The 111,391-nt window shown below is 67.9% G+C and carries 109 protein-coding genes, 1 tRNA gene, 1 pseudogene and 1 riboswitch (1 of these 112 cut by a window edge); of the genes and pseudogenes, 57 read left to right on the top strand and 54 right to left on the bottom strand.

Going from position 1 to position 111,391, the window contains the following annotated elements:
• Positions 1–118 precede the first annotated feature (118 nt).
• Positions 119–385 (bottom strand): annotated as a pseudogene (locus tag S2M10_RS21005) (DNA polymerase IV); the annotation flags it as partial.
• A 92-nt stretch (positions 386–477) separates the two neighbouring features.
• Here S2M10_RS21005 and S2M10_RS21010 point away from each other — a divergent pair.
• Complete coding sequence (locus tag S2M10_RS21010) at positions 478–1,356, top strand: PEP-CTERM sorting domain-containing protein (protein ID WP_168847816.1); 879 nt, start codon at positions 478–480, stop codon at positions 1,354–1,356.
• Here the strand turns inward: S2M10_RS21010 and S2M10_RS22855 are convergent.
• The 7 genes from S2M10_RS22855 to S2M10_RS21035 form a co-directional block, all read right to left on the bottom strand.
• Positions 1,332–2,027 carry a hypothetical protein gene (locus tag S2M10_RS22855; RefSeq protein ID WP_348770651.1) on the bottom strand — a complete coding sequence of 232 codons (696 nt, stop codon included), beginning with the start codon at positions 2,025–2,027 and terminating at the stop codon, positions 1,332–1,334. The two genes, S2M10_RS21010 and S2M10_RS22855, sit on opposite strands and share 25 nt — an antisense overlap.
• Entirely contained in the window at positions 1,921–3,675 is a 1,755-nt protein-coding gene (locus S2M10_RS22860; protein ID WP_348770652.1) for a glycosyl hydrolase 115 family protein, read from the bottom strand. Before S2M10_RS22860 ends, S2M10_RS22855 begins: the two co-directional genes overlap by 107 nt.
• 38 nt (positions 3,676–3,713) lie before the next feature.
• Positions 3,714–4,076: a hypothetical protein gene (locus S2M10_RS22865; protein ID WP_247650947.1), complete on the bottom strand. Its 363-nt coding sequence runs from the start codon at positions 4,074–4,076 to the stop codon at positions 3,714–3,716.
• A gap of 183 nt (positions 4,077–4,259) precedes the next feature.
• Complete coding sequence (gene holA / locus S2M10_RS21020; RefSeq protein WP_168847817.1) at positions 4,260–5,282, bottom strand: DNA polymerase III subunit delta; 1,023 nt, start codon at positions 5,280–5,282, stop codon at positions 4,260–4,262.
• Positions 5,279–5,782: an LPS assembly lipoprotein LptE gene (lptE, locus tag S2M10_RS21025; RefSeq protein WP_168847818.1), complete on the bottom strand. Its 504-nt coding sequence runs from the start codon at positions 5,780–5,782 to the stop codon at positions 5,279–5,281. Before lptE ends, holA begins: the two co-directional genes overlap by 4 nt.
• On the bottom strand, positions 5,779–8,310 hold the full coding sequence (leuS, locus tag S2M10_RS21030; protein WP_168847819.1) for a leucine--tRNA ligase: 2,532 nt from the start codon (positions 8,308–8,310) through the stop codon (positions 5,779–5,781). The genes lptE and leuS overlap by 4 nt, the downstream gene beginning before the upstream one ends.
• Positions 8,311–8,323: 13 nt before the next feature.
• A complete protein-coding gene (locus tag S2M10_RS21035; RefSeq protein WP_168847820.1) occupies positions 8,324–8,758 on the bottom strand; it encodes a DUF3576 domain-containing protein in 435 nt (144 codons plus the stop codon).
• Positions 8,759–8,964: 206 nt separating this feature from the next.
• Between S2M10_RS21035 and S2M10_RS21040 the strand changes: the two genes are divergently transcribed.
• On the top strand, positions 8,965–9,696 hold the full coding sequence (locus S2M10_RS21040; protein WP_247650948.1) for a porin: 732 nt from the start codon (positions 8,965–8,967) through the stop codon (positions 9,694–9,696).
• 14 nt (positions 9,697–9,710) lie between these two features.
• On the opposite strand, the gene S2M10_RS21045 is transcribed toward S2M10_RS21040, so the two are convergent.
• Entirely contained in the window at positions 9,711–10,193 is a 483-nt protein-coding gene (locus S2M10_RS21045) for a thiamine phosphate synthase (RefSeq protein WP_247650949.1), read from the bottom strand.
• Positions 10,194–10,254: 61 nt separating this feature from the next.
• Between S2M10_RS21045 and S2M10_RS21050 the strand changes: the two genes are divergently transcribed.
• A complete protein-coding gene (locus tag S2M10_RS21050; RefSeq protein WP_168847822.1) occupies positions 10,255–10,923 on the top strand; it encodes a YggS family pyridoxal phosphate-dependent enzyme in 669 nt (222 codons plus the stop codon).
• On the top strand, positions 10,920–11,618 hold the full coding sequence (locus S2M10_RS21055; protein WP_211091206.1) for an HAD family phosphatase: 699 nt from the start codon (positions 10,920–10,922) through the stop codon (positions 11,616–11,618). Before S2M10_RS21050 ends, S2M10_RS21055 begins: the two co-directional genes overlap by 4 nt.
• Positions 11,619–11,710: 92 nt before the next feature.
• Here the strand turns inward: S2M10_RS21055 and ribA are convergent, their stop codons facing one another.
• The 4 genes from ribA to S2M10_RS21075 all read right to left on the bottom strand — a co-directional run bounded on the left by ribA (position 11,711) and on the right by S2M10_RS21075 (position 16,872).
• Complete coding sequence (gene ribA, locus S2M10_RS21060) at positions 11,711–12,769, bottom strand: GTP cyclohydrolase II (protein WP_168847823.1); 1,059 nt, start codon at positions 12,767–12,769, stop codon at positions 11,711–11,713.
• Positions 12,766–13,548, bottom strand: a complete 783-nt coding sequence (xth, locus tag S2M10_RS21065; RefSeq protein WP_168847824.1) for an exodeoxyribonuclease III — start codon at positions 13,546–13,548, stop codon at positions 12,766–12,768. The genes ribA and xth overlap by 4 nt, the downstream gene beginning before the upstream one ends.
• A gap of 228 nt (positions 13,549–13,776) precedes the next feature.
• On the bottom strand, positions 13,777–14,385 hold the full coding sequence (locus tag S2M10_RS21070) for an outer membrane lipoprotein carrier protein LolA (RefSeq protein ID WP_168847825.1): 609 nt from the start codon (positions 14,383–14,385) through the stop codon (positions 13,777–13,779).
• Between the two features lie 99 nt (positions 14,386–14,484).
• Complete coding sequence (locus S2M10_RS21075; RefSeq protein WP_168847826.1) at positions 14,485–16,872, bottom strand: DNA translocase FtsK; 2,388 nt, start codon at positions 16,870–16,872, stop codon at positions 14,485–14,487.
• A gap of 302 nt (positions 16,873–17,174) precedes the next feature.
• Between S2M10_RS21075 and S2M10_RS21080 the strand changes: the two genes are divergently transcribed.
• The 3 genes from S2M10_RS21080 (at position 17,175) to S2M10_RS21090 (ending at position 20,886) form a co-directional block, all read left to right on the top strand.
• Positions 17,175–18,245 carry a Gfo/Idh/MocA family oxidoreductase gene (locus S2M10_RS21080; protein ID WP_168847827.1) on the top strand — a complete coding sequence of 357 codons (1,071 nt, stop codon included), beginning with the start codon at positions 17,175–17,177 and terminating at the stop codon, positions 18,243–18,245.
• Positions 18,242–19,588, top strand: a complete 1,347-nt coding sequence (locus S2M10_RS21085; protein WP_211091208.1) for a Gfo/Idh/MocA family oxidoreductase — start codon at positions 18,242–18,244, stop codon at positions 19,586–19,588. Before S2M10_RS21080 ends, S2M10_RS21085 begins: the two co-directional genes overlap by 4 nt.
• Positions 19,589–19,668: 80 nt before the next feature.
• Positions 19,669–20,886 carry a UbiH/UbiF/VisC/COQ6 family ubiquinone biosynthesis hydroxylase gene (locus S2M10_RS21090; RefSeq protein WP_168847828.1) on the top strand — a complete coding sequence of 406 codons (1,218 nt, stop codon included), beginning with the start codon at positions 19,669–19,671 and terminating at the stop codon, positions 20,884–20,886.
• Here S2M10_RS21090 and S2M10_RS21095 read toward each other — a convergent pair.
• A complete protein-coding gene (locus tag S2M10_RS21095) occupies positions 20,876–21,091 on the bottom strand; it encodes a DUF2007 domain-containing protein (protein ID WP_168847829.1) in 216 nt (71 codons plus the stop codon). The two genes, S2M10_RS21090 and S2M10_RS21095, sit on opposite strands and share 11 nt — an antisense overlap.
• Before the next feature lie 52 nt (positions 21,092–21,143).
• Here S2M10_RS21095 and S2M10_RS21100 point away from each other — a divergent pair, with 52 nt between their 5' ends.
• On the top strand, positions 21,144–21,389 hold the full coding sequence (locus S2M10_RS21100; RefSeq protein ID WP_010542665.1) for a type II toxin-antitoxin system CcdA family antitoxin: 246 nt from the start codon (positions 21,144–21,146) through the stop codon (positions 21,387–21,389).
• The gene (locus tag S2M10_RS21105; RefSeq protein ID WP_168847830.1) at positions 21,389–21,685 is read left to right on the top strand and encodes a CcdB family protein; all 297 of its coding nucleotides are present in this window, start codon (positions 21,389–21,391) and stop codon (positions 21,683–21,685) included. Before S2M10_RS21100 ends, S2M10_RS21105 begins: the two co-directional genes overlap by 1 nt.
• On the opposite strand, the gene tldD is transcribed toward S2M10_RS21105, so the two are convergent.
• On the bottom strand, positions 21,686–23,113 hold the full coding sequence (gene tldD, locus S2M10_RS21110) for a metalloprotease TldD (RefSeq protein WP_168847831.1): 1,428 nt from the start codon (positions 23,111–23,113) through the stop codon (positions 21,686–21,688).
• A gap of 49 nt (positions 23,114–23,162) precedes the next feature.
• The gene (locus S2M10_RS21115) at positions 23,163–23,393 is read right to left on the bottom strand and encodes a zinc-finger domain-containing protein (RefSeq protein ID WP_168847832.1); all 231 of its coding nucleotides are present in this window, start codon (positions 23,391–23,393) and stop codon (positions 23,163–23,165) included.
• 67 nt (positions 23,394–23,460) lie between these two features.
• Between S2M10_RS21115 and S2M10_RS21120 the strand changes: the two genes are divergently transcribed.
• Positions 23,461–24,378, top strand: a complete 918-nt coding sequence (locus S2M10_RS21120) for an ABC transporter ATP-binding protein (RefSeq protein WP_168847833.1) — start codon at positions 23,461–23,463, stop codon at positions 24,376–24,378.
• Positions 24,379–24,383: 5 nt separating this feature from the next.
• Here S2M10_RS21120 and S2M10_RS21125 read toward each other — a convergent pair whose 3' ends face one another.
• Both S2M10_RS21125 and S2M10_RS21130 read right to left on the bottom strand, forming a co-directional pair.
• The gene (locus S2M10_RS21125; RefSeq protein ID WP_168847834.1) at positions 24,384–24,800 is read right to left on the bottom strand and encodes a hypothetical protein; all 417 of its coding nucleotides are present in this window, start codon (positions 24,798–24,800) and stop codon (positions 24,384–24,386) included.
• Positions 24,801–25,131: 331 nt separating this feature from the next.
• Positions 25,132–26,025, bottom strand: coding sequence for a PHB depolymerase family esterase (locus S2M10_RS21130; protein ID WP_168847835.1), 894 nt, complete (start codon positions 26,023–26,025; stop codon positions 25,132–25,134).
• Between the two features lie 269 nt (positions 26,026–26,294).
• Between S2M10_RS21130 and nadB the strand changes: the two genes are divergently transcribed.
• The 4 genes from nadB to S2M10_RS21150 all read left to right on the top strand — a co-directional run bounded on the left by nadB (position 26,295) and on the right by S2M10_RS21150 (position 33,608).
• Complete coding sequence (nadB, locus tag S2M10_RS21135; protein WP_168847836.1) at positions 26,295–27,899, top strand: L-aspartate oxidase; 1,605 nt, start codon at positions 26,295–26,297, stop codon at positions 27,897–27,899.
• Between the two features lie 283 nt (positions 27,900–28,182).
• Entirely contained in the window at positions 28,183–29,292 is a 1,110-nt protein-coding gene (locus S2M10_RS21140) for a serine hydrolase (protein WP_348770656.1), read from the top strand.
• Between the two features lie 54 nt (positions 29,293–29,346).
• Positions 29,347–32,103: a DNA polymerase I gene (gene polA / locus S2M10_RS21145; RefSeq protein WP_168847837.1), complete on the top strand. Its 2,757-nt coding sequence runs from the start codon at positions 29,347–29,349 to the stop codon at positions 32,101–32,103.
• Complete coding sequence (locus S2M10_RS21150) at positions 32,100–33,608, top strand: oligosaccharide flippase family protein (protein WP_168847838.1); 1,509 nt, start codon at positions 32,100–32,102, stop codon at positions 33,606–33,608. Before polA ends, S2M10_RS21150 begins: the two co-directional genes overlap by 4 nt.
• Positions 33,609–33,833: 225 nt before the next feature.
• Here the strand turns inward: S2M10_RS21150 and purH are convergent, their stop codons facing one another.
• From purH to S2M10_RS21170, 4 genes are all read right to left on the bottom strand, one after another.
• Positions 33,834–35,402: a bifunctional phosphoribosylaminoimidazolecarboxamide formyltransferase/IMP cyclohydrolase gene (gene purH / locus S2M10_RS21155; protein ID WP_168847839.1), complete on the bottom strand. Its 1,569-nt coding sequence runs from the start codon at positions 35,400–35,402 to the stop codon at positions 33,834–33,836.
• A gap of 40 nt (positions 35,403–35,442) precedes the next feature.
• Positions 35,443–37,173 carry a heparinase II/III family protein gene (locus S2M10_RS21160; protein WP_168847840.1) on the bottom strand — a complete coding sequence of 577 codons (1,731 nt, stop codon included), beginning with the start codon at positions 37,171–37,173 and terminating at the stop codon, positions 35,443–35,445.
• On the bottom strand, positions 37,170–37,826 hold the full coding sequence (gene rpe, locus S2M10_RS21165) for a ribulose-phosphate 3-epimerase (protein WP_168847841.1): 657 nt from the start codon (positions 37,824–37,826) through the stop codon (positions 37,170–37,172). Before rpe ends, S2M10_RS21160 begins: the two co-directional genes overlap by 4 nt.
• Positions 37,827–37,956: 130 nt before the next feature.
• Complete coding sequence (locus tag S2M10_RS21170; protein WP_168847842.1) at positions 37,957–39,237, bottom strand: transcription antitermination factor NusB; 1,281 nt, start codon at positions 39,235–39,237, stop codon at positions 37,957–37,959.
• Positions 39,238–39,350: 113 nt separating this feature from the next.
• On the opposite strand from S2M10_RS21170, the gene S2M10_RS21175 reads away from it, so the two are divergent.
• The gene (locus S2M10_RS21175) at positions 39,351–39,512 is read left to right on the top strand and encodes a DUF1674 domain-containing protein (RefSeq protein ID WP_168847843.1); all 162 of its coding nucleotides are present in this window, start codon (positions 39,351–39,353) and stop codon (positions 39,510–39,512) included.
• 22 nt (positions 39,513–39,534) lie between these two features.
• On the opposite strand, the gene msrA is transcribed toward S2M10_RS21175, so the two are convergent.
• Genes msrA through pabB form a run of 3 tightly spaced genes read right to left on the bottom strand, consistent with a single transcriptional unit; the run spans position 39,535 to position 43,258 of the window.
• A complete protein-coding gene (gene msrA, locus S2M10_RS21180) occupies positions 39,535–40,212 on the bottom strand; it encodes a peptide-methionine (S)-S-oxide reductase MsrA (RefSeq protein WP_168847844.1) in 678 nt (225 codons plus the stop codon).
• A 45-nt stretch (positions 40,213–40,257) separates the two neighbouring features.
• Entirely contained in the window at positions 40,258–41,457 is a 1,200-nt protein-coding gene (locus tag S2M10_RS21185; RefSeq protein ID WP_168847845.1) for a pyridoxal phosphate-dependent aminotransferase, read from the bottom strand.
• A 34-nt stretch (positions 41,458–41,491) separates the two neighbouring features.
• Complete coding sequence (pabB, locus tag S2M10_RS21190; protein WP_211091209.1) at positions 41,492–43,258, bottom strand: aminodeoxychorismate synthase component I; 1,767 nt, start codon at positions 43,256–43,258, stop codon at positions 41,492–41,494.
• Between the two features lie 79 nt (positions 43,259–43,337).
• Between pabB and S2M10_RS21195 the strand changes: the two genes are divergently transcribed.
• A complete protein-coding gene (locus S2M10_RS21195) occupies positions 43,338–44,018 on the top strand; it encodes an MBL fold metallo-hydrolase (protein ID WP_168847846.1) in 681 nt (226 codons plus the stop codon).
• A 4-nt stretch (positions 44,019–44,022) separates the two neighbouring features.
• On the opposite strand, the gene S2M10_RS21200 is transcribed toward S2M10_RS21195, so the two are convergent.
• Positions 44,023–44,424, bottom strand: coding sequence for an MAPEG family protein (locus tag S2M10_RS21200; protein WP_168847847.1), 402 nt, complete (start codon positions 44,422–44,424; stop codon positions 44,023–44,025).
• Positions 44,425–44,627: 203 nt separating this feature from the next.
• On the opposite strand from S2M10_RS21200, the gene rpmF reads away from it, so the two are divergent.
• The 5 genes from rpmF (at position 44,628) to S2M10_RS21225 (ending at position 47,639) form a co-directional block, all read left to right on the top strand.
• On the top strand, positions 44,628–44,807 hold the full coding sequence (rpmF, locus tag S2M10_RS21205; RefSeq protein WP_010545868.1) for a 50S ribosomal protein L32: 180 nt from the start codon (positions 44,628–44,630) through the stop codon (positions 44,805–44,807).
• Between the two features lie 29 nt (positions 44,808–44,836).
• A complete protein-coding gene (gene plsX / locus S2M10_RS21210) occupies positions 44,837–45,868 on the top strand; it encodes a phosphate acyltransferase PlsX (protein WP_168847848.1) in 1,032 nt (343 codons plus the stop codon).
• Positions 45,869–45,889: 21 nt separating this feature from the next.
• Positions 45,890–46,861 carry a beta-ketoacyl-ACP synthase III gene (locus S2M10_RS21215; protein WP_168847849.1) on the top strand — a complete coding sequence of 324 codons (972 nt, stop codon included), beginning with the start codon at positions 45,890–45,892 and terminating at the stop codon, positions 46,859–46,861.
• A 141-nt stretch (positions 46,862–47,002) separates the two neighbouring features.
• Positions 47,003–47,302, top strand: a complete 300-nt coding sequence (locus tag S2M10_RS21220) for an integration host factor subunit alpha (protein ID WP_168847850.1) — start codon at positions 47,003–47,005, stop codon at positions 47,300–47,302.
• 7 nt (positions 47,303–47,309) lie between these two features.
• Positions 47,310–47,639, top strand: coding sequence for a MerR family transcriptional regulator (locus S2M10_RS21225; RefSeq protein WP_168847851.1), 330 nt, complete (start codon positions 47,310–47,312; stop codon positions 47,637–47,639).
• Between the two features lie 80 nt (positions 47,640–47,719).
• Here the strand turns inward: S2M10_RS21225 and S2M10_RS21230 are convergent, their stop codons facing one another.
• The 3 genes from S2M10_RS21230 to S2M10_RS21240 form a co-directional block, all read right to left on the bottom strand.
• On the bottom strand, positions 47,720–48,253 hold the full coding sequence (locus S2M10_RS21230; protein WP_168847852.1) for a histidine phosphatase family protein: 534 nt from the start codon (positions 48,251–48,253) through the stop codon (positions 47,720–47,722).
• A complete protein-coding gene (locus S2M10_RS21235; protein WP_168847853.1) occupies positions 48,250–50,976 on the bottom strand; it encodes an ATP-dependent DNA helicase in 2,727 nt (908 codons plus the stop codon). Before S2M10_RS21235 ends, S2M10_RS21230 begins: the two co-directional genes overlap by 4 nt.
• Before the next feature lie 88 nt (positions 50,977–51,064).
• Positions 51,065–51,250, bottom strand: a complete 186-nt coding sequence (locus tag S2M10_RS21240) for a DUF4169 family protein (protein WP_168847854.1) — start codon at positions 51,248–51,250, stop codon at positions 51,065–51,067.
• Positions 51,251–51,311: 61 nt separating this feature from the next.
• Here S2M10_RS21240 and ssb point away from each other — a divergent pair, with 61 nt between their 5' ends.
• Positions 51,312–51,878: a single-stranded DNA-binding protein gene (gene ssb / locus S2M10_RS21245; RefSeq protein WP_168847855.1), complete on the top strand. Its 567-nt coding sequence runs from the start codon at positions 51,312–51,314 to the stop codon at positions 51,876–51,878.
• Positions 51,879–52,029: 151 nt separating this feature from the next.
• Positions 52,030–52,497 carry a hypothetical protein gene (locus S2M10_RS21250; protein ID WP_168847856.1) on the top strand — a complete coding sequence of 156 codons (468 nt, stop codon included), beginning with the start codon at positions 52,030–52,032 and terminating at the stop codon, positions 52,495–52,497.
• Positions 52,498–52,502: 5 nt separating this feature from the next.
• Here S2M10_RS21250 and S2M10_RS21255 read toward each other — a convergent pair whose 3' ends face one another.
• Both S2M10_RS21255 and panC read right to left on the bottom strand, forming a co-directional pair.
• Positions 52,503–52,799, bottom strand: coding sequence for a sel1 repeat family protein (locus S2M10_RS21255; protein ID WP_168847857.1), 297 nt, complete (start codon positions 52,797–52,799; stop codon positions 52,503–52,505).
• A gap of 88 nt (positions 52,800–52,887) precedes the next feature.
• Positions 52,888–53,721, bottom strand: coding sequence for a pantoate--beta-alanine ligase (gene panC / locus S2M10_RS21260; protein WP_168847858.1), 834 nt, complete (start codon positions 53,719–53,721; stop codon positions 52,888–52,890).
• Between the two features lie 80 nt (positions 53,722–53,801).
• On the opposite strand from panC, the gene S2M10_RS21265 reads away from it, so the two are divergent.
• The 3 genes from S2M10_RS21265 to S2M10_RS21275 all read left to right on the top strand — a co-directional run bounded on the left by S2M10_RS21265 (position 53,802) and on the right by S2M10_RS21275 (position 56,383).
• The gene (locus S2M10_RS21265) at positions 53,802–54,596 is read left to right on the top strand and encodes a division plane positioning ATPase MipZ (RefSeq protein ID WP_168847859.1); all 795 of its coding nucleotides are present in this window, start codon (positions 53,802–53,804) and stop codon (positions 54,594–54,596) included.
• A complete protein-coding gene (locus S2M10_RS21270; protein ID WP_168847860.1) occupies positions 54,596–54,856 on the top strand; it encodes a J domain-containing protein in 261 nt (86 codons plus the stop codon). The genes S2M10_RS21265 and S2M10_RS21270 overlap by 1 nt, the downstream gene beginning before the upstream one ends.
• Before the next feature lie 138 nt (positions 54,857–54,994).
• On the top strand, positions 54,995–56,383 hold the full coding sequence (locus tag S2M10_RS21275) for a phosphomannomutase/phosphoglucomutase (RefSeq protein WP_168847861.1): 1,389 nt from the start codon (positions 54,995–54,997) through the stop codon (positions 56,381–56,383).
• A 189-nt stretch (positions 56,384–56,572) separates the two neighbouring features.
• Here S2M10_RS21275 and S2M10_RS21280 read toward each other — a convergent pair whose 3' ends face one another.
• Genes S2M10_RS21280 through S2M10_RS21290 form a run of 3 tightly spaced genes read right to left on the bottom strand, consistent with a single transcriptional unit; the run spans position 56,573 to position 59,186 of the window.
• Complete coding sequence (locus S2M10_RS21280; RefSeq protein ID WP_168847862.1) at positions 56,573–57,436, bottom strand: pirin family protein; 864 nt, start codon at positions 57,434–57,436, stop codon at positions 56,573–56,575.
• Positions 57,433–58,068 carry a methionine biosynthesis protein MetW gene (metW, locus tag S2M10_RS21285; RefSeq protein WP_168847863.1) on the bottom strand — a complete coding sequence of 212 codons (636 nt, stop codon included), beginning with the start codon at positions 58,066–58,068 and terminating at the stop codon, positions 57,433–57,435. The genes S2M10_RS21280 and metW overlap by 4 nt, the downstream gene beginning before the upstream one ends.
• Positions 58,065–59,186 carry a homoserine O-acetyltransferase gene (locus tag S2M10_RS21290; RefSeq protein ID WP_168847864.1) on the bottom strand — a complete coding sequence of 374 codons (1,122 nt, stop codon included), beginning with the start codon at positions 59,184–59,186 and terminating at the stop codon, positions 58,065–58,067. The genes metW and S2M10_RS21290 overlap by 4 nt, the downstream gene beginning before the upstream one ends.
• 90 nt (positions 59,187–59,276) lie before the next feature.
• Between S2M10_RS21290 and hisC the strand changes: the two genes are divergently transcribed.
• Both hisC and S2M10_RS21300 read left to right on the top strand, forming a co-directional pair.
• On the top strand, positions 59,277–60,371 hold the full coding sequence (gene hisC / locus S2M10_RS21295) for a histidinol-phosphate transaminase (RefSeq protein WP_168847865.1): 1,095 nt from the start codon (positions 59,277–59,279) through the stop codon (positions 60,369–60,371).
• Positions 60,371–61,279, top strand: coding sequence for a prephenate/arogenate dehydrogenase family protein (locus S2M10_RS21300; protein ID WP_168847866.1), 909 nt, complete (start codon positions 60,371–60,373; stop codon positions 61,277–61,279). Before hisC ends, S2M10_RS21300 begins: the two co-directional genes overlap by 1 nt.
• 133 nt (positions 61,280–61,412) lie before the next feature.
• Here S2M10_RS21300 and S2M10_RS21305 read toward each other — a convergent pair whose 3' ends face one another.
• On the bottom strand, positions 61,413–61,649 hold the full coding sequence (locus S2M10_RS21305) for a hypothetical protein (RefSeq protein WP_168847867.1): 237 nt from the start codon (positions 61,647–61,649) through the stop codon (positions 61,413–61,415).
• Between the two features lie 90 nt (positions 61,650–61,739).
• On the opposite strand from S2M10_RS21305, the gene S2M10_RS21310 reads away from it, so the two are divergent.
• From S2M10_RS21310 to S2M10_RS21320, 3 genes are all read left to right on the top strand, one after another.
• Entirely contained in the window at positions 61,740–63,560 is a 1,821-nt protein-coding gene (locus S2M10_RS21310; RefSeq protein ID WP_211091210.1) for an ABC transporter ATP-binding protein/permease, read from the top strand.
• 109 nt (positions 63,561–63,669) lie between these two features.
• Complete coding sequence (locus S2M10_RS21315) at positions 63,670–64,566, top strand: hypothetical protein (protein ID WP_168847868.1); 897 nt, start codon at positions 63,670–63,672, stop codon at positions 64,564–64,566.
• A 17-nt stretch (positions 64,567–64,583) separates the two neighbouring features.
• Positions 64,584–65,522, top strand: a complete 939-nt coding sequence (locus S2M10_RS21320; protein ID WP_168847869.1) for an alpha/beta hydrolase — start codon at positions 64,584–64,586, stop codon at positions 65,520–65,522.
• Between the two features lie 138 nt (positions 65,523–65,660).
• On the opposite strand, the gene S2M10_RS21325 is transcribed toward S2M10_RS21320, so the two are convergent.
• Positions 65,661–66,215, bottom strand: coding sequence for a TlpA disulfide reductase family protein (locus S2M10_RS21325; RefSeq protein ID WP_348770653.1), 555 nt, complete (start codon positions 66,213–66,215; stop codon positions 65,661–65,663).
• Between the two features lie 25 nt (positions 66,216–66,240).
• Between S2M10_RS21325 and argH the strand changes: the two genes are divergently transcribed.
• The 5 genes from argH to S2M10_RS21350 are packed head-to-tail and all read left to right on the top strand — an operon-like array spanning position 66,241 to position 70,852.
• Positions 66,241–67,617 carry an argininosuccinate lyase gene (argH, locus tag S2M10_RS21330; RefSeq protein WP_168847871.1) on the top strand — a complete coding sequence of 459 codons (1,377 nt, stop codon included), beginning with the start codon at positions 66,241–66,243 and terminating at the stop codon, positions 67,615–67,617.
• Positions 67,614–67,859 (top strand): hypothetical protein, encoded by a 246-nt coding sequence (locus tag S2M10_RS21335; RefSeq protein ID WP_168847872.1) that lies wholly within the window; start codon positions 67,614–67,616, stop codon positions 67,857–67,859. The genes argH and S2M10_RS21335 overlap by 4 nt, the downstream gene beginning before the upstream one ends.
• A gap of 34 nt (positions 67,860–67,893) precedes the next feature.
• Entirely contained in the window at positions 67,894–69,153 is a 1,260-nt protein-coding gene (gene lysA / locus S2M10_RS21340) for a diaminopimelate decarboxylase (protein WP_168847873.1), read from the top strand.
• The gene (locus S2M10_RS21345; protein WP_168847874.1) at positions 69,150–69,905 is read left to right on the top strand and encodes a siroheme synthase; all 756 of its coding nucleotides are present in this window, start codon (positions 69,150–69,152) and stop codon (positions 69,903–69,905) included. The genes lysA and S2M10_RS21345 overlap by 4 nt, the downstream gene beginning before the upstream one ends.
• Positions 69,902–70,852 carry a zinc transporter ZntB gene (locus S2M10_RS21350; RefSeq protein ID WP_168847875.1) on the top strand — a complete coding sequence of 317 codons (951 nt, stop codon included), beginning with the start codon at positions 69,902–69,904 and terminating at the stop codon, positions 70,850–70,852. Before S2M10_RS21345 ends, S2M10_RS21350 begins: the two co-directional genes overlap by 4 nt.
• A gap of 131 nt (positions 70,853–70,983) precedes the next feature.
• Here the strand turns inward: S2M10_RS21350 and S2M10_RS21355 are convergent, their stop codons facing one another.
• From S2M10_RS21355 to S2M10_RS21370, 4 genes are all read right to left on the bottom strand, one after another.
• On the bottom strand, positions 70,984–71,520 hold the full coding sequence (locus S2M10_RS21355) for an NADPH-dependent FMN reductase (RefSeq protein ID WP_168847876.1): 537 nt from the start codon (positions 71,518–71,520) through the stop codon (positions 70,984–70,986).
• A gap of 46 nt (positions 71,521–71,566) precedes the next feature.
• Entirely contained in the window at positions 71,567–72,904 is a 1,338-nt protein-coding gene (locus tag S2M10_RS21360; protein WP_168847877.1) for a M20/M25/M40 family metallo-hydrolase, read from the bottom strand.
• 78 nt (positions 72,905–72,982) lie between these two features.
• Positions 72,983–75,547, bottom strand: coding sequence for a TonB-dependent receptor (locus tag S2M10_RS21365; protein WP_168847878.1), 2,565 nt, complete (start codon positions 75,545–75,547; stop codon positions 72,983–72,985).
• 166 nt (positions 75,548–75,713) lie between these two features.
• A tRNA-Leu gene (locus tag S2M10_RS21370) sits at positions 75,714–75,800 on the bottom strand.
• Positions 75,801–75,929: 129 nt separating this feature from the next.
• Here S2M10_RS21370 and S2M10_RS21375 point away from each other — a divergent pair.
• Entirely contained in the window at positions 75,930–77,288 is a 1,359-nt protein-coding gene (locus S2M10_RS21375) for an MATE family efflux transporter (protein ID WP_168847879.1), read from the top strand.
• Here S2M10_RS21375 and S2M10_RS21380 read toward each other — a convergent pair.
• Positions 77,260–77,964 carry a zinc-ribbon domain-containing protein gene (locus tag S2M10_RS21380; RefSeq protein WP_168847880.1) on the bottom strand — a complete coding sequence of 235 codons (705 nt, stop codon included), beginning with the start codon at positions 77,962–77,964 and terminating at the stop codon, positions 77,260–77,262. The genes S2M10_RS21375 and S2M10_RS21380 overlap by 29 nt on opposite strands.
• 165 nt (positions 77,965–78,129) lie before the next feature.
• Between S2M10_RS21380 and ftsE the strand changes: the two genes are divergently transcribed.
• From ftsE to S2M10_RS21400, 4 genes are read left to right on the top strand one after another with little or no spacing between them, the layout of a single operon-like run.
• A complete protein-coding gene (gene ftsE / locus S2M10_RS21385) occupies positions 78,130–78,831 on the top strand; it encodes a cell division ATP-binding protein FtsE (protein WP_168847881.1) in 702 nt (233 codons plus the stop codon).
• A complete protein-coding gene (locus S2M10_RS21390; RefSeq protein ID WP_168847882.1) occupies positions 78,828–79,712 on the top strand; it encodes an FtsX-like permease family protein in 885 nt (294 codons plus the stop codon). Before ftsE ends, S2M10_RS21390 begins: the two co-directional genes overlap by 4 nt.
• Positions 79,709–80,248 carry an ElyC/SanA/YdcF family protein gene (locus tag S2M10_RS21395; protein WP_168847883.1) on the top strand — a complete coding sequence of 180 codons (540 nt, stop codon included), beginning with the start codon at positions 79,709–79,711 and terminating at the stop codon, positions 80,246–80,248. The genes S2M10_RS21390 and S2M10_RS21395 overlap by 4 nt, the downstream gene beginning before the upstream one ends.
• On the top strand, positions 80,248–80,934 hold the full coding sequence (locus S2M10_RS21400) for a lysophospholipid acyltransferase family protein (RefSeq protein ID WP_168847884.1): 687 nt from the start codon (positions 80,248–80,250) through the stop codon (positions 80,932–80,934). The genes S2M10_RS21395 and S2M10_RS21400 overlap by 1 nt, the downstream gene beginning before the upstream one ends.
• A gap of 9 nt (positions 80,935–80,943) precedes the next feature.
• Here S2M10_RS21400 and S2M10_RS21405 read toward each other — a convergent pair whose 3' ends face one another.
• The 4 genes from S2M10_RS21405 to crtY form a co-directional block, all read right to left on the bottom strand.
• Positions 80,944–81,867 (bottom strand): phytoene/squalene synthase family protein, encoded by a 924-nt coding sequence (locus tag S2M10_RS21405; RefSeq protein WP_168847885.1) that lies wholly within the window; start codon positions 81,865–81,867, stop codon positions 80,944–80,946.
• Positions 81,867–82,448 (bottom strand): TIGR00730 family Rossman fold protein, encoded by a 582-nt coding sequence (locus S2M10_RS21410; RefSeq protein WP_168847886.1) that lies wholly within the window; start codon positions 82,446–82,448, stop codon positions 81,867–81,869. The genes S2M10_RS21405 and S2M10_RS21410 overlap by 1 nt, the downstream gene beginning before the upstream one ends.
• Before the next feature lie 179 nt (positions 82,449–82,627).
• Positions 82,628–84,106, bottom strand: coding sequence for a phytoene desaturase (locus tag S2M10_RS21415; protein ID WP_168847887.1), 1,479 nt, complete (start codon positions 84,104–84,106; stop codon positions 82,628–82,630).
• A complete protein-coding gene (gene crtY, locus S2M10_RS21420) occupies positions 84,106–85,263 on the bottom strand; it encodes a lycopene beta-cyclase CrtY (RefSeq protein ID WP_168847888.1) in 1,158 nt (385 codons plus the stop codon). Before crtY ends, S2M10_RS21415 begins: the two co-directional genes overlap by 1 nt.
• Before the next feature lie 198 nt (positions 85,264–85,461).
• Between crtY and S2M10_RS22870 the strand changes: the two genes are divergently transcribed.
• Positions 85,462–86,256 (top strand): PEPxxWA-CTERM sorting domain-containing protein, encoded by a 795-nt coding sequence (locus tag S2M10_RS22870; protein ID WP_168847889.1) that lies wholly within the window; start codon positions 85,462–85,464, stop codon positions 86,254–86,256.
• Between the two features lie 49 nt (positions 86,257–86,305).
• Here S2M10_RS22870 and S2M10_RS21430 read toward each other — a convergent pair whose 3' ends face one another.
• On the bottom strand, positions 86,306–88,774 hold the full coding sequence (locus tag S2M10_RS21430) for a TonB-dependent receptor (RefSeq protein ID WP_168847890.1): 2,469 nt from the start codon (positions 88,772–88,774) through the stop codon (positions 86,306–86,308).
• Between the two features lie 197 nt (positions 88,775–88,971).
• Here S2M10_RS21430 and S2M10_RS21435 point away from each other — a divergent pair, with 197 nt between their 5' ends.
• From S2M10_RS21435 to S2M10_RS21445, 3 genes are all read left to right on the top strand, one after another.
• The gene (locus S2M10_RS21435; protein WP_168847891.1) at positions 88,972–89,769 is read left to right on the top strand and encodes a sterol desaturase family protein; all 798 of its coding nucleotides are present in this window, start codon (positions 88,972–88,974) and stop codon (positions 89,767–89,769) included.
• Positions 89,723–90,118 carry a DUF2141 domain-containing protein gene (locus tag S2M10_RS21440; protein ID WP_247650951.1) on the top strand — a complete coding sequence of 132 codons (396 nt, stop codon included), beginning with the start codon at positions 89,723–89,725 and terminating at the stop codon, positions 90,116–90,118. Before S2M10_RS21435 ends, S2M10_RS21440 begins: the two co-directional genes overlap by 47 nt.
• 63 nt (positions 90,119–90,181) lie before the next feature.
• Entirely contained in the window at positions 90,182–91,039 is an 858-nt protein-coding gene (locus S2M10_RS21445) for a MipA/OmpV family protein (protein WP_168847892.1), read from the top strand.
• Positions 91,040–91,089: 50 nt separating this feature from the next.
• Here S2M10_RS21445 and S2M10_RS21450 read toward each other — a convergent pair whose 3' ends face one another.
• Both S2M10_RS21450 and S2M10_RS21455 read right to left on the bottom strand, forming a co-directional pair.
• Positions 91,090–92,133, bottom strand: a complete 1,044-nt coding sequence (locus S2M10_RS21450; protein ID WP_168847893.1) for a Gfo/Idh/MocA family oxidoreductase — start codon at positions 92,131–92,133, stop codon at positions 91,090–91,092.
• Positions 92,133–93,323, bottom strand: a complete 1,191-nt coding sequence (locus tag S2M10_RS21455; protein WP_168847894.1) for a Gfo/Idh/MocA family oxidoreductase — start codon at positions 93,321–93,323, stop codon at positions 92,133–92,135. The genes S2M10_RS21450 and S2M10_RS21455 overlap by 1 nt, the downstream gene beginning before the upstream one ends.
• 182 nt (positions 93,324–93,505) lie before the next feature.
• Positions 93,506–93,616: riboswitch (TPP riboswitch) on the top strand.
• A 46-nt stretch (positions 93,617–93,662) separates the two neighbouring features.
• On the opposite strand from S2M10_RS21455, the gene thiC reads away from it, so the two are divergent.
• Together thiC and S2M10_RS21465 are read left to right on the top strand one after the other, a co-directional pair.
• Positions 93,663–95,531, top strand: a complete 1,869-nt coding sequence (gene thiC, locus S2M10_RS21460) for a phosphomethylpyrimidine synthase ThiC (protein ID WP_168847895.1) — start codon at positions 93,663–93,665, stop codon at positions 95,529–95,531.
• A gap of 35 nt (positions 95,532–95,566) precedes the next feature.
• Positions 95,567–96,307, top strand: coding sequence for a hypothetical protein (locus tag S2M10_RS21465; protein ID WP_168847896.1), 741 nt, complete (start codon positions 95,567–95,569; stop codon positions 96,305–96,307).
• 77 nt (positions 96,308–96,384) lie between these two features.
• Here the strand turns inward: S2M10_RS21465 and S2M10_RS21470 are convergent, their stop codons facing one another.
• The 3 genes from S2M10_RS21470 to ung are packed head-to-tail and all read right to left on the bottom strand — an operon-like array spanning position 96,385 to position 97,507.
• Complete coding sequence (locus tag S2M10_RS21470) at positions 96,385–96,576, bottom strand: TraY domain-containing protein (protein WP_168847897.1); 192 nt, start codon at positions 96,574–96,576, stop codon at positions 96,385–96,387.
• Positions 96,573–96,770, bottom strand: a complete 198-nt coding sequence (locus tag S2M10_RS21475; protein ID WP_168847898.1) for a hypothetical protein — start codon at positions 96,768–96,770, stop codon at positions 96,573–96,575. The genes S2M10_RS21470 and S2M10_RS21475 overlap by 4 nt, the downstream gene beginning before the upstream one ends.
• A 38-nt stretch (positions 96,771–96,808) precedes the next feature.
• Positions 96,809–97,507 carry a uracil-DNA glycosylase gene (ung, locus tag S2M10_RS21480; protein WP_168847899.1) on the bottom strand — a complete coding sequence of 233 codons (699 nt, stop codon included), beginning with the start codon at positions 97,505–97,507 and terminating at the stop codon, positions 96,809–96,811.
• Positions 97,508–97,612: 105 nt separating this feature from the next.
• Between ung and S2M10_RS21485 the strand changes: the two genes are divergently transcribed.
• Complete coding sequence (locus S2M10_RS21485; RefSeq protein WP_348770654.1) at positions 97,613–98,170, top strand: hypothetical protein; 558 nt, start codon at positions 97,613–97,615, stop codon at positions 98,168–98,170.
• Positions 98,171–98,190: 20 nt separating this feature from the next.
• Here S2M10_RS21485 and ubiG read toward each other — a convergent pair whose 3' ends face one another.
• Positions 98,191–98,922, bottom strand: a complete 732-nt coding sequence (gene ubiG, locus S2M10_RS21490; protein ID WP_168847900.1) for a bifunctional 2-polyprenyl-6-hydroxyphenol methylase/3-demethylubiquinol 3-O-methyltransferase UbiG — start codon at positions 98,920–98,922, stop codon at positions 98,191–98,193.
• 58 nt (positions 98,923–98,980) lie between these two features.
• Between ubiG and S2M10_RS21495 the strand changes: the two genes are divergently transcribed.
• From S2M10_RS21495 to S2M10_RS21530, 8 genes are all read left to right on the top strand, one after another.
• On the top strand, positions 98,981–100,252 hold the full coding sequence (locus S2M10_RS21495; protein WP_168847901.1) for an aspartate kinase: 1,272 nt from the start codon (positions 98,981–98,983) through the stop codon (positions 100,250–100,252).
• A gap of 66 nt (positions 100,253–100,318) precedes the next feature.
• Complete coding sequence (locus S2M10_RS21500; RefSeq protein ID WP_211091211.1) at positions 100,319–101,350, top strand: nitronate monooxygenase; 1,032 nt, start codon at positions 100,319–100,321, stop codon at positions 101,348–101,350.
• A 240-nt stretch (positions 101,351–101,590) separates the two neighbouring features.
• A complete protein-coding gene (ptsP, locus tag S2M10_RS21505) occupies positions 101,591–103,867 on the top strand; it encodes a phosphoenolpyruvate--protein phosphotransferase (RefSeq protein WP_168847902.1) in 2,277 nt (758 codons plus the stop codon).
• A 111-nt stretch (positions 103,868–103,978) separates the two neighbouring features.
• Positions 103,979–104,920 carry a helix-turn-helix domain-containing protein gene (locus S2M10_RS21510; protein ID WP_168847903.1) on the top strand — a complete coding sequence of 314 codons (942 nt, stop codon included), beginning with the start codon at positions 103,979–103,981 and terminating at the stop codon, positions 104,918–104,920.
• 82 nt (positions 104,921–105,002) lie between these two features.
• Complete coding sequence (locus S2M10_RS21515; RefSeq protein ID WP_168847904.1) at positions 105,003–105,905, top strand: hypothetical protein; 903 nt, start codon at positions 105,003–105,005, stop codon at positions 105,903–105,905.
• Positions 105,883–106,899 carry a tRNA lysidine(34) synthetase TilS gene (tilS, locus tag S2M10_RS21520; RefSeq protein WP_168847905.1) on the top strand — a complete coding sequence of 339 codons (1,017 nt, stop codon included), beginning with the start codon at positions 105,883–105,885 and terminating at the stop codon, positions 106,897–106,899. Before S2M10_RS21515 ends, tilS begins: the two co-directional genes overlap by 23 nt.
• Positions 106,900–106,946: 47 nt before the next feature.
• The gene (gene ftsH / locus S2M10_RS21525) at positions 106,947–108,929 is read left to right on the top strand and encodes an ATP-dependent zinc metalloprotease FtsH (protein WP_211091212.1); all 1,983 of its coding nucleotides are present in this window, start codon (positions 106,947–106,949) and stop codon (positions 108,927–108,929) included.
• Between the two features lie 77 nt (positions 108,930–109,006).
• Positions 109,007–109,375 (top strand): hypothetical protein, encoded by a 369-nt coding sequence (locus S2M10_RS21530; protein WP_211091213.1) that lies wholly within the window; start codon positions 109,007–109,009, stop codon positions 109,373–109,375.
• A 185-nt stretch (positions 109,376–109,560) separates the two neighbouring features.
• Here the strand turns inward: S2M10_RS21530 and S2M10_RS21535 are convergent, their stop codons facing one another.
• Positions 109,561–109,803, bottom strand: coding sequence for a hypothetical protein (locus S2M10_RS21535; protein WP_168847907.1), 243 nt, complete (start codon positions 109,801–109,803; stop codon positions 109,561–109,563).
• 255 nt (positions 109,804–110,058) lie between these two features.
• Here S2M10_RS21535 and S2M10_RS21540 point away from each other — a divergent pair, with 255 nt between their 5' ends.
• On the top strand, positions 110,059–110,961 hold the full coding sequence (locus S2M10_RS21540) for a manganese catalase family protein (protein ID WP_168847908.1): 903 nt from the start codon (positions 110,059–110,061) through the stop codon (positions 110,959–110,961).
• Between the two features lie 43 nt (positions 110,962–111,004).
• Here S2M10_RS21540 and S2M10_RS21545 read toward each other — a convergent pair whose 3' ends face one another.
• Positions 111,005–111,391, bottom strand: partial view of a Coenzyme F420 hydrogenase/dehydrogenase, beta subunit C-terminal domain gene (locus S2M10_RS21545; RefSeq protein ID WP_247650952.1) — the final stretch only. It continues 981 nt past the right edge of the window; the window shows 387 of its 1,368 coding nt (coding positions 982–1,368); its start codon lies beyond the right edge, outside the window; the stop codon is at positions 111,005–111,007.

Here is a 111,391-nt window from a genome sequence, read left to right on the forward strand (position 1 = left end):
CTCGGCATCTCCAAGCCAACACTCTACGCCTATGTGCGATCGGCCGAGACCAAGCCGGTAGCCGCGTAGCGACGCTCGCCGACAAATAGCGCGATCAGAATGCCGCCACTTAGCGCGAGCGTTTACAGACGGCCTTGTACACCTCGAAGCGCGGTCGCACGAAGACGAGGTCGGGGCAGCGCCGCAGTGCCGTTACCGAGGGCAGGGCCGAGCGCACCCCGAAGCTTCGGGCCTCGTAGCTCGCCGCCGCCACGACCCCGCGCGCGGCGGCCGACCCCACCGCAACCGGTTTGCCGCGCAAGCGCGGGTCGTCGCGCTGCTCGACCGAGGCGTAGAACGCATCCATGTCGATGTGCAGGATCTTGCGAACGGGCGGCGTAGCCATTGCGGGGATATACCGCCGTATGAACGAATAGGGAACAGCGTTTCCGTCGCAAGTCATTGTGAAACGGGGGAGGGGGAAGCTAAGGAAGCGGCATGCCGACGTTCGCCTGCCGCCTCGCCCTCCTCGTCGCCTGCCTGGTCTGGACGCTGCCCGCTGCGGCCAAGACGATCCTGTTCGTGGGCAACAGCTTCACCTTCGGCGCCAATTCGCCGGTGATGCGCTACCGCCCCGATCGCGTGACCGACCTGAACCGAGAGGGGATCGGCGGCGTGCCGGCGCTGTTCCGAACCTTCGCGATCCAGGCGGGGCTCGACTGGCAGGTCAGCCTGGAAACGTCGCCCGGCAAGGACCTCGCCTGGCACCTCGCCAACCGCCGCGCGCTGATCGATCGGCGCTGGGACGTGGTGGTGCTGCAGGGGTTCAGCACGCTCGATGCCGAGCGTCCGGGGGATCCCACCCGCCACCTGGCCGCAGCGCGCGAGCTGGCGGCGCTGTTCCATGCGCGCAACCCGGCGGTGCAGGTAAACCTCGTTGCGACCTGGTCGCGCGCCGACCAGACCTACCGCCCGTCTGGGCACTGGTTCGGGCTGCCGGTCGCGCGCATGGCCGAGGATCTGCTGGCGGCGAACCGGCTGGGGCTCGCGCCCGGCTACGGCATCCACGGGGTGCTGCCCGTCGGCACCGCGTGGAATCGAGCAATTCGGGAGGGGATTGCCGATCTCAATCCCTATGACGGCGTGGCGTTTGGCCAGGTGAGCCTGTGGACCTGGGATCAGTATCACGCCAGCGCCGAGGGCTATTATCTGGAGGCGCTGGTCGAATTCGGCGCGATCACCGGCCGCGATCCGCGCAGTCTGGGCCCGCGCGAGCGCGCCGCCGAGGATCTGGGGATCAACCCCGAGGTCGCCCGGCGACTGCGCGACGTCGCTGCTGCCGAGCTCGCCTTTCAGCGGATCGGGGGTGCGCCGTAATAGTCGGGCGCGCCGTCCAGCCGCACGTCGATCCGGTCGAGAAGGAAGCCGGGATCCATCGCGAATAGCTCGATCTCGTGCCGGCCGGCGGCGAGCATACCGAGCTTGAGCGTACGGACAGCGGTGTTGGAAATGACGTTCGCCTTCCACTCGTCACTGCGCCCATGCGTCTCATAGTCCAGCACGGTGATGGCGCCGCCATCCACCCGTACGCCGATCCGCAAATGACTGGCCGAGGTAAGCGCATGCACCGGCACGCCCACGATCTTGAGCGCGGCATCGCCCTTGTTGCCGAGCTCGAAAGACAGAACCAGTGGGGCGGCGGCATCGGCTCGGTCGCTGGAGGGCAGGTCCAGCTTGCTGCGCAGCACGGCGCCGCGTGAACCCAGGTCTGCAACGCGCTCCCACGGTGTGCCGGCGAGCGGCCCATCGGCCGGGGCGAGCGAAATGATGTGGTCCACCTCCGGGGTAGCGGCGCCGACAGGCAAGGGCCGGAGCACCGGCTCGACCCGGACCATCGCGCCGTTGCAGCGGATCCTGCCGGCGGCGATGGCGCCGTTACCGTCATAGCGCACGGCGATGCGCATCTCGTAGCCATTGCTCGCATCGATCCGCCCCGCACGGGCGGAAAGTTCGACGCCGTCCAATCCCTCGATCGTCCAGTCGTTCACCGCAGCCCTTCCATAGACGGTAAGGTAACGCGTTTCGGCTCTGCCGGGCGTGAAGGCGAGCGCACGGGTATCGGCACCGCACGGGGCGGCGAGGGGAGGTCGATCTTGGGGTAGGGGGCTCGGCGAAGACGGCAAGACGGCGCGGGGCCATGTCCATGATGCCGCGCCACTTGCCGCCGCTCTGGGCATTGTACGCGGCGGTGTCTGCTACGATTACCCGGTGGGCGGCGCGGGCCTGCGCGGCCAGGGCATTGACGCTCGCGCGGCCCTGGCGGCCGTAGAGCGCGGCAAGATCGAGTTTAAGGTTGCGCTCGTTGAGCTTGGCGGCCCCGCGCACCGGATAGAGGACGATCTGGAAGAAGGCGTCGCGGCGATCTTCGGGCATCCTCGCAGCCAGTGTTTCGGCCTTGTCGAGCAGCGCCTGGTAGCGGGCAATCCGAGCCTGGGCTTCCTCGCCGCCGGTGCGGACATAGTCGCCGATGCGTATCGGTGTCTCGGGCTCGACGGTACTGAAGCCCATGAACTCGGGCTTCCGCTCCCAGGCGAGGTCGTAATAGTCCACAAGGATATCGGCGATGGCCGGGCCCTGTGCGCCGAATTGCGCGGTCGCCCAGGCGGACAGTTGCGCCCGCACCGGCTTCTGCAGCAGCGTCGCATCGAAGGCGAGATCGAGGAAGTAGCTGGCCAGCACCTCGCCCGGCTTGATGTCGCCGACATTGACGACCCAAAGCTTGCGCGTGCCGGTCTGCCAGGCGCGGTCCAGCTGTTCGCGGATCAGCCCCGGATGGGTGGTCGCCAGCCACAGATAGTCGTGCGGGCGGCCCCAATAGCTGATGTGATAGTAGAGACCCGAGCCGCCCTTGCGTCCCTGCTCCTCCGCGGTGGGCAACTGGTGGAGATAGCCGTAATTGTCCTCAGGCCAGACGAGCGTCACATCCTCGGGCACCTTCAACCCGCTGCGATAGATGTCGAGCACTTCCTTGTATAGGGTGAGCACCTGCGGCACCTGGTCGGCCAACTTGCCCTGCGCGGTGGCGAGCAGGCCACGCTGCAGATCGATCGCCCGGGCCGTGGCGGCAAGCGCCTGTTCGGGGCTCGCCGCGCCCTCCAGCGCTGAGTCATGCTTGCCGAGCAAGCCGATGGTGTAGACATTCTCGTAAGCCTTCACCTCGTTCACGCGGCGGCGCCAATAGTCGACCATTCGGTCGCGATTGGTGAAGAAGTTGAAGGGGCCTTGCGTCTTTTCGTCCCACTCGCGGACGTTGTTGCGCAGCATCGGCTCGGCGTGCGAGGTGCCTACGACGATGGCGTATGCTTTCGCCGTCTCGGCATTGCCGGGGATCTGGTAGAAGGGCTTGGTGCTTTCGTGCATTGCCGGCCAGATCAGGTTGGCCTTGAGCCGCCACATCAGCTCGAAGATGCGCGCATAGGTCTTGGGGCCGATATCGCCGATCTCGGGCTCATAGGTCTTGGCCGCCCAGGGCTGGAGGCCCCAATCCTCGTCGTTGAGGAAGATGCCGCGATACTGGACCGAGGGCGCGTCGGAGAGCAGGCGTCTTCCGTCGACCACCAGCCGGGCGGCATGGCGCGGGGTGACGTCCGCCCACCATTCCCAGGCCGAGATGCCAAGCGCGCGGCTGAGGTCCACCGTGCCCCAGATCGCGCCGCGCGCGTCCGAGCCGGCGATCAGCAGATAGGACCTGACGGGGTGCCGCTTCGAGGGGGCGAGGATGCGGATATAGCGTTCCCACTGGCCGTCGAGCGCGGCGAGATCGACCTTCGTATCCGCGGCGACGGCACGGACGAGACCGAATCCTTCTGGCCGATGACGACGCAGAGCTTGCCGCAGGCGGCGAGGTTGCCTGCTACGAGGGGAGTCTTGCCGGCGCGCTTGCCGATGTCGCGGGCGAGCAACTCGCCGGCCAGCTTCGCCGAGGTTGCGTCGTCATGGACGATGGTCGCGGTGGTGCGGCCCTCGAACAGCACCGCCTGCTGGGCGTGCGCGGCGAAGGGCAGTGCGAGCAGGGCGTGCAGGGCGAAAGAGCGCATGCGGGGGTTGAAGCATGCTGGCCGACGGAAAGGAATCCCCAGATCCTCTCCGGCACGGCGAGGGGGACCGCCGCCGAAGGCGGTGGTGGAGGGGAACATCCACACCGGACTCGCCCGCTGCGATCCCCCTCCACCAAGCCGCTGCGCGTCTTGGTCCCCCTCCCCGCGCCGGGGAGGATCGAGTCAGCCCTTCGCTCTTGCCGCGGCTCTCGCAATCGCCACGCATTCCACTTCGGCCAGCAATTCCCCGGCGCTGCCCGAGGACATCATCGCCCGCTCCGCCAGCCGGACTCGCTCGATCGCCCGCGCGATCTGCGGCGCGGACCAGCGGCGCAGCGCGCGGCCGGTGGCGGGGCGCTCCTTGAAGAAGACGCGGTGGCGCTCCATCGCATCGTCGACACTGGCGCCCTGGTCCATCTCGGCGCGCAGTTCGGCCAGCGTCATCAGTCGGCGGACCAGCTGGCGCATCAATGGAATCGCCGAGCCGCCGCCTTCGCCGAGCTTCGCCAGCTCCCCGCCGACCTCGGCCACGCGCCCGTCGAGAATCGCCTCGATGGCGCCGAACAATTCGCCTTCGCCCAGGTCCGCGCCGATCGCATCGAGCGCTGCGCCATCGGCGTCGCGGGGATGTTCGGGATCGGCGTCGAGGAACAGCGCCAGCTTCTCGATCTCGCGGGTCAGCACCGCGCGGTCGCCGGCCGAAGCCAGCGCCAGCCGGTGCGGCACGTCGCCGGTAAGGCGCAGGCCATGTTCGCGCGCGATCGTGCCCGCCAGCTGCGCCGCGCCCGCGCCTTCGGGCACATAACAGGCGAACGCCATCGCGGTCGGCGCGGCGATCGCCGCCTTGACCAGCTTGCCGCTCGCCTTGAGGTTGGGGCCGATCGCCACTACCGGATTGCCCGCGCGCTCGGCGCCGAGCAGCAGCGCGATCGCCTCGGCTGCGCCTTCCTCGATGCCCTGCACCCGGATGTAGCGCGCACCCCCGAACAGCGACAGCGATGCCGCCTCGTCGGCCAGCAGCCCGGGCTGGTCGCGCAGCATCTTCATGTCGATGTCGATGCGCTCGACGTCCGGCCCCAGCGCCTTGCCGAGCCGCTGGGCAAGATCGGCGGCGCCCGCCTCGTCGGGGCCGTGAAGCAGATAGAGCCGGGTATCGGGCCTGGGCGAGTCTACCGCCGCGCGAATCTGGCCCGCATTGGCCTTCACTTGGGCCGCGCGCCGCCTTCGCGCACCGTCCGCGCCAGCCGCGCGACGATCTGGTCGGCGACGATGCCCGAGAGCCGCTCCAGCGCCGACTTCTCGGCCGCGATCGTGGCATATTCGGAGCCGACCACGTCGATGCCCGCGTCCGAACCGGCGGTGGCGTCGAGGACCACCTGGCCGCTGCGCAGGTCGATCAGCTGGTAGCGCGCGCGCAGCGTCCGCCGCTCGCGCGACACCGAATCGTCGCGCCGTACGCCCAGGCCGATGATCTGGTCGTCGAGTTTCACTTCGAGCCGATAGGCCGCCGCACCGCCATTGTTCGCCAGCCGGTCCTTGAGCGCGTTGGACACCAGCCAGCCCGACTGGCCCTGGATCGGCGCGACCTCGACCGCCGACAGCGTCGTCGCCACCGCGCCGCCGCTGCCCCCCTGGTACATCGGATGCAGCCCGCACGCGGAGAGCGCGAAGGCGAGGGGGGCGAGCAGGGCGACGGTCTTGTTCATGCGACGATGTTCACCAATCGATCGGGCACCACGATGATCTTGCGCGGTGCGTTGCCTTCGAGCAGCCGAACGATCTTGTCCGACGCAAGTGCCGCGGCCTCGACCACTTGCCTATCGGCGCCCTTCGGCATCACCAGCGTATCGCGCAGCTTGCCGTTGACCTGCACCGCGATCGTCACTTCGTCGTCGACCAGCAGCGCCGGATCGACCGCCGGCCATTCGGCATCGGCGATCAGGCCGGTTTCGCCCATCGCCGCCCAGGCCTCTTCGGCGATGTGCGGCACCATCGGCGCGACCACGCGGACCAGCGCGCGGATCGCGGCGGTGCGCGAGGCGGAGGGCTGGGCCTTCTCGATCGCCGCGGTCAGCTCGTAGAGCTTGGCGACGGCCTTGTTGAAGGTCAGCGCCTCGATATCCTCGGCGACGCCGGCGATGGTGCGGTGGAGCTTGCGGTCGAGGTCCTTGTCCTCGCCTTCCGCCGCTTCGAGCCCGTCGAACAGGCGCCACAGCCGGTTGACGAAGCGCCAGGCGCCCTCGATGCCGCTTTCGCTCCACTCGAGATCGCGCTCGGGCGGGCTGTCGGAGAGCACGAACCAGCGGGTCGCGTCGGCGCCATATTGGTCGACGATCTCGGTCGGGTCGACGGTGTTCTTCTTCGACTTCGACATCTTCTCGACGCGGCCGACGATAACCTCGGCGCCGGTGTCGGTCAGATAGGCGGAGCCGTCGGCACGGAACGAGACCTGGGTCGGTTCGAAATACACCTTCCGCTCCAGCCCCTCATGCTCTTCGAGCTGATAATAGCTGGCGTGGGTGACCATGCCCTGGGTGAACAGACCCGCAAACGGCTCGGCCACATCGATGCGGCCGATATGGCGCAGCGCACGGGTGAAGAAGCGGGCATAGAGCAGGTGCAGGATCGCATGTTCGACGCCGCCGATATACTGGCCAACCGGCAGCCACTGCTCGGCCACCGCCTTGTCGAACGGCTTGTCCGAGGGCTGGCTGGCGAAGCGCAGGAAATACCAGCTCGAATCGACGAAGGTGTCGAGCGTGTCGGTCTCGCGCCGCGCGGGCTTGCCGCATTTGGGGCAATCGACATGCTTCCAGGTCGCGTGGCGATCCAGCGGGTTGCCGGGCACGTCGAACGACACATCCTCGGGCAGCGATACCGGCAGCTGGTCCTTGGGCACGCCGACGGGCCCGCAATCCTCGCAATGGATGATCGGGATCGGGGTGCCCCAATAGCGCTGGCGGCTGACGCCCCAGTCGCGCAGGCGCCACACGGTGCTGCCGGTGCCCCAATTGCCTTCCTCGGCGCGGCGGATGACCTCGCGCTTGGCATCGATCACGTCGAGGCCGTCGAGGAAGTGCGAGTTCACCAGCGTGCCGGGGCCGGTATAGGCCTCGGTGCCGTCGAACTTGGGATCGGTCTTGTCGCCTTGCGCGACGACGCGGCGGATCGGCAGCTGGTACTTGGTCGCGAATTCGAAGTCGCGCTGGTCATGCGCCGGCACGCCGAACACGGCGCCGGTGCCATAATCCATCAGCACGAAGTTCGCGATATAGACCGGCACCTGCCAGCTCGCATCGAACGGATGCTGCGCGGTGAGCCCGGTGTTCCAGCCGAGCTTTTCCTGCGTCTCCAGTTCGGCGGCGGTGGTGCCGCCCTGCTTGCAGCGCTCGATGAACGCCTGGACCTCGGGGTTTCCGGCGGCGAGCGCTTGCGCGATCGGATGGTCCGCCGCGATCGCGACGAAGCTCGCGCCGAAGATCGTGTCCGGCCGCGTGGTATAGACGGTCAGCCCTTCGCCGTTCGACAGCGACCACGTGAACTGCAGGCCTTCGGATTTGCCGATCCAGTTTTCCTGCATCAGCTTCACCTTGTCCGGCCAATGCTCGAGGCCCTTCAGCCCTTCGAGCAGGTCGTCCGCGAAATCGGTGATCTTGAGGAACCACTGGTTGAGCTTGCGCCGCTCGACCAGCGCGCCCGAGCGCCAGCCGCGCCCGTCGATCACCTGCTCGTTGGCGAGCACGGTCATGTCGACCGGGTCCCAGTTGACCGCGCTTTCCTTGCGGTAGACCAGGCCGGCCTCATAAAGGTCGAGGAACAGCGCCTGTTCCTGGCCGTAATAATCGGGCTCGCAGGTGGCGATCTCGCGCGTCCAGTCGAGCGCGAAGCCCAGGCGCTTGAGCTGCGCCTTCATCGTCGCGATGTTCTGGCGGGTCCAGGCGCCCGGATGGACCTTCTTTTCCATCGCGGCATTTTCGGCGGGCATGCCGAAGGCGTCCCAGCCCATCGGATGGAGCACTTCCATGCCCTTCATCCGGCGGAAGCGCGCCAGCACGTCGCCCATCGTGTAGTTGCGCACATGGCCCATATGGATGCGCCCCGAAGGATAGGGGAACATCTCGAGCACATAGGACTTGGGCTTGGGCGAATCGTCGCGGGCGGCGAAGGTGCGGTTTTCCTCCCACGCCTTCTGCCACGCCGCGTCCGCCTTCAAGGGATTGAAGCGAGACGCCATGTAGGGATTCCGATTAGTTGGCGACGGCCGCGCGGCGCAGGTCGCGTGCACGGGTCAGGATGATGTCCTCGAGCTTCTGGACGGTGGCGGCCTGCACGGGTGCGGAGACCCAGGCGCCGTTGCGGTTGACCTCGCGCAGGGCCGCGACCCGCAGCGCATCGGCGCGCAGATCCTGGTCGAGCACGGTCACCGTCACCTTCATCCGCTCGGTCGGGACGTTGGGGTTGACATACCAGTCGGTGACGATCACGCCGCCGTTCGAATCGGTCTGGAGCAGCGGCATGAAGCTCAGCGTGTCCAGCGTGGCGCGCCACAGATAGGCATTGACGCCGATCGTCGTCACCTTCGATGCCGTTAGGTCCGCTTCCGGGCGCCCCTTGTTACGGCTGCAGGCGGAGGCGGTAACAGCGAGCGACCCCAGGATCGCAAAGCGCAACAGGCGGTTCATGGACGTCGTACTTCCTACCGGCAAGGGAATGAGTGCCTGCATCTATAGGGCGGGATGTGGCGGGAGCAAGGCCGACGCGCTGGTGCCTGATTGGTCGCAGCCGGTACGATTCTGTGGGTTGCGTGCAACAGTCGGGGAAAATTGCTGCCACCGGTGGAACGTCGCTTTGATTCCATGGTAGGGCCCACCATTAGAGAGGTATGCAAATGCGCTTGGTACGTTGGATGTCGGGACTTGGGCTGGGGGCGCTCTGCGCTGCCGGGCTCCTCGTCGCGCCCACGCTCCAGGCACAGGAACGAGACCGCGCACTGAAGGCGGCCGTTCGTCCCGCACCCCTGGCGCTGCAGGGCGCCGGCGGGTTCACCCCGGCCGCCGCCGATCCCAAGCTTGCCGCGATGCTGGCGCGCAGCGGGATGAACGGTGCCGGCTTCCGCTTCACCCCGGCCGAATCGCGCACCGAATCGGCGCGTGGCGTCACCGTCGCGGTGCGCGCCGCGTCGAACCGCGCGGTCGATGCGGGCGGTCGTGTCGCGTCCGCCAAGCCGGCTTCGGTCAGCCTGGCGCCGATTGCCTATAATCTGGGCGTTGCCGTGGGCTGGCGGCGCTTCGCCGTATCGGGTGACGTGACCCATATCGACATGGCGGGCGTGCAGCCGGGCAGCCGAGATCGCGCCGAAGTGGCGCTCAGCTATGCCGGCAAGCGCCTGAGCGGCCGCCTTGCGGCGAGCGAGGATCGTCCGCTGGCGGGTACGCCGGTGCTGATCGGGGACAAGCCCAGCTACGCGTTCGACCTTGGCGGCTCCTATGCGGTGTCGCGCCGTCTCGATGTCACCGCCGGCGTGCGGTACAAGAGCGAGCGTGATCGCCTGACGCAGTTCAGCCAGGACACGCGTCGCGAAAGCCAGTCGATCTATATCGGCACTGCCTTCCACTTCTGATCCCGCGGCCCAGCTCAGCGGGCCCAGGCATCGATCGCTGCCCAACCATGAATGCCGAGCGGCGCTAGGCGCCTTTCTCCGCGCGCGTCCATCCCGCCCAAGGCGATGATCGGCACGGAGAGGCCTCGCGTCAGCAGCCCGAACCGCACCGGTCCCAGTGCCGCGGCACCGGGATGCGAGCGGGTGGGGAAGGCGGGGGATACGAGCAGCGCATCGGCGCCCGCCGCGATTGCGGCCATCGCCTCGCGCCGCGTGTGTGCGGGCCAGGTGACCAGCCCCGGACCACGGCGACCATGCACGCCCGCCTCCCCGCGCATCGGCCTCGCACCCGCGCGCAGCAGCACCAGCCCGCGACGCCGCGCCACCTTGGCGATGCGGGCAAACAATGCGCGGCGCTCGGCTGGGGCAAGCTGATAGTGGCGGAAGATCACCCCGCTGCCGCGCGGCAGCCGCTCCAGCGCGTCCCACAGCCGCTCCCCCAGTCGCGGGTCGGTCATCAGCCACAGGCGGGGGATTGGGGGGTGGCGGCGGCGCATGTCCGTGCCTATAGCCCGGCCCATGCTTCAAGACGATGCCAGCCAGCGGCTCGCCGCGGTGCAGACCGCGATTGCCCGCGCCGCCAAGATCGCCGGCCGCAAGCCCGCCGACATCACGCTGATCGCGGTCTCCAAGACTTATGATGCCGACACGATCCAGCCGCTGATCACCGCCGGCCAGCGGGTGTTCGGAGAGAACCGCGTGCAGGAAGCGCAAGGTAAATGGCCGCAGTTGCGCGAGACGACTTCAGGCATCGAGCTGCATCTCGTCGGCCAGCTCCAATCGAACAAGGCGGACGAAGCGGTCGCGCTGTTCGACGCGATCCACGGCGTCGACCGGCCTTCCCTCGTGACCGCGCTGGCCAAGGCGATGGACAAGGCGGATCGCCGCCCGGCCTGCTTCCTCCAGGTCAATATCGGCGACGAGCCGCAAAAGGGCGGCTGCCCGGTAGACGCGCTGCCGGCGCTGCTTGCCGAGGCGCGCACGGCCGACCTGCCCGTCGCCGGCCTCATGTGCGTGCCCCCCGCTGGGCTGGAGGCCGCCCCCTATTTCGCCCTGCTCGCCAAGCTGGCGCGGGAGCAGGGGCTGGACGGCCTCAGCATGGGCATGTCGAGCGACTTTGAAACCGCGGTGACGCTCGGCGCCACCCATATCCGCGTCGGCACGGCGCTGTTCGGAGAACGGGCATGAACGAGATGACGCGCCTGCCTGCCACCATTCCGGTGCGGTTCTCGGGCATTATTTTCGATTTTGACGGCGTGCTGCTGGAAAGCGAATTTGCCGGCAACAAGCACGTCGCCGACTATCTGACCAGCATCGGCCATCCGACAACGCCCGAACATTCGATGGCGCACTTCATGGGCCTGGCGGGGCATGATTTCCTGGCCGCGATCGAGCGGTGGATCGGCCGCCCGGTGCCGGAGGATTTTCATATCGCCCGCGCCGAGGAAGATGCGCGGGTGCTGGAAGAAGGCCTGCCGGCGGTGGCGGGAGCGCTGCGCTTCCTCGAAAGCCTGCCGGCAGACCTGCCCAAGGCGATCGCCTCGTCCAGCCCGACGCGCTGGCTCGATGGGCATCTGCGCCATCTGGGGGTGCGCGAGATGTTCGGCGACAAGCTGTTCAGCGGCCGCGAACATGTCGCCAACGGCAAGCCGGCGCCGGACCTCTACCTGCACGCCGCCGCCGCGCTGGGCGTGCCGATCGAGGCGTGCGTGATCCTGGAAGATTCGCCGGTAGGCGTGACGGGTGCGGTCGCTTCCGGTGCGACGGTGATCGGGCTGTGCGCGGGCACGCACTGCGCGGCGGATCATGGCGAGCGGCTCAAGGCGCTGGGCGTGCGGCATATCGCCCACGATTTCGACGAGGTCGCCCGGCTGATCGCCTGATGGCGTCGCCGTGCTCCTGCAAAGGCAGGAGCCAAAGGTAGCAATGGTTCGAAGGATCCTGGACTTCAGCTTTCGCAGGAGCACCGGAAGGCTTAGAACTCGTGTCCCGTCCGATCGCGCTTGGTTGCCAGATACCGCGCATTGTGTGGGTTGGCAGGCAGCACGTGCGGCACGCGTTCCAGCACGTCGACGCCCGCAGCGCGCAGCGTCTCCACCTTTTGCGGATTGTTGGTGAGCAGCCGGATCCGCGGCTGGCCCAGCAGGCTCAGCATCCGCGCCGCCACCCGGAAGTTGCGCGCATCGATCGCGAAGCCCAGCCGGGTATTGGCATCGACCGTGTCGAAGCCCTGGTCCTGCAGCGCATAGGCGCGCAGCTTGTTGATCAGGCCGATGCCCCGGCCCTCCTGGCGCAGATAGAGCAGGATGCCCCAGCCGCTCTTCGAAATCTCGGCGATCGCCGCCTTGAGCTGCGGTCCGCAATCACATTTGAGGCTGCCGAGCATGTCGCCGGTCAGGCATTCGCTGTGCAGCCGCACCAGCGGGGCTTCGCCATTGGGCTGGCCGATCAGCAGCGCGATATGCTCGCCCGGCATTTCGTCGGTGCGGAAGGCGACGATCTCGGCGTCCTCTGCGGCTTCCACCGGCAACCGCGCGCGGCCGACGATGCGCAAGCGATCGGCATCCTCATGCGCGTCGATATCGGCAAGGGTGATCGCGTCCTCCACATCGCCTTCGAGCACGAAGAAGGCAGGCAGCAGCCCCGCGATCCGCGCGAGTCGCAGTGCTGCCGTGGCGGCATCGGGCTGCACCACCGGGATCGCACGAAACGGCCCCTTTAGCGGCGTGGCGAGATCGAACTGCGGATCTGCCAGCGCCGTTGCCGCATCGAAATCGAGCCATTCCACTCGCTCGATCAGCACGGGCGCATCAGGCGTCGCCGCATCGCGCTGGTTGGCGAGCTTGAGCGTCGCGGCGCGGCCGGCCGAGAGCAGCACTGGCGCCGTGCCGTCGGGATCGAACGCCGACAGCCGCTCGCCGTCTCCGGTCTCCACAGCTAGCAAACGCAAGGTGCCTTCCGCGCCGCGGATGGCGATCGGCCAGCCGCGCCGCAGCGCGTCCACGGCTTCGGCGGCGGCGCGGGCGTTGCTCAAAAGTCGAACTCCGTCACGATCGGCACATGATCCGAGGGCTTTAGCCAGGCGCGGCACGGCTCGCATACCTTGTGCGCCACCGCCTTCTCCGCAACCTCGGGGCTGGCCCACATATGGTCGAGCCGCCGCCCGCGATCGGAGGCAGCCCAATCCTTTGCCCGATAGCTCCACCAGCTGTAGTAGCGGGCGGGCGCCGGGATGAACTTGCGGCCGAGATCGACCCAGCCATGCGCTGCCTGCAAGCGGCCCAGCGCCTCGACCTCGATCGGCGTATGGCTGACGACGTCGAGCAACTGCTTGTGGCTCCACACATCCGATTCGAGCGGGGCGATATTGAAGTCGCCGGTGAGGATGGTCGGCACGTCGAGCGCTTCCGACCATTCCGTCATCCGCTGCACGAAATCGAGCTTCTGGCCGAACTTCGGGTTCACCGCGCGATCGGGCACATCGCCGCCAGCGGGGACATAGACATTCTCGAGTCTGACGCCATTGGGCAGCCGCACGCCGACATGCCGGGCTTCCTGGTTCGCCTGCCAGTCGAGCCGGTCGTCCTCTACCAGCGGCACCTTGCTGACGATCGCGACGCCGTGGTGCATGCGCTGGCCATGCTTGATGACATGGGTGTAGCCCAGCGCGTGGAACGGCGCCTCGGGGAAATCGCCGTCGATCACCTTGGTCTCCTGGAGACACAGGATGTCGGGGGCTTCCTCGCGCAGGAACTGCTCGACGATGGCGATGCGGAAGCGGACGGAGTTGATGTTCCAGGAGGCGATCTTCACGCGCGCCGATGTAGCGATTCCTGGCGCGAGCGCCAGACCACCCGAAAAAGGAAAGGCCCCCGCTCCGGGGGCAATGGAGCGAGGGCCGACCTAGCGTTCGTCACGCAGGCGGGAAGGGGCAACAGGCCCGGGCAACAGGGGGAAAAATCCCGGGCAAAAACCCCATCCGCACTACCCCTTTAGAGCAGCAAACCTGTCGCTTGGATGAACGATTGCACAGATTCGTCGTTAATGTGTGCGGCCCTGCGAGCGCGGGTCGGTCCAGCGGAAGCTCGAATCGGCGACCGGCGCGTTGAAGCGTTGGTTGCTCAACCGGATCGTGGTGCGGTTGTTCTGCGCATCGAGCGCGACCCAGCCCTGCAGCTTGAGGCCCGCCGGCGCGGCGGCGTCCTTCTGGAACACCAGCGTGATCCGGCCATATTCCGGGTGCTTGGTGTCGTGCACTTCCACCGATACGACGCGCGGATCTGCGGTGGGCTTCACCGTCGCATAGCTGCTCATGTCGCGGTTCGGATCGAGCAGCACCCGCAGCGGCGAATTGCCGATCGGCCAGCGCTGCACCTGGCGCACCTGATAATCGATGAAATAGAGGCTGTTGCCGTCCGCCACGATCAGCTGCGGTACGCCCTTTTCGTACTGAAAGCGGATCTTGCCGGGGCGCTTCAGCGTCATCGTGCCGGTGAGGACCTTGCCGTTGCGGTCCTCCTGGCTGAACGCGGCGGTCATGCTGGCGACGGCCTTCAGATGCTGCTGGACCTGGTCGAGCTCGGGTGCCGGGGCAGCCGCCACGAGCAGCGGAGCGGCGAGAAGCGACAAGGCCAAGGAACGGGAAAACACGAGGGAAGTCTCCGAATTGCTGATCGCCCGGGTAGCGGGCGGGGCTTGAACGGGCTGTGAACCCGTACCCCACCCGATTCGATCCCGTTACGGCTTGCCTTAGAGCGGCCGTCCGTCGGTATCCATCAGCACCTCGCGGCGGCCGACATGGTCGGGCTTGGAGACGAGATTCTCGCGCTCCATCCGCTCGATCAGCCGCGCAGCGGAGTTGTAGCCGACGCGGAGCTGGCGTTGCAGCCACGAGGTGGAGGCCTTCTGGCTCTCCGCCACCAGCTGGACCGCGCGGCGATAGGTCTGCTCCTCGGGGCTGTCCTCGCCATCGGGTGCGCCTTCCAGCGTGAAGCCGCCGTCCTCGGGCTCCTCGGTGACCGCCGAGATATAGTCCGGTGCACCCTGCGCCCGCCAGAAATCGGTGACCGCTTGGACCTCGTCGTCGCTCACGAACGGCCCATGGACGCGGGTGATGCCCTTGCCGCCGGACATGTAGAGCATGTCGCCCTTGCCCAGCAGCTGCTCGGCGCCCTGTTCGCCCAGGATGGTGCGCGAATCGATCTTCGAAGTGACGTGGAAGCTGATCCGCGTCGGCAGGTTGGCCTTGATCACGCCGGTGATGACGTCGACCGAGGGGCGCTGCGTCGCCATGATCAGGTGGATGCCAGCGGCGCGCGCCTTCTGCGCCAGCCGCTGGATCAGGAATTCGACTTCCTTGCCCGCGGTCATCATCAGGTCGGCGAGCTCGTCGACGATGACGACGATCAGCGGCAGCACCTGCAGGTCGAGCGTTTCTTCCTCGTAGATCGGCTTGCCGGTCTCGGGGTCGTACCCCACCTGCACCTTGCGGCCGAGCGTCTGGCCCTTGGCCTTGGCGGTGCGCACCTTGTCGTTGTAGCTCGCCAGGCTGCGGACGTTGACCGAGGCCATCATCCGGTAGCGATCCTCCATCTGCTCCACCGCCCATTTGAGCGCGCGCACCGCCTTGGGCGGATCGGTCACGACATCGGCGAGCAAATGGGGGATGTCCTTGTACATGCTGAGTTCCAGCATCTTCGGATCGATCATGATCAGCCGGCACTGCTCGGGCGTCAGCCGGTAGAGCAGCGACAGGATCATGCAGTTCAAGCCCACCGACTTGCCCGAGCCGGTGGTGCCCGCGACGAGCAGATGCGGCATCGGCGCCAGATCGGCGATCACCGGCTCGCCGGCGATGTTCTTGCCGAGCACCACCGGCAGGGTGGCGCCCTGTTCCTCGAACTGCTGGCTGCCGATCAGCTCGTGCAGGCTCACGCCTTCGCGCGTCGCATTGGGCAGCTCGATGCCCATCACGGTGCGGCCGGGGATGGTGGCGACACGGGCGGAGATCGCGCTCATGTTGCGGGCGATGTCGTCGGCCAGCTGGATGACCCGGCTGGCCTTGATGCCGCTCGCCGGCTCCAGCTCGTACATGGTGACCACGGGGCCGGGACGGACCTCGACGATCTCGCCCTTCACATGGAAGTCCTCGAGCACGCTTTCGAGCAGCCGAGCGTTGCGCTCCAGCGCGGCCTTGTCGACCGTCGCGGTGCGGTTCGCCGGCGGCGGAGTCAGCAGGTCGAGCGGGGGCAGCTGGTAGCTGTCCTTGAAGTCGAGCGCGGCCTGGACCGGCGGCTTGGCGCGGGCGGGCGCGGTGGAAACGGTGCGGTCGGCGATCACCGGGCCGGGGCGGTTGTCCGGCACCACCACGCGGCGCGGCTCGGCGACGCGGGGGGGATCGCGATCGAAGGGCAGGTCGTCATCCTCGTCTGGTGCTTCATCGAACGCCGCCACCGTCTGCGTCTTCGCGCGGAAGCTCGGGCCCTCCGCAGCGGTCACGATCCGTTCCTCGCCGGTGCTGCGGGTAAAGCGCGGCAGGCGAAACAGGCGGGTGGGGGAGGTGAACTCCAGCCGCATCCACCACAGCCACAATCCCCCGAGCACCAGCAGCAGCCCGATGCCGCGGCCGACCCAGAAGGACACGGCCGGGTCTCCGGCGAGCCCGATCAGCCAGTCGACGCCGCCGGCAGCCGAGAGCCCGATCAGACCGCCCATGCCGGCGGGCAGCCGCCAGTCGAGCGGCAGCGACCAGTCGAAATGGAGCAGCCCCAGCCCGATCGCGGCGAGCGCCGCAGCGACGCCTGCGCTGCCAATCATCCGGCGCGGTCGCTCGATCGGGCGGTCGACCATCATCCGGTGCGCGGCAAGCAGCCCGACGGGGGCGAGCAGCAGCACGGGCAGGCCAGCCACTGTGTAGAGAATGTCGGCGATCCAGGCACCTACCGGACCCAACCAGTTGCGCGCCGGCCCCGCCGATGCGGTGTTCAGCGCCGGATCGGAGGCGTGATAGCTCACCAGGGCCAGCACGATCGCGACGGTGGCGGCGAACAATGCCGTGCCCGCCAGAACAAATCCGCCGCGGCGGACGCCTGCCTTCATCGTGTCGCGCCAGTGCGGCGCTTCTGCGCGGGACGCCATCGTCCAGCCTCCGGATCTGCAAGGAAAAGGTCGTGGAATCATCGCGCCTGCGGACTCCGGCGTCAAGGCGGAGGGCCCACGGCACGCACGGTTGCAGGAGCGCGCCTGCCACCGAATATTTTGCAGCGCAGCAAGTTCTTCCCTGCTATGGCGATAAAGAACCGCGGGTTGGAATCGACGCGCCTGCGGGACATGTCGAGGGTCGTTGCCGTTGGTGGAGACCGCGACAAAGAGTATCTGCAGCTGGACCGAACTTGGTCGGCCGCAGCCGACACGCGGCTACGACGTTGGGGGATGCAGTAGTGGAAACACGTTGGGCTATATTCGGCACCGGTGGCATTTCGGCGAAGTTCGTCTCCGGACTTGGCCACGCGAAGGGCGCCAAACCGCAGCTGGTCGTCTCGCGCAGTGCCGAATCGGGGGGGCGCTTCGCCAAAGCCTTCGGCATTCCGGAGGTGATCGCGGGCTATGACAGCATCACCGCCGCGTCGCCGTTCGATGTCGCCTATATCGCCACTCCGCCGTCCGAACATGCGCGTCACGCGATCACCTGCATCGAGGCCGGCAAGGCGGTGTTGATCGAGAAGCCGTTCGCATCGTCGGTTGCAGAAGCACGTCGCATCGCCGACGCCGCCCGCGCGCACGGCGTGTTCTGCATGGAAGCGATGTGGACCCGCTTCAATCCCGCCGCCCGCCGCCTGCGCGATCTCGTCCGCGACGGCGCGGTCGGCGAGGTGCGGCAGGCGCACGGCGAATTCTGCTTCACCAACGAACCCGACGTGGCGAACACCAGCTTCGATCCGCAGCGCGGGGGCGGCGCGCTTGCCCAGCTCGGCGTCTATCCGATCTCGCTGCTCCACTGGCTGTTCGGCGCGCCCGAGGGCGTGGAAGCGTTCGGCCGGATCGGCGATACCGGCGTCGAGGAAGATGCGGCGATCAGCCTCCGCTTTGCCGGCGGGGTGGTGGCGACGGTCAATACCAGCCTGCGCGCGCTCGGCGACAATGGCCTGCGCATCGGCGGCACGCATGGCAGCATCGCGTTCGAAGGCCCGATCTTCCGCCCCTATGGCGTGCGGGTCCAGCGGATGACCCCGCGCCGGAAAGGGAGCGACAGCGGGCTCGGCCGCAAGGCGCTGCTCCGCGAACAGGGGCTGCCGCAAAAGCTTTCGCAGATTCACGGTCTGCTGACGCGCGGCGGCAAGGTCGACCGGCAGCTGTTCGCCGGCAACGGCTATCATTATCAGGTCGAGGAAGTCGGCCGCTGCCTCGCCGCGGGGCTTCAGGAGAGCCCGGAGATGACGCTGGCGGACAGCATCGCGGTGATGGAAACCATGGACACAGTGCGCGAACGGATCGGGGGACAGGGCAAATGAAGATGCAGGGCGAAAGCATGGGCAAGACGGGCGTGGCGATCATCGGCTGCGGCTACGTGTTCGACCATTACATGACCACCGCCTGGGCGCATCCGGAGATCGACGTGCGCGGCGTGTACGACATCGATCTGGCGCGCTCGGCCAAGGTCTCCGACTATTACGGCTTCTCGGTCTATCCCGATCTCCAGGCGATCCTCGACGATCCGGCGGTAACGTTGGTGCTCAACCTCACCAGCATCGAGGCGCATTTCGAGCTCACCCGCGCGCTGCTCGAGGGCGGCAAGAACGTCTATTCGGAAAAGCCGCTCACCACCGATCTGGAGGAGGCGCGCACGCTGTTCCGTATCGCCGAGGAACGCGGGCTCGTCCTGTCGAGCGCGCCGTGCAACTTCCTCAGCGACAGCGTCCAGACGATGTGGAAGGCAGTGCGCGACGGCGCGATCGGCAAGCCGCTGCTGATCTATGCCGAGTTCGACGACAACCCCATCTACCTGATGAAGCCGGAGACCTGGCGCAGCCGCACCGGCGCGCCCTGGCCCTATATCCATGAATATGAGATGGGCTGCACCTTCGAGCATGTCGGCTACCATCTGGTGTGGATGCTGGCGATGTTCGGCCCGGTGCGTTCGGTCACCGCCTTCTCCAAGGTGGTGGTCCCGCACAAGACCGACCAGCCGATGCACCCGGCGGACACGCCCGATTTCTCGGTGGCGACGCTCGATTTCGTCAGCGGCGTAACCGCGCGCGTCACCTGCAGCATCGCGGCGCCGGCCGACCACCGCATGCGCGTGATCGGCGACGAGGGCGAGTTGAGCACCGATACCTATCGGCATTACCAGTCGCCAGTGTTCCTCGAGCGCTTCTCGCAGCTCAGCCTCAACGCCCGCAAGGCGCGCAGCCTGCGGCTCCAGCCGCTGTTCGGCCGCGGCTTCGGCGTCGGCGGGCGGGTGCTGCCCTTCGTGCGCCACTGGAAGTCGTTCGCGACGATGCGCGCCAATGCCGCGGGCAAGACCTCGTTCTTCAAGAAGCTGGTCGCCGGCGCCAAGCGCCGCGAGGTCGGCGCGCAGGACAAGATGCTCGGCGTGGCGGAAACGGCGCGCGCGCTGCGGATGGGCGAGCCGTGCCCGATCCCGCCCGATTTCATCCTCCACGTGACGGAACTGACGCTGGCGATCCAGGGCGCGGGCACGATGGGCGGCGCGGTGGCGCTGACCACGAGCTTCGTGCCGTTCGAGCCGATGGCCTCCACCAAGGCCGATCCGCGCAACTATCGCGACAGCTATTCGCCGGGCTTCCTCGCCAAGCGGATGGACGGCATGATCGAGCGGCTGCACCAGCATTGATCGCGCGCAGGTGCAGGGGTTTGCCGCCCCTGCACCTGTTGACGGCTGGCAGGCGCGTGCGAACCTGCTAGGGCAGGGCCATGGACCAGGCGGACATTCTCATCCTCGGCGGCGGGCTGGTCGGCAGCGCGCTCGCAACGGCGCTCGATGCGCATGGCATCAGCTCGATCGTGATCGATCCGGCGGACCCGGAAACCATCCTCGGCGCGAGCTTCGACGGCCGCGCCTCGGCGATCGCGAGCGCGCCGATGCGGATGTTCGACGCGATCGGCGTCGCCGGGCGTCTGGCGGGGAAGGGCTGCCCGATCGAGGGCATCCGCGTCTCCGACGGGCTGGAACCCGGCAAGCTCGATTTCGCGCCCGATGCCGATGACGGCGCGCTCGGCCACATGTTCGAAAACCGCGTGCTGCGCACCGCGCTGTTCGAAGCCGCGCAGGCGGCCCCGTTGGCGGACGTGCGGATGCAGACGCGTGCGGTGTCGGTGGAGCGCGGGCCGCACGGCGTGGTCGCGACGCTCGATTCGGGCGCCACGGTGCGCGCGCAGCTGGTGATCGCGGCGGAGGGGCGCAACTCGCCCACCCGCGATTCGGCCGGCTTCAAGGTCGCGCGCTGGACCTACGACCATGCCGCGATGATCGCGACGCTCAATCACGAGCGGTCCCACGAGAACATCGCCTACGAGATCTTCTATCCGCAGGGCCCGTTCGCGATCCTGCCGCTGCTCGACGACGAAAACGGCCATCGCTCGGCGGTGGTGTGGACCGTCCATGCGCGCGACGCGGCGGCGATGCACAAGATTTCCGACCGCGCCTATCTGGCCGAGGCGGAGAAGAAGATGGGCGGGTTTCTGGGGAAGCTCGGGCCGCTGTCGTCGCGCTCTTCCTACCCGCTCGGCTTCCACCACGCCGCCTGGATCACGGCCGAGCGGCTGGCGCTGGTCGGCGACGCCGCGCACGGCATCCATCCGATTGCGGGGCAGGGCGTCAATGTCGGTTTCCGCGACGTGGCGACGCTGGTCGAGGTGCTGGTCGACGGCAAGCGCCTGGGGCTCGACATGGGCGATCCCGAGCTGCTCGCCCGCTACCAGCGCTGGCGCGGGCTCGACACCTTCATGGTGGCGCTGGCGACCGACGGGCTCACCCGGCTGTTCGGCATCCCCGGCGCATTGCCCAATGCGGTGCGGCGCTTCGGCCTGTCGGCGGTCGACAAGCTGCCGCCGCTCAAGTCCTGGTTCATGGGCGAAGCGCGCGGCGAGAGCGGCGACGTGCCCAAGCTGCTCCAGGGGATTACGGCATAGGGCCACCGGCCGCGTCAACAATGGTGCGCGCGGCGGCGAGGTCTTCGTCGTCGACCATCACCCGTACCGGGATCAGCAGATAGCTGCCATCGGCGATGCTCGCGCCGGCATCGAACACGAAGCTGGGGATGTCCTCATCCTCTAGCCGACCCTGGACGATAAAGGCTTCCTGCCGGTTGAACCGGCCGAGTTCGACAAGGGCCATGGCGGCGTCTCCCGGCGTTGACGCGCATGGGGCATGCGCATAGCTTGGCTTCATGAAGCACGATCCGATCGCGTCCGGCAAGCGCAAGGCGGTCAACCTGTCGCTCGACACGGGCGTGGTGGCTGCTGGGCGCGAAGTGGGCCTGAATCTCTCGCAAGTCTGCGAAGCCGCGATCCGCGCCGCCGCCAAGGCCGAGCGCGATCGGCGCTGGCAGGAAGAGAATCGCGAATGGGCCGAAGCCCATAACCGCTGGGTTGAAGAGAACGGATTGCCGCTCGAGCGCTATCGTCTGTTCTGATGGCCCAGTTCGACGTGCATCGGCTGGCGGGCGGCGGCCTGGTGATCGATTGCCAGGCTGACGACTTGGCCACGATCGGTACGCGCTTCGTCATTCCGCTCGCCAAGCCCGGCGAAAGTGCACCGACCACGCCGCGTTTGCATCCGCACTTCGACGTGAACGGCGAGACCTTGGTCCTGATGACGGAATTCGCCGCCGCGATCCGCACCGCCGAACTGCGCGAGCGGGTCGGATCACTAGCCGAGGAGCGTTTCCGCGTCCTCGGCGCGATCGACGTGCTTACCGGCAGCGGCTGATCACGCCGCCGTTCCGCCCACCGTCAGCCCTTCCACCAGCAGCGTCGGCTGGCCGACGCCGGCGGGGACCGACTGGCCGCCCTTGCCGCACATGCCCACGCCTTCGTCGAGGGCGAAGTCGTTGCCGATGCCAGTGACGCGGTGGAGCACGGTCGGGCCGTCGCCGATCAGCGTCGCGCCCTTGATCGGGGCGCCCAGCGTGCCATTCTCGATGAGGTAGGCCTCGGTGCACGAGAAGACGAACTTGCCCGAGACGATGTCGACCTGCCCGCCGCCGAAGCTCTTGGCATAGATGCCCTTCTTGACGCGGGCGAGCAGCTCGGCGGGATCGTCCTTGCCGCCCTTCATGAAGGTGTTGGTCATCCGCGGCATCGGCGCGTGCTGGAAGCTTTCGCGGCGGCCGTTGCCGGTCGGCTCGACGCCCATCAGCCGGGCGTTCAAGCGGTCCTGCATATAGCCCTTGAGGATGCCGTCCTCGATCAGCACCGTCTCGCGCGTCGGCGTGCCCTCGTCGTCGATCGAGAGCGAGCCGCGGCGATCGTGGATCGAGCCGTCGTCGACCACGGTCACGCCGGGTGCCGCGACGCGCTCGCCGATCCGGCCCGAAAAGGCGCTGGTGCCCTTGCGGTTGAAGTCGCCTTCGAGGCCATGGCCCACCGCCTCGTGGAGCAGCACGCCGGGCCAGCCGGGGCCGCACAGCACGGTCATGTCGCCGGCCGGGGCCGCGACCGCATCGAGATTGACCAGCGCCTGCGCCAGCGCCTCGTCGATCGCGCGGTTCCAGGTCTCGGGCTGGAAGAGGCGGTCATAGACGACGCGCCCGCCGGTGCCGAAGCTGCCCGTTTCGCGGCGCCCGTTCTGCTCGACCACCACCGAGACGTTGAGCCGCACCAGCGGCCGTACATCGGTGGCGACGAAACCGTCCGCGCGCACCACCTCGACCACGCTCCACTGGCCGGTCAGGCTCACCGACACCTGCTTGACCCGCGGATCGCGCGCGCGGGCGGCGGCGTCGATCGTCTGGCAGAGGTTCACCTTGTCGGCGAACGGCACCAGTTCGAGCGGATCGGCATCGGTGTAGAGGTGGCGGTTGTTGCCCTGCGGCGGGGGCGCCTTGCCCTGCTTGGCCGGATCGATCAGCGCCATCGTCTCGGCGGCGCGGCGAATCGCGGCGGCGCTGATCTCGTTGGCATGGGCGAAGGCCGTCGTTTCGCCCGAGACCGCGCGCAGGCCGAAGCCCGACTGCGTGTCATAGGCGGCGGTCTTCAGCCGGCCGTCGTCGAAGCCGAACGCCTCGGACTTGCGATATTGCAGATAGAGCTCGCCATCCTCTGCCTGGCCCAGCGCATCGGCGGTCAGGCGAACGGCAGCGTCGGGATCGAGCCCGTCGCGATAGAGGAAGGCGCGGGGATCGGTGGGAATGCTCATCCCACAGATATAGGAGGCGCGTGCGCAGAGTCACGCGCTCCCGCGACGATCAGATGCTGGCGCCTGCCGGATGATCGGGCAGCTGGCTCTGGTCGGCGCCGTCGGCGGGGCCGCCGATCAGCACGAAGCGGCGGTCGCAATAGCCGCAATCGACATAGCCGCTCTCGTCGATCTGCAGATAGACGCGCGGGTGGCCGAGCGCGGCCGGCAGGCCGGGGCCGGTGCCGTCACAGGCGACGCGGGGCTGGGCGGTGCGGAGGACTTCGGGCGGAGCGATCATGTCCCGCGCCTTAGCAAAGCGCGCGGGGGCTCGCAATCGGATGCGCAGGGTCTTAAAGCTGCCGGCCATGACCCAGGCTGCGATCGCGATCGACACTCTCTGCAAGACCTATTCCGGCGGCAAGCGCGCGCTGGACGGGGTGAGCTTCGAGGTGCCGCGCGGGCAGATCTTCGGGCTGCTCGGCCCCAACGGCGCGGGCAAGTCGACGCTGATCAACATTCTGGCAGGGCTGGTCAACAAGACCGACGGCAAGGTTGCGATCTGGGGCTTCGACATCGACGCGCACCCGCGCAACGCCAAGGCGAGCATCGGCATCGTCAACCAGGAGATCCTGTTCGATCCCTTCTTCACGCCCAAGGAGACGCTGGAGATCCAGGCGGGCCTGTACGGCGTGGCCAAGGACAGGTTCGACGCGATGGCGCTGCTCCGCGCGGTGCATCTGGAAGACAAGGCCAATGCCTATTCGCGCACGCTCTCGGGCGGCATGAAGCGGCGGCTGATGGTCGCCAAGGCGATGGTGCACTCCCCGCCGATCATCGTGCTCGACGAGCCGACCGCGGGCGTCGACGTGGAACTGCGCCAGCAGCTCTGGGCCTATGTGAAGCAGCTCAACCAGCGCGGCGTGACGGTGGTGCTGACGACGCACTATCTCGAAGAGGCCGAGGAGCTGTGCGACCGCATCGCGATCATCAACCACGGCCAGCTGATCGCCAACAAGCCGACGCGGGAATTGGTCGGCATGGCGCAGGAGAAGGTGGTCGAGGTGACGGTGGACCGCGACATCGTGGCGGCGCCGGACAATGCCTGCTTCCAGAAGGTGGAGCTGAAGGGCGAGCGCGTGCTGGTGATCACCTACCGCAAGGACCAGGCCAATGCCGGCGAAGTGCTGGGCGCGGTGCAGGCGGCGGGGCTGGGGATCGTCGACGTGTCGACCCGCGAGGCGGATCTGGAGGATGTGTTCCTGAATTTGACGCGGGCGGCGTAGGAACCTCAATCTACCAGCGGCGATATCGGTGGATCGCTTGCCTTGAAACGGATTTCGGCCCCCTTCGCGGAGGGCAGCTGCTTGAAGACACGTGCTTTGGAAGCATAGGCAACGGACAGTTTGCCGGGCGCTGACCAAACAACGCTCGTCCAAATCGCGCCACCGCCTCCATCTAAGGCGGCTCCGTGATCGCTGTCCGCGACGAAAATCTCCGTCGCTGCTGCCTGAGGCTCCGTAGCGCGGCCAACGCTGATCACGGTCGCGTAATCAGATGTTGCGCCACAGTTGCGAACAGACGTGACCGCAACCCTATCACCTCCAATATCCCGAGCAACGTGCAACGTTTCCGACGAGCACAGCGCATCCGTGCCGCAGCCGCTAAGAAGCGGCATCGAGAAGCAGCAAAGAAGCAGGTGCTTCATCACCGGGCGCTCTCGACGTGAGAGGCGATCGTGCCCTCGCCAATGAAGCGGCCGTCCCAGAGATAGAAGCGTCCCGCTTGTCTGAAGACGGGTAGCGCGCTTTCAGGCGTCAGAAAGACGAATCCCAGGCGCCGCCGCTCTCCCGGATGCATGGGCTGGTCCCGCAGTAGGAGAAGGGCATCCCAGCCAGAATAGGGTCGGTCTCTGCTCGTCATCAGGATGCAGCCGAAGCCAGGAAGGGCAGGCCCAGTTTTCCCGCCATTGGCGGTTTCGTAGAGCCACACGTCCGCTACGAGCTGCGGCTCGGCGTCCCGCTGAACGTCAATCCTGCTCACCGGCGGTGCTTCGCGAAGAAGGCCCACATTGCCTCATTGTCCGCCACCCAGACATGGCCCGCGCCGTGCTTCACCCGACCGGCCACGTCCGCGCCGCCCGAGCAGCGGCTGAATCGCTCCTCCTTCACCTCCGCTGAAACCTCGCGCTCCACCGGCCCCACGCGGCACCCGTTCAGGTCCGCCCAGCGCACCAGCGCGGTGTGCATCGTGTATTGCCAATAGCCGGCGCCGCCGCCCTGAATCGGGTTGGTGGTGTCGGCATCACCGGCGAAGGCGAGCACCGGCATCGGCCGCGACGGCGTGCAGGTCGCCGGATCGGGGACGCGGGGCAGGTCCTTGCGCGGATTGCCGGCGCGCAGGCCCACCACCGGCGCGATCGCCGCGAAGCGGTCCGCTGCGACGCAGCCGAGCCACGAGGTCATCCGCCCGCCGCCCGAATAGCCGGTGGCGTAGATCCGCGCGCGGTCCACGCAGCCCTTGGCCGCAAGCTGGTCGATTGCGGTCTGCACGAAGGCGACGTCGTCGGCGTCGTCCGGGCCGGGGATCTTGCCGGTCACCGTCGGTACGCCGGGGATGTTCCACACGAATCCGCCCTCCGCCGGGATGCCGCCATCGGGTGCGGCGAGGAGGAAGCCGTGCCGGTCCGCGGTCGCCTCCAGTTTCGACTGGGCGAGGATGTCGCGGCCCTTGCCGGTGCTGCCGTGGAACACGAACACCAGCGGCAGCCGCGCCGCGCTGCGACCGGCGGGCACATGCACCAGCATCGATCGCCCGGTGCCCTCGATCGACACCGGCACCGTCGTCCCCGCTGGCCCCAGCCGACACGCCGCCGCCTGCGCCGAGCCGCTGCCGAACAGCATCGCCACGCCGATCCACCAACCTAACCGCATCTGCTTCTCCTTCGCTAACCCTTCTACAGGGATACGAGACGAACGACATCCGCCGCCCCACCCGTCATCCCGGCGAAAGCCGGGATCCATTCGCCTCTCGGCCGTAGCAAGAACCGATAGGGAGACCCCAATGGACCCCGGCTTTCGCCGGGGTGACGATTTGGGGCGTAGCGACGGGTTCTTATCCTTGCGACCTGATAGGTGGCGCAAGGGTAGGGATTGCGGAACCCGCCGCTTGCGCGCTTTAAGCGCCGCAAAGGAGTGCCTCTTTGTCCGATACCAATCACCAAAGCGATGTCCTGGTCCTCGGTTCCGGCGCGGCGGGGCTCACCACCGCGCTCCATCTGGCGGACCGGTTCAAGGTGACGGTGCTGGCCAAGGGCGGCTTTGCCGAGGGCTCGACCGCCTGGGCGCAGGGCGGCATCGCCGCGGTGCTGGAAGAGGGCGACACCTTCGAAAGCCATATCGAGGACACGATGGTCGCCGGCGCCGGCCTCAACGACCGCGCGACCGTCGAGATGGTGGTGGAGAACGCGCCCGCGGCGATCGAGCGGCTGGTCCAGCTTGGCGTTCCCTTCAACACCGAGGGCAATGCGCTGCACCTCACCCGCGAGGGCGGCCATAGCCACCGGCGCATCGCGCATGTCGACGATGCTACGGGCCTCGCCGTGCAGACCGCGCTCCTCCGCGCCGCGCAGGCGCATCCGAACATCACTTTGGTGCCCGACATGGTGGTGATCGACCTCGCCACCAGCCGGCACGAACTCCGCTATTCGGGCGCGGGCAATGTCTGGGGCGTCTATGCCTTCAACCGCGCGACCAACCGCGTCGAGCTGTTCACCGCCCGCGCGACCGTGCTGGCGACCGGCGGGGCGGGGCGCACCTATCTCTTCTCCACCGCCCCGCGCGGCGCGACCGGGGACGGCATCGCGATGGCGTGGCGCGCGGGCTGCCGCATCTCGAACATGGAGATGATGCAGTTCCACCCGACCTGCCTCTACAATCTCGACGTCAAGAATTTCCTGATCACCGAAGCCGTGCGCGGCGAAGGCGGGCATCTGCTGCTGCCCCCCGAAGCGGGCGACGAGGCGGGCCACCGCTTCATGCCCGATTTCGATTCGCGGCTGGAGCTGGCCCCACGCGATATCGTGGCGCGGGCGATCGACCATGAGATCAAGCGTCTCGGCCTCGACTATGTCCATCTCGACATCAGCCATATGGGGCCGGAGTTCGTCCGCCACCATTTCCCGACCATCCATCACCGGCTGCTCGACCTCGACATCGACATGACCAAGGAGCCGATCCCGGTGGTCCCCGCCCAGCATTACACCTGCGGCGGCGTGATGATCGATCGCGACGGGCGTACCGACCTGCCGGGGCTCTATGCGGCGGGCGAGGTGAGCCAGTCGGGGCTGCACGGGGCCAATCGCCTCGCGTCCAACTCGCTGCTCGAATGCTTCGTGTTCGGCGAGGCGGTGGCGAATCACATCGCCGCGCATTGGGGCGACCTGCCGCCGCCGCCGGCGATCCGGCCGTGGGACGAGAGCCGGGTGACCGATTCCGACGAGGAAGTCGTCATCAAGCAGAACTGGACCGAGATCCGCCGCTTCATGTGGAACTATGTCGGCATCGTGCGGACCACCAAGCGGCTGGAGCGCGCCGCGCACCGGATCAAGCTGCTGCGCGAGGAAGTCGCCGACTATTACGGCCATTTCCGCGTCACCCCCGACCTGATCGAGCTGCGCAATCTGCTGGAAAGCGCCGACCTGATCGTCCGCTCCGCGCTCCATCGCAAGGAGAGCCGGGGGCTGCACTACACGCTCGACTATCCGGAGACGGCGACCGAGGCGGTGGATACGGTGCTGGTGCCTTGAATCGGCAGCGGTCCTTGCCCCCACGCTGCCCCACCCTCACCCGTCATCCCCGCGGAGGCGGGGATCCATTCGCCTGTGCGGTTGAAGCAGACGCCGCGCCGGCACGGCCAATGGATTCCCGCCTCCGCGGGACTGACGAAGGGCGTGGGGTGCGCGCGATCCTGCCTTCACATCTCGTCGCTCAGGTGACTCGCTTCGTCGCATTGCGGGAATCCCGCGCTTTGCCACCTTTAGGGGCAGGCACATGATGGAGTTGGGCAAGAGGTTGGTTGCGGTGCGTAAAATCCGGTTCTCCAAGGTCGAGCGTGCGCTGACCGTCGCCGGGCTGGGTCCGGCGGTACTGCTCGGCTGCGCCGTCCACGAACATCCCGAACTCGCCGCCTATCTGCCGGCGCCGAACTATGGCGTGCTGGTGCCGATTCCCCGCGCCCAGGCGGCCCCCCTCCCGGAAGTGCCGCCGCCCCCCGGCCTGGTGAACCGCCTTTCCGACATCGCGCATAATTTCGACGGCGTGGTCGGCATCGCGGTGACCAGCGTCGACCGCAACTGGACCGCCTCGCAGGGCGGCGCGCGCAAGCTGCCGCAGCAGAGTGTGTCCAAGCTGTGGGTCGCGATGACCGTGCTCGATCAGGTCGATCAGGGCCGCATCCGCCTGAACGATCCGCTGGTCATCACCCGCGCCGATTTCACGTTGTTCCACCAGCCGGTCGCCTCGCTGGTCAAGGGCGACCAGGGCTATCAGAGCACGGTCGGCGAGATCCTGCGCCGCGCGCTGACGATGAGCGACAATACCTGCAACGACAAGCTGCTGCGCCTGGTCGGCGGGCCGCCGGCGGTGCGCTCGTTCATCGCGCGCAACGCACTCGGCTCGATCCGCTTCGGACCCGGCGAGAAATTGCTCCAGCTCGGCACCTCGGGGCTGGCGGCGTGGAAGCCCGAATATTCGATGGGCAACACCTTCGCGGTGGCCCGCGCGCAGCTGCCGCGCGAGACCCGCGTCGCCGCCTATCAGCGCTATGTCGCCGATCCGCCCGACGGCGCGGCGCCGCTCGCCATCGCCGGCGCGCTCGCGCGGCTCAAGCGCGGCGAGCTGCTCTCGCCGGTCTCGACCCAGTGGCTCATCGCGACGATGCAGGCCTCGCACACCGGCAAGTACCGCCTGCGCGGCGCGCTGCCGCCGGGCTGGCAGCTCGCCCACAAGACCGGCACCGGCCAGGACCTGTTCGGCCGTACCGCAGGCTATAACGACGTGGCGCTGCTCACCGCGCCGGACGGCCGTTCCTATGCGCTGGCGGTGATGATCGGCGACACGCCGCGGCCGATCAACGAGCGCCAGCTGCTCATGCAGGGTGTGGTGCGCGCAATCGTCGCCGAGCACCAGCTGGGCGCCTGAAAACTAGCGGTTCGGCGGGATGACGGCGGCGCGGCGCGCTGCTATCTCCCGCCCATGCCCCATCTCTATCTCGTCGACGGCTCCAGCTACATCTTCCGCGCCTATCACCGGCTGCCGCCGCTGACCAACAAGCATGGCGAGCCGGTGGGGGCGGTGTACGGCTACACTTCGATGCTGTGGAAGCTGGCAGACGAACTCCACAAGGCCGACGGGCCGACCCACATGGCGGTGATTCTCGACAAGTCCGAGCACACCTTCCGCAACGATCTCTACGACCAGTACAAGGCGCACCGCCCGCCCGCGCCCGAAGATCTGGTGCCCCAGTTCCCGATGATCCGCGACGCTACGCGCGCGTTCAGCCTGCCGTGCATCGAGGAGCTGGGCTGGGAGGCCGACGACCTGATCGCCAGCTATACCAAGGCCGCGCTGGCGCAGGGGTGGCAGGTGACGATCGTCAGTTCCGACAAGGATCTGATGCAGCTGATGACCGATCCGTCGGTCGACATGCTCGACACGATGAACAACAAGCGAATGGGCCCGGACGACACCCGCGAGAAGTTCGGCGTCGGCCCGGAGAAGCTCGGCGAAGTGCTCGCGCTGATGGGCGACAGCGTCGACAACGTCCCCGGCGTGCCGGGCGTGGGCCCCAAGACCGCCGCCAAGCTGATCCTCGAACATGGCGATCTCGAATCGGTGCTCGCCGCCGCGCCGGGCATGAAGAAGGGCAAGCTGCGCGACAATCTGATCGAGCATGCCGATCTCGCGCGGCTGAGCCACAAGCTTGTCACGCTCGCCTGCGACGTGCCGCTGCCCGAGCCGCTCGACGCGCTCGAACTGCAGGGCATCCCCGATGCGCCGCTGCGCGCCTTCCTCGAGCATCACGGCTTCAAGACGCTGCTGTCGCGCCTGTCCTCGGTCGCCGATGCGCCGGTCGAGGTGCACGAGGCGCCGGGTGTCGAGGAAGACCCGCCCTGCAACCACGACGGCTATGAGACCGTCACCGATCTCGACGCGCTCGATCGCTGGATCACCGTCTCGCGGCACCAGGGCTGGGTGGCGATCGATACCGAGACGACCGGGCTCGATGCGACCCAGGCCGATCTCGTCGGCGTCAGCATGGCGCTGGCGCCCAACCTTGCCTGCTATATCCCGCTCGGCCATGGCGGGACGGACATGTTCGCCGAGAAGCCCGAGCAGATCGACCGGGCCGAGGCGCTCGCCCGCCTGAAGCCGCTGCTGGAGGACCCCGCCGTCCTCAAGATCGGCCACAACCTCAAATACGACATGATCGTGCTGGGCCGTGCCGGCATCCGCGTCGCGCCCTATGACGACACGATCGTGATGAGCTTCGATCTCGATGCCGGCCTGCACGGCCACGGCATGGACGAGCTCGCCGCCACGCATCTCGCGCATAGCTGCATCGCCTACAAGGACGTGGTCGGCACCGGGAAGAGCCAGCTCAATTTCGGCCAGGTCGATCTCAAGGCGGCCACCCGCTACGCCGCCGAGGATGCCGACGTGACGCTGCGGCTGTGGCGCCGGCTCAAGCCCCGCCTCGCCTATGAGAGCGTGACCCGCGTGTATGAGAGCGTCGACCGCCCGCTGGTGTCCGTGCTGGCGGAGATGGAAAGCACCGGCATCAAGGTTGATGCCGCGGTGCTGGCCAAGCTCTCCTCCGACTTCGCGCAGCAGATCGGGTCGCTGGAGGAAGAGATCCACGCCATCGCCGGGTTCAAGTTCACCATCGGCAGCCCCAAGCAGTTGGGCGACGTGCTGTTCGACAAGATGGGGATTAAGGGCGGCCGCAAGGGCAAATCGGGCGTCTATTCCACCGACGTCAACGAGCTGGAGCGCATCGCCGCCGACAAGGACTCGCCCGGCCGCGAAATGGTGCTCAAGGTGCTCGACTGGCGCCAGCTCTCCAAATTGAAGTCGACCTACACCGATGCGCTGCAGGCGCAGATCAACCCGCACACCGGCCGCGTTCACACCAGCTACAGCCTTACCGGCGCGCAGACCGGGCGGCTCTCCTCGACCGACCCCAACCTGCAGAACATTCCGGTACGCACCGAGACCGGCCGCCAGATTCGCGACGCCTTCGTGGCGGAGCCTGGCAACGTCATCCTCTCGGCCGACTATTCGCAGATCGAGCTGCGCCTCGCCGCGCACATTGCCGATGTGCCGGCGCTGCGCACCGCGTTCGCGAACGGCGACGACATCCACAGCCTGACCGCGATGGAGCTGTTCGGGGGAGTGAATCGCGACACGCGCGGCCGCGCTAAGACGATCAACTTCGCGATCCTCTACGGCATCTCGCGCTGGGGCCTGGCCGGCCGTCTCGACGTGACGCCGGACGAGGCGCAGGCGATGATCAACCGCTATTTCGAGCGCTTCCCCGGTATCAATCGCTATATCGCCGACACGCTGCGCGAGGCGAAGGAGCGCGGCTACACCACCACGCTGTTCGGCCGGAAGACCCACTTTCCCCGGCTCAAGGCCTCCAACCCCAACGAGCGGGCGGGCAGCGAGCGCGCCGCGATCAACGCGCCGATTCAGGGCACCAGCGCCGACATCATCAAGCGCGCCATGACCCGCATGGTCCCGGCGCTGCGCGAGGCGGGGCTGGATAAGGTCCGCATGCTCCTCCAGGTGCACGACGAACTCGTATTCGAGCTGCCCGAGGGCGATGTCGAAGCCGCGCGGCCGATCATCGAGCGGGTGATGGCCACCGCCGCCGAACCGGCGATCCAGCTCACCGTACCGCTGGGCGTGGAGATCGGCGTCGGGCCCAGCTGGGGCGCCGCGCATTGAGCGAGGCGGGGGCGTCGCAGGACATCAACGCGCTCGCCAAGGGCGGGCGCACCAATATGCTGGGCTTCATCATCCGGTTGGTCGCGCGGTTGCCCTTCCTGTTCATCGCCGGCCGCGCCTATGGCCCGGAGATTGTCGGCCGTTATGCGATCGCGGTGCTGGTCATCGAATTTGTCGCGCTGGTGGCGACGCTGGGGCTCAAGCGCGGGCTCGCCCAGGCGCTGTCGAGCACCAGCCGGCCGCACAGCCATGTCGTGTGGGATGCGATGGTGGTCGCGCTCGTCGCCTCACTGCTCGCCAGCGGCATCCTCGTGCTATTCCCCCAGGCGCTGTTTCCCAACAGCGCGGTGATGGGGCTGGAGCGGCTGCTGCCGCTGGTGGTGATCGCGACCGCGCTGTCCGACGTATCGCTCTCCGCATTGGCCTATCGCCACAATATCGGCGCCTCGGTAACCGCGCGGGCGATCATCGAGCCCTGGACGATCAGCATCGCCGCCTGGGCCTTTTCCTTCGTCTCGGCGCGCGACGGGCTGCTGATGGCCTATGTGCTGTCGATGTGCGCAGCGCTGGTCGCCTCGATCGTGCCGTTCGTGCGCAGCTATGGCCTGCCGGTCGGCTGGCGGCCGCAGACGGCGGAAATCTGGGAGCTGGCGCGCCGCAATGCGCCGCTGGCGGGGGCCGACGCGATCGAATGGGCGACGCGCAACGTCGATCGCTTCATCCTCGGCCTGCTGTTCGCGCCCTCGGTCGTCGGCATCTATTACATGGCGCAGCAGGTCGCCTCGGTGCCGCAGCGGCTGAAATCGAGCTTCGACCCGATCCTGGGGCCGGTGATCACCCAGAGCCTCGCCGCCGGGGACCGCCAGGCGGTGGCGCGGCAGGTGCGGCAGGTCGGCTTCTGGATTCTTTGCGCGCAGGCGGGGCTGGCGGTGATGTTCTCGATTCCCGCCGAGGGGATCATGGGCCTGCTCGGCCGCGAATTCGTGATCGGATCGGCGGTGCTGTGCATCCTGCTCTTCGCCGAGGTGCTCGCCTCGCCCGGCGCGGTGTGCGAGACGGCGCTGATCTATATCGCCCGGCATACCAATCTGGCGATCTCGATCGGCGTGCTGATGCTGCAGATCGGCCTGAGCTTCGCACTGATCTTCATCGCGCGGGGGCAGGGCTGGCCGGTGCCAGTCCAGTCCGCCGCGCCAGCAGTGGCACTGGCGCTGTCGCTGACGATCGGATCTGTGGCGAAGGGGCTGCTGCTCCAGGCCAAGCTTGGCGCGCCGGTGGTGAGCATCCGCCCCAGCTTCTTCGCGGCGATCGCGATCGCGGGGCTGGTGGGCGGCGCCTTCACCTCGCTGCCGCACCGCTTCGAATGGGCGGAGATGAGCCTGGGCATGCCGGCGATGCTGATCACCTTCCTGGTCGTGATCATCCGCTTCGGCTTCGGCCCCGAAGACCGCGCGCTGTTCCGCAAGGTGCCGCGCGCGGAGGCGATGGCGGGCGAGGCCGCCTGAGTGTTTCCTCCCTCCGAGCGAAGCTTCCGGGGGAGGGGGACCGCCGCCGCAGGCGGTGGCGGAGGGTAGCCCCTCCACCGTCATTCCCGCGCAGGCGGGAATCCATTCGCCCGAACGTTCGGGGAAAGAACCGCAGCATCAGCGCCAATGGACCCCCGCCTTCGCGGGGGTCACCCGTAGGTGCTGCAACGCCGCGCCTCAAACCGGGGGCGCGGCGCGCGTGCCTCAATGCCGGAAGTGGCGCATCCCCGTGAACACCATCGCCAGCCCCGCCTCGTCGGCCGCCGCGATGACCTCGTCGTCGCGGATCGAGCCGCCCGGCTGGATCACTGCCGTCGCCCCGGCTTCCACCGCTGCGAGCAGACCGTCCGCGAAGGGGAAGAAGGCGTCCGACGCCACCGCCGAGCCGATCGTGCGCGGGGTCGCCCAGCCGGCCTTTTCGGCGGCGTCCTTGGCCTTCCACGCGGCGATGCGCGCGCTTTCCAGTCGGTTCATCTGGCCGGCGCCGACGCCCGCCGTGCTGCCGTCCTTGGCATAGACGATCGCGTTCGACTTGACGTGCTTGGCCACCGTCCAGGCGAACAGGCAGTCGGCCAGTTCCTGCTCGATCGGCTGGCGCTTGGTGACGACCTTGAGCTGGTCGCGCGTGACGATGCCGTTGTCGCGGCCCTGGACCAGCCAGCCGCCGGCGATCGACTTGGCGAACAGCCCGGCGCGCGCCGGATCGGGCAGTTCGCCGGTGAGCAGCAGGCGGAGATTCTTCTTGGCCGCGAACAGCGCCAGCGCCTCTTCATCCGCATCGGGGGCCACCACCACTTCGGTGAAGATGCCGGTGATCTGCTCGGCCGTCGCGCGGTCGAGCGGACGGTTGACCGCGATGATGCCGCCGAACGCCGAGACGGTGTCGCAGGCGAACGCCTCCGCATAGGCCTCGGCGAGAGTCGCGCCGCTCGCCACGCCGCACGGATTGGCGTGCTTGACGATCACCGCGGTCGGCGGCCCGTCGCGGAATTCGCTGACCAGCTCGAGCGCCGCATCGGCGTCGTTGTAATTGTTGTAGCTGAGTTCCTTGCCCTGCAGCTGGCGGGCCTGGCCGATGCCGCGCGCGGACGGGCCGGTCGCGGCGTAGAAGGCCGCCTGCTGGTGCGGGTTCTCGCCATAGCGCAGCGCCTGGCCACGCTTCAGCGAGATGTTGAGCGTCTCGGGGAAAGCCTCGCCCTGATCGGCAAAGGCGAACCAGCTGGAGATCATCGCGTCATAGGCGGCGGTGGCGGCATAGGCCTTGGCGGCGAACTTGCGGCGCTGGTCCAGCGTGGTCGTGCCGCCCATCACCAGCGCGTAATCGGCCGGATCGGTGACGATCGCCACCGATTCATGGTTCTTCGCGGCCGAGCGCACCATCGAGGGGCCGCCGATATCGATATTCTCGATGATCTCGTCGCGGTCCGCGCCCTTGGCGACGGTCTGGGCGAAGGGGTAGAGGTTGACCACGACGAGGTCGATCGGCGCGATCTGGTGCTCGGCCATCGAGGCCTGATGCCCGGGATTGTCCCGCACCGAGAGCAGGCCGCCATGCACCTTGGGGTGCAGCGTCTTCACCCGGCCGTCCATCATCTCCGGGAAGCCGGTGAGGTCGGAGATGTCGCGGACCTCCAGGCCAGCGTTGCGGAGGGCGGTGGCGGTGCCGCCGGTCGAGACGAGCTCGACGCCCTGGGCGGCCAGCGCCTGGCCGAGTTCGACGATCCCGGTCTTGTCGGAGACCGAGAGGAGCGCGCGGGTGATCTTGATGTCCATGGCCCGCCCCTCTCCCCAATCGGACGCGCCGGGGCAAGCCCTATTTGGACCGGTGGAATACCCAGTTCAGGCTGGCGCCGCCGGCGGGCGTCTCGCCATGGATCACCAGCTGCTGGGTGGCGTGCGGACGGCCGCGCGCGTCGATCCACAGGCTCTCCTCGATCGCCAGCGTGCCGCCCTTGGCGCGGAACTGCCAGAGCGTGCCCGAGGCGGTGCGCAGGATCGCGCCGTGCCCGTCGGCGGTGGGGGAGGCCTCGACCTGCGGGGCGAGGTGGAAGCGCAAGGCGAACGACTTCGAGTCGATCCGCCGCTTGCCCGCGGGGAGCAGCAGATCCTCGCCGCGCAGGTCGCGCCCGTCGTGCGAGAGGGTGAGCTCGCGGCGATGGAGCAAGCCGAAGCGGCGGACATAGCCGTCCTGCGCCGCCTCGATCCGGCTGGCGTGCTCGGTTTCCTGCCGGACCAGCTCGACTTCGCTCACCCCGCGGCCGAGCGTGCCGTCGGCATGGATCGCGGTGGAGTTGCTGTCGCCCAGCGTCAGGGTCGAGTGGGCGGCGGTGGTGCGCAGACCCTGGACCAGCTCGGCGGGGAGGCGGGCATCGGCCGCGCGGCTGCCGCCGCAATTGACGACGATCCGGTCCGCGCCGTCCGAAAGCTCGAAGGCGAGGGTGGAGGCGCAGCCGGTCTGGGCGACGCGGGCGTCGGGCGGGGGCGCTGCGTCGAGGATCAGCACGGTGCCGGCACAGGACAGGCGCTGATAGCCCCAGTCGCGTGCCTGCTTGAGCGGGCGGGTGCGCACCCCGGTGGCCTCGATCGCCTGTTCGATCCACTCGCCGCCGATCGGCGCGCAGCCCTGCCAGCTGGAGAGGCCGCCATCGCCGTGGCACACGCCGAGCAGCGCCGCGACCATCCGGTTGAGCGCACCGAGCACGAAGGCGGGCGGCTCGATGCGGCGGGCGGCGTAGGTCTCGCAGAGCAGGGTGATCAGCTGGATCGCGTCGAGCTGGCCGTCCGGCGAGCGGCCGACGGTGCCGCCATCCTCATAGATGGAGGCCGTGATCGCGCGGTTGAGACCCGCCTCGGCAAAGGCGCGGCGCGGGTCGCCGCCCGGCAGCACCAGCCCGGCGACGGTGAGGCCCGCCCAGGCGGCCAGCCGGGGCACGCCCACCGGCACCTTGTCGGCGCTGCGATCGAGATGCCGGGCACCGCGGGCCAACGCGTGCATCACGCCCGAGCGATAGACCTGGTCGGTCGAGGACAGGATCAGCGGCGCATGCGCCACCCAGGCCAGAATGCGCCGGCCGACCAGATCGGGCCGCCAGGCGGGATCGGCGACCTGCTCGCCATGGACCTTGAGCCAGCGGCGCATCAGGTCCTCGGCAATCGGGGCGCCCTGCTGACGGGTGGCGACGCTGGAGAGGTCGCGCAGCCAAGCAAAGCCCTGAAGATGCTGGGTGAAGCCGGGCGACCAATCGGGCTTGGCAAAATCGAGGCTCTCGACCGCGCGGACCTCGCCGCACAGCCGCAGTTCGCCGTCGAGCAAGGCATTGCCCCGCTGCGGATCGCCGAAGAACGGATCGTCCGCGGCGGTGAGCAGCTTGAGCGGATGCCGGCCCTTCAGTCGCATCGCGTAGAGCGGCGAGCGCCAGGCGAGGCGCTGGAAGCGATCTGCGATGCGGTCGGCCAGCGACAGGCCGCGGTCGCCGCCTACCCGGATCAGCCGCTTGCCTTCCTCGACTCCGTCGGCGGCGGAGTCCGGCACGGACTCGGTCAAGCCCCGCGCAGTGCCGCGATATTGGCGGCGTACTGGCTCGGCCCGCCGGTGAAGGTGGCGGTGCCGGCGACCAGCGCATTGGCGCCGGCGGCGATCGCCTTGGGGGCGGTCTCGCGGTCGATGCCGCCATCGACTTCCAGATCGATCGCGCGGCCGCTCGCCTCGATGCGGCGGCGCAGCTCGGTGATCTTGGGCAGCTGGCTCTCAAGGAACTTCTGCCCGCCGAAACCCGGGTTGACGCTCATCACCAGAATCAGGTCGACCAGGTCCATCACATAATCGACCGCGTCCACCGGCGTGGACGGGTTGAGCACCACGCCGGCGCGCTTGCCCAGCGCCTTGATCGTCTGGAGCGTGCGGTGGAGGTGGGGGCCCGCCTCGGGGTGCACCGAGATCGTGTCCGCCCCGGCCTCGGCAAAGGCGGCGAGCATCGGATCGACCGGCGTGATCATCAGGTGTACGTCGAAATTCTTGGCCGAGTGCGGACGCAGCGCCTTCACCACGGCGGGGCCGATGGTGATGTTGGGCACGAAATGCCCGTCCATCACGTCGACATGTATCCAGTCGGCGCCCGCGGCGTCGATGGCGCGGACTTCCTCGCCGAGCCGTGCGAAATCGGCGGAGAGGATCGAAGGGGCGATGCGGACGGACATGCTCGTCTCCTAGGCAAGGGCTGAGTCGGGCGCAACCGGAGGGCGGGGTGCCCACTGGTTGTGCACGGCTTCTCCACAGGGTTATCCACAGCTTGCTGCGTGACGCAGACGAAGCGCCCCGTGGGTGCGATCAGCGGCGGCGAAACCGGGCGATGAAGAAGCCGTCCAGACCGCCCTGCTCGGCCAGCATGCCGGGCAGCACGCGCACCGAACCGTCCTCCCGGGGCGCGATGCCCGCAGGGAGCTCCTGCGCGGTTGCGGGCACCAGTTCGAACTCGGGATGCGCGGCGAGGAAGGGGGCGAGATGGGCCTCGCCTTCCTTGGGCTCCAGCGAGCAGGTGGCGAAGACCAGCGTCCCGCCCGGCTTCACCCAGGCGGCGGCGCGGTTCAGCAGCTTGGCCTGGAGCTCGGCCATCTCGGTAACCAGCGACGGCCGGACGCGGTGAAGCACGTCCGGGTGGCGGCGGAAGATGCCGGTGGCGCTGCACGGCGCGTCGAGCAGCACCGCATCGGCCGGGGCGGCGGGGCTCCAGCTCAGCAGGTCGGCGGTGACGATCTGCGCATACAGGCCGGTGCGCTCCAGATTTTCGCGGAGGCGGGCAAGGCGATTCTCGGCAACGTCCACCGCGGTCACCTGCCAGCCGGCGGCGGCGAGCTGGAGCGTCTTGCCGCCGGGCGCGGCGCAGAGGTCGAGCGCGGTGCCGGTGCCTGCGCCGATCAGCCGGGCGGGGATCGAGGCGGCGAGATCCTGCACCCACCAGTCCCCCTCGGCAAAGCCGGGAAGGTCGGGGACGCTGGTGCCGGGTTCGAGCCGGGCGTGGCGCGGGGCGAGGCTGGTCGCGCCTTCCACCGTCACGCCGTCGGTCTTCAGGCTGAGGTCGAGCGGCGGCGGCGTCGCGATGGCCTCGCAGGCTGCCTGCACCATTGCCTCGCCCCAATGCGCCTGCCAGCGCAGCGCAACGGGATCGGGCAGAATCGGCAGATCGGGCAGCGTGGCGTTGCCGCGCATCAGCGTGCCGAACACGCCGTGCACCAGCTTGCGCGGGCCGCCATCGACCAGCGGCAGCACCGTCGAGATCGCGGCATGGCCGGGGGTGCCGAGGGCGATGGCCTGGACCAGCGCGATGCGGAGGGCAAAGCGGGCCTTGGCGTCGTCGGGCAGGCGCTGGCGGGTGGCGGAATCGATCAGCGCGTCGAGATCGGGCAGGCGGCGCAGCGCCTCGGCGGCGATGGCGTGGGCCAAGCCGCGGTCGTTCGGCGCGAGCCCTTGCGCAGCGGAGTCGAGCGCCTGTTCCAGCGCCAGGCCGCGGCGCAGCACCGCATCGAGCAGCTTGAGCGCCGCGCGGCGGGCGGGGACGCCGGGGGCATCGGGCTCGGCGCCGGCCGGGCGGCGGGTGGTCGGGCGGGCCATGGTCAGCGCACTCCCATCATATTGTATGCTCGTGCGTGCGCTACCCAACCGTTCACTTGACCATGCTCCTTTGGGCGCCGACATGGGCCGGGCAACCAAGGAAGGCAATCCCGATGGGCAAGCGACCCGACCATGTGCAGCCCCCGGCCTATCTCTCGAAGAGCCCGCCGGTGCCCAAGCCCGAACCGATGCAGCGGCCGGAAAAGGACCCGCTCGACAAGGATCCCGTCCGCTATGGCGACTGGGAGCTGAAGGGCATCGCGATCGATTTCTGACCGCTGAGCCTCCTCGCTGGCGTCAGTGCGCCAGCTGGGGGTAGGTCGATCGGAAGGCGGCGACCTTGGGCTGGTCCCAGCGCATGATATAGGGGTGCGTCGGGTGCCGCCAGAAGAAGTCCTGATGGTACTCCTCGGCCGGGTAGAAGCCGCCGGTCTCCAGCCTGGTGGTGATCGGCTTGCCGAACGCCTTAGCGTGGGTCAGCTGGGCGATGTACGCTCCGGCGACGCGGCGCTGCTCGGCGTTCTGCGGGAAGATCGCGCTGCGATAGCTCGGGCCGCGATCAGGCCCCTGGCCGCCCTTCTGGGTGGGATCGTGGGCCACCGAGAAGAAGACGCGAAGCAGCGTGCCATAGCTGACCCGGGTGGGATCATAGACCACCTTCACCGCCTCGGCATGGCCGGTCCGCTCGCCCTTGACCTGATCATAGGTAGCGGTGGCGGCGGTGCCGCCGGCATAGCCGCTGGTAACCGACTGAACGCCCTTCACCGACTGGAACACCGCTTCCATGCCCCAGAAGCAGCCGCCGGCGAACACGGCCGTCTGCGGCTTCTTCGCCTTGGCGACGTCGATCGCGGGCGGCGGCACCGCCACGGCGGCGACCTTCTCGATGCGCAACCCTCCGGCTGCGATCAGCAGGAAGGCGCCGCCGGCAAGGGCGGCAAGGGACAGCGGGAGCTTCAACGTGCGTCGGGTCATGATACCCCCATATAGGGATGCGGAAGCTCCCGCGTTACAGGTCCCTCAGCGCAGGTCGGCGCAAGCCGTCTGGATTCGGGTGCAGGCTTCGCGGAGCAGCGCCTCGGAGGTCGCATAGCTGATCCGCATCGCCGGTGACAGGCCGAACGCCGCACCGTGCACCGCCGCCACGCGGGCATCGTCGAGGAAATAGCCGATCATGTCCTCGTCGGTGGCGATAACCTTGCCCTTGGGTGTGGTCTTGCCGATCAGCGCGCTGAATTCGGGGTACACGTAGAACGCACCCTCGGGCGTGGGGCAGTGCAAGCCGTCGATTTCGTTGAGCATGCCGACGACCAGGTCGCGGCGCGTCTGGAAGGCGGCGGCGCGATCCTTGAGGAAGCTCTGGTCGCCGGTCAGCGCCGCGACGGCGGCCGCCTGGGCGATCGAGCATGGGTTCGAGGTCGACTGCGACTGGAGCTTGGCGATCGCCTTGATCAGCGGGGCCGGGCCGCCGGCGAAGCCGATGCGCCAGCCGGTCATCGCATAGGCCTTGGAGCAGCCGTTGACGGTGAGCGTACGCTCGTAGAGCGACGGGCAGACCTGCGCGATCGTGGCGAATTCGAAGCCGTCGTACAGGATGTGCTCGTACATATCGTCGGCGAACACCCAGACATGCGGGTGGCGCTCGATCACCTCGCCCAGCGCCTTGAGCTCGGCAGCCGAATAGGCGGCGCCGGTGGGGTTGGACGGCGAGTTGAGGATCACCCACTTGGTCTTGGGCGTGATCGCCGCCTCGAGCTGCTCGGGGGTGATCTTGTAGCCCTGGTCGGCACCGGCGGCGATGAACACCGGCGTGCCGCCCGCAAACTGAATTACGTCAGGATAGCTGACCCAATACGGCGCGGGCACGATCACCTCGTCGCCGGCTTCCACCGTGGCGACGATCGCGTTGAACAGCGTGTGCTTGCCGCCGACGTTGATCGTGACCTGCTGCGCAGTGTAGTCCAAGCCGTTGTCGCGCTTGAACTTCGCGATCACCGCGTCCTTCAGCTCGGGCGTGCCGTCGACATTGGTATACTTGGTCTTGCCGTCGCGGATCGCCTGGATCGCGGCTTCCTTGACGAAGTCGGGCGTGTCGAAATCGGGCTCGCCGGCGCCCAGGCCGATCACGTCGACGCCGGCACGCTTCAGCTCGAACACGCGGCTGGTCATGGCGAGCGTGGCGGAGGGCTGGATGCGCTGGAGCGCGGCGGAGGTCTGCATGAGTCTGAGCGCCTTTTCCGGGAAAGATGCGCGCCTATAGGTCCGCTTCGGTGCCTTCCGCAACTGTAACGGCTGCAACCAGTCCGCGCAGCGCATTGCCGAGCAGGAAACCGTTCGCGAGATCCTCGGGGCGGAGGTCGCCTTCGACTGCGCGACCGCTGCCGAGCAGCTCGGCGCGCAGCGCGCCGGGCAGGAGGCCGCGCGAGAGCGGCGGCGTAACCAGCATGCCGTTGCGCTCGACGAACAGCGAGGTGAAGCTGCCCTCGGTGCAATAGCCCTCCGCGTCGGTGAACACGACCTCCCAGGTACCGGCGGCGCGGCGCGGCGCATCATAGACGGCGCGGCGGGTGGTCTTGTGGGCCAGGCGGAAATCCTGCGCGGGCACGGAATGGGGAACGATCCGGACCTTTATCGGCCCCGCAGGGGTGGTTGGCAGCGGCGAGATCCCGATCGACACTGCGCCAGAGGATCCCAGCAACAGCCGCACCTTGGCTGCGGCGCGCAGCCGGAAGGTCGCCGCCTGCAGCTCGTTGCGAACGACATGGCGGTCGAACGGGAAACCAAAGGTCTCGGCGCTGTCGCGAATGCGTTCGAGATGGCGTTCGAGCAGCAGGATGCCCTCTTCGGGATCGAATCGCATCGTCTCGATCAGGTCGAAGCCCGGCTCATCCATCGTCACGAACGCCCCCTTGGCGCGGCACTCCGCCCATTCGCTGTCGGCATAGGAGTCGGCGATGACCCCTGAGCCGAGGCCGAGGCGGGCGCGGCCGGCCGCATCGATGGCCAAGGTGCGGATCGCGACGTTGAATTCGGCCCCACCATCGGCATCGATCCTCCCTATCGAACCGGTATAGACGCCACGCGCGCTGGGTTCGACTTCGGCGATTACCTGCATTGCACGGATCTTCGGCGCGCCGGTCACCGATCCGCAGGGGAACAACGCGGCGAGCGCGTCAACGGCTCCGAGGCTTTCGTTCAGGCGCGCGGTGACCGTCGAGGTCATCTGGTGGACGGTGGGATAGGTCTCGACCTGGAAGAGCTGCGGCACCGTGACGCTGCCCGGCTGGGCGACGCGGCCGAGATCGTTGCGCATCAGGTCGACGATCATCAGGTTCTCGGCGCGCTGCTTGGGATCGGTCGCGAGCTCCCGGGCAAGCGCGGCGTCGATCGCGGGATCGGCGTCGCGCGGCGCGGTGCCTTTCATCGGGCGGGCGGTGAGGGTGCCGTCCTCCAGCGTGAAGAAGAGCTCGGGCGAGAGGCTGAGCAGCCATTGTTCCCCCGTCGCGACCAGCGCGCCATGGCCCGCGGCGGCGCGGGCGCGGAGCAGCGCGTAGAGCGCGGCGGGATCGCCCGCGACCGGCACCTCGGCGCGGAAGGTGAGGTTGGCCTGATAGATGTCGCCGGCTTCTATATAAGAGAGCACGCGCGCGAGGGCGGTGTCATAGGCGGCGCGGTCAAGCAGCGGGCGGGGGCGTCCGGCCCAGGCGCCGGCGGGGTCGGGGAGCAGCGCTGGGACCGCGTCGGCGGGCAGCCGCTGGTGGCCGCGAAACAGGCCGAACCAGAGCAGCGGGCCTTCCGTCTCGCGCATGGGCGCGGCGGCTTCGAGCGCGGCGCCGGCCTCATAGGCGAGCCAGCCGGCTGCATCCAAACCCTCGGCAGCCGCCACGCGCAGGCGGTCCAGCGCGGGCGCCACGTCGTCCAGCCGGTGCGCGACGACGATTCCGACGGGATCGACATAGAGGCGCGCCTCGCCATCGGCGCGCGCGTCGTCGAGCAGGACGAAGGGGGGACGCAAAACCATCAGTCCGCTGAAATGCAGAGCCGCGCCGCGAAGGGCAAGCCTTGGTTGCCGCGCGCGCGCGCGCGGGGTAGCGAGATGCATGGCTTCCGATCCCAACGTCGCCCAGCCGCTGCTTCGTGCGGCGATCGTGCCCGTCACCCCGCTCCAGCAGAACTGCACCCTGCTCTGGTGTACGAAGACAATGCGCGGCGCCTTCGTCGATCCGGGCGGCGACCTCGACCGGTTGCGCGCGGCGGCGAAACAGCACGGCGTTACCATCGAGAAGCTGCTGATTACCCATGGCCATATCGACCATTGCGGCTCGGCCGGCATTTTCGCCGAGGAGCTGGGCGTGCCGATCGAAGGGCCGCACGAGGCCGATCGCTACTGGATCGCGCGGCTGGAGGATGACGGCCGCGCCTACCGCGTCCCGGGCCGGCCGTTCGAGCCGAATCGCTGGCTGGTGCAGGGCGACCAGGTGACGGTGGGCGAGCTGGTGCTCGACGTCTATCACTGCCCGGGACACACCCCGGGCCATGTCGTTTTCCACCATCCCGAATCGCAGCTGGCGATCGTCGGCGACGTGCTGTTCCAGGGATCGATCGGCCGCACCGATTTCCCGCTAGGTAACCACCAGGACCTGATCGACGCGATCACCACTCGGCTCTGGCCGCTGGGGGACGAAACGGTGTTTGTCCCCGGCCACGGCCAGCCCAGCAATTTCGGCCAGGAGCGGCGCACCAACCCGTTCGTTGCCGATTCGGTGCTGGCGCGCGCCTGACGACTCAGTGCAGCGGGTTAGAACCCGTATAGCCGAGCCACGCAGCATAGAGCCCGAGCCCGGCGACGATCAGGAAGGTGGTGAGCGCGCCGATCTCCCGGCCGCGTCGCCAGCCATCCATGCCGAAACCGTGGAGCACGCGGCCGATCAGATAGACGGCCGCGACGATCCACAGATAGAATTGCGTGCCCTGAGCCAGCTCGATCAGGCCGATCAGGATCAGCACGAAGGGCGTATATTCGACGAAATTCATCTGCGCGCGCATGCGCGCGATGAGGCGCGGGCTGCCGCCGTCGCCGGTCAGCACCTTTTCCGCCATGCGAATCTGGATGACGCGAATCGCCAGCCACAGGTTGATCAGCGCCGCGGCGCCGGCGCTGGTGAGTGTTACCGGCAGAAAAAACATGCGCGTCCCCCTAAAACCAAGGTGCGAACCCCTGCCACGTGCGGCTTCTGCTTGCAACGCGGAGGAGAATCGCTATACGCGCGGGCTCGCTTCGTGACCTGTCCGCTGGTCCGGCGAGCGGCCGGCCTAGCCGTCGCTTGCCCGAACTACCCTGTGGGCGTATCGCGACTTATTGATTCATTTAGCTTGTTGAAGGTGCCGAAATGGCCGTTCCTAAGAGAAAGACCTCGCCGTCGAAGCGTGGCATGCGTCGTTCGCACGATGCGCTGACCGTCGAATCGTTCCAGGAGTGCCCGAACTGCGGCGAACTCAAGCGTCCGCACAACCTGTGCAACGCGTGCGGCCACTATAACGGCCGTGAAATCGTTTCGGTCGAGGGCTGAACCACGTTCCGCAACGGGGGGTTGCCGGTATGACTGTTCCCTCGCGGATCGCCGTCGATGCAATGGGCGGCGATGAGGGGGTCGCCGTCATGCTCGCCGGCGCTGCACGTGCACGTCGCCGCTTCGAGGGGATGGAATTCCTCCTCGTCGGCGACGAGTCGCGTATCCGTGATGGGCTGAAGGCGCATCCCAATCTGGCAGCCGCGTGCGAGATCGTCCACGCGGCCGAAGTCGTTGCGTCCGACGCCAAGCCGAGCCAGGCGATCCGCCGTGCCAAGACGACGTCGATGGGCATTGCGATCGATCTGGTGAAGCAGGGCCGCGCCGGCGCGGCCGTGTCTTCGGGCAATACCGGCGCGTTGATGGCGATGGCCAAGCTGTCGCTCCGCACCATGGCGGGGATCGACCGGCCGGCGCTCGCCGCGCTGATGCCGTCGCTGGGCGACAACGACACGGTGATGCTCGATCTCGGCGCCAATACCGAGGTGGACCAGCGCAACCTGGTGCAGTTCGCGGTGATGGGCGCGGCCTATGCGCGCACCGCGCTCGATCTCGCGCGCCCGCGCGTCGCGCTGCTCAACATCGGCACCGAAGAGATGAAGGGCACCGAGAGCATCCGCGATGCCGCCGCCCAGCTGCGCGCGGCCAAGCATCTGCCGCTCGAATTCACCGGTTTCATCGAAGGCAACCGGCTGTCGCGCGGCGATGTCGACGTGATCGTCTGCGACGGCTTTTCGGGCAATATCGCGCTCAAGACCGCCGAGGGCACCGCGCGGTTCGTGGCGGACCTGCTGCGCCGCGCGTTCAGCTCCTCGCTGCGCTCCAAGGTCGGGTTCCTGATCTCGAAGCCCGCGACCGAGCTGCTGCGCCACCATCTCGACCCGAACAACCATAATGGTGCCGTTTTCCTCGGGCTGAACGGCATCGTCGTGAAGAGCCATGGCGGCGCGAACGAAGTCGGCGTGGATACCGCGATCGGCTTCGCCGCCAAGATGGTGCGCGACGAACTGACCCGGCGCATTGCCGAGGATTTGGGGAACTTCGAGGCCAAGGCCGCGTAAGGACGAGGTAGAAGGGGTCGCATGACCGTACGTTCGGTGATTCTCGGTACGGGTTCCGCCCTGCCGGCACAGCGTGTTTCCAACGCGGAGCTGGCGGAGCGCGTCGATACCAGCGACGAGTGGATCGTCGAGCGGACGGGCATCCGCTTCCGCCACATCGCCGGGCCGGAGGAAACCACCGGCACGCTGGCCGCGGACGCGGCGCGGGCGGCGCTCGAATCGGCCGGGATCGAGGCATCGTCGATCGACCTGATCGTGCTGGCCACCGCCACCCCGGACCAGACCTTCCCCGCCACGGCCACGCGCGTGCAGAACGCGCTCGGCATCCTCGATTGCGTCGCCTTCGACGTTGCCGCGGTGTGCTCGGGCTTCCTCTATGCGGTGCAGGTCGCCGATTCGATGCTGCGCGCGGGCGTCCATCGCCGCGCGCTGGTGATCGGTGCCGAGACGTTCAGCCGCCTGCTCGACTGGGAAGACCGCACCACCTGCGTCCTGTTCGGCGACGGTGCCGGCGCGATCGTGCTGGATGCGCAGGACGTGGAGGGCGCGGCGCCGCAGGGCATTCTGGCCACCAAGCTTCACGCCGACGGCCGCTACAACGACCTTCTGTATGTCGATGGCGGCGTCTCGACTACCGGCACCGTTGGCAAGCTGCGCATGAAGGGGCGGGAGGTGTTCCGCCACGCCGTGACCAACCTCGCCGCGGTGATGCAGGAATCGCTTGCCGCCGCCGGGCTTCAGCCGAGCGATGTCGACTGGGTGGTGCCGCATCAGGCCAATGCGCGTATTCTGGACGCCACGGCGCGCAAACTGGATCTCGCGGCCGAAAAGGTGATCGTCACAGTCGATCGCCACGCCAACACCTCGGCAGCCTCGGTGCCGCTCGCATTGGATGCTGCGGTGCGGGATGGCCGGATCAAGCGAGGCGACCTACTCGTTTTGGAAGCGATGGGCGGCGGATTTACCTGGGGCGCGGCGGTCGTCCGCTTCTAGGCGTTCTGCGATATCCCCATTTTGGACAAATTACGTGTTTTTCCAGAATATGTCTGAGGCGTTACTGCGGCTTCAACATCAATCTTGATAGCGCGTAACAATCTGATACGGGTACCTTAGTACACGAAAGGAATTGCCGGAATGAATGCTGCGGGAACGCTGACCAGGGCAGACTTGGCCGAGTCGCTGCATCGCGAGGTGGGGCTGTCGCGTGCCGACGCGGCGCGCATCGTCGAGCAGATCCTGAAGCACATGTGCGAGGCGCTGGCGAAGGGCGAAAACGTCAAGATTTCCGGGTTCGGCAGCTTCGTGTTGCGAGACAAGGGCGAGCGGGTCGGCCGCAATCCCAAAACCGGGGTGGAAGTGCCGATCGCGCCGCGCCGCGTGCTCACCTTCCGCGCCAGCCAGATGATGCGCGACCGCATCGTCTCAGCCCGCTGAGGTCCCGATGTCGGCGACCGAAAAGGCCGCCGGCGCGTTGCGGACCATAGGTGAGCTCGCCGCTGAAATCGGCAGGCCGCAGCATATCTTGCGCTATTGGGAAACCCGGTTTCCCCAGCTGAAGCCTCTCACCCGTGCGGGCAACCGCCGGTATTATCGACCCGATGACGTGGCGCTGGTGCGCCGCATCCATCACCTCCTCAGCGAGGAGGGCTACACCATCCGCGGCGTCCAGCGCCTGCTGGCCGAGGAAAAGGCGGCACGCGGCAAGAACCGCGCCGTGGAATTACAGGCGATCCGCGACTCGCTGGCGCAGGCGCTGGACGAAGATCGCTGACGAAGGTGAAGGGCGAGGGTGAGGCTTCTCCCCCTCGTCGCTTCGTCGGCAGGCTCTATCGGTGGGCTTGCCACGTGTCCTCAGGCGTCTGGGCCGAGACTGGGATCAAGATCGCGCGGACGGATGAAGCGGACCAGTTCGGCCTCCGCGCCCGATGCCTCGGCCCAATGGGCAATGTCGAAGCGCAGTTCGGCCAACGTCGCGGTGGGAAATTTCTCCGCCGCTGCGTCGCGCAGCGGGCCCGGCGTGCGGACACGATCCAGCACCAGCTCCTCCAGCCCCGGATTATGCCCGGAAAGCAGCACCGTGTCGGCGCCGTCCGGCAGCGCCTCGACCGCGTCGAGCAGCGTGCCGAGCGAAGCCAGATACAGCTTCTGGTCCCAGGCCGGTTCGATCGCCGCGCCATAGCCATGCGCGACCTGTCCCAGCGTTTCCTGTACCCGCACCGCCGGCGAGGCGATGGCATGATCGAAGCGCAGGCCCTGATCGCGCAGATAGCGGCCCATCGCCATCGCGGCGCGCTGGCCCTTGGGGTTGAGAGGGCGGTCGAAATCGCGCGCGACCGGATCGTCCCAACCGGACTTGGCGTGGCGGAGGACGAGAAGGGTCTTCATGCTTCCCCGATGTGAACGCTGGCGGTCTCTCCCGCCTCATGCCGCATGCCGGGCCCCAAGGAAAGCTGAACCCGCTCGACCGCGGCGTCGAGCGTGGTGCGCGTGATGCGCGTCCCCGGGGGAAATGCATCGAGCAGTCGAGAAGGCGTGGCAGCGGAGAGCAGTACGAAGGCGCCGCGATCGTCGGCGCGGCGGATCAGCCGGCCGAACGCCTGCGCGAGCCGGGCGCGGACGATGCGATCGTCATAGGCCGAGCCGCCGCCGGCCAGCCGCCGCGCCGCGTGGAGCACGCTCGGTTTGGGCCAGGGCACGCCTTCCATCACCACCAGCCGCAGCGAATCGCCGGGCACGTCCACCCCGTCGCGCAGCGCATCGGTGCCGATCAGCGAGGCGCGCGGATCGTCGCGGAAGATGTCGACCAGCGTGCCGGTGTCGATCGGGTCGACATGCTGGGCAAGCAGCGGCAGCCCGTCGCGGGCCAGCCGGTCGGCGATGCGCGCATGGACGGCGCGGAGACGGCGAATCGCGGTGAACAGCCCGAGCGTGCCGCCGCCGGCGGCGGCGATCAGCCGGGCATAGGCGTTGGCAAGCGCGGCCATGTCGCCGCGCTTGACGTCGGTGACGATCAGCACCTCGGCCTGGTTCGGATAGTCGAACGGGCTCGCCGCCGCGAAGCGCTGGGCGGGGCGGAGCAGGTGAGTGCTGCCGGAGCGCGCCTCGGCCACGTCCCAATCGCCTCCGGCGCGCAAGGTAGCGGAGGTGACGAGCACGCCGTGCGCGGGTTCAAGCACGGTCTTGGCGAGCGGCTTGGCGGGGTCGAGCCAGTGGCGGTGCAGGCCGATGTCGAACTCGCGGCCTTCGACCCGGTCGACGGCGAGCCAGTCGACGAACTCGGGATCGGCCGGGCCGCCGATCCGCGCGATCAGCGCGAGCCAGGCGCCGACGGTATCCACCCGCCAGCCGAGCGAGGCGATTGCGCCTTCGATGCGGGCGCGAGCCGGGCCGTCCATCCAGTCGGGCGCCTCGGCCAGCACCGCCTCCAGCCGACGACCGAGCACCACCATTGGACGGAGCAAGGCGTCGAGCGCGGCCGTAGCGTTACCGGCAGCTTCGACCAGCGCGGCATCGGGTTCGGTGAGTTCGGTCTCCAGCCCATAGCCCGCATCTGCCGAGCCGTTGGCGTCGCGCGCATAGACCAGGCCGCGCACCGCGGCCAGCAGCGCTTCAATTGGGCCGAAGGGCTCGCCTTCGTTGAGGCGCTGAAGCCAGCCGTCGCTCGGCAGCGCGCGGGCGGCGTCGACAGCCTCGGAAATGGCGCGGCCGCCGGCATCGTCATAGCTGGCGACGTCGGAGAGGCGGGCGGCGAGGCCCCGGCGGCGTCCGCGCGAGCCGGATTCGGGGCCCGTCAGCCAGCGGCGCAGCTCGATCGCTTCCTGCCCGGTGAGCGCGACGGAGAACATTGCGTCGGCGGCGTCGAACAGATGGTGACCCTCGTCGAACACATAGCGGGTCGGGCGAGTCTGGTTCTCGCGACCGCGCGCGGCATTGACCATCACCAGCGCGTGGTTGGCGATGACGATGTCGGCATCGGCGCTGGCGCGGGCGGCGCGCTCGATGAAGCATTTCCGGTAATGCGGGCAGCCGGCATAGATGCACTCGCCGCGCCGGTCGGTGAGCGCGGTGGAGCCGTTGCGGCGGAACAGCGTCGGCAACCAGCCGGGCAGGTCGCCGCCGATCATGTCGCCATCGGCGGTATAGGCGGCCCAGCGCGCGACCAGCTGGGCGAGGATCGCGGCGCGGCCGGCGAACCCGCCCTGCAGCGCATCCTCCAGATTGAGCAGGCAGACATAATTCTCGCGCCCCTTCCGGGTCACGATGCGGGCACGGCGCTGTGCGGCATCGGGAAACAGCCGCTCGCCTTCATTGCCGAGCTGGCGCTGCAGCGCCTTGGTGAAGGTGGAGACCCAGACCGGCCCGCCTGCCTTTTCCGCCCAGAGCGAGGCGGGAGCGAGATAGCCGAGCGTCTTGCCGATGCCGGTGCCGGCCTCGGCCAGCACGAGGTTGGGGGTGTCCGGCACGCTGCGCGGTGCGAAGGCTTGGGCGGCGGCCTCGGCATAGTCGCGCTGACCCTGGCGTCGCTCGGCCGTGGCGCCGGTGAGGCGGGCGAGGCGCTCTGCGACGTCCGCAGGATCGAGGGTGATGGTGCGCGGGGCGGGGCGGGGGGCGCCCTCCTCCCATTCGGGCAGCTTGGAGAAGAGCCAGCGCTCGGCGCGCTCGGGCTTGGCGATGCGCTGGCCAAGTGCTGCGCTCCACGGCCAGCGCAGCCGGCCGAGCGATTGCAGCCCGTGCCACGCGCCCTCGCGCTCGGGCCAGTCACCCTCGGCCAGCGCAAGCAGCGCGGCGGCGGCAGCGCGTAGAAAAGCGGCGACCTGCGCGTCGTCTTCCGGCGGCTCCAGGCCGCAGGCGCGGGCAAGGCCCTTGGGCGTCGGCACCATGAACCGGGCGGGACGCAGGAATGCGAACAGCTCGAGCAGGTCGAGCCCGCTGAGTTCGGGATGGCCGAGCCGCTGGCCGACGAGCGGGGCGTTGAGCAGCAGCACCGGCGTATCGGCTGCGATCCGGATCGCTTCGCCGCGGCTCAGCCCGCGCGTGCCCTCGGCCGTGGCGATCCATACGCCCGAATGGCTGGCGTGGAGGGCGGGATAGGGGAGCGGCGGCAGCATCGGACTGCAACACTTGTACACGATGCGTTCCGCGATGACAGCGGCAATGCGCCGAGTGGTTCCTCTCCTTGCAGGCGATGCTCTTTTGCTATTCCTCCGGAATCTCCCGCCTGGCCTGGTCCAGCGTGCGCAACCTCCGCTCGGCCTCCGCCGCGTCGCGCGCCCTTTCTGCCTTGGTGCGGCCAAAGCGGGCGCGATTGGTCTCGGCTTCGGCTTTGGCAGTCGCTTTCGCTCTCGCTTTTCGCGCTTTGTTCAGGTTAAGGATCTCAGCCATATTTGAGTCTTTCTAGCGCCCCTGCATGCGGGCGCCCATCGTATATCGGAGTTTTTGCGGCATGGCGGGCAGCGTCAACAAGGTGATCCTCGTCGGCAATCTGGGGCGCGACCCCGAGAGCCGGGCGTTCCAGAACGGCGGCAAGGTGGTGGAACTGCGCATCGCCACGTCCGAGAGCTGGAAGGACCGCAACAGCGGCGAGCGCAAGGAAAAGACCGAGTGGCACACGGTGAAGATCTTCTCCGAAGGTCTCGCCAATGTCGCCGAGCGCTATCTGCGCAAGGGCAGCAAGGTCTATCTCGAAGGCCAGCTGCAGACCCGCAAGTGGCAGGACCAGAGCGGCGCGGATCGCTATTCGACCGAAATCGTGCTGCAGGGCTTCAACGCGCAGATGGTACTGCTCGACGGTCCCGGCGGCGGCCAGGGTGCCGGCATGGGCGGTAGCCGCGGCGGCAGCGGCGGTGGCGACGATTGGGGCGCGGACGACTCGTTCGGCGGCGGTGGTGGCGGCGGCGGCGGTTTCGGCGGCGGCGCTCCGGCCGGGCGCGGCGGCGGGAACTTCAATGGCGGCGGCCAGCGCAGCGGCGGTGGCTTCCCCGACGATCTGGATGACGACGTGCCGTTCTGATCAACCGCCCGTTCAGCGGCCCGCGCAGAGTAGGGGCGGCGCGGGGCCCGCGCATGCCCGTTCGTCTCAAGGGCGGAGGGAGCAAAGCACGCCATGCGCCGTTCCAGCTGTGGAGTCGGCGCAGGCGCGCGCAGGCGGAAGAGGGGCCCGGATGCAAAGCCATCACCTTTTGGGACGAACATCGCTGCTGGCAGCGCTTGCCTTACTGGCGGCGTGCGGGCGGGGCGAGCGGACGACCGAGGACCCGGTGGGGCAGAATGTCGCGGCGGCAGCCGCGGCGGGAGTGCCGGCCAATGTCGCGGCGGCGGTCGATTGCAGCAACACGCCCGACTTCGTGCCCGTCTATGCCGATGCCACGATCCTCAGCTGCACCGCCGCGCCGGACGGGCTGGAAGGGCGGCATGTCAGCGGCAACCTGGTCTATCAGACCGATGCTTCGGTCAAGCAGGTGCTGGGGTGGTCGCGTGCCCAGGCCAATGCCTCGGGCCTGAAATTCCGACGCGAGAACGGCTTCAGCTATGAGGCCGGAGAGGAATCCGAACGCAGCCTGCGCGTGGTGGCGGAAAGCCATCTCGGCCGCACCCGCGTGACCATCAGTTGGGGCCAGAAGGCCGCCTGACGGGTTCAGGCTGCGCGGCTCTCCAGGCCCCGGAGCCATGCGCGGGCGGCTTTCTGCGCTTCGATGATCTCGCGCGCGGTCATGTCCTCGGCGATGTCGGCGCGGCAGGCCTGCGCCTCGACGCTGCCGGTCATCGCGGCGATGTTGAACCATTTGTGCGCTTCGACCAGGTCGATCTTCATGCCTTCTGCGCCGCTGGAATAGACAACGCCCAGATCGAAACAGGCATCCGCGCTGCCGCGGGCCGCGTCGCGCAGCCGGCTTTCCACCAGGAACCGCGCGCTCTTCTCACTATTCGCCATGATCACTTCGCCCCAGAATCGACTTGTTCTGAAGGCGAATCTGCGTTCGAACGGACAATAAAAGGTTAAGCGGCTTAACCGTAATAGTTCATAGCACGGGGATGTTGTCGATCAGCCGCGTGCCGCCGATCCGGGCAGCGGCGAGCAGCCGCATCGGCTGCCCCTCCACCGGCGCTGTCAGCGACTCGGCATCGACCAGCGCCACATAATCCACCTCGAACCCCGCGGCCGCCAGCGACTCCTGCGCCTGGGCGAGTGCCGCCTGTCGGTCCCCGCCATCGCCGATCGCCTTGGCGGCGGCGCCAAGCGCGCGCGGCAGTGCCACCGCGCGCGCGCGATCCTCGGGCATCAGATAGGCGTTGCGCGAGGATAGGGCGAGGCCGTCATCCTCGCGCTGGGTCGGCACGCCCTGGATCTCGATTCCCATGTCCAGATCGGCGACCATGCGACGAATCACCTGGAGCTGCTGCCAATCCTTCTCGCCAAACAGCGCGACGTCCGGGCGAACCTGGTGGAAAAGCTTTGACACGACAGTTGCCACACCATCGAAGTGGCCGGGGCGATGCGCGCCGTCGAGCGGCTCGCTCACGCCTGCGACTCGGACGCTGGTTGCAAAGCCGTCCGGGTACATGGTCTCGGGCGTCGGCATCCAAAGCAGATCGACCCCGGCATTGGCGAGCATCCGCGAATCGGCCTGCTCGCGGCGTGGATATTTTGCCAGATCCTCATTGGGGCCGAACTGGATCGGATTGACGAAGATCGACACGATCACGCGGGTGCCTGCGCGCTTGGCGGCTTCAACCAGCGCCATATGCCCGTCATGCAACGCGCCCATGGTGGGCACGAAGGCCAGCCGGGCGCCTTCGCTACGGAAGGCGTCCAGCGCCTGGCGAAGATCGTCGATCTGGCGAACGGTTTGCACGCTTGGGCACTTTCGATATGAACGGAAGCGGGGCCTTCTATGGGGGGGAGGCCGCCCGATCAAGTGAAGGAATAGCTGCGTTGAATCAGCCCGCTAAACGACTGCATGTGCTGGTTTTTGCCAATGAAAAGGGCGGCACGGGCAAGTCGACCACCGCGGTGCATGCAGCGATTGCGCTCGCTTCCAAGGGCGCGCGCGTCGCCTGTTTCGACCTTGATCACCGCCAGCGGACGATGGGCCGCTACCTCGACAACCGTCGGGCCACGATCCGGCGCACGGGGCGCGAGCTGCCGATGCCCGTCTATGAGACGCATGACGGCGAGAGCATGGACTTCTTCACCGACACGCTGGATCGACTCGGCGAAGGTGCCGACTTCCTGGTGATCGACACGCCCGGTCGGGACGACAAGTTCGCGCGCATCTCCGTCACCAACGCCGACACGCTGGTCACGCCGATGAACGACAGCTTCGTCGATTTCGACCTGATCGGCCAGGTCGATCCGGACAGCTTCCGGGTCACGCGGCCGAGCTTCTATTCGGAGATGATCTGGGAATCGCGCAAGCGCCGCGCCAAGGCGGACGGCGAGACGATCGACTGGGTGGTGCTGCGCAACCGCATGCAGCACATCGAGGCACGCAACATGAAGCGCGTGTCCGAAGCGATCGACCAGCTTTCCAAGCGTGTCGGCTTCCGCGTGATCTCGGGCCTGTCCGAGCGGGTAATCTATCGCGAGCTGTTCCCGCAGGGGCTGACGATGCTCGACTCGCGCGAATTCGGCGAGATGGGGCTCAGCCATGTCGCGGCGCGCCAGGAGCTGCGCGAGATGATGGCCGGCTTGGCCCTGCCTGATGTCAGCGCGCCGCTGTTCGCCTGATGACAAAGGTCCTGATCGCGGCAGCACTGCTCTATATCCTGTGGCGCTGGCTGCAGCCGAAGAAGACGCCAGTCGCACCGCCGCCCCGGCTCGGCGAAAGCGAGGCGCGGGCGATCCTCGGCGTCGATGCGGCGGCGGGTCCCGACGAAATCCGCGCGGCGCACCGAAGGCTCGTCTCGGCGCTGCACCCGGACCGCGGCGGCTCGGCCGAGCTTACCCGGCGGATCAATCTGGCCCGCGATACGTTGCTGCGCGGCTGAGGTCCGTCCTCTCCACGTAACAATTGCCTGTAACGATGCTGCAGTGCAAAATATTTAACCATTCCGTGTCGCGGGCGACTTGAAACTTCCTTTCGAGTGGCGGAAGAGGCACGCATCTTTACCTTCGGGAGGGCATGAATGACGCACCGTTTCGATCCGACGTCGCTGCGCGAATACGACATCCGCGGAATCGTGGGGAAGACGCTGGGTCCGGACGACGCTCGCGCGATCGGCCGCGGCTTCGCAACGCTGCTGCGCCGCGCCGGCGGCCGCCGGGTGGCGGTGGGCCGCGACGGCCGCATCTCCTCGCCGATGCTGGAAGCCGCGCTGATCGAGGGCCTGACCGCCTCGGGCTGCGACGTGGTGCGCACCGGCATGGGCCCGACGCCGATGCTATATTATGCCGAGGCAACGCTGGAGGTGGATGGCGGCATCCAGATTACCGGCAGTCACAATCCCGGCAACTACAACGGCTTCAAGATGGTGTTCCAGCACCGCTCGTTCTTCGGGCAGGACATCCAGACGCTGGGCAAGATGGCGGCGGAAGGCGATTGGGACGAGGGCGATGGCACCGAGACGGTGACCGACGCGGACATCGAGGATCTGTATGTCAGCCGCCTCATCGCTGGCTATGCGGGCGGTTCCTACAAGATCGGCTGGGACGCCGGCAACGGCGCCGCTGGCCCGGTGATCGAGAAGCTCGTCAAGCTGCTGCCGGGTGAGCACCATACGCTGTTCACCGATGTGGACGGTAATTTCCCCAACCATCATCCCGATCCTACCGAAGAGAAGAATCTCGCCGATCTGAAGAAGCTGGTCGCCGAGAAGAACCTCGATTTCGGTCTCGCTTTCGACGGCGACGGCGATCGGCTGGGCGCGATCGACGGCCAGGGCCGGGTGGTGTGGGGCGACCAGCTGCTCGCCATCCTCGCCGAGCCGGTGCTGCGGATCGATCCGGGCGCGACGATCATCGCCGACGTCAAGGCCAGCCAGGCGCTCTACGACCGGATCGCCGAGCTCGGCGGCAAGCCGGTGATGTGGAAGACCGGCCACAGCCTGATCAAGACTAAGATGAAGGAAACTGGCGCCCCGCTCGCGGGCGAGATGAGCGGCCACATCTTCTTCGCGCAGGATTATTACGGCTTCGACGACGCCCAATATGCGGCGATCCGCCTGATCCAGGCGGTGCACGTGATCGGCAAGTCGCTCACCCAGATCAAGGACGAGATGCCGGCGATGGTCAACACGCCGGAGATGCGCTTCCAGGTCGACGAGAGCCGCAAGTTCCCGGTGGTCGAGGAAGTGCTCGACCGGCTCGAGGCCGATGGTGCCGAGGTCGACCGCACCGACGGCGCGCGGGTCAACACGCCGGACGGCTGGTGGCTGCTGCGCGCGTCGAACACCCAGGACGTGCTGGTCGCGCGCGCCGAGGCGAAGAGCCAGGAAGGCCTCGACCGGCTGATGGCGCAGATCGACGACCAGCTGGCCAAGAGCGGCATCGTCCGCGGCGAGCAGGCAGCGCATTGATGTGCTTTCTCTCTCCCTATCGGGGAGAGGGAGGGCTGACATGTAAGTTGGGGGAAGGCTTCCGCAGCCTTCCCCGTCATCCCCGCGAAGGCGGGGATCCATTGGCGCTGAAGGTGCGGTTCCTTGCCCCAGCGCCGAGGGCAATGGATTCCCGCCGTCGCGGGAATGACAATAAGGAGGGTGGGCTGGTTAGCCCGCCACGATCTCCGCCACGCCGAACAGGCCGCGCTGATAATCGGCATAGGCCTGGTGGATTTCCTCCACCGTAGTCATCACGAACGGGCCGTGCGCGACCACCGGCTCGGGGATCTTCGCGGCATGGCCGAACAGAATGAGCGCGGGTTCGTCGGCGGTGAGCGTCAGCGTGTCGCCCGCCGAGAGGCTCGCCAGATGCCAGTTGGGCAGCGCACGCTCGCCCAGCTTCACGCTTCCGCGCACCGCGTAGAGGAACAGGTCCCGGCCCGCGATGCCGTCGAAGGTCAGCGTTGCGCCCGCGGAGAGCTGCGCCCAGCACAGGAACACGCCGGTCAGCGATTCGATCGGGCCGATGCGCCCGCCGAATTCGCCCGAGACGAGGTGCACCGTCGCGCCGTCGCCGCCCGCCACGCCCGGAAAGGCATCCGCCTGCAGCCCGACATAGCGCGGCGCGGTCATCTTGAGCCGGCTGGGCAGGTTCACCCAGAGCTGGAGGATCTCCATCGGGCCGCCGTCGCGTTTGAACTCGGCGGGCGAGACTTCGGCATGGACGATGCCGCGCCCGGCGGTCATCCACTGTACGCCGCCGGCGCGGATGATGCTCTCATGCCCGGCCGAATCGGTGTGGGCGAGCGAGCCCTCCAGGATGAAGGTCACCGTCTCGAACCCGCGATGCGGGTGCGGGCCGAAGGGCAGGCCGCGATTGTTCGGCGCGTAGGTCTGCGGGCCGTGATGGTTGAGGAACAGGAAGGCGCCGATCTGCTCCAGCCCCGGGCCTGGCACCGGCCGACGGGTGACGAGATCGCCGATATCGTCGCGATAGGCCGCATGGGTGGCGAGCAGGGTGACGTCGGTCATCGATCGTGCCTCAGCAGGAAGACGGCGTGTTCCGCCAGGAGATTGGCCATAGCCGATCCGGTCTGCTGGTCGCCCGAGAGGAACCACGCGCCCTTGATGGCGATGCCGCGCTCTTTCACCAGCGCACGGAAATCGTCGACGGTGACATGGTGGATGTTGGGCGTCGCGTACCAGGCGATCGGCAGCAGCCGCGTCACCGGCATCCGCCCGCCGAACAGCAGCGAGGCCCGCACCCGCCAATGCGCGAAATTGGGGAAGGAGACGAAGGCGTGGCGGCCGATCCGCAGCAGTTGTTCCAGCACCCAGTCGGGTCGCCTTGTGGTCTGCAGCGTCTGGCTGAGGATGGCATAGTCGAAGCTGTCGTCGGGATAATCGGCGAGGTCGCTATCGGCGTCGCCCTGAATCACCGAGAGGCCGCGCCCCACGGCGGCGGCGACATTGGTCGAGTCGAGTTCAAGTCCCCGTGCATCGCAACCGCGATGATCACGGAGTGCCGCCATCAATGCACCGTCGCCGCAACCGACGTCCAGCACGCGCGCGCCGTGATCGATATGTGAGGCGATGATCGCAAGATCGGGACGCAGGATAGAAAGCCAGGACGGTGTAGCGCTGGAGTAGTCGTTCGGCGTCATACGTCCCCCGCGGCAAGAAATCCGCCGATCACGCGGTCCAGCTCGGGGCTCTCCAGCAGGAAGGCGTCGTGGCCGAAGGGCGAGCTCAGCTCGACGAAGCTGGCCGGCGCGCCCGCCGCGTTGAGCGCATGGGCGATCGTCCGCGATTCGGCCGTTGGATACAGCCAGTCGGTATCGAAGCTAACCACGCAGAACCTTGCCTGGGACGCCCGGAAGGCTTTGGCGAGCAGCCCGCCATGCTCCTCGGCCAGGTCGAAATAGTCGAGCGCCCGGGTGATGTAGAGGTAGGAGTTGGCGTCGAACCGGTCGACAAAGGCCAGCCCCTGGTGGCGCAGATAGCTCTCGACCTGGAAATCGGCATCGAAGCCGAAGGTCTTGGCCTCGCGGCCCTGGAGCTTGCGGCCGAACTTGGCGGTGAGGCCCGCCTCGGACAGATAGGTGATGTGCGCTGCCATCCGCGCCACGGCGAGCCCGGCGGCGGGGGGATCCTGCGCCTCGTAATAGGCGCCGCCGCGCCATTTGGGGTCGGCCATGATCGCCTGGCGGCCGACCTCGTGGAACGCGATGTTCTGCGCCGAGTGCCGCGCGGCCGACGCGATCACCACCGCGGCGCGGACGCGCTCGGGGAAGGTCGCCGCCCAGCTCAGCGCCTGCATGCCGCCCATTGATCCGCCGACCACCGCGAACAGCCGGTCCACGCCGAGATGGTCGAGCAGCATCGCCTGCGCGCGCACCATGTCGCGAATGGTGATGACCGGGAACTGCATGCCCCAGGGCTGGCCGGTCGCCGAATTGATCGTCGCGGGTCCCGAGGAGCCGAGGCAGCTGCCCAGCACGTTCGAGCAGACCACGAACCAGCGGTTCGTATCGATCGGTTTGCCGGGCCCCACCATCCGCGCCCACCAGCCGGGCTTGCCGGTGACGGGGTGCTCGGAGGCGAGGTGCTGGTCGCCGGTCAGCGCGTGGCAGACGAGGATGGCGTTGCTCGCTTGCGGGTTGAGCGTGCCATAGGTCTCGTAGGCAATGTCGACCGGCGAGAACAGCACGCCGCCGTCGAGGCGCAGCGGCCCCGGCAGCGTTACCGAGCGGCGAAGGCCGAAACGCGGATCATCGGACATGGTAGGCGCGTAGGCGCGCGCGCGCGTCCATTCAAGCTTCCCCGCCGCACGGCTTGCCAATCGGCCGCCGTTCCGCCAATCCCCCGGCCCATGAACGCACCCGTCCCCAAGCCCTGGGTGATGGCCATCGCCCCTTACGTCCCGGGCCGCGCCACCACCGATTCGGGCAAGCCCGCCGCCAAGCTCTCGTCGAACGAGAATCCGTTCGGCACGCCCCAGGCCGCACGCGACGCCTATGCCGCCGCCGCGACCGAGCTGGAGCGCTATCCCGATGCCGGCGCGGTCGCGCTGCGCGAGGCGCTGGGCGCGCATTACGGGGTCGAGCCCGAGCGGATCGTCTACGGCACCGGCTCGGACGAAGTGCTGCACCTCGCCGCCGGCGCCTTTGCCGGGGTGGGCGACGAGATCATCTATGTCCGCTATGGCTTCGCGGTGTACGACATCGCCGCCCGCCGGGTCGGCGCGACGCCGGTGGTGGCGCCCGATCGCGACTATGCGACCGATGTCGACGCGATCCTGGCGTGCGTGACCGAGAAGACCAAGGTCGTCTTCCTCGCCAATCCGAACAACCCGACCGGCACCTATACGGCGCGCGAAGAGATCGCCCGCCTGCACGCCGCGCTGCCCCAGAGCGTGCTGCTGGTGCTCGACCAAGCCTATACCGAATATCTCGATCCCCAGGATGATGACGGTGGTCTCGAGCTCGCCCGCACCGAGCCCAACGTGCTGGTGACGCGCACCTTCTCGAAGATCTTCGGCCTCGCCTCGGAGCGGGTCGGCTGGGGCTATGCGCATCCCGACATCATCGCCGCGATGCACCGCATCCGCGCGCCCTTCGCGTTCAGCATCGGCGCCGGGCGCGCCGCGATCGCGGCGCTGGGCGACAAGGCATTCGTGGAGCACAGCCGCGCGCACAACGCCAAGTGGCTCCAGTGGTTCGCCGACGAGATTGCCGGCATGGGCAACAAGGGCGTTCGTGCGGTGCCCTCCAAGGCCAATTTCCAGCTCGTCCTGTTCGAGGGTGCGGTGAATGCCGAGGCGGCGTACAAGCACCTGATGGAGGACGGCTATATCGTCCGCTGGCTGCCCGGCCAGGGTCTGCCCCACGGCCTGCGCATCACCATCGGCACCGAGGAAGAGATCCAGGGCGTGGCGGCATCGCTGCGCCGGCTGCTCGGCGCCTGATGCTGCCCTTCGCGCGCGTCACCATCCTTGGCCTCGGGCTGATCGGCTCGTCGATCGCCCGCGGCATCCGCCAGCACATGCCGAGCGTGCGGGTGACCGGCTATGATGCCGATCCCGCCGTGCGCGAGACGGCGGTGGCGATCGCGTTGTGCGATGACGTGGCCGACAGCGCCGGCACCTCGGTGATCGACGCCGACCTCGTCATCCTCTGCGTACCGGTGGGCGCGATGGGGGCAGTCGCGGCCGAGCTCGCGGCCGACCTGCCCGCCGAGGCGATCGTCAGCGATGTCGGCTCGTCCAAGCTGAGCGTGATCGAGGCGGTACGGGAGGCGTTGCCGGACGCGACGTTCATCCCCGCCCACCCGGTGGCGGGCACCGAGAATAGCGGACCGACCGCTGGCTTCGCCTCGCTGTTCCACCATCGCTGGTGCATCGTCACTCCGCCCGAGGGCAGCGATCCGCTGGCGGTGGAGCGGGTCAGCGAATTTTGGCGGCGGCTCGGCGCGATGGTCGAGACGATGGAGCCGGGGCATCACGATCGGGTGCTGGCGGTAACCAGCCATCTGCCGCATTTGATTGCGTATACGATCGTCGGCACCGCCTCGGACCTGGAGGAAGTCACCCAGTCCGAGGTGATCAAATATTCGGCGGGCGGCTTCCGAGACTTCACCCGCATCGCCGCGTCCGATCCTACGATGTGGCGCGACGTGTTCCTCAGCAACCGCGAGGCGGTGCTCGACATGCTCCAGCGCTTCACCGAGGACTTGACCGCGCTCCAGCGCGCGATCCGCTGGGGCAAGGGCGACGAGCTGTTCGAGCTTTTCAGCCGCACCCGCGCGATCCGCCGCTCGATCATCGACCAGGGGCAGGACGATGCACGGCCGGATTTCGGGCGTTCGCACGAATAGGGTTGCTGCGCCCCTTCCGCTGTCATTCCCGCGAAGGCGGGAATCCATTTGCCAGGACGCTTGGGGAAAGACCCGCGGCTTCAGCGCCAATGGATCCCCGCCTTCGCGGGGATGACGGTGGGGAGAGCCGGGCTTAGCCCCCCGTCACCCGCCGCTGCGGCGCGCGCTCGACCATCCGCTCGCCCTGACGCTGGCACGCCGCCTCCACAACGGGATAGTCGACATCGGTGGCGCGACGAAGCGCGCCTTCCATGGCTTCCTGGCAGGCGACCTGCGACGTATAGCGGGCGGGTTCCAGGCGAACCTGGCGGCAGGCCTGCGCATCGTCGCTGCAGCCCATGATCGCTAGTACGTAGAGCAGTTGGTCCATGACGGATGACCTCCTGCCGCAATCAACGGACAGACCTCCGGGCCGTTCCCATGGTTGCGTCCCGCCTGGCTGCGTCCCAGATTAGGGCGGATGCCTCCCGAAACCTCGTCCTCCACGCTCGACCGGCCCATGCTCGGCACGATGAAGCGCTTCCTGCCGTACCTGTGGCCGCGCCATGCGCCGGGCCTCAGGGTGCGGATCGTGCTCGCGCTGCTGCTCGTGCTCTGCTCGAAGCTGGTGCAGGTCTATGGCGCGCCCTTCGCGCTGCAGGGCGCGATCGACCGGATGGCCTCGGGTCCGCGCGACGCGGTGTGGCTGATCGTCGCGCTCGTCACCGGCTATGCCGCCGCGCGGCTGGGCACGGTGCTGTTCGACAATATGCGCAACGCGGTGTTCGAGCGGGTGGGGCAGGACGCCACCCGCCGGCTCGCCTCGGACGTGTTCCGCCACCTCCACCAGCTTTCGCTGCGCTTCCACCTCAACCGCCGCACCGGCGCGGTGACCAAGGTGGTCGAGCGCGGCACCAAGAGCATCGACACGATGCTCTATTTCCTGCTGTTCAACATCGCGCCGACGATCCTCGAGCTCGGCATGGTGCTCGGCATCTTCGGCACGCGCTTTGGCTGGTGGCTGGTGGCGGGCACGCTGGCGATGGTGGTGGTCTATATCGCCTTTACCCGCTGGGTGACCGACTGGCGTTCCAAGCTGCGCGAGCAGATGAACGACTTGGATACGGGCGCGGTTGCGCATGCGGTCGATTCGCTGCTCAACTTCGAGACGGTCAAATATTTCAATGCCGAAGCCCGCGAGAGCGCCCGCTACGACAAGGCGATGACGGCGTACATGAACGCCGCCGTCACCAGCGAGAATTCGCTCGCCTGGCTCAATATCGGCCAGGCGCTGATCACCAACCTGATGCTCGCCGCCGGCATGGCGCTGGTGGTGTTCGGCTGGGCGAGCGGTCGCTTCACGCCGGGCGACGTGGTGCTGGTGTCGACGCTGCTCAGCCAGCTGTTCCGCCCGCTCGACATGCTCGGCTGGGTGTATCGCACGATCCGCCAGGGCGTGATCGACATGGGCGCGATGTTCGACCTGCTTGATACCGGCGCGGAGGTGAAGGACGCACCCGATGCCCAGCCCTTGGCCATTCAGCAGGGCCATGTCCGGTTCGAGGGCGTGCAGTTCGGCTATGACGCCGATCGCCAGATCCTCAAGGGCATCGACCTCGACATCCCGGCCGGCGCGACGATCGCGGTGGTCGGCCCCTCGGGCGCGGGCAAGTCGACGCTCGCGCGGCTGATGTACCGCTTCTACGACGTCACCGGCGGCCACATCACCATTGACGGACAGGACATCCGCGAGGTGACCCAGGCGAGCCTGCGCGCCGCGATCGGCATCGTGCCGCAGGACACGGTGCTGTTCAACGAAACGATCGGCTACAACATCGCCTATGGCCGCGAGGGCGCGACGCCCGAGCAGATCGCCGAGGCGGTGCGCGGCGCCTCGATTGCCAACTTCATCCAGGCGCTGCCCGACGGGCTCGATACCCGCGTGGGCGAGCGCGGCCTCAAGCTCTCCGGCGGCGAGAAGCAGCGCGTGGCGATCGCCCGCACGCTGGTGAAGAATCCGCCGATCCTGATCCTCGACGAGGCGACCAGCGCGCTAGACAGCCGTACCGAGGCGGATATCCAAGCGACGCTCGAATCGATCGAGCAGGGCCGCACTACCATCGTCATTGCGCACCGGCTGTCGACCGTGGTCCATGCCGATCGCATCATCGTGCTGGAGGCGGGTCGGGTGGTCGAGCAGGGCACCCATGCCGAGCTGCTGCGCGAAGGCGGGATCTATGCCGAGATGTGGGCGCGGCAGGCGCAGGAACGCGAGGAAGGCGAAGCGCCGGTCGCGGAGTAGGTGTACGGCGAAGCGTTCTGAAATATCGATGGATTGATGCGGCAAGTGGCGGTAGCGTCAGGGTTCCTCTCGATCGGGGCATCAGATGCGAGTCTTGCTCTTGCTTTCCATGGTTGCCGCTTCGCTTCTGCTCGCCCCACCGGCTGCTAGCGGGCCCCCGGTCGAGGCCATCGCGGAAGGCACGTTCCGGTTCTGGAAACCCAGCGACGGGGTGGCGACATGGACCTCGGCAGGTGTCCGCATCCGGATCGAGCCGGCGCCCTGCCGCACCCCGCCGCAAACCGAGGGCTGCAGCTTCGACCATGTCAACAACCAGCCGCTGGTGACGATCACGGCGCCGGGCCTGCCCGACTACCGCGCGCTCGGGGATTCGCAGTCGTCCTTCTACCGGATCGCCGTAGCTCGCCTTCAACCTGGCGACAGCCGCCCGGGCATCGTTCTCGAAAACCAGTCGGGCGGTTCCGGCGGAGACGTGCGCGAGCAGATCCTGCTTTCCGATGGCAGCGGCTATCGCGAGCAACTCCTGCCCGGGCATCTTCAGGGAGAACTGCCGGCCCGGCTGTCCGATCTTTCGGGCGACGGCGCCGTCGATTTCGTGCTGGGGGACGGATCGTTCGATGGCGCTTTCGGGTGCAACGCCTGCACGCCGCGGCCGCCCAGGGTGCTCAGCTTCCGAAACGGCGTGGCCGTCGATGTATCGCGCGAGCGTGCCTATGCCGACGTGTTCCGGCGCGCATTGCCGGGGTTACGCGACCGCTGCTTCGACCGGCACCAGCGCTATCGCAACGGCAGCTGCGCCGCCTATGTCGCGACGGCGGCGCGGCTGGGGCTGGTATCCCCCGCGTGGAATGCCATGCTGCGCCACTATAACCGCGAGGGTATCGACATTTGGCGGGGTTGTGTCGCAGCCCCGCCTCGCGGGAACGCCGGTGCCGACCAACGCTGTTATCGCACGTTCCCCCAGTCTCTGGCAGCCTTTCTGCGCAAGACCGAGTATATGCGCTGACGACCTGAGGAGGGCAGATGCGGATAGCGTTCGGAGTGGCAGGCATGGGCGTGCTCGGGTTGGCCGGATGGTCGGCCTGGGCGGGGCGCAAGGCCGAGCAAATGGTGCCGGCGGATGGCCGCTTTCTCGAGGTCGACGGCGCGCGACTGCATATCGTCGAGCTGGGGCCGAAGGACGCCGCCGGGCCGGCGATCGTGATGATCCACGGCATCATGGCGCAGCTGCGCAATTTCAGCCATTCGCTCGCTGGCCGACTGGCGAAGGACCACCGGGTGATCCTGATCGATCGGCCGGGCTGGGGTCATTCGCGGCTCACCGGCTCGCGGCCCGATCTCGCCCGGCAGGGGCGGATGATCGCGCAAGCGATCGAGACGCTGGGGCTGGAGAAGCCGCTGGTGGTCGGCCATTCGATGGGCGGCGCGGTTGCCCTCGCGCTCGCCACCGAGCGGCCGGAGGTGCCCGGCGCGCTGGCGCTGATCGCGCCGCTGACGCAGATCGTCGACCAGCCGCCGGCGGTGTTCCGCGGGTTGATAGCGCCGCCGGGCCTTCGCGATGCGCTCGCCTGGACGGTTGCGGTGCCGATGGCCGTGGCATTCGGCAAGCAGGGCGCCGAGGCGGTGTTCGCGCCCGATCCGGTGCCGGCGGACTTCGCCACGGCGGGCGGCGGGGCGCTGTCGGCGCGCGCATCCGCCTATCAGATGGGCAGCTTCGAGATCCGCATGGCGCAGCGGGCGATGCCGCCGCTGATCGCGCGGTACGGGGAGATTCGGGTGCCGGTGTCGATCCTCTATGGCCGCCAGGATGCGCTGCTCGATCCGGCGCTGCACGGTGAGCGGACAGCCGCCGAGATTGCCGGGGGCAAGGTCACGCTGATCGACGGCGGGCACATGCTGCCGCTGACGCATGCGGCGGAAACCGAGGCTTGGCTGCGCGCGGTGTTGGTGGGAATGGCATAAACCACAACCCTCACCCTCCCCCCCGCCTGCGGCGGCGGGTCCCCTCCCTCTCCCAAGGGGAGAGGGCGCTTGAATCCCTCCCCCTTGGGAGAGGGAGGGAGCCGCGAAGCAGCGGAAGGGCGAGGGTGCCCTGCCCGGTTACTGCGCCTCTGCGATCAGCTTGGCAGCCTGGTCACCCGCCCAGTCGAACTCACCCGAGACGCGCCACACTTCCTTGCCGGCCGAATCATAGAGGATCGTCGTCGGCAGGTTGACGCCGAGCTGCACGCTGAATGCGGTGTCGGTATCCAGCCAGGGCTTCAGATGCTGGTACCCGTTCTTCTGGAAGAACGGGCCGACCACTTCCATCCCCTTGAGGTCCTGGCTCAGCGGCAACACCACCAGCGTGTCGCCTGCCTTGCCGGCCAGCGTATCGAGCGTCGGCATTTCCTTGATGCACGGCACGCACCAGGTCGCCCACAGGTTGAGCAGCACCGGCTTGCCCTGGAAGGCGGCCAGCGTGGTCTTCTTGCCCGCGGCGTCGGTGAACGGAATCGTCGGCGCCGCCTCGCCCTTGTGGCTGCGGTCGACGGCGCCGCCCGGGGCGGGGACGCCCGCAGTGGCGGGTGCCGTTACGTTCGCTTGCTGAGAAGGCTGGGATTGCTTATCGCACCCCGCAACTGCGAGGGCGCCCAAAAGGAGAAGACCGATCACCGAGCGCAAGGACAGCTCCAATTCCATGTGGGGAGGGCGCTTCGCCGAAGGCCCGTCCGCGGTGATGCGCGAGATAAACGCCTCCATCCCCTTCGACAAGCGGATGTGGCAGCAGGATCTGCGCGGCTCCAAGGCGCATGTCGCGATGCTGGGCCAGCAGGGGATCGTGGGTGCGGAGGATGCCGCGACGATCGGCGCGGGCCTCGACCAGGTCGCCGAGGACTTCGCCGCGAACGGCGTGCCCGAGGATCTGGCGCTCGAAGACATCCACATGCTCGCCGAAAGCCGGCTGGCTGCGACCATCGGCCCCGTCGCGGGTCGCCTCCACACCGCGCGCTCGCGCAATGACCAGGTCGCGACCGACTTCCGCCTCTGGGTGCGCGACGCGATCGACCAGGCCGATGCGGCGCTGGGCGCGCTCCAGGACGCGCTGCTCGCCCGCGCCGAACAGCATGCCGACAGCGTGATGCCGGGCTTCACCCACCTTCAGGTCGCGCAGCCGGTGACCTTGGGCCACCATCTGATGGCCTATTTCGAGATGTTCGCGCGCGATCGCTCGCGGCTCAAGGATGCGCGCGCGCGCATGAACCTGTGCCCGCTGGGCTCGGCGGCGCTGGCCGGCACCGGCTTCAACCTCGATCGCGAGCGCACGGCAAAGGAACTCGGCTTCGACGGCCCGACCCGCAACTCGCTCGATTCGGTATCCGACCGCGATTTCGCGCTCGATTACCTCACCGCCGCCGCGCAGTGCAGCCTGCATCTGAGCCGGCTGGCCGAGGAATTCGTCATCTGGGCCAGCCAGCCCTTCGGCTTCGTCGCGCTGTCCGACCAATGGTCGACCGGCAGCTCGATCATGCCGCAGAAGCGCAACCCCGACGCGGCCGAGCTGGTTCGTGGCCATTCCGGGCGGATCAGCGGCGCGCTGTTCAGCCTGATGATGACGATGAAGGGGCTGCCGCTCGCCTATTCGAAGGACATGCAGGACGACAAGCCGCCGGTGTTCGAGGCGCATGACCTGCTCGGCCTGAGCATTGCGGCGATGACCGGCATGGTCGAGAGCGCGACCTTCCGGCTCGAGCGGATGCGCGCGGCGGCGGAAGCCGGCTTCTCGACCGCGACCGATCTGGCCGACTGGCTGGTGCGCGAGGGCGGCATCCCGTTCCGCGAGGCGCACCACATCACCGGTCGCGCGGTCGCCAAGGCCGAGGCGGAGGGCATCCGTCTGGACCAGCTGCCGATCGCAGCGCTCCAGGAAATCGATGCACGGATCGACGAACGCGTGTACGGCGTTCTCAGCGTCGACGCATCGGTGAACAGCCGGACCAGCTTCGGCGGCACGGCACCGTCGCGGGTTCGCGCGGCGATAGCAGCGGCGCGCAAGGGCCGTGAGGAGGAAGCATGAGGAAGCGACTGCTGCTCACCATACCGGCCCTTGGGCTGGCACTGAGCGGTTGCGGCGTGCGCGAGGCCCTGGCCCCGCCGCCGGGGGGCTCGCTGCCGGTGGCGCCCTATGGCGCGTCGGCGACGCCCACGCCTCCCGACCTTCTGAAACCCACGGCGCAGAACCGCCCCGCGCGCAGCGACGACCTGATCCAGGCGTCCGAAGCGCGGCGGAGCGACGAGTTCGACCTGCCACCCAACTGATTTTGGCGGCCAATCGCGCCGCACCCAGAGGCCCATGACCGATTTCTCGATGATCGACGGCGAACTGCACGTCGAATCGCTGCCCCTCGCGCGCATCGCCGCCGAGGTGGGCACGCCCGTCTATGTCTATTCCACCGAACGCTTCCAAGCCAATGCCCGCGCCTTTCGCGACGCGCTGAAGCCGCTGGGGCGAATCCACCTCGCCTTCGCGATCAAGGCCAATCCCAACCTCGCGGTGCTCAAGCTGCTGGCGAATGAGGGCTTCGGCGCCGACGTCGTCTCGGGCGGCGAGATGGCGCGCGCGCTGGCGGCGGGCGTGGCGCCCAAGGACATCGTGTTCTCGGGCGTCGGCAAGACCCGCCGCGAACTGGTGAAGGGGCTGGAGGCCGGGATCGGCCAGTTCAACCTCGAACTGGTCGAGGAAGGCGAAGTGCTGGCGGCACTCGCCGCCGAGCGTGGCCTCACCGCGCGCGCGGCGCTGCGGGTGAACCCGGACGTCGATGCCGGTACGCACGAGAAGATCTCGACCGGCAAGGCGGAGAACAAGTTCGGCCTGCCGATCGGCGAGGCGCCCGCCATCTTCGACCGGCTGGGCAAGCTGCCCGGCCTCGATCTGCACGGCATCGCGGTGCATATCGGCAGCCAGCTGCTCGGCCTCGCGCCGCTGGAAGCCGCCTTCGAGCGCGTCGGCCGGCTGCTCGCCGAGCTGCGCGCCAATGGCCACACCATCACCCATGTCGATCTCGGCGGCGGGCTCGGCGTGGCCTATCGCCCCGGCGAGGTGCCGCCGACCCCGGAAGCCTATGCCGAGATGGTCGCGCGGGTGACCAGGGACTGGGACGTCGAACTGATGTTCGAGCCCGGCCGCACCATCGCCGGCAGCGCGGGCGTGCTGGTCACCGAGGTGCTGTGGGTGAAGCCGGGGCAGGTGCATCCCTGGGTGGTGGTGGATGCGGCGATGAACGACCTTGCCCGGGTCGCTCTCTACGACGCCTATCACGGCTTCGCGGCGGTGAAGCCCAGCGGAGAGCGCTTCGTCGCCAATGTCGCCGGACCGGTGTGCGAAAGCACCGACGTGTTCGTCAAGGCGCGCGAGATCGATGCCGTGAAGGCCGGCGACCTCGCCGTGCTGGAAACCGCCGGCGCGTACGGCGCGACCATGGCCAGCACCTATAACAGCCGCCCGTTGGTGCCCGAGGTGCTGGTTTCGGGCGACCGCTATGCCATCGTCGCCGGCCGCATCTCCGCCGAGGAGATCATGGCCGCCGAGCAGGTGCCGGACTGGCTGAAGTGACGCTCGCCGCGCTGCCTCTCTTCGTGAAACTGCAGGGGCGGCCGGTGATTCTGGTCGGCGAGGGCGAACCGGCGGACGCCAAGCGCCGCCTGCTCGACCGCGCCGGCGCGCTGGTGGTGGGCGAGGGCGAGGCCGCCGCGCTCGCCATCGTCGCGCTGGACGAACCCGAGGACGTGGTCGCCCGGCTCAAGGCACGCGGCGTGCTGGTCAACTGCGTCGACCGGCCCGAATTGTGCGACTTCACCCTGCCGGCGATCGTCGACCGCGATCCGGTGCTGATCGCGATCGGCACGGGCGGCGTCTCGGCGGGCTTGGCGGCGGCGCTGCGCCAGCGGCTGGAGGCGTTGCTGCCGGCCAGCCTCGGCGCGCTCGCCAAGGGGCTGGGCCGCAGCCGTGCGGCGATGAAGGCGCGCTGGCCCGATGCCGGCGCGCGGCGCCGGGCGCTGGCCAATGCGCTGGGCGAGGGCGGCATGCTCGATCTGCTCGCGAGCGATGGCGATGTCGATCGCTGGCTGGCCGAGGGCAGCGCCCCGCAGGCCCAGCTCGTCACGCTGCGGCTTACCTCGCCCGATCCCGAGGACCTCACGCTGCGTCAGGCGCGGCTGCTTGCGCAGGCCGATCGGCTTTTCCATCTAGGCGACGTGCCCGACGTCATCCTCAACCGCGCGCGTGCCGATGCCGCGCGCATCCTCGCCCGTCCCCCCGCCGATCCCGGCGACGGCCTGTCGTTGTGGCTGGAGATGGCGTCTTGAGCGGTTTCGCCTATGTGGTGCACGACGGGAAGGTCGAGCAGCCGACGATGCGCGCGGCGCTGGGGCAGAATGGCGGCCTCACCTGGATTCACCTCACCACCAATGACGAGCGTGCCCAGCTCTGGCTGAACGGCGAAGCGAAGCTGTCGCCCTATATCATCGATTCGCTGACCGCGACCGAGACGCGCCCGCGCTGCGACGCGGTGGGCGACGGCGCGGTGATCAATTTGCGCGGGCTTTCGTCCGAGGTGACCACGGCGTCCGATCCGCTGGCCTCGATCCGCCTCTATGCGATGGGCGGCTGCGTCTTCTCGGTGACGCGCAAGCACCTCAACGCGCTGCAGGCGGTGCGCGAGGAGGTCGAATCGCACAAGATCCTCGATCCGGGCGACCTGATCGCCGCCTTCGCCCAGGCGATCACCGAGGAGCTGGATCCGGTGGTGGCCGAGCTCGGCGATTCGCTCGACGATTGCGAGGAGCAGATTTCCGGCCACCGCGCGTTCGAGCTGCGGCGGATGGTCAACAAGGTGCGGGTGCAGGCGATCGGCTATCGGCGGTTCCTCAACCCCCAGCGCGCGGCGATCGAGAAGCTGGCGGGGCTGCCCGGCGACTGGCTGCGCGAGGACGACCGGCTCCACCTCTCCGCCGCCGCGGATCGCGCCGCGCGCATGGCGGAGGAAGTGGAGAGCATCCGCGAGCGCGCCGCGCTGACTCACGAAACGCTCACCGACCTGCGGGGCGAGCTGCTCGACCAGCGCTCGCTGGTGATCGCGATCGTCGCGATGGTGTTCCTGCCGCTGACCTTCCTCACCGGGCTGCTCGGGATGAACGTGGACGGCATTCCCTTCGCGCACGAGCCCTGGGCCTTCTGGGGCGTGGTGGGGATGTGCGTGACGATGTCGCTGGGGATCGCCGGCTATTTCGCGCACCGGCACTGGTTCGAGTAGCGGACCCCAAGGCCGCCATCTCGGCGAACGCCGGGATCCGTTCGCCACGCCGTTGCAGCTCGAGCCGAGACGGTGACTTCAATGGATTCCGGCGGGCGCCGCAATGACGGCTGGTGGCGCCTTCCCGCGCCTCAGCGCTTCAGAAAAGCGAAGATCTGGCCCACCATCACGTCGAGCCCCGCCTGGCAGTGCGTCTCGACGTCCGGCGTCTCCACCGTGTTGACCGCGATCCCCATCGGCGTCGGCCAGCCGCGCAGCGCGTGGGTGATGGTGCGTAGCGCCTGCAGCGTCGCGACCGAGGCCTGCCAGCCGGCCGCGGTGGCGATCAGGCCCACCGGCAGCCCGTCGAAATAGGGCCGCGCGTCGCGGCTGAGCAGCTCGACATAATCGAGCGCGGTCTTCACCAGCCCGGAGAGCGTGCCGTGATAGCCGGGCGACCCGATGATCACCGCGTCCGCGGTGCGCAGCGCCTCGACGAAGCGGATCACCTTGGCGTCGCTCTCGCCATGTTCGGGTTCGTAATGCGGGAAGACGATGTCCGGTCCGGTGAGCAGCGTGGTGCGCGCGCCGCGCGCCTCGGCGCGGGCGAGGGCGGCGGCGAGCAGGCGGCCGGTGCTGGACTGGGCGCGCAGCGTTCCCCCCAGCGCGACGATATGAGGCGTGTGCATGAACCCTCGCTAGAGCAAGCCGGCGCCGGGCGCCAGCTTGGGGCCGTCATTCGGGCTTGCCGCCGGGCTTCCATTCCGGCCTGGCGTCGCTGTTGGCGAGCGCGTGGAGCGGCTCGACCAGCGACTGGATCGCCTTGGTCATGAAGGCGATGTCGATGTTCGCCACCGTATCGTCCTTGCTGTGATAGGTCGGCACCACCGCCCAGCCCGAGATGGTGTGGGCGACGACGCCCTTCTTCGCGAGCGCATAATTGTCCGAACGCTGGAAGAAGTTTTGCTCGGGATAGGGATCGGCGGCGATCAGCGCGCCATGGCTCTTGAGCGTCTCGCCCAGCGTCGAGCGTTCGAACCCGGTCATCATCATCGTGCCGGCGGGCAGCTTGGGATCCTGCGCGCCGATCATCTCGATCTCGACATTGGCGACGATCTGGTCGAGCGGCACCGGCGGGTGCGCGCCGAAATAGGCCGAGCCATAGCCGCCGATCTCCTCCGCGCCATAGGCGACGAACAGGATGCCGCGCTTGGGTCTACCCTTGGCGGCCAGCGTGCGGGCGAGCTCGAGCACCGCGGTGGTGCCCGAGGCATCGTCATTGGCGCCGTGCATGATCGTGCCGTCGGGCTGGACGCCGAGATGGTCGAGATGGGCGCTGAGCAGCAGGACGCCGGCCTTCGGATCGGTGCCCGGCAGCCAGCCGATCGCATTGGTGGTGGTGGCGACCTTTTCTTCGACCGGTACGGTCAGGCGGATCTTCGCGTCCTTCTGCGCGGCCAGCGCGTCGAAGGTGGCCGCCGGTAGGACGACGATCGAGGGGCTGGGCTCTTGCGGTATCCCGCGCAGCCCGCCGGGCAGGCGGGGTTCGCCGTGCAGCGCCTGGACCATCGCCTGCGTGTCCGCACTCTCGCGGATCAGCAGCAGCCGCGGGCTCTTGAGCGCCCGTGCCATGCGATAGAGCTGCATCGCCGGCATGTCGCCCGTCACCAGCATCACGGGGGCGGGGGCCATTTTCGACATCGCCTTGGCCGGGGTGAGTCGCGCCACGCCTTCGCTGCCCTGACCATCGCCGGCCAGGAGCACGGCGCCGGGCACCGTCGCACCATTGGCGGTGAGGGTGATCGGCGCCTTGAGCCTGAGCCGGACGATCTCGGCTTTCTGGAGATAGCCGTCCATGCCGGGCGCCGGCTGCAGGCCGAAGCCGCGGAACTGTGCCGCGACATAGGCGGCGGCGATCGCCTCGTCCGGCGTCGCGCTGCCGCGGCCGCGCAGCCCGTCGCCGGCAAGGAAGATCTCGTGCGCGCGGACCCAGTCCGCATTCACCTGTGCCTGTGCCGGCACCGCCAGCACGCTCGCCGCGGCCCATGCCGCCAGCAGCAACCCACGCTTCATTCGCCATCCCCCGTTCGGTTTGTACCGGGTGATGGGCCAGGCGGGCGCGGCGCGCAACCGGCGCCGCGCCTCGCGCGCTCAGAAGAACAGCTTGCGGATGCTGAGGGTCACCGCGCGACCCGTGGGATCGAGCAGATCCGGCTGGTAGTTGAGCGGCACCGCGCCGGTCTGGTCGGTCACCCGCTGGCGGGTGTTGAGGATGTTGGAAACCCCCAGGCTAACGCGTGTGCCGCGCAGCCACGGATGGGCGCGCACCAGCTTGATCTGGCGGCCGAGGTCCGCGAAGACGCGCAGGTTGAACGTCCCCAGATCACCGAAGTCGAGGCGGTTGGTGTTGTTCAGCCCGGTGAAGACGCTGGTGCTGCTCTGCCATTTGAACCCGAGCCGCACGCCCACGCCGTCCTTGGTGATGCCCGCCTGCGCATCGATCTGGTGCGCCGGCTGGCCGCCTGCATTGCCCGCCGCGTCGCCGTTCAGCAGGTCGAGGATCGGCACGCCGTCCCGGATCTTGATCTGATTCTTGAAGTACCAGGTATGGTAGAGGCTGAACTGCATCCGGCCGGCCAGCGCGCCGTTGGGTCCGCCACGGCCGCGGAACCCGCCGCCTCCACCCGGGCCGCCGCCGCCCGGCGCCGCGCCCGCCGGCCGTGCGGGCGGCGCGCCGAACAGGCTGCCGCCCCCCGGCGGCCGCTGGCCGTTCTGGCCCTGCCCGAACAGCCGTGCCTGGCCTTCCGCCGGCAGCGGCTTCCCCGCGGCGATCGCATCGGCGCGCTCCTTCTCGCGCTGGGCGCGCATCGCGGCGATCTTCTTCTCGAGCGAGGACTTGATCGGTATCGAAAGGTTGAAGCCCCAGCGCAGCTGCTTGGTGTTGTTCTCGGCGAAGTTCACCGCGCGATTGTCGATGCTGACCAGATCGCCATCGGGATCGCGGACGAAGCGATCGGGGAAAGCCGCCTCGATGGCTGCCGTGGCGGCAGGGAAGGTGGCGATGTCGTTGCGGATGCGGCTCGTCACATAGTCGGCGCGGATCGACAGATCGGTCTTCTCCGACGGGCGAAGTTCCAGCCCCAGCTTCATGACATGGCGCTTCTCGGCCTGAAGCGCGGGGTTGCCGCCGGTGATCGTGGTGATCGTCACCGTCTGGCCGGTGCGATAATCGAACACGCGGGTGTTCGGGCTGGTGATCAGCGGGCCGCCGAGCTGGGTGGTGGTCGGCGCATCCTCGGCATCGGTCCAGGAGGCGAGCAGCCGCACCGGCTTGAACGGCGACCAGTTCACGCCGTAGCCGGTGGTGGTCAGCGTGCCGAAATCCGACAGATGCTGGACGGCGACGTTGCCGTTGATCGTCAGGTCACCGAGCGGCTGGAGCACGTCGCGGCGGCGGCTGGCGATCGGCAGGTCGATGTTCAGCTGGGTGCTGGCAATGTTGCGCGACAGCGAGGCGTCGGTTGTCAGCCCGTTGCGGAACGCGGTGCTGTCAAACCCGCTGACGCTGCCGCCGATCCGCAGCGCGGTGGAGACGTCGCCCGCCGGCAGCTTGAACAGCGGCCCGCGGAGCAGCGCATCGACCGCACCGACATTCGACGTCGAGTTGCCGCGATCGGCCGGGCGCGCGGCACCGAGCGAATCGAAGCCGCGATCGGTGATCGTCTTGCTCTCCACGCGATCATAATTGCCGGTCAGCGACCAGCTCCAGGCGTTGCTGAACGGCAGCTCGTCGCCGTTGAGCGTGGTGCCGAGATGCGCGGTGATCGTGCGGCTGCTCGCGGTCAGCGGGCTGGGATCGCCGGAAAGCGCGAGCGGTGCCGCCGTCTGCGACACGGCCAGCCCGCGCAGCGCCTCGCTCTGCTGCACTTCAAGCGTGCCGTTGACCGTCGCGCCGACCTTCTCGCTCAGGTTGCGCGCATAGCTGCCGTTGATGTTGAGGTCCTGGCTGGGGGCGACCAATGTGCGATAGGGCGCCTGGTTGACACCGCTGCCGTCGTTGAAGGTGGGCAGTACGTTGCGCTCGCTTTCGAGCAGCGCCGAATTGCCCTGATACTTCACGTCCAGATTGACGCGGCGATCGCGATTGATCTTGAGGATATCGGCCTGGACCTGCTGGGTGCTGTTGCCGCCCTCGGTCGGTGCGCCGCCCTGCAATTCGGTGGTCAGCGCGCGGAAGCGCTCGCGCAGCACGAAGTTCACCACGCGCTGGTCGGCCGAATAGCCGAACTTGAGCGCGACCTCCTCGGGAAGGATGTCGACGCGCTCGATCGCCTCGGTCGGCAGGTCGCGGATTTCGGCGAAGCTGGAGATACGGCGGCCGTTGAGCAGCACCACCGGCCGGCCGCTGCCGCGCCCGCTGCCCGTCTGCGGGGCAAGCTCGGTCAGCAGGTCGGCGACCGAGGAAACGGCATAGGCGCGGATATCGGCCTGGTTGAGCTGGATCTCGGGCGGAATATCACCCTTTACCGCGCCGCGCGGCTCGCTGGCGGTGACGACGATCTCGTCGGTATAGGGATCTTCCTGGGCTGGTGCGGCGGGCTGAGTCTGGGCGGGGCGACCGCCCGACTGTGCCGCCGGCGTCGCCGTCTGTGCCTGCGCCGCCAGCGGCGATACGCCTGCCAACAGTCCTGCCAGGGTGGTCCCCAGTCGCTTCATCGTTGCTCCGTCCCTTGTTCGAATCACAAGCGGGCCCGCAGGCCCGCTCGTCCATCAATCGGGTACGACGCACATGTCGCAAAACTGTGCCGGATTATCGGATAAATTGTCGCGTCCGTTGCGCAGATGCGAAAATGGGGGCCGGAGCCCCCATTTGTCTTATTCATGGTGCGGTCGAGAAGACTCGAACTTCCACGGCCTTTCGGCCACAACGACCTCAACGTTGCGCGTCTACCAGTTCCGCCACGACCGCACGTGAATTTCCGCCGGCATTTTCATACCAGCGGCTGGTAAGGCAGCGGCCCCTAGCAAAGCGAATCGGGACTGGCAACCCATGATGTGCAGCTTTCTTGGCGCGACGCTTGCGCCTATGCCCCGCGCCATGTCCGTCGCTACGCCGCTCGCCGCCGAAACGCGCCGCCTCCTCGCGCTGGCCTGGCCGGTGATGCTCACCAGCCTGAACTGGACGATCCTGCACGTGACCGACGTCGTGGTGGTAGGCCTGGCCGGTACGCACCAGGTGGCCGCGCTCGGCGCGAGCCGAACGATTACCTTTCCGGGAATCGTGATGGGGCTGGGGGCGCTCACCGGCATCCTCGTCCATGTCTCGCGGGCCGACGGCGCAGGCGATCTGCGGCAGACCGGGCGGGTGCTGCATGAAGGGCTGTTGCTCGCCCTGCTGCTCGGCGTGGCCAGCATGGCCATCCTGATGGGTTTCGCAGCGCCGCTGCTTGCCGGCGTGGGTGTTGCGCCCGAACTGGTGTCGGCGACGGCGCCGGTGGTGCAGGTGATGGCGCTAGCCTATCCGTTTCAGCTCGTCACCATCGCGACGAGCTTTTTCCTTGAAGGGGTGAGCCGGCCGGCGCGCGTGACCGTGGTCAACCTGGCCGTGCTGCCGATCAACGGTCTGCTCGCCTGGCTGCTGGCGACCGGCGCCTGGGGCTTTCCCGCGCTGGGGGCGATCGGCGCGGCGGCGGCGACCGCGATCGCCTCGGCCTTCGGCGCGATCGGCATGCTCGCCGCCGCCTGGACGCTGCCCCGCGCCGAGGCACGCGGGGTGCGGCTGCTCGGCGACTGGGGGCGGGCGGAGACCTGGCGCGGCGCCTGGGCACTGGCCCGGTTCGGCATGGTTCCGGCGATCGCCTCGGGGCTGGAACTGGTCGGTTTCTCGATCCTGATCGCCTTGTCGACCCAGCTGGGCGAGAATACCGCCCATGCCTTCCAGATCGTCTTCTCGATCCACAACGTCACCTTCGCGGTAGCGCTGGGCCTGGGATCGGCGGCGGGGGTGCGCGTCGGCAACGCGGTGGGCGAGGGCGTGCCGCAGGCAGCGGGGTCACGCGCGGGCATCGCCGCCGGGCTGGCCGCGCTGGCGACCGGCCTGCTGGCGCTGGCGCTCATCTTCATGCCGATGCTGGTGGTGGCGCGCTTCCCCGCGCCCGCCGACGTCCATGCGCTGGCCGCGACGATGCTGCTGCTCTGGGCCCCGTTCATCCTGTTCGACGGGGTGCAGGTGGTGTTCGTCTATGCGCTGCGCTCGCTCGGCGACCAGGTGGCGGCCGGCATCAACGGCATCCTGGCCTTTTTCGTGGTGACCGGCGGACTGGGCCTGTGGCTGGTTCAGGCGGGGTGGGGTGCGCAGGCGCTGGTGCTCGCCTCGGGCCTGGGGATGGTCGCGGCGGCGCTGCTCGACGGCGCGCGTCTGCGCGTCGTCACCCGTCGAGTTCGCTCACGAAGCTGAGCTTCACCGATTTGGCGCCGCTCGGCACGTCGACCTTGGCGCCGTTGAACTCGAATCCGGCCTGCGGGGCGAGCGTGCGGAGCGGTGGGGTAATCCGCCAGCTATAGACTTCGTGGCGCTCGGCATCGAGCAGCTGGATGCGGATGTCAGGCACGTGCTGTGCTGCGCCGGTGTCGTTGAGCACCTTGCCGGAGACGATGAACAGCTTGCTGCCGTCGGTACGCGCCTGCAGCGCGACATTCTTTTCGCTGAACACCAACGCGTTGTTCGTGCCGATCGGCAGGCCGAGCTGCGTCAGCACCTGCGGCGCCTTCCAGTAGAGCAGCGCGGCGGCGCCCAGCACCACCGATACGAGCGCGACCAGCGCGGCGATCGTCCAGCGGATGCCGCTGCGTTTTTTCGGCGCAGGCTCGTCGAAGGGGTCATATTCCGGCTGCGGATCCGGCTCCGGCGCCGGCTCGGCCATGGCGAAGCTGCGTGGCGGGAGCGGCGCGGCTTCGGGTTCCGGCTCAGGTGCGGCTGCTGGAGCGGGCGCGGTCGCGGTGCGTTCGAGCGGTGCGCCCGACTGGAACCAGCTATGCTTGCAGTTCGCGCAGCGGACCGTCCGCCCGTCGGGGCCGATCGCCGAATCCGGTACTTCGTAGCGCGACCCGCACTGGCTGCACTCCAAGATCATGCCCAAACCCCCTGGTACCCGCCCGAGACGCGACGGACGGGCGAGTCTAGCGGGGCCGATTCGGGCCAGCAAGCGGCTTGGGACGGGCGGCGGCTTGAGCCATATCGGGGCCTGTGCGATGGCGGACCGGTATCACCGCGAACAGGAGGCCGGGCCGCACGGCGCATGGGCAACATCGTGCACTTCGAGAATGTCGGCCTGCGCTATGGGACCGGACCGGAGACGCTGTCGGACGTGAGCTTCACGCTGGCGGCCGGCGGCTTCCATTTCCTCACGGGGCCGAGCGGCGCCGGCAAGACCTCGCTGCTCAAGCTGCTCTATCTCGCCCAGCGGCCGACACGCGGCGCGGTGCGGCTGTTCGGCGAGGATGCGGGCGCGCTGCCGCGGCACCGGCTGCCGGGCTTTCGCCGCCGCATCGGCGTGGTGTTCCAGGACTTCCGCCTGCTCCCCCAGCTTTCCGCCTATGACAATGTTGCGTTGCCGCTGCGCGTGGCGGGCGTGCGCGAGAGCGAGATCGAGGCGCCGGTGCTCGAAATGCTGGCATGGGTGGGGCTGAGCGCGCGTGTCACCGCCAAGCCGCCGACGCTTTCGGGCGGCGAGCAGCAGCGCATCGCCATCGCCCGCGCGGTGATCGCCCGGCCCGAGATCCTCGTCGCCGACGAACCGACCGGCAACGTCGATGCCGACATGGCCGAACGGCTGCTGCATCTGTTCGAGGCGCTCAATCGGCTTGGCACCACCATCGTCGTCGCGACGCACGACCTGCACCTGATCGGCCGCATTCCGCGCGCGCAGCTGATGCGGGTCGAAAAGGGGCGGCTGGTCGATCCCAGCGGCCTGCTCCGCCATCCGCCGGGGGGCGCATGAACGGCTTCCGGCAGCGCGCCGCGATCGATCTGCGCCTTCTCGGCGAGGGGCAGCGCAGCTGGGTGATGGCGGGGATCATGGCGATCATGCTGTTCCTGACCGTGCTGTCCGGTGCGCTGGGACTGGGCGTGGCCCGCTCGGCGGGCGGGATCGACCGGCAACTCGCCGGGCAGTTGACCGTGCAGCTGGTCGAGCCCGATGCGGGCGTGCGGGATGCGCGGGCAAAGGCGCTGGTCACGGCGATCGGCAAGGTGCCGGGTGTGACCCGCGTTCGGGAAGCGGACCGTGCCAAGCTGGCTGCGCTGCTCAAGCCCTGGCTGGGCGATGCCGGGCTCGATCCGGAGCTGCCGATGCCGGTGCTGATCGACGTGACTGCCGGGCCCGGCGTGGCGGCGCAGGTGGCGGCCGCCGCGCGCCGGGTGGCACCCGCCGCGCGGGTGGACGGCAGCGCGCGCTGGCTGTCGCCGGTGCGCGGGCTGCTGGCCGCGCTGTTCTGGGTGGCGATCGGGCTGGTGCTGGTGATCGCGGCGGCCACGGCGGGCGTCGCGCTGCTCGTCGCGCGCGCGGGGCTGGACACGCATCGCGATACCATCGACGTGCTGCACATGCTCGGATCGACCGATCGCCAGGTGGCGCGCCTGCTCCAGCGCCGGATCGCGCGCGATACGCTGCTCGGCGGCGTGATCGGCACGCTGGCGGCGCTGGCGCTGGTGGCGTTGTTCCAGACCAAGCTGGCGCTCACCGGGTCCGAGGTGCTGGGCGGAGCGACGCTGGCGGCCGTCGACTGGACGCTGCTGCTGCTGCTGCCGATCGGCTTCGCGCTGCTCGCGACCGTGGCGACGCGGCTGACCGTGCTGCACACGCTGGGGCGCAAGCTGTGATCCGGCGTTTCTTCTTCCTCCTCGTCCTGCTCTCCCTGGCCTGGGCGGTGGGCTTTGCGCTGTTCCTGTTCAACCTGGGGCGACCGCTCGGCGCGCATCGCACCGATGCGGTGGTGGTGCTGACCGGCGGGCCGGGACGAATCCAGCGCGGGCTCGACGCGCTGCGTCGCGAGGATGCGCGGCGGATGCTCGTTAGCGGGGTGAACCCCGATGTGCGGCCGCGCGAACTGGCGGCGCAATTCCCCGCCGATCGCGCGCTGTTCCGCTGCTGCGTCGATCTCGGCCACGAGGCGGTGGATACCCGCTCCAATGCCGACGAGACCGGGCGATGGGTACACGAACATGGCTATCGCAGCGTCCGGCTGGTCACCTCCGACTGGCACATGGCACGGGCGCGGCTGGAGTTGCACCACGTGCTGCAGGGCGTGACGATCCTCGGCGACGGGGTGCCGAGCCGCCCCGGCTGGCGGATGCTGCTGCGCGAATATCACAAATATCTGGTGCGCCGGGGGGCGCTCCTGCTGGGGGTCGATTGATGGACGCACTGCGGACGTGGGTTTTCCGGATTTTCTTCTACGCCATGTCGATCGTGATGGTGTCGCTGGCTCCGGTCGCGGCGTTGTTCGGGACGCGCGTGTTGCGCGCACATGCCAATTGCTGGGCGTGGCAGCTGCAATGGCTGGTGCGGACGATCATCGGCGCACGGCTTCGCATCGAAGGCCATGTGCCGGAGGGGCAGATGCTGTTCGCCGGCAAGCATGAAAGCTATTTCGAGGCGCTGGAGCTGACCCGGATGCTGCGCGCTCCGGCGACGGTGATGAAGCGCGAGCTGACCCGCATTCCGCTCTGGGGCTGGGCGGCGCAGCGCTACGGCACCATCGTGGTCGATCGCGCGGCCAATGCGGCGGCGCTGCGCTCGATGATGCGTGCGGCAAAAAAGGCGCGGGCGACCGGGCGCTCGGTGCTGATCTTCCCGGAGGGCACCCGGGTACCGCCCGGCGAGGCGCCGCCGCTGCGCTCGGGCTTTGCCGGGCTCTACCGGGCGCTCGACTTGCCGGTGGTGCCGGTCGCGGTGCGGAGCGGCCGCGTTTGGCCGCGCAAGGGGCTGATGCACAAGGGCGAGATCGTCTTCCGTTTCGGCGAGCCGATTCCCGCCGGCCTGCCCCGCCGGGAGATCGAGGCACGCGTGCATGCGGCGATCAATGCGCTGAACGGGGGGTAGGGCGGCGCCTCAGCGCGGGCGCGTCCACAGGCCTGCGGGGCGTGGGCTGGGCGCGCGCTTGCGGGCTGCGCCCCAGGCCCGGGTGATCGCCGCCAGCTTCTCGCCGCCCGAGGTGGTGGTGCGGCTGTCCCAGGCCTTGGCGCCGCGCGTCCGGACCTTGCGGGCAATGCCGCCATAGATGTCTGCGGCCGCCAGCACCGCCCAGGCCGAGCGGAACGACAGCGCAGCAGCGCCGCCGCGCGCGCTGATCTCATAGGCTTCCGCGCGATCGGCGAGCCGCGTGCCGAGGATGGCGAGCGCAGCGGGGTCTGCCAGCGGGTTCGCCGGCGTCAGCCCGACTTCGGCCAGCCAATCGGCGGGCAGGTAGCAGCGCCCGGCCGCCGCATCCTCGCCGATGTCGCGGGCGATGTTGGCAAGCTGGAAGGCGAGGCCCAGATCGCAAGCGCGGTCGAGCACCGCCTCGTCCTCGGGCGCGACGCCCATCACCACCGCCATCATGCAGCCGACCACGCCCGCCACATGGTAGCAGTAGCGCAGCAGATCGTCCTCGCTTTGCGGCCGCCAGCCTTCGGCATCGAGCGCGAAGCCGTCGATCAGGTCCCAGGCGAAGCGGTGCGGCATGCGGGTTTCCGCGGCGACGATCCGCAGCGCGTCGAACGCCGCGTCGCCGACCCATTCGCCGGCAAGCGCGGCCGCCGTGCGTTCGCGTATCTCGGCCAGCCGCGCCTGCGGATCCTCGACGATCGTCATGCCATGGCCATGATCCTGCCCGTCTGCGATATCGTCGCAGCGGCGGCACCAGGCGTAGAGCAGCCAGGCGCGCTCGCGGGTCTCGCGATCGAACAGCTTGCTCGCGGCGGCGAAGCTGCGCGAGCCGCGAGCGATCGATTCGCCCGCGGTCGCGACGATCGCGTCGCGGCCGGGATAGCGCATTACAGCTGCTCGCGCCGTAACTGGGCGATCGGTACCACCGGCTGGGCCGCGGCCATCTTGGCGAGCAGCCCGTCGATCGTGGTGTCGACGAGGAGCAGGCTCTGATGCTGCGGGCGGACGAAGCCTACCGTTCCCATATGCTCCCAGAATTCGACCAGCTTGTCGTAATAGCCGGCGATGTTGAGCAGGCCGATCGGATCCTGGTGATAGCCGAGCTGCGCCCAGCTCATCGCTTCCCACAATTCGTCCATCGTGCCGGTGCCGCCGGGCAGGTTGACGAAGCCGTCGGCCAGTTCGGTGAAGCGCGCCTTGCGCTCGTGCATCGTCTCGCAGACTTCGAGGGCGGTAAGCCCGCGATGCGCGACCTCGGCATTGACCAGCAGGGTGGGAATAACGCCGATCACTTCGCCGCCGGCCTCGAGCGCCGCATCGGCCACCGCGCCCATCAGTCCCAGCCGGCCGCCGCCATAGACAACGCCGATGCCGCGCTCGGCGAGCGTGCGGCCGAGGGCGCGGGCGGCTTCGATATAGACGGGATCGGCCGGGCTGGCCGAGCCGCAATAGACAGCGATACGCTTCATTTGATGCTCCTGTGGCGGGGCTGATAGCGTGTTTCGGCGGGGAGGGAGAGCCCTGATCTTAAGCCCCTCCTCCTTGGAGGAGGGGTTTGGGGGTGGAGGGATTCCAGAACGCAGCTTGGTCTCTGCGAGACACGGCCCCACCCCAACCCCTCCCCTGAAGGGGAGGGGCTAAAGCCCATTCAGGCCATCTCGCCCAGCATCAGCTCTGCCGTCGCCTTGGCACTCCCCACCACGCCGGGGATGCCCGCGCCCGGATGCGTGCCCGCGCCGACGAAATACAGGTTCGAAATTGCATCGTCACGATTGTGCACGCGGAACCAGGCGCTCTGCGTGAGGATCGGCTCCAGGCTGAAGCCCGATCCGTGATGCGCCGCCAGATCGTCGCGGAAATCGGTCGGCGCATAGTGGAACTTGGTGACGATGCGCTCGGCCAGATCCGGGATTAGCCGGCGCTGCACCTCGGCGAGAATCCGCGCTTCGAGAATCGGCCCCACCTCGTTCCAGTCTGCCGGGAACTTGCCCAGATGGGGCACCGGCGCCAGCGCGTAGAAGGTCGAATGGCCCTCCGGCGCCATGCTCGGGTCCGAGGCGCTGGGATGGTGGAGATAGAGCGAAAAGTCCTCGCTCACCACGCCGTTGGTGTAGATGTCGTCGAGCAGGCCCTTATAGCGCGGCCCGAACAGGATCATGTGGTGCGGGATGTTCGGGAAGGTGCCACGCAGTCCGAAATGCACCACGAACAGCGAGGGCGAAAACCGCTTGTTGACCAGCCGGCTGGTCGTCCGCCGTGCGCTGCGCGAGTTGCGCAGCAGGTCGCGATAGCTGTGAACGATGTCGGCGTTGCTCGCCACCGCATCCACTTCGACCTCAAAGCCGCTGTGCGTGCGCACGCCGACGACACGGTCGCCCAGCGTCAGGATCTCGTCGACCGGATCGCCGATCCGCACCATGCCCCCCAGCCGCTCGAAGTGCGTGACCATGCCCGCGATCAGCCGGTTGGTGCCGCCCTCGGCCCACCAGACGCCGCCGTCGCGCTCCAGCTTGTGGATCAACGCGTAGATGCTGCTGGTCGCCATCGGGTTGCCGCCGACGAGCAGCGTGTGGAACGACAGCGCCTCGCGCAGCTTCTCGTTCTTCACATAACCGGCGACGACCGAATAGACCGATCGCCAGGCCTGGTTCTGCATCAGCGCAGGCGCCGCCTTCAGCATCGACTTGAAGTCGAGGAACGCCTTGGCGCCCAGCTTCACATAGCCTTCCTGATAGACCCGCTCGGAATAATCGAGGAAGCGACGATAGCCGGCGATGTCGCTGGCATCGAGCTTGGCGATCTCGCCCGCCAGCACACCATCGTCATTGGTATAGTCGAAGGTCGTCCCGTCCGGCCAGGACAGGCGGTAGAAGGGCGTGACGGGCTTGAGCGTCACGTCTTCCGAAATATCGTGGCCCGACAGGCGCCACAGCTCCTTGAGCGCATCCGGATCGGTGATCACGGTCGGGCCGCCGTCGAAGGTGAAGCCGTCGCGCTCCCAATAATAGGCGCGGCCGCCGGGCTTATCGCGCGCCTCGATGACGGTGGTATCCACCCCGGCCGACTGAAGGCGGATGGCAAGGGCGAGCCCGCCGAACCCGGCGCCGATCACGACTGCGCGGCGCATCAGCGGTTCCAGATCGCGGAGAGGGCGCGGCCGATCGGCACCGGCGGCTTGCCCGAGAGCACGCGAAGGCGGTCTCCCCAGGTCGACTGCGCGGCGTAGAAGCGCTGGATCAATCCTGCATCCAGACGGTAAAATCGTTCCAGCACGCGATAGCGCTCCTCGGGTTCGGCCGCCTTGAACAACATCGCGGCGAGCATGCGATAGAAGCCGCGCTTGCGCCATAGCCCGCGCGAATAGCCATATAGCATTTGGTGCAGCGCCTCGCCCGAATAGTCCTTGGCCTCGGCGATGACTGCGGCGGTACGGATTGCGTCGGGGAAGGAATAGCCGGTCATGGGGTGGAACAGCCCGGCCTTCATTCCCGCCTTGGCAATGCCGCGCCCGCCGGCGGCCCAATAGGCGCTATGGTCGCCCCCCATCGCGACGGGCAGACTGCCTACTTCCTCGCGCAGCACGCGATCGACCTGCCAGCCTGCCGCATCGGCATAGGCCTCGATCCGGTCGCCCGTGGCGAGGATGTCGAGCGACGGCGTGTCGCTGTAATAGGTATCCTCGACGAACATCCGCGTCGGGCTGAACGGCAGGCAATAGACGAAGCGATAGCCGTCGATCTGCGGCACGGTCGCGTCCATGATCAGCGGTCGCGGCACCGTGTTGAGCGCGGCGAGCGCGAGTTCGGCGCCGTGGAATTTCTGCCAGCCGAGCTGGAGCGCGCTGGTATCGCCGACGCCGCGGCAATCGATCACGCCTTCGGCCTCGACCAGATCGCCGTCGGCGAGCGCCACGGCGTTGGGAGTGATGTCCGCCGCCTCGCGACCGAGCAGCAGGCCCTTCGGCCCCAGCGCTTCGCGCACCACGCGATCGAAATGCTCCGACTCGACCGAGTAATAGCGGCCGGGCAGCGTACGGCTATGCGCCGGGAAGGCGACGTCATAGCCGTTCCAGCCATGGCAGATCAGCGGCGCGGCCAGCCAGCGATGCTCGGGTGCAATATCGTCGGCGAAGAACGACCAGAGGTGATTGCCGCCGATCCGCGCCGAGCCTTCGATCAGCCGGACGGTGCAATCGGGTTTCTTCTTCCGGATTGCCAGCGCGATAAGCCCGCCGGCAAGGCCGCCGCCGACAATGGCGACGTCACAACTGATGGTTGAAGGCATGGCCGTCGCCTAGCCCAAGCCCGGGGGTGTGGGAACCCCGCCATTGAGGGGCAGGCATCGAAACGGTCGCGGGCGGCGGGCGCTCCGGCGCAGGCCAAGCCGTTCATTTTCTTTTAACTATCGTCACACGGCTTGCACACTTCCGCCTTACGCCAAGGCAACCGCGCTCGCGGTTTGTGAAGTAGGGGAACCAAAGCAATGCAGAATAAGCTTTTTGGCGCGGCTCTTGCCGTCGCCACGCTGATCGGCGCGCCCGTCGCGCAGGCCCAGGTCGCGCTGTCGACCAAGACCTACACGCAGGATTTCAACACGCTGGCGACCAGCGGCACCAGCGACGCGCTGCCGACCGGCTGGAAGCTTGACGAGACTGGCGGCAACACCGCGGGCAGGGACGACGCCTATGCGACGACCAATGCCAATGCCGGTACGGCTTATGCCTTCGGTTCCGGCAGCGAGCGCGCGCTCGGCAGCGTGACTTCAAGCAACGCGACTCCGATCCTGTTCGGCGCCTTCTTCACGAACATGCTGGGCAGCGCGATTCAGTCGATCACGCTCGATTATTTCGGCGAGCAGTGGCGCCTGGGCACTGCGCGCAGCGATACGCTCGACTTCGAATATTCGCTGAACGCTACGTCGCTGACCAACGGCACCTGGACGGCGTTTGACGCGCTCGACTTCGCCAGCATCAAGAACGGCACCGGCTCGGGCAGCGCGAGCAGCGCGCTGGTCGGCAATGACGCAAGCAATCGCAAGGCCATCAGCGCCACGATCGCCAACCTGCAGATCGCCGACGGCAGCGGCTTCGCGATCCGCTGGACCGATCGCGACGTCGGCGGTTCGGACCATGGCCTGGCGATCGACGACCTGACGCTTACCGCCACGCTGGCGCCGAGCGCGGTGCCCGAGCCGGCCGCCTGGGCGATGCTGATCGGCGGCTTCGGCCTCGCCGGCGCGGCGCTGCGTCGCCGCGCGGGAAAGCGCGCGCTCGCCTGACCGCGGGCAGGGAGGCGCCGGCCCGGCCGGCGCCTCCTTCACCGGTGCGTCAGAAGCTGTATTTCGCCGAAACCGACACCGTCCGGCCATTGACCGAGCGGCCCCAGCCGATGCCGTTCGCCGGCACCTCGCTCTGGTTGAATTCAAAGAAGCCGCGCTGGTCGAACAGGTTGCTGGCGTTGACCATCAGCTCCACGTTGCGGATCGGCCGGATCAGCGCGAAGGCGTTGACCACCGTGAACCCTGGCATGCGCAGGAGGTTGCTGTCCTGCGCGTAGCTCCCAGTGATGGTCACGACATTGGCGCCCAGCGTTGCCTGGCGCAGTTCGATCTGCGGCGTCGCCTCCAGCGTCCAGGTCGGCTGGTGGCGCGGTTCCTTGCCGGTCAGCGCGGCATCGAGCTTGTCCCGGGTGATCTTCGCCTTGGTATAGGTGGCGCCGGCGGTGATGCTGAAGATGCCGTGGCGATAGCCGCCCTCCATCTCCACGCCGGTGGCGCGATAGCTGCGAATCGTCTGGTTGGCCGATCCGTTGAGGACGTTATGGTCGTCCGCCGTCGCGCGGAAGGCGGTGACGTTGAGCGTCGCGCCGGCCTTGCGGAACTTGAAGCCGCCCTCGAGCTGGCGAACCTCGTCATATTTGTCGGTCGGATCGGGCACCCCGCCGGTGGTGGCGCTCACCGCGGGCGTGAACAAGATCTTGTCGGCATTGGCGCGGGCACCGCGGCTGTAGCGCGCGAACACCGAGAACGGCTCGGCGACGCGGTAGTTGATGCCGCTCGAATAGCTCCAATAGCCGTAATCATAGTTCACCGGCGCCGGCGCATCGAGCGGCAGGAAGGCGACGCGGGTCTCCGCGGGCGAGATCACGCCGTCACCATTGACGTCGTAGCGGACCACGCCGTTGCGGTTGCCGCCCAGATCGGCGCCGAACAGCTGCCCGCGCACCCGCCCGCGATCATAGCGGACGCTGCCGCCGATCGAGATCTTGCCGACATGGTAATTGACGGACCCGTACGGCGCGAGAATGTCGTAGGAGACGTCGAAGATGCGGCGGAACTTGCTGCCGTTGCGGCTGAACGCGTAATAGCCGCCCAGCGTCTGCGCCACCCCGGCCGCGTTGAAGATGTCGACCATCGCCGTTCGCCCGCCGCCCGCGACATCGGTGTTGATCGCGGTGTGGAGCCACTGGGTGTGCAGCTGCTGGTTCGCCTTGTAGAGGCCCCCGGTGACGGTCAGGTCGCCGCGGCCCAGCTTCCACACGCGCGTCGCGCGGAAATCATTGGTGAAATTGTCGAGGGACCGGGCGCGGGTCTGCGAGATGTAGGAGAACATCAGCAGACCGTTGCCGTTGATCGGCGTGGTGGTGGAAATGAGCTGGCCGGCATTGGGGCCGGTCGCGTAGCGCGCGGTAGCGCCGGCGCCCCCCTGGGAGGCGGCGAGTGCCGCGACCGTGGTGATGCTGGAGGGGAAGGCGCGATTGAAGTCACCGCTGTTCTTCGCATAGCGCGTGCGGTTCGACAGCGTGAAGCCGCCGATATCGAACTGCGCCTCCAGCCCGATCGACTTGGAGGTGGGGTGCATGCCGTTGGCGACGGGGAAGCGCTGCAGCTTGTTCTCGCCGTCCAGCGTGATCACCGGGCCGATATAGGGAGACAGCGTCGAATCGCGACGGATGTCGAACCCGGGCACGTCGCCGATGACGGGATTGTCGTTGGTGCCGGTGATGCGGATCGCATAGGGCGCGAAGGTGGGCGAGCGATCGTCCAGCCACTTGCCGTGCAGGCGCACATAGCCGTTGGCGAACTGCTTGGTCACGTTCAGGCGGACCTGCCCGCCCTTGAAGCCGGTGAAGCCGATGTCCCGCGGCCCTTCCCCCGAGCGATAATAGCCGCCGACATGGAAGCGCCAGCCGCCGCCCAGCGGGCTGCCATAGTCGAAGTCGAGGCGCTTCTCGCCATAGTCCACGCCGGTCGTCAGACGGACCGCGCCGCCGGCGACTTCGCCCGTCTTCGAAATAAGGTTGATCACGCCGCCGGGCGCATTGGACGAGAAGGTCGAGCCCGAGCCGCCGCGGATCGATTCGATCGCGGCGACATTGAAGTCCGCCCGCATGAAGACGTCGGCGGCGATGTTGAAGAAGTCGCCGAACTCGAGCACCGGCAGTCCGTCTTCCTGGAACTGCATGTATTTCGATCCGCCCGCCGCCAGCGGCAGACCGCGGACCGTGTAGTTGGCGTTGCCCTCGCCGATGCCGCTCTCCACGCGCAGGCCGGGCATGGTGCGCAGAATGTCGCCGAGCGGGCGCGGCCCAAGCTTCTCGAATTCGCTGGCACGATAGGCGCTGGTCGACGTCGCGCTGTCGAGCCGGTCGCGACCCTTGGCAACGCCCGTGGAGAAGACCTCCTTCTCCGGCACTTGCGCAGTAGAAGGCTTGGGCGCGTCCGGAGTGGACTGTGCGAAGGCGGTCTGCACCATCCCGCTGGAGCAGAAAGCGAGCAACCAGTAACGCAACTTCATGGTAAACTCTCCCGACCCGTCCTTGTATTCTCTGGGTCGGGCACCCTAAGCGCGACGCTATTACGCTCTATTACCAGGCATCTTCGTAGAACTACGAGTGCCGAGGCGCCGCTATCCCCGGATCTGTGGCGGCGGCCGCGGCCGGTCGGTTCGCTCTGGATTGCCGCGCTGCCCGCGAAGGCGTAGCAGCAGGAGACATGGACATCGCCCTCGCCATCTTCGCTTCCGCGATCGCCATGACCGTGATCGTGGGGGTGCGCTATGTCGCAGCCTCGGCGGGTTTCGCGCTGGCGACCCGGCTACGGCACCCCGGCCTCTATGCGGGTCTCGATTCGCAGATCCGCAGGGAGATCGGTTGGAGCCTCGCCTCTGCGGCGGTCTATGGCATCCCCGCCGGCATCGTCGCCTGGGGCTGGAAGACGCAAGGCTGGACGCGGATCTATGCCGATGTCCACGCCTATCCACTCTGGTACCTGCCGGTCTCGGTATTCCTGTACCTGTTCCTCCACGACACCTGGTTCTATTGGACGCACCGGGCGATGCACGTGCCGGCGCTTTTCCGCCGCTACCACGCCGTCCACCATGCCAGCCGCCCGCCCACCGCCTGGGCGGCGATGAGCTTCCACTGGGGCGAGGCGCTGTCGGGGGCGATCGTGATACCGCTGCTGGTCTTCGTGATTCCCATTCATGTCGGCGCGCTCGGCTTGGTCCTGACGATCATGACGGTTATGGGTGTGACCAATCACATGGGGTGGGAAATCTTCCCAGCCTGGATGTGGCGGGGGCCTTTGGGCGCGTGGCTGATCACAGCGAGTCATCACCAGCGCCATCACGAGCGGTATGGGTGCAACTATGGACTATATTTCCGGTTCTGGGACCGGCTGTGCGGGACGGACCAGGGGTTGGGGCGGTTCGATCCTGCAGCGGGCCGGGCTCGCGCTGGTCGCGTTGCCGCTGCTGACCAGCGCCGCGCCGCTCGCGACCCTGGAGCTTGATTTCACCAAGCTGCGCTCGACCCGGGGGCTGCTGCAGATCTGCCTCGCGCCGGCCGCCAGTCAGTTTCCGGATTGCCGCGACGGGCACGGCGCGATCAAGCGGACCATTCCCGCCGCCGACGGCACCCTGCGGCTCAGCGGCCTCGCCCCTGGCGACTATGCCGTGGCGGTGATTCACGACGCGAACGGCAACGGCAAGCTCGACACCTTCATGGGCATCCCGCGCGAAGGCTTCGGCTTCTCGCGCAACCCGGTAATCGGCTTCGGGCCGCCGCGCTTCTCCGCCGCGCAATTTCCGCTGCAGGGGGGCAGCGACCGGCAGGAGGTGAAGCTGCGCTATCTGCTTTAGGAACTGCGCGGGCGTGCAGGCGTTCCGGGGTGCTGATCCTTCGATCCTGTTCCGGAGTGCCTGATGTTATTCCTGCGTACCGCGGCGAGCGCCGCCCTTTTCTCGCTCCCGCTGTTCGCCGCTGCGCCGGCCTTCGCCCAGCAGGAAGCGCCGGATTCCCCGCCCGACCTGACCCGCGACACCGTGATGGTCGGCGTCGGTGCTGCCGTGGTGCCGAGCTATGACGGGTCGGACAAGAGCGTGATCACTGCTGCGCCGGCAGTTCGCGGCCGCGTCTCGGGCATCAACTTCGCGCTGCTCGGCGGCCGCGCTTGGGCCGATCTCATCGCAGACAATAGTGGGCCTGGTTGGGACTTCCAGGCCGGCCCGGTGGTAAACCTCAATCTCAACCGCACCTCGCGCATCGATGACGTGCAGGTCGCCGCGCTCGGCAAGGTGAAAACTGCGATCGAGGCCGGCGGCTTCGTCGGCGTCGGTAAGCAGGGGCTGATCACCAGCGACTATGACAAGTTGACGGTGGGTGTTTCCTACACCCACGATGTCGGCACGGTGCACAAAAGCTATCTGGTGTCGCCGTCGATCAACTATGGCACCCCGCTCAGCCGCAAGGCCTATGTGCTGCTGAATCTGTCGGCCAACTACATGGGTAACGGCTATGCCCAGACCTATTTCGGGGTGACGCCCGGCGGCAGCGCCCGCAGCGGCCTGCCGGTCTACAATGCGCGCAAGGGCTGGAAGGACTGGACGCTGGGCGCGATGGGCAATGTCTCGCTCACCGGCGATCTGACGCACGGCCTGTCGGCGGTGGGCGGCGTGGCCTATCGGCGCATGCTGGACGAGGCAGCCGATTCGCCGGTGGTGCGGATCGCGGGGTCGCGCAACCAATGGTACGGCGCGGTCGGGCTCGCCTACACCTTCTGAGCCGCGGCGTGCGGGCCGGTGGCGAAGGTGCTGCCGAGCCCGCCGTCCGGTCAGAGAAGCGCCCGTGCCTGATCGATCAGTTCCAGCGTGCGCACCGACCGTTCCAGCGGCACCAGCGGGCTTTCCCGCAGGCCGGCGGCCACGCAGCGTTCCACTTCCACGATCTCGTCTTCCAGTCCATTGGTGAACCAGCGTGTCCCGCCGCCGAAGGCGGCGTGCAGCTGGCGTATGCGACGATTGGATTTCACGCCGCCAAGCAGGCGCGCCTTCAGACCGGGCATCCCCGTCGGGCGATGGAAGGCAGCGGCCGGGTCGCGGCGGCTGGTGGTGATGCTGCGCGGCGCATTGACCGGCTCCGACGCGACGATCCGCCCATGGCTGCCAGAAAGCACCGCCATGTTGGCGCCGAGCCGATCGATCGCGGCGTCGAGCATTGCATGGGCGCCGTCGGCATTGCGCAGCAGCAGGGCGGCATCCAGGTCGGTTCCGTCCGCAGCCTTGCGCCCCTGCGCCTGCACCAGGGTCAGATCGCCCAGCGCGGCCTGGGCCAGCGCCAGCAGATAGACACCGCGATCGAGCAGCGCGCCGCCACCGGCCGCTGCCTCGAACAGCCGCGGCATCGTCGCCGGGGCCTGCGCGACGGCGAAGCTCGCCTGGAACATCTCCAGACGCCCGATGCGACCGTCGGCGACATCAGCCAGCGCCGCCTGCCAGGCCGGCGTGCACAGCGACCACAGACCTTCCATCGCGAACACCCCGGCCGCGCGGGCCGCGTCCACGATCCGGCGCGCATCGGCTGCGGTGGTGGCGAGCGGCTTCTCGCACAGCACCGACTTGCCCGCCGCGATCACGGCAAGGCAATCCGCGACATGGGCTTGGTTCGGCGTCGCGACATAGACGATGTCGACATCGTCCCGTGCCGCCAGCGCCGCGGCACTGTCGGCAACCGCGCCGAACCCGAAGGCGCGGGCGAAGGCCGCCCCGGTCTCCTCGCGACGCGAGGCGACCGCGCTCCGGATCGCGCCCGGCACGCGCGTCAGGGCCAGCGCGAAATGCGCCGCGATGGCCCCGGTGCCGACAATGCCCCAGCGCATCAGATGCGCGCGAGCAGCGGCACCACGCGGCGCTCGAAAAAGCCCAGGCGGTTCTGGTCGACGGTCGGGCTCGCCTGGAGCGGCGGGATGCTCGTGCACCGGCTCTTCACATGGTACACATCGGTGCGCGACTTGCTGGCGTCGATCGCCAGCGAGACTTCGTTGAAGTGGACGCAGAAGTCGAGCGGGACGCGCGACGGGCGCCCTTCGCGCTTCGCCTCGACCATTTCGATCGCGCCGCGGACATAGTCCATCTGCGCCACGCTGCCCTCCGGGATCGGGAAGGCGGGCTTGCGCGACTTCACCTTGACCGGGAAGGGCGAGAGCATGAAGCGGCGGCGCACCTTCAGCCAGCGGCGGAAGGAGATCGGCGTGCCGTAATACCAGACGTCGTCGGCGGTGAGTTCGCCTTCCTGCCCGAAGATGCGGAAGACATGGTCGCGCGGCGCGACGATGCCGCAGGTGAGGCGCGCGACCATGCCGTTCTCGAAGCGCAGGCTGGTCACCGAATAATCGGGCGCCTCGGGCTTGTGCAGGGTCGGCTTGCCGGGGGCGATCAGCGAGGAGAAGGCGTGCACCTCGGTCACCGAGCCGAACAGCGCGATCAGCCAGCTGAGGCAATAGCCGGCATGTTCCAGCGTGCAGCCGACCTCGAATTCGTCCTCGGCCGGCCAGGGGGCGCCGGAAACGCTCTTCCAGGTGCGGTAGGGCGACTTGCCGACGAAATTGTCGTCCATCTCGGCATAGGTGAGGATCGGCTGGCCGATGCTGCCCGCCTCGATCGTCTCGCGCACGGCGTCCAGCGCCTCGCTCAGATGGTTGCACGGCGCCGAGCCCAGCGAGACGCCCTTCTCGGTTGCGAGATCGCGGAGCGATTCAATGTCCTCGATCTTCATCGCCAGCGGCTTTTCGGACCAGACGTCGAAGCCGCGCTCGATGCAGTCGCGCGACACCTTGTAATGTTCGTCCGGCGGAGTGAGGTTCAGGATCACGTCCGCCTGGAGACCGTCGAAAAACGCTTCGCGATCGGTGACCGTGGGGATCTTCCAATAGTCGCTGAACCGGGCAGCGTGGGCGGGTTCGATGTCGAACGCGCGCACGACCTGCACGCCGGTGCGCGCGCGAATGGTGTCCATGTAGAAATCGGCGACAAAGCCGCAGCCGATGATCGCAATATTGACGACGCTCACCCCGGACTCCCCCATAGTCGTTGTTCGGATTGCAATGGCTCGGCTCGCATAGCATCCTTTTGCAGCGCAGCGAAACGACAGAATGCGCCGCCATGCTATTGGGCGTGCATGCGAAGAACGTGTTGATGTCGGTGTACTAACCCAGGGGCATTGCCCGCGTCCGCACAAGTCTTTACAGCAACCACCATTCCCCGGGGGACCGCTGGCGCAGCGGTTGAGAGGAGGGCCGCAGCCCTCGACCCGCTGAACCTGATCCGGTTGACACCGGCGTAGGGAGGGAGGGTCTTGTTCCCCGAGGTCCGTCTGCTCTCCTTACGTCCGCCCAAGGAGTAGACGAGCATGGCCGACATTCCCGCCAAGACCGAAATCGGCGTTACTACCGGCCCCATTCGCGGCAGCCGCAAGATCCATGTCGGCAAGCACCGCGTCGCGATGCGCGAGATCCATCTGGAGCCGGGCAGCGGCGAGGCGCCGGTCCGCGTCTACGACACCTCGGGCCCCTATACCGACCCTAATGCCCGCATCGACATCATGGCCGGTCTGCCGGCGCTCCGCCGCGACTGGATCCTCGCTCGCGGCGATGTCGAGGCCTATGACGCGCGCCAGGTAAAGCCCGAGGACAATGGCCTGAAGGGCCCGGATCGCTCGGCCGGCGTGCCGCAGTTCCCGAACGTGGTGCAGCGCCCCTTGCGCGCCAAGCCGGGCATGAACGTGTCCCAGATGCACTATGCCAAGCGCGGCATCATCACGCCCGAGATGGAATATGTCGCGGAACGCGAGAATCTCGGCCGCGAGCGGCTCGCCGAATATGTTCGCGACGGGCAGGACTGGGGCGCCTCGATCCCCGACTATGTGACCCCTGAGTTCGTTCGCGACGAAGTGGCGCGTGGCCGGGCGATCATCCCGAACAACATCAACCACCCGGAAAGCGAGCCGATGGCGATCGGTCGCAACTTCCTGGTCAAGATCAACGCCAACATCGGCAATTCGGCGGTCGCCAGTGACGTGGCGAGCGAAGTCGACAAGATGGTCTGGTCGATCCGCTGGGGCGCGGACACGGTGATGGACCTTTCCACCGGCCGCAACATCCACGACACCCGCGAATGGATCCTGCGCAACTCGCCGGTGCCGATCGGCACGGTGCCGATCTACCAGGCGCTGGAGAAGGTGGGCGGCATCGCCGAGGACCTTACCTGGGAGATCTTCCGCGACACGCTGATCGAGCAGGCCGAGCAGGGCGTCGACTATTTCACCATCCATGCCGGCGTCCGCCTGCCGTACATTCCGATGACCGCAAAGCGCGTCACCGGCATCGTCAGCCGCGGCGGCTCGATCATGGCCAAGTGGTGCCTCGCGCATCACCGCGAATCCTTCCTCTACGAGCGGTTCGACGAGATCACCGAGATCATGAAGGCCTACGACATCGCCTATTCGCTGGGCGACGGCCTGCGCCCCGGCTCGATCGCCGACGCCAATGACGAGGCGCAGTTCGCCGAGCTCTACACGCTGGGCGAGCTAACCAAGCGCGCCTGGGAGCAGGACGTGCAGGTAATGATCGAGGGCCCCGGCCATGTGCCGATGCACAAGATCAAGCAGAACATGGAAAAGCAGCTCGAGGCGTGCGGTGAAGCGCCCTTCTACACGCTCGGGCCGCTGACCACCGACATCGCGCCGGGCTATGACCATATCACCAGCGGCATCGGCGCGGCGATGATCGGCTGGTACGGCACGGCGATGCTCTGCTACGTCACGCCGAAGGAGCATCTGGGCCTGCCCGACCGCGACGATGTGAAGGTGGGCGTGGTCACCTACAAGCTGGCGGCGCACGCGGCGGACCTCGCCAAGGGCCATCCGGCGGCGAAGGTGCGCGACGATGCGCTGAGCCGCGCGCGCTTCGAGTTCCGCTGGCGCGACCAGTTCAACCTGTCGCTCGATCCGGACACGGCGGAACAGTATCACGACCAGACGCTGCCGGCCGAAGGCGCCAAGACCGCGCATTTCTGCTCGATGTGCGGGCCGAAATTCTGCTCGATGAAGATCACCCAGGAGGTCCGGGACTTCGCGGCGAAGCAGAACGCCTCGGCCGATACCTTCCTGGCGGCGACGCCGGCGACGGTGGATGCCGAAGCGGGCATGGCCGAGATGAGCAAGGTGTTCCGCGAGACCGGCAGCGAGATTTACATTGGAAATGAGCGCGGCTCTAAATAAAGTCTATGAGTAGGTGAAATGTTGAGGGCTGCGATTTGGCTGGCTTTGCTGCATTGATACAGGCACTTGCTGCGCTAGTTGCGGCCCTCGCATGGCCCGTAGCCTTCGTGGTTACGGCCTTCGCGTTTCGTCTGGAAGTTCGTCAAGTTTTAGCAAAATTCCCGACGTTCATAGATCGAATAAAGGCGATTAAAATCGCGGGCATAGAGACTCAGCTTGATAAAGTTGTAGAGAAGCTAAATGCGAATCCCGTAGAAGGTGGGGTGGTAAGTTCAGTTGAGATTGAAGCTGCAGCCAAGATCGTTGCTGAAACCAAGTCTCTTGAAGACTCTGATATTTCTGTGCAGATGGATAAGCTTTGCATTGAGTATGGAGTTACTAGAAAGGTCATGAAGGCTGGGTTCGAGAGAACCCAAATTATGAACGGTATTCTTGGTCGGATGCGTTCATTGGCTCCCTCCCTTTCGCAAAAATTGGAATTTTATAAAGGATCGTCTGATCCGGGGTATCGGCTTGCAGCGGTTGCGATGATGCAGATGGAACCTGAAAAGGGCGATCTGCAATGGTTAATTGACCGCTTCCGAGTAGAGCATGCATTCATCTTCTACCATGCTGCGTTGGTAATGAAGAGTATGTTTGCCAGTGCCCTCCCAGATAAAAAAAGAGCCATTTTATCGGCGGCGGCAGATTCTCTTGCTATCTTGAAAAAATTCGACGGAATCCCAGACAAAAATTCAATAGTTGTCCTGGAGAGTATATTGAATAGTGTAGAGTAAGTGGCGTCGCGTCCGTCCTTTGAAATACGCGTGCCGCTTCGTAGGGATGCATCAGCCCTTCAGGTTGACCTCAGCCTTCAATTCCGCCAGAGAAATTGCGTTTTCAGACCGGCATCTTTCGTCCGCTCTTCGGCAAGGCAGAAGTCTTCCAGATCGTCAAGATGGGTGAGGATCGCTTCCCGGACATAAAGAATCGTGTCGCGACCTGTTCTCGCAGCAAGCGCTTCAAGACGTTTCTCGGTCTCCGCGTCTATTCGCAGGGCAATCATGATATTGGTCCACACTCGGCAGCGGCGGCGGCGCTATCGAGACCGGTCATCACCGCATCCAATACACTTGCCGGGATCAACAGAACGCTTTCGCCCTGCGCGCGAATCAGTCTAGCAATCGCACCATCGCTGACGACGCGATGGATTGCGCCGTCCATATCCTGACTGAGCTCAGACTCGGTGATCGTCTGCATACGTAGTTCATAGCTTCAAATCCGGGGCCGCGCACGCCTCACTCCAACGCCGGCAATGCCCAGTCGATCGGCTTCTGCCCGATGCTTTCCAGAAACGCGTTTGCCTTGCTGAAATGCCGGCTCCCGAAGAACCCCGAATGCGCCGAGAGCGGCGAGGGATGGGGGGCCTTCAGCACCAGGTGCCGCCCGCCCTTGTCGATCGAGTCGACGAACGCCGCCTTTTTCTGCGCGTGGGCACCCCACAGCAGGAACACCACAGGCTCGGTCTTGGCATTGACCAGCCGGATCACCGCGTCGGTAAAGCGCTCCCAGCCGCGGCCCTGGTGGGCGGCGGCGCGGCCCATTTCCACGGTCAGCACCGCGTTGAGCAGCAGCACGCCCTGCCGCGCCCAATGCTCCAGAAAGCCGTGCTGGGCGCGAGGGATGCCGAGGTCGGTCTCTATCTCCTTGTAGATGTTGACGAGGCTCGGCGGCACGCGCACGCCCGGCTTTACCGAGAAGCACAGGCCGTGCGCCTGCCCCTCGCCATGATAGGGGTCCTGTCCGAGGATCACCACGCGCACCTGCTCCAGCGGCGTCAGGTCGAGCGCGCGGAACCAGGCATTGCCCGCCGGGAAGATGCGCTTCCCCGCCGCCCTCTCCGCGCGCAGATAGTCGCGGAGGGCCGTCATATAGGGCTGGGCGAATTCCGCCTCGAGCGGGGCGAGCCAGCTCGGGTGCAGCTTGATCGTCGACATGAACCCTCTGTCCCGTCCGGGCGCAGCGCTGTCAATCGAGGGCTATTGACAGCGTTGACCCCTGCGATAGCCTCCAGCGTAACGAAAACATCGAGGAGGGGTGCCGTGAAATCGTGGCGTGGCATGGCCGTGCTGTGTCTGTCTGTCGTCGCGCCGCCCGCGCTGGCGCAGGCGCAACCGCAGCAGGCCGATATTTCCAAGCAGATCATCAATGCGCCGACGCCGGAGACGTTCAACGTCTATGGCCTTAGCGCCAAGCCCGCGGTGGTGAAGGACAAGAACGTCCAGGGCGGCCGGGCGCTTCGGGTACCCATCGCCACCGCGTCGGACCAGCCCTGGAGCGTCGGCCTCATCTCGTCGATCAACCAGCCGGTGAAGAAGGGCGACAAGCTGGTGATCGTCGTCTGGGCGCGGGCGGAAAAGCTGCCCGAGGGCGCCGGCAGCGCGAAGATCGCCACCATCCAGGTCGGCCTCGCCAAGGAACCCTATTCCGCCGTGTTCAAGGGCGAGGGCGAGGTGGGCAGCGAATGGAAGATGCTGCACGTCGTGGGGACTGCCGACCGCGACTATGCGGTGGGCGACATTTCCGTCTCGCTGCATCTCGCCACCGCCAAGCAGGTGCTCGACATCGGCCCGGTCCTGCTGCTCGACCTCGCCCGGTGAGCGACGCTGCCGTCCGCCGCTCAGGCGCGGACGGCAGTGACCAGATAGTTGAGCGCCTCGTTCTCGCTGACCATGAAGCCGCGGGCGGGCGAGAAGGTCAGGCCCTGGCGGTCGATCACCTTCATGCCGGCATCGGCCAGCAGCGCCTCCAGCTCCTCGGGCTTGAGGAAGCGGCGCCAGTCGTGCGTGCCCTTGGGGATGGCGCCGGTGCCTTCGGCCAGCGTGATCATCGCCAGGCGCGACAGCGGCGTGCGGTTGGGCGTGGAGAGCACCATCAGCCCGCCCTCGGCCAGCGCGCCGGCAAGCCCGCGCACGAAGCCGGCAGGATCGCTGACATGCTCGATCACCTCCATCGAGGTAACGAGGTCGAAGCTGCGGCCAGCCAGATCCTCGATGCCGCCGTGGACATAGTCGATCGGCAGCCCGGACAGCGCCGCATGCGCGCGTGCCGCGCCGATATTCTCGCCCGCCGCGTCCACGCCCGTCACCCGCGCGCCGAGGCGGGCGAGCGGTTCGCACAGCAGCCCGGCGCCGCAGCCGACGTCGATCGCAGTCTTGCCGGTCAGCGGCATGAAATTGGCCGAGTCGCCGCTCCAATGCACGTCGATCGCGCGGCGGATATAGCCCAGCCGCGCAGGATTCAATCTGTGGAGCATGGCGGAGGAGCCCTTAGGATTCCACCAATCGGCCGCCAGACGACCGAAATGTTCCGCTTCACGGGGGTCAATCGTAGCTATTGTTGCGTTCGGCATCGCTGGCTCCTATCAGGCTCGCCCATCTCTCCCAAGGCCAGGAAACAAGCAACCAGCCATGGCGCGTATCGTAATGAAGTTCGGCGGCACATCGATGGCCGGGATCGAGCGTATCCGCAGCGTCGCCGCCCGCGTCAAACGCGAGTGGGAGGCGGGTAACCAGGTCGCGGTGGTCGTCTCGGCGATGGCGGGCGAGACCGATCGGCTGGTCGGCTTCTGCCGTGAGGCCTCGTCGCTCTACGACCCCAAGGAATATGACGTCGTCGTCTCCGCCGGCGAGCAGATCACCAGCGGGCTGCTGGCGATCGCGCTGCAGGCGATCGGCGTGCCGGCGCGCTCCTGGCTCGGCTGGCAGCTGCCGGTGCAGACCTCGGACGCCTTTGCCAAGGCCCGCATCGAGGATATCGGCACCGACGCACTGCTCGCCAGCATGGGCAAGGGCGAAGTGGCGGTGATCCCCGGCTTCCAGGGCGTGCACGAGGACCGGATCACCACGCTCGGCCGTGGCGGATCGGACACCTCGGCGGTGGCGGTGGCGGCGGCGGTGAAGGCCGATCGCTGCGACATCTACACCGATGTCGACGGGGTCTATACGACGGACCCGCGCATCGTGCCCCGCGCACGCAAGCTCAAGCGCGTGACCTATGAGGAAATGCTCGAACTCGCCAGCGTCGGCGCCAAGGTGCTCCAGACCCGTTCGGTCGGCCTGGCGATGAAGGAAGGGGTTCGCGTGCAGGTGCTCTCGTCCTTCACGGGCGACGACGCGCCGATGGCAGATACATTGCCCGGGACGATGATCGTGGGCGAAGAGGAGATTCAGGACGTGGAACGCCAGCTCATCACCGGCATCGCGCACGACAAGAACGAGGCCAAGATCACGCTCACCGCGGTGCCGGACAAGCCCGGCGCGGTGGCGTCGATTTTTACGCCGCTTGCCGATGCCAGCATCAACGTGGACATGATCATCCAGAACATCGCGCACCAGAGCGCCGGCAGCGCGAGTGCGACCGACGTGACGTTCACGGTGCCGGCGGCGGACCTTGCCCGTTCGCTGGAGATCCTCGCGCAGCAGAAGGACGCGATTGGCTTCAGCGGCGTCAGCCACGACACCCGCGTCGCCAAGGTCTCGGTGGTCGGCGTCGGCATGCGCAGCCATGCTGGTGTCGCCGCGACGATGTTCCAGACGCTGGGCGCGCGCGGCATCAACATCCAGGCGATCACCACCTCCGAGATCAAGGTCTCGGTGCTGATCGAGGAAGACTATACCGAGCTGGCGGTGCGCGTGCTGCACACCGCCTATGGCCTTGACGCGGACGACGTCGCGGCCTGAGCCGGGCCTCGGAAAGGGGCAGGCGCCTCTTGCCGAGCCGGGGGCGGCGGCGCTAGGCGGGCGGCCATGACTTCTGTTTCTTCGATCGGCGCCGAGCGCCTGGCCCGCCGCATGGCGCGCGGTTGCGCGTTCCTGGGCAGCGAGACCGCCATTCTGGGCGGCGCGATGTCCTGGGTGTCCGAGCGCAACCTTGTCGCCGCCATCTCCAATGCGGGCGGCTTCGGCGTGATCGCGTGCGGCGCGATGAGCCCCGAGCTGCTCGACGCCGAGATCGCCGCGACCAAGGCGCTGACGAGCCGGCCCTTCGGCGTCAACCTCATCACCATGCACCCCCAGCTGTTCGAGCTGATCGAGGTGTGCGGGCGCCACGGCGTCGGCCATGTCGTGCTCGCGGGCGGGCTGCCGCCGGCGGGGTCGCTCGATGCGATCAAGGGGCACGGCGCCAAGCTGATCTGCTTCGCGCCCGCGCTGAGCCTCGCCAAGAAGCTGATCCGCTCGGGTGTCGATGCGCTCGTCGTGGAAGGCATGGAGGCCGGTGGGCATATCGGCCCGGTCTCGACCAGCGTGCTCGCGCAGGAGATCCTGCCGGAAGTGGCCGCTCAGGTCCCGGTGTTCGTCGCGGGCGGCATCGGCCGCGGCGAGGCGATCGCGGGCTATCTCGACATGGGCGCGGCGGGCGTCCAGCTCGGCACCCGCTTCGCGGCGGCGACCGAGAGCATCGCGCACGCCAATTTCAAGAAGGCGTTCATCCGCGCCTCGGCCCGCGACGCGGTCGCCAGCGTGCAGATCGATCCGCGCCTGCCGGTGATCCCGGTGCGCGCGCTCAAGAATGCGGGCGGCGAGCTGTTTACCGCCAAGCAGCGCGAAGTGGCGCAGGCGCTCGACCAGGGCGGCATCGAAATGGCCGAGGCGCAGCTCCAGATCGAGCATTATTGGGCGGGCGCGCTGCGCCGCGCGGTGATCGACGGCGATATCGAGCATGGCAGCGTGATGGCCGGCCAGTCGGTCGGCATGGTGACCAAGGAAGAGCCCGTCGCGACGATCATCGAAACGCTGATGGCCGAGGCCGCGCATGCGCTGGAGAAGCGCGCGGCATAAGCGGCCGCGCCTTTCGCAAACCCATCGTCATCCCCGCGCAGGCGGGGATCTATGGGCGCTGAATCCGCGGTTCCTGCCCCCCCCCAGCGTCCTGGCAAATGGATTCCCGCCTTCGCGGGAATGACGGTGGTCGGTTCGGCGGGCATCCCTTGCCTGCCGAAACGTCAACAGCGCCGCTTTCCGCGCTTTTGCTGCGCACCCGGCTTGGCGCGGATGCGCACAATCTGTTAGCGCTGTTGCATGGCCTTGACCGCAGCCGCCTCCGCCCGGGAAATCCTTACCCGCCTTCACGATCTGATGGCGAAACGGCTGCCGGTCCAATCGAAGCTGAACGCCGTCGTCAACATCATCGGCGAGGCGCTGCATAGCGAGGTCTGCTCGATCTACCTGCTCCGCGAGGGCGTGCTCGAGCTGTTCGCGACCCGCGGCCTCAAGCAGGAGGCGGTGCACGTCACCCGGCTGGGGATGGGCGAGGGGCTGGTCGGCACAATCGCCGCGCATGTCGAGACGCTCAACCTCGACGAGGCGACCAGCCACCCCAATTTCGTGCATAATCCGGAGACGGGGGAAGACCGCTTCCACAGCTTTGCCGGCGTGCCGATCATCCGGCGCGAGCGCGCGGTGGGCGTGCTTGCCGTGCAGCATGTCGATCCGCGCCGCTATGCCGATATCGAGATCGAGGCGCTGCAGACCGTCGCGATGGTGCTTTCCGAGCTGATCGCCAATGCCGAGCTGATCGACGCGGCGGGCGGCACCTCAACGCGCCTTCAGCCGACCGCGGCCGGGACGATTAGAGGCTTTCGCCTGGTAGAGGGCATGGCGCGCGGCGTCGCGGTGTTCCACCAGCCGCGCATCGTCATCGAGCATACCGTGGCCGATGATACCGACGCCGAACGCCACCGCCTCTATGCCGCGTTCGACAAGATGCGCGAGCAGATCGATCGCATGACCAGCCAGGCCGAATTCGGCAGCGGCGGCGAGCATGAGGAGATTCTCGCCACCTACAAGATGTTCGCCTATGACGAGGGCTGGAGCCGGCGCATCAACGAGGCGATCGATTCCGGCCTAACCGCCGAGGCGGCGATCGAGCGCGTCCAGCAGCGCACCCGCCAGCGCATGCGCGAGATCGACGATCCGCTGCTCCGCGACCGGATGCACGATCTGGAGGACCTCTCCAATCGGCTGCTGCGCATCGTCTCCGGCCAGCTTGGCACCGCCGCGCAACTCGGGTTGCGGCACGATTCGATCCTGATCGCGCGCAATCTCGGCCCGGCCGAGCTGCTCGAATATGACCGGCGGCGGCTGAAGGGCGTGGTGCTGGAGGAAGGCTCGCTGACCGCGCATGTCACCATCGTCGCGCGCGCCATGGGCGTGCCGGTGCTGGGTCGCGTGCGGGACGTGCGCCGGGAGGTGGCCGAGGGCGACCTGCTGCTGCTCGACGTGGGCGAGGAAAGCGTGTTCGTCCGCCCCTCGCTGGCGATGGAGGAGGCGTTCGAGGGCAAGCTGGCGCTCAGCCAGAAGCGGCGTGCGGCCTTCGCGCAACTCAAGAATGTCGCGCCGATCACCCAGGACGGGCATCGCGTTACGCTGATGGTCAATGCCGGGCTGCGCGACGACGTCTCCGCGCTCGACCTGACCGGCGCCGACGGCATCGGCCTGTTCCGCACCGAATTTCAGTTCCTCGTCTCCGCCACGCTGCCGCAGCGCGAGGCGCAGCGCAGGCTCTATCGCGACGTGCTGGAGGCGGCAGGCGACCGGCCGGTGGTGTTCCGCACCGTCGATATCGGCGGCGACAAGGCTCTGCCCTATTTGAACCATGACGAGGATGGCGAGGAGGAGAATCCCGCGATGGGCTGGCGCGCGCTGCGCCTGGCGCTCGATCGCGACGGTCTGATGAAGGCGCAGGCGCGCGCGCTGATCGAGGCGGCGGCGGGGCGCACGCTGAACGTGATGTTCCCGATGGTCTCCGAGCCCTGGGAGTTCGACCAGGCGCGGGCGCTGTTCGAGGCGCAGCATGGCTGGCTCGCCGCGCGCGGGCGCAAGATGCCGACCGAGATCCGCTACGGCGCGATGCTGGAGGTGCCGGCACTGGCCGAGGTGCTCGACCTGCTGCTGCCCAAGCTGCAGTTCCTCTCGATCGGCACCAACGACCTTACCCAGTTTCTGTTCGCCGCCGATCGCGCGCACCCCAAGCTGGCGCTGCGCTATGACTGGCTGAGCCCGGCGATCCTGCGCTTCCTGAAGCGGGTGAGCGATCAGGCGCGCACGGCGGGCGTGCCGGTGGCGGTGTGCGGCGAAATGGGCGGGCGGCCGCTGGAAGCGCTGGCGTTGATCGCGCTCGGCATCGATCGGCTTTCGATCACCCCGGCGGCGGTGGGGCCGATCAAGGCGATGCTGCGCTCGCTCGACCGCGGCGCGGCGATGGGGGCGATGGACGAGATGCTGCGCCATCCCCAGGCGCCGCTGCGCGACGTGCTGACCGGCTGGGCCGATGCGCACGGCGTCGAACTGGCCTGACCTTCCGGATGAATGATTTCCGCGCGGCGTTGACAGCAGCACGGCGGGGAGGGCATCCCCTGCACGACAAGGCGGGCGTCCCAGGGTCTAACGCGTTCGCCGGAGGATAGAATGCAAGGCGATACGCCCGAAGAGTCCCCCTCGTACACTGCCCGTCCCGGTGAACGTCTGCGTGCCGCGCGCGAAGCGATGGGGCTGGATCTCCCCGAGATCGCCGCGCGCACCCGCATCCCGCAGCGCCATCTGGAGGCGATCGAGCAGGGAACCTATTCGGGGCTGCCCTCCATCACCTACGCCACCGGCTTCGCCAAGGCCTATGCCCGCGCGGTGAACGTCGACGAAGTGTCGATCGCGCACGATGTTCGGGAGGAGCTCGGCCAGATCGAGCGCCCGGTGCTGACGCCGGAATATCCGCTGCAGGAGCCGTCGCGCGCGGCGCCTAGCGGGATCGTGTGGTTCGGCGTGATCGTGGCGCTCGTGATCGTGGCCGGCATCGGTATCTGGTATGGCACCAACTGGTTCCGCGGCGGCGCGGCGCAGGGCGACGGCCTGGTCCAGCAGCTCGAACCGACGCCGACCCCCATGGCGGCCGTACCCGCGCCGGCGCCGAGCCCGACCATTCCGGCGGTGGAGCATGTCACGCTCGTCGCGCGCGGCCCTGCCTGGATCCGCATCACCGACGCGACCGGCAAGCGGTTGGCGGAAAAGGAACTGGCGGCCGGTGAACGCTACGAAGTGCCCGACGATGCCGATCGACCGCGCATCCGTACCGGTCGTCCGGACCAGCTTCAGGTGCTGCTGAACGGCAGCGAAGTCGCGCCGCTCGGCACCGAGGTGGAAGTGATCGAGACGGAGCTGACCTCGGCGGCATTGCGCGCCCGCGGTCAGCCGGGCGCGACCCCGTCATCGACGCCGGTCGCGACCGACGCCGCGACGCCGCCGCGCGAGCGTCCGCTGCGTCGGCGCAGCACGCCGCGTGCGGTGGAAGGCGGCGACGCGACGGCAACGCCCGCGGACGGCACGACGCCAGCCGGCGACACGCCGACTCCCTGAGGGGGTGGCGCAAGCGGGCGCCGCTTGGCTATAGCGGCGCCACGCCTCCGCTCCCCGGGGGGCGCTGAGGGAATTATCGACGATGCGTATTGCTTTCGCAGCGGCACTGGCCTTCGCCGCGTTCGGCTTCAACGGCACCGCCATCGCCCAGGACGGCACTGTCGGCCAGCGGGTCGATAAGCTGGAGCGCGAGATGCGCGCAGTGCAGCGCAAGGTGTTCCCGGGCGGCGCGGGAATGACGGTGGAGCCGCAGATCACCCAGCAGGTCGACACCACCCCGCCGGGCGTTCCGGCCACGACACCGCTCGCGGATCTCACCCAGCGCGTCGCCGCGCTGGAGAGCCAGATCCAGACGATGACCGGGCAGATCGAGCAGAACCAGTACCGCATGCGCCAGCTTGAAGAGGCGTTCGGCGCCTACAAGGCGGCGAATGATGCGCGTATCAAGGCGCTGGAGGCGCCCGAGCCGGTTGCCGATGCCATGCCGACGGAAGGTGTGGTTGCCGCTTCGGGCGACTCCGCGCCAGCACCGGCGCGCGCCTCGGCCGATCGCGCCGCCAAGGTCGCGGCCGTTGAGAAGCCGAGCACCGGCGATGCAGGCGAGGACCTCTATCTCTACGGTTTCCGCCTGTGGCAGGCGAAGCTCTATCCCGAGGCTGCCAAGGCGCTGGAACAGTACAAGGCCAAATACCCGACCGGCAAGCGCGCCAGCTTCGCGCGCAACCTGCTCGGCCGCACCTATCTGGACGACAACCGCGCCAGTCTCGCGGCCATCGCGCTGTACGAGAACTACACCGCCAACCCGAACGGCGAGCGCGCGGCCGACAGCCTTTATTATCTTGCCCAGGCGCTGGTGAAGCTGAAGAAGCCCGCGGGCGAGGTTTGCAAGGTCTATGAGGAGCTGAACAGCGTCTATGGCGCGACGCTCTCCGCCGAGATGAAGGCGGGCGTCGCCAAGGGCCGTGCGGATCAGCGCTGCAAGTGACGCGTCGCTGATCGACGCGATCGCGGGCGCGGACGTCGCCCGCTTCACCGTCGACTGGTGCGCGGTTGCGGGGCGGCCGCCCCGGCTCACCGAACCGGTCGGCGTTGCGGTGTCCGGCGGCACGGACAGTCTGGCGCTGCTGCTGCTCGCCCGCGCGGCGTTTCCGGGCGCGGTGGTTGCCGCCACCGTTGATCACGGCCTGCGCGCCGAGTCCGCCGACGAAGCGGCGTTCGTGGCGGCGGTCTGCGCCCGGATCGGCGTGCGGCACGCCGTCCTGCCCGCCCGGCCCGAAATGCTGGCGGGCGGCAATCTTCAGGATCGGGCTAGGGCGATGCGCTATCGCTGTCTGGCTGACTGGGCGGCGGCTTTAGGCACGCCATGGGTTGCGGTGGCGCACCAGCAGGACGATGTCGCCGAGACCTTCCTGCTCCGCGCGCGGCGCGGGGCAGGGCTGGGCGGCCTCGCCGCGATGCTGCCCGCCCGGCCGCTGCATAGGGGCGAGGGGGCGCCCTGGCTGGTGCGGCCATTGCTCGGCTGGTCGCGGCGTGAACTCGCCGCCCTTGTCGCGGCGGCCGGCATCGTCGCGGTAGAGGATCCCTCCAACCGTCACCCGCGCTTCGACCGCAGCCGGATCCGCGCGCTGCTTGCGGAGACGCCCGAGCTGCCCGCCGCGCGACTGGCGCGCGCCGCCGCCACGCTGCGCGATGCGGAGGCTGCGCTTGCCTGGGTGGCGGATCGGGAATGGGCGGTTCGCGCCGAAAATGCGGCGGGCGGGGTGTCGCTCGACCTCAACGACCTTCCGCGCGACATCCGTCGCAGGCTTGTCCTGCGGGCGCTCCACGTGGTGCAGCAGAGCCTGCCCCCGCGCGGTTCCGGGCTTGACCGGCTGATCGCCGCGGTGGATGCCGGGAAGGTGGCGACCTTGGCCGGAGTCGTGGTGCGACCGGGGGCCCGCTGGCGGTTCTCGCCGGCGCCCCCGCATCGATCACCATGATCGACGTTGTTCCATTGTCATTGACGCCGCCGCGCCTATCTTAGGGCTTGAAAGGTACCGGGTACACGATGAGCGAAAACGGCAAGCAGCAGGGTCCGGAAAACGGGGGCAACAACCCCTGGATGAAGAGCCTGCTCATCTGGGTAGGTATTCTGGCAGCCCTGGCGCTGTTCGTCACCTTGTTCGACACGCGCACCGCGCAGCCCGCGGGCAATGCGATCCCCTATTCGACGTTCCTCGACAAGGTACAGTCGGGCGACGTCAAGGACGTCAACATCGCGGTCGGCTCCGGCGCGATCACCGGTACGACGAGCGAGGGCAAGTTCCGCACCAACAACCCGGGCGATCCCAAGCTGGTCGAGACGCTGCGCGAAAAGGGCGTGGTGATCAACGCGCGGCCCGAGGACAGCCCGTCGATCTGGCAGTATATCCTGGTCCAGTCGCTGCCCTTCCTGCTGTTCCTCGGCATCGCCTTTTTCGTGCTGCGCCAGATGCAGAAGAATTCTGGCTCGGGCGCGATGGGCTTCGGCAAGAGCCGCGCCCGCCTGCTGACGCAGAAGGAAGGCAAGGTCACCTTCGACGACGTCGCCGGCATCGACGAGGCGCGCGAGGAGCTGCAGGAGATCGTCGAGTTCCTCAAGGACCCGTCGAAGTTCGCTCGCCTGGGCGGCAAGATCCCCAAGGGCGCGCTGCTGGTCGGCTCGCCCGGTACCGGCAAGACGCTGCTCGCCCGCGCGATTGCGGGCGAGGCGGGCGTGCCCTTCTTCACCATTTCGGGTTCGGACTTCGTCGAGATGTTCGTCGGTGTCGGCGCCAGCCGAGTCCGCGACATGTTCGAACAGGCCAAGAAGTCGGCGCCGTGCATCGTCTTCATCGACGAAATCGACGCGGTCGGCCGTTCGCGCGGCGCAGGGCTGGGCAACCAGAATGACGAGCGCGAGCAGACGCTCAACCAGCTGCTCGTCGAGATGGACGGCTTCGAGGCGAACGAAGGCATCATCATCGTCGCGGCAACCAACCGCCCCGACGTGCTCGATCCGGCGCTGCTGCGTCCGGGCCGCTTCGACCGCCAGGTGCAGGTGCCGCGCCCCGATATCGAAGGCCGCGTGAAGATCCTGCAGGTCCACATGAAGAAGGTGCCGATCGCGCCCGACGTCGATGCCCGCGTCATCGCGCGCGGCACGCCGGGCTTCTCGGGTGCCGATCTCGCCAACCTGGTCAACGAAGCGGCGCTGCTCGCGGCGCGTCGCGGCAAGCGGCTGGTGGCGGCGCAGGAGTTCGACGACGCGCGCGACAAGGTGCTGATGGGCGCCGAGCGCCGCTCGATGGTGATGACCGACGACGAGAAGCGGATGACCGCCTATCACGAAGCCGGCCACGCCCTAGTCTTCGCGCACGAGCCGACCGCCGATCCGATCCACAAGGCGACGATCATCCCGCGCGGCTTCGCGCTGGGCATGGTGCAGCCGCTGCCGGAGCGCGATTCGTACAGCTATCACCGTGACAAGATGCATGCCGACATCGCCGTGGCGTTCGGCGGCCGCGTCGCCGAGGAACTGATCTTCGGCTATGACAAGGTCAGCTCGGGCGCCTCGAACGACATCATGCAGGCGACCCGTCTCGCCCGCGCGATGGTGACGAAGTGGGGCCTTTCGGACAATCTCGGGCCGCTTGACTTCTCGGAGAGCGAGGACAGCTTCACCGGCTATTCGGTGGCGCGTTCCAAGCCGATGTCCGACGAGACCGCGCGGCTGATCGACGCCGAGGTGAAGCGCTTCGTCGAACAGGGCCTCAACCGCGCGCGGCAGATCCTGGGCGACCATACCGACCAGCTCCACACCATCGCGCTGGCGCTGCTCGAATATGAGACGCTGACCGGCGAGGAGATCAAGAAGCTGATCGCCGGCGAGACGCTGGATCGCGGCGACCCGACGGGGACGCCGGGGATGCCCTCGGTGGGCGGCACTTCGATCCCCAAGACGCGCAAGCTGAAGGATCCGTTCGGCAACCCCGCGCCGCAGGGGGCCTGAGCCCTCCGGCATTGCCCGGTTGAGCCTGGCTAGGATAGAGAACGCTCCCGGGAATGCTTCCCGGGAGCGTTTTTCGTATGCGAAGACTAGTTCTGGCGGCCGGTGGAATGATGCTGGTGGCAATGCCCGCGCACGCGATGAGCGTCGCCGACTTTCTCGCCAAGGTGAACGCGCTCAAGGCGAAGGGCGCGATGGCGATGTTCTCCCCCGACATCGGCGTGCTGAAGCGCGAAGTGGAAGGTGCCTCGGACGCGTATCGCGCCGATCTCGCCGCCGCCGCCGCGGCCGGCAGGAAGCCGGGCAGCTGTCCGCCGCCAAAGGGCAAGACCAAGGTCGGCAGCACCGAGCTGATCGCCGCGTTCGAGAAGATCCCGCCGGCACAGCGAGGAATCAGCGTGAAGGCGGCCTTTGCTGCGATGATGGAGCAGCGCTTCCCGTGCAAGTGATGGCGGGGGGAGGCGTGTCGTGAAGGCTCTTTCCTAGACGGCTTCGCCCGCTACCCTCACACCCCCTCCCAATATCAGGGGAGCAGCGCCCCGCGCTGTTCAGGCCATGCCGGGAGCATGGCCGACCTGATATTCCCTCCCGCAAACGGGAGGGGGACAAGAGCGCGGGAGGATGGCGTCCGCACCTACTCCCCCCTGGTCGTCGCGTTCGGGTTCGGCCCGCCCTCATAGTTGATATGGCTCTGCCCGCCATGGCCCATCACATTGCCGGGGCCCTCCTTTGCGGCCTTTTCCGGATAGGGGTTCGGATAGGCGCCGCCTTCGCTTTCGCCCTTGGGCCGTCCCTGCGTATCCACGTCCGACACGCCATCCGGCGCGCCCTTGTGCGCCTCGCCGCCGCTCGCCTGCATCGGCTGTTTGTCGCTCATTCGCCAAGCTCCTGATCTTCGTGTTGCGCTCGCAAATCAACGAAGCGGTGTGCGCGGCCGTTCCGCTGATCGGCCCAATCGTTCAGCGGTGCGCCACCAGCTATGTTGAAGAAGCCGGAACGACCCGCGCAGTTGCGCGCAAACAGCGCCCAAGTTGATGCACGTTATGATGAAAAAGAAGCGATCATAACCGAAGTATGTGAACCATGTCGAAGCCCAGCCGCTCTCTTCCCGTACCACCCAAGGAGAGACGGCATGTTCATGCACAACAAACGCCTGCAATATACCGTGCGCGTAGCCGAACCCAACCCGGTCCTCGCCTCGCTGATGCTCGAGCAGTTCGGCGGGCCGGACGGCGAGCTGGCCGCGGCGATGCGCTATTTCACGCAAGGGCTGGCCGAGGACGATCCCGGCCGCAAGGACCTGCTGCTCGACATCGCCACCGAGGAACTGAGCCATCTCGAGGTGATCGGATCGATCGTCGCGATGCTCAACAAGGGCGTGAAGGCGCATGTCTCCGAAGGCGATATGGAAGAGGCCGAGCTCTACATGTCGCTGACGCAAGGCGGCAACAGCCATACCCAGGCGATCCTCTATGGCGGCGGCCCGGCGCTCACCAACTCGGCCGGCGTGCCGTGGACGGCGGCCTATGTCGACAGCCGCGGCGATCCGACCTGCGACCTGTGCTCGAACATCGCCGCCGAGAGCCGCGCCAAGATCGTCTATGAGCGGCTGATCAACCTCACCGACGATGCCGGCATTCAAGACGCGCTCAAGTTCCTGATGACCCGCGAGGTGGCGCACCAGAAATCGTTCGAGAAGGCATTGTATGCGATCGAGGACAATTTCCCGCCGGGCAAGCTGCCGGGCGTGCCCGAATATGCGAGCATGTACGTCAACACCTCGCAGGGCGAAGGCGACATGCTCGGGCCGTGGAACGATGGGCCGGAATGGGACCGCGTCGACGATCTCCAGCAGACGCTGCCGGCGGACACGGGCGACGGCATGCCGACGGTGACGCTGGGTTCGGCCGATACCGCCGCGCTTACACAGCTCGCCGCGCGGACCAAGTCCGACCCCTCGACCAACCCGACCACCGGCGCCGACATCGCCGCCGGCCCGGGCGCGGGGCGGACGAAGAGCGACGTGGAAGCCTGAACCTTCCACTTCCCGGCCGGGCTACCGCTCGGCCGGGATCCCGTCAGCGGCGCTCCAGCCTGTCGAGCCATGCGCCGAGCCGGCCTCGCGAATAGGTGAGCGCCTGGTAGAGGCCGAGCGCGGCCCTGGCCCAGCCGATATACAGCCCCGGCATTCCCATCCGGTCCGCCGTCCAGGCGATGCGGTGGCTCCAGGCGGCGATCCCGGCGCGGGTGCGATAGACCAGCTTGCGCCGCCATCCGATCCCCATGGCGTTGGGCGCCACCCGCTTCTTCGGGCGGATCCCCCGCCGCGTCCAGGTCAGCCGATAGGCGAGCCCCTCGCGCCGATGGCGCAGCCCGGCATCCTGCGTGCCTGCAATGAAGCCGGCGTCCACCGCGTCGAGCGCCAGCCGCCCGTCGCCGATCGCCGCCGCGACCAGATCGCGCAG

It is taken from the genome of Sphingomonas sp. S2M10, from assembly GCF_012650175.1.
Classification (GTDB): domain Bacteria; phylum Pseudomonadota; class Alphaproteobacteria; order Sphingomonadales; family Sphingomonadaceae; genus Sphingomonas.

What these genes read in the sequence shown, in the direction of transcription:
- S2M10_RS21185 (WP_168847845.1), bottom strand. Translation starts at nt 41,457, where the DNA reads ATGCAGACCTCCGCCGCGCTCCAGCGCATCCAGCCCTCCGCCACGCTC.
- crtY (WP_168847888.1), bottom strand. Translation starts at nt 85,263, where the DNA reads ATGCCTTCAACCATCAGTTGTGACGTCGCCATTGTCGGCGGCGGCCTT.
- S2M10_RS21040 (WP_247650948.1), top strand. Translation starts at nt 8,965, where the DNA reads ATGCGCTTGGTACGTTGGATGTCGGGACTTGGGCTGGGGGCGCTCTGC.
- ubiG (WP_168847900.1), bottom strand. Translation starts at nt 98,922, where the DNA reads ATGCCGAACGCAACAATAGCTACGATTGACCCCCGTGAAGCGGAACAT.
- argH (WP_168847871.1), top strand. Translation starts at nt 66,241, where the DNA reads ATGTGGGGAGGGCGCTTCGCCGAAGGCCCGTCCGCGGTGATGCGCGAG.
- S2M10_RS21240 (WP_168847854.1), bottom strand. Translation starts at nt 51,250, where the DNA reads ATGGCTGAGATCCTTAACCTGAACAAAGCGCGAAAAGCGAGAGCGAAA.
- S2M10_RS21075 (WP_168847826.1), bottom strand. Translation starts at nt 16,872, where the DNA reads ATGGCGTCCCGCGCAGAAGCGCCGCACTGGCGCGACACGATGAAGGCA.
- ftsE (WP_168847881.1), top strand. Translation starts at nt 78,130, where the DNA reads ATGGGCAACATCGTGCACTTCGAGAATGTCGGCCTGCGCTATGGGACC.
- S2M10_RS21035 (WP_168847820.1), bottom strand. Translation starts at nt 8,758, where the DNA reads ATGAACCGCCTGTTGCGCTTTGCGATCCTGGGGTCGCTCGCTGTTACC.
- S2M10_RS21375 (WP_168847879.1), top strand. Translation starts at nt 75,930, where the DNA reads ATGTCCGTCGCTACGCCGCTCGCCGCCGAAACGCGCCGCCTCCTCGCG.
- tldD (WP_168847831.1), bottom strand. Translation starts at nt 23,113, where the DNA reads ATGAGCATTCCCACCGATCCCCGCGCCTTCCTCTATCGCGACGGGCTC.
- S2M10_RS21250 (WP_168847856.1), top strand. Translation starts at nt 52,030, where the DNA reads ATGCAAAGCCATCACCTTTTGGGACGAACATCGCTGCTGGCAGCGCTT.
- S2M10_RS21195 (WP_168847846.1), top strand. Translation starts at nt 43,338, where the DNA reads ATGGCTTCCGATCCCAACGTCGCCCAGCCGCTGCTTCGTGCGGCGATC.
- S2M10_RS21410 (WP_168847886.1), bottom strand. Translation starts at nt 82,448, where the DNA reads ATGAAGCGTATCGCTGTCTATTGCGGCTCGGCCAGCCCGGCCGATCCC.
- S2M10_RS21470 (WP_168847897.1), bottom strand. Translation starts at nt 96,576, where the DNA reads ATGATTGCCCTGCGAATAGACGCGGAGACCGAGAAACGTCTTGAAGCG.
- S2M10_RS21435 (WP_168847891.1), top strand. Translation starts at nt 88,972, where the DNA reads ATGGACATCGCCCTCGCCATCTTCGCTTCCGCGATCGCCATGACCGTG.
- S2M10_RS21400 (WP_168847884.1), top strand. Translation starts at nt 80,248, where the DNA reads ATGGACGCACTGCGGACGTGGGTTTTCCGGATTTTCTTCTACGCCATG.
- S2M10_RS21100 (WP_010542665.1), top strand. Translation starts at nt 21,144, where the DNA reads ATGAAGCACGATCCGATCGCGTCCGGCAAGCGCAAGGCGGTCAACCTG.
- S2M10_RS21270 (WP_168847860.1), top strand. Translation starts at nt 54,596, where the DNA reads ATGACAAAGGTCCTGATCGCGGCAGCACTGCTCTATATCCTGTGGCGC.
- S2M10_RS21275 (WP_168847861.1), top strand. Translation starts at nt 54,995, where the DNA reads ATGACGCACCGTTTCGATCCGACGTCGCTGCGCGAATACGACATCCGC.
- S2M10_RS21115 (WP_168847832.1), bottom strand. Translation starts at nt 23,393, where the DNA reads ATGATCGCTCCGCCCGAAGTCCTCCGCACCGCCCAGCCCCGCGTCGCC.
- S2M10_RS21225 (WP_168847851.1), top strand. Translation starts at nt 47,310, where the DNA reads ATGTCGGCGACCGAAAAGGCCGCCGGCGCGTTGCGGACCATAGGTGAG.
- S2M10_RS22865 (WP_247650947.1), bottom strand. Translation starts at nt 4,076, where the DNA reads ATGCGCTCTTTCGCCCTGCACGCCCTGCTCGCACTGCCCTTCGCCGCG.
- S2M10_RS21390 (WP_168847882.1), top strand. Translation starts at nt 78,828, where the DNA reads ATGAACGGCTTCCGGCAGCGCGCCGCGATCGATCTGCGCCTTCTCGGC.
- S2M10_RS21235 (WP_168847853.1), bottom strand. Translation starts at nt 50,976, where the DNA reads ATGCTGCCGCCGCTCCCCTATCCCGCCCTCCACGCCAGCCATTCGGGC.
- S2M10_RS21300 (WP_168847866.1), top strand. Translation starts at nt 60,371, where the DNA reads ATGCTGCCCTTCGCGCGCGTCACCATCCTTGGCCTCGGGCTGATCGGC.
- metW (WP_168847863.1), bottom strand. Translation starts at nt 58,068, where the DNA reads ATGACGCCGAACGACTACTCCAGCGCTACACCGTCCTGGCTTTCTATC.
- S2M10_RS21085 (WP_211091208.1), top strand. Translation starts at nt 18,242, where the DNA reads ATGAAGATGCAGGGCGAAAGCATGGGCAAGACGGGCGTGGCGATCATC.
- S2M10_RS21050 (WP_168847822.1), top strand. Translation starts at nt 10,255, where the DNA reads ATGCTTCAAGACGATGCCAGCCAGCGGCTCGCCGCGGTGCAGACCGCG.
- S2M10_RS21200 (WP_168847847.1), bottom strand. Translation starts at nt 44,424, where the DNA reads ATGTTTTTTCTGCCGGTAACACTCACCAGCGCCGGCGCCGCGGCGCTG.
- S2M10_RS21530 (WP_211091213.1), top strand. Translation starts at nt 109,007, where the DNA reads ATGCGAAGACTAGTTCTGGCGGCCGGTGGAATGATGCTGGTGGCAATG.
- lysA (WP_168847873.1), top strand. Translation starts at nt 67,894, where the DNA reads ATGACCGATTTCTCGATGATCGACGGCGAACTGCACGTCGAATCGCTG.
- S2M10_RS21175 (WP_168847843.1), top strand. Translation starts at nt 39,351, where the DNA reads ATGGGCAAGCGACCCGACCATGTGCAGCCCCCGGCCTATCTCTCGAAG.
- S2M10_RS21380 (WP_168847880.1), bottom strand. Translation starts at nt 77,964, where the DNA reads ATGATCTTGGAGTGCAGCCAGTGCGGGTCGCGCTACGAAGTACCGGAT.
- purH (WP_168847839.1), bottom strand. Translation starts at nt 35,402, where the DNA reads ATGGACATCAAGATCACCCGCGCGCTCCTCTCGGTCTCCGACAAGACC.
- S2M10_RS21540 (WP_168847908.1), top strand. Translation starts at nt 110,059, where the DNA reads ATGTTCATGCACAACAAACGCCTGCAATATACCGTGCGCGTAGCCGAA.
- S2M10_RS21415 (WP_168847887.1), bottom strand. Translation starts at nt 84,106, where the DNA reads ATGCGCCGCGCAGTCGTGATCGGCGCCGGGTTCGGCGGGCTCGCCCTT.
- S2M10_RS21335 (WP_168847872.1), top strand. Translation starts at nt 67,614, where the DNA reads ATGAGGAAGCGACTGCTGCTCACCATACCGGCCCTTGGGCTGGCACTG.
- S2M10_RS21510 (WP_168847903.1), top strand. Translation starts at nt 103,979, where the DNA reads ATGCAAGGCGATACGCCCGAAGAGTCCCCCTCGTACACTGCCCGTCCC.
- S2M10_RS21430 (WP_168847890.1), bottom strand. Translation starts at nt 88,774, where the DNA reads ATGAAGTTGCGTTACTGGTTGCTCGCTTTCTGCTCCAGCGGGATGGTG.
- rpe (WP_168847841.1), bottom strand. Translation starts at nt 37,826, where the DNA reads ATGTCCGTCCGCATCGCCCCTTCGATCCTCTCCGCCGATTTCGCACGG.
- S2M10_RS21220 (WP_168847850.1), top strand. Translation starts at nt 47,003, where the DNA reads ATGAATGCTGCGGGAACGCTGACCAGGGCAGACTTGGCCGAGTCGCTG.
- S2M10_RS21355 (WP_168847876.1), bottom strand. Translation starts at nt 71,520, where the DNA reads ATGCACACGCCTCATATCGTCGCGCTGGGGGGAACGCTGCGCGCCCAG.
- S2M10_RS21360 (WP_168847877.1), bottom strand. Translation starts at nt 72,904, where the DNA reads ATGAAGCGTGGGTTGCTGCTGGCGGCATGGGCCGCGGCGAGCGTGCTG.
- S2M10_RS21475 (WP_168847898.1), bottom strand. Translation starts at nt 96,770, where the DNA reads ATGCAGACGATCACCGAGTCTGAGCTCAGTCAGGATATGGACGGCGCA.
- S2M10_RS21290 (WP_168847864.1), bottom strand. Translation starts at nt 59,186, where the DNA reads ATGTCCGATGATCCGCGTTTCGGCCTTCGCCGCTCGGTAACGCTGCCG.
- ung (WP_168847899.1), bottom strand. Translation starts at nt 97,507, where the DNA reads ATGTCGACGATCAAGCTGCACCCGAGCTGGCTCGCCCCGCTCGAGGCG.
- S2M10_RS21315 (WP_168847868.1), top strand. Translation starts at nt 63,670, where the DNA reads ATGGTTGCCGCTTCGCTTCTGCTCGCCCCACCGGCTGCTAGCGGGCCC.
- S2M10_RS21310 (WP_211091210.1), top strand. Translation starts at nt 61,740, where the DNA reads ATGCCTCCCGAAACCTCGTCCTCCACGCTCGACCGGCCCATGCTCGGC.
- thiC (WP_168847895.1), top strand. Translation starts at nt 93,663, where the DNA reads ATGGCCGACATTCCCGCCAAGACCGAAATCGGCGTTACTACCGGCCCC.
- polA (WP_168847837.1), top strand. Translation starts at nt 29,347, where the DNA reads ATGCCCCATCTCTATCTCGTCGACGGCTCCAGCTACATCTTCCGCGCC.
- hisC (WP_168847865.1), top strand. Translation starts at nt 59,277, where the DNA reads ATGAACGCACCCGTCCCCAAGCCCTGGGTGATGGCCATCGCCCCTTAC.
- S2M10_RS21090 (WP_168847828.1), top strand. Translation starts at nt 19,669, where the DNA reads ATGGACCAGGCGGACATTCTCATCCTCGGCGGCGGGCTGGTCGGCAGC.
- S2M10_RS21010 (WP_168847816.1), top strand. Translation starts at nt 478, where the DNA reads ATGCCGACGTTCGCCTGCCGCCTCGCCCTCCTCGTCGCCTGCCTGGTC.
- S2M10_RS21495 (WP_168847901.1), top strand. Translation starts at nt 98,981, where the DNA reads ATGGCGCGTATCGTAATGAAGTTCGGCGGCACATCGATGGCCGGGATC.
- S2M10_RS21445 (WP_168847892.1), top strand. Translation starts at nt 90,182, where the DNA reads ATGTTATTCCTGCGTACCGCGGCGAGCGCCGCCCTTTTCTCGCTCCCG.
- S2M10_RS21120 (WP_168847833.1), top strand. Translation starts at nt 23,461, where the DNA reads ATGACCCAGGCTGCGATCGCGATCGACACTCTCTGCAAGACCTATTCC.
- S2M10_RS21095 (WP_168847829.1), bottom strand. Translation starts at nt 21,091, where the DNA reads ATGGCCCTTGTCGAACTCGGCCGGTTCAACCGGCAGGAAGCCTTTATC.
- S2M10_RS21535 (WP_168847907.1), bottom strand. Translation starts at nt 109,803, where the DNA reads ATGAGCGACAAACAGCCGATGCAGGCGAGCGGCGGCGAGGCGCACAAG.
- S2M10_RS21515 (WP_168847904.1), top strand. Translation starts at nt 105,003, where the DNA reads ATGCGTATTGCTTTCGCAGCGGCACTGGCCTTCGCCGCGTTCGGCTTC.
- leuS (WP_168847819.1), bottom strand. Translation starts at nt 8,310, where the DNA reads ATGGCGTCTCGCTTCAATCCCTTGAAGGCGGACGCGGCGTGGCAGAAG.
- S2M10_RS21045 (WP_247650949.1), bottom strand. Translation starts at nt 10,193, where the DNA reads ATGACCGACCCGCGACTGGGGGAGCGGCTGTGGGACGCGCTGGAGCGG.
- S2M10_RS21215 (WP_168847849.1), top strand. Translation starts at nt 45,890, where the DNA reads ATGACCGTACGTTCGGTGATTCTCGGTACGGGTTCCGCCCTGCCGGCA.
- S2M10_RS21450 (WP_168847893.1), bottom strand. Translation starts at nt 92,133, where the DNA reads ATGCGCTGGGGCATTGTCGGCACCGGGGCCATCGCGGCGCATTTCGCG.
- ssb (WP_168847855.1), top strand. Translation starts at nt 51,312, where the DNA reads ATGGCGGGCAGCGTCAACAAGGTGATCCTCGTCGGCAATCTGGGGCGC.
- lptE (WP_168847818.1), bottom strand. Translation starts at nt 5,782, where the DNA reads ATGAACAAGACCGTCGCCCTGCTCGCCCCCCTCGCCTTCGCGCTCTCC.
- rpmF (WP_010545868.1), top strand. Translation starts at nt 44,628, where the DNA reads ATGGCCGTTCCTAAGAGAAAGACCTCGCCGTCGAAGCGTGGCATGCGT.
- S2M10_RS21405 (WP_168847885.1), bottom strand. Translation starts at nt 81,867, where the DNA reads ATGCGCTATCCCGGCCGCGACGCGATCGTCGCGACCGCGGGCGAATCG.
- S2M10_RS21130 (WP_168847835.1), bottom strand. Translation starts at nt 26,025, where the DNA reads ATGCGGTTAGGTTGGTGGATCGGCGTGGCGATGCTGTTCGGCAGCGGC.
- ptsP (WP_168847902.1), top strand. Translation starts at nt 101,591, where the DNA reads ATGGCCTTGACCGCAGCCGCCTCCGCCCGGGAAATCCTTACCCGCCTT.
- S2M10_RS21320 (WP_168847869.1), top strand. Translation starts at nt 64,584, where the DNA reads ATGCGGATAGCGTTCGGAGTGGCAGGCATGGGCGTGCTCGGGTTGGCC.
- plsX (WP_168847848.1), top strand. Translation starts at nt 44,837, where the DNA reads ATGACTGTTCCCTCGCGGATCGCCGTCGATGCAATGGGCGGCGATGAG.
- S2M10_RS21280 (WP_168847862.1), bottom strand. Translation starts at nt 57,436, where the DNA reads ATGACCGACGTCACCCTGCTCGCCACCCATGCGGCCTATCGCGACGAT.
- S2M10_RS21230 (WP_168847852.1), bottom strand. Translation starts at nt 48,253, where the DNA reads ATGAAGACCCTTCTCGTCCTCCGCCACGCCAAGTCCGGTTGGGACGAT.
- S2M10_RS22870 (WP_168847889.1), top strand. Translation starts at nt 85,462, where the DNA reads ATGCAGAATAAGCTTTTTGGCGCGGCTCTTGCCGTCGCCACGCTGATC.
- S2M10_RS21305 (WP_168847867.1), bottom strand. Translation starts at nt 61,649, where the DNA reads ATGGACCAACTGCTCTACGTACTAGCGATCATGGGCTGCAGCGACGAT.
- S2M10_RS21365 (WP_168847878.1), bottom strand. Translation starts at nt 75,547, where the DNA reads ATGAAGCGACTGGGGACCACCCTGGCAGGACTGTTGGCAGGCGTATCG.
- S2M10_RS21255 (WP_168847857.1), bottom strand. Translation starts at nt 52,799, where the DNA reads ATGGCGAATAGTGAGAAGAGCGCGCGGTTCCTGGTGGAAAGCCGGCTG.
- S2M10_RS21125 (WP_168847834.1), bottom strand. Translation starts at nt 24,800, where the DNA reads ATGAAGCACCTGCTTCTTTGCTGCTTCTCGATGCCGCTTCTTAGCGGC.
- S2M10_RS21500 (WP_211091211.1), top strand. Translation starts at nt 100,319, where the DNA reads ATGACTTCTGTTTCTTCGATCGGCGCCGAGCGCCTGGCCCGCCGCATG.
- msrA (WP_168847844.1), bottom strand. Translation starts at nt 40,212, where the DNA reads ATGACCCGACGCACGTTGAAGCTCCCGCTGTCCCTTGCCGCCCTTGCC.
- S2M10_RS21055 (WP_211091206.1), top strand. Translation starts at nt 10,920, where the DNA reads ATGAACGAGATGACGCGCCTGCCTGCCACCATTCCGGTGCGGTTCTCG.
- S2M10_RS21105 (WP_168847830.1), top strand. Translation starts at nt 21,389, where the DNA reads ATGGCCCAGTTCGACGTGCATCGGCTGGCGGGCGGCGGCCTGGTGATC.
- pabB (WP_211091209.1), bottom strand. Translation starts at nt 43,258, where the DNA reads ATGGTTTTGCGTCCCCCCTTCGTCCTGCTCGACGACGCGCGCGCCGAT.
- S2M10_RS21170 (WP_168847842.1), bottom strand. Translation starts at nt 39,237, where the DNA reads ATGGCCCGCCCGACCACCCGCCGCCCGGCCGGCGCCGAGCCCGATGCC.